The organism is Uliginosibacterium silvisoli, from assembly GCF_036017035.1.
Taxonomy (GTDB): Bacteria; Pseudomonadota; Gammaproteobacteria; order Burkholderiales; family Rhodocyclaceae; genus Viridibacterium; species Viridibacterium silvisoli.
In genome coordinates this window covers 749,805-863,166 of record NZ_JAYXHS010000002.1, presented here as the reverse complement: position 1 = coordinate 863,166, position 113,362 = coordinate 749,805, and the positions used below count along the sequence as shown (strand labels likewise).

Genomic DNA, 113,362 nt, shown 5'->3' with positions numbered 1-113,362 from the left:
TACTGTCCGTCACGCAGGCTTCGGTGGGACTGTCGCGGGGCTCACAGAAATTCCCGCTGCAACTCTTCGCGCAGGAGTTGCTGGCCCTGCTCGAGTCCGGCCTGCCGCTGGTGGAATCCATCGAGACACTCGCCGAGCGCGAGACGCGCCCCGCCGTGCGCAGCACCATGGATGCGCTGCTGAATGGCCTGCGTAACGGCCTCACTTTCTCCGGCGTGCTGCAAGCGCAGAGTGGCGTCTTTCCCGAGCTGTTCGTCGCCATGGTGCGCGCAGCGGAGAAGACCTCCGATCTCGACCAGGCACTCGCCCGCTACATCGCCTACCGCCAGCAGACGGATACGCTGCGCAACAAGATCGTCAGTGCGGCCATCTACCCGGTGATGCTGCTCTCGGTCGGCGGCCTCGTCGTACTCTTCCTGCTCGGCTATGTCGTGCCCCGTTTCTCCGGCGTTTTCGAGGAAGCCGGCGGCGACCTGCCCCTCGCTTCGCGCATGTTGATCGACTGGGGCAAGCTCATGTCGGAGCATGCCGGTGCCATGCTCGCCGTTGTCGTGCTGTGCATTGCGGCGATCGTTGCCGTGCTGCGCCTGCCGGCCACTCGCGCCAGCCTGGCGCGTGCGGCCTGGCAATTGCCGGGCGTCGGCGAGAACCTGCGCGTGTTCCAGCTCGCACGCTTCTACCGCACGCTATCGATGCTGCTGCGTGGAGGCATTCCCGCGATACAGGCGATGCAGATGTCGCGCGACCTGCTGACGGTCGCCTTGCGCGACAAACTCGATGCGGCGATTGCACAGGTGCGTGAAGGCCGCAGCCTGACCGACACCTTGACCACGCACGGCCTCACTACGAACGTTGCGCAACGCTTGCTGCGCGTCGGCGAGAAGAGCGGCAGCCTCGGCGACATGGCCGAACGCGTCGCAGCGTTTCACGAAGAAGAGATCTCGCGCTGGGTCGACTACCTCACGCGCCTCATCGGTCCGGCGCTCATGCTGGTCATCGGGGTGGTCATCGGCGGCATCGTGGTGCTGATGTACCTGCCGATCTTCCAGCTGGCGGAGACGATCCAGTGAACGCGCCCGCCTCGCATCTGCTCTCCATCCCGAAGCTCGACATGGCGTCGCTCGATGCGCTGCGCGCCGAAGCACTCGCCACGAAACAACGCCTGGTCGACTTCATCGTCGCCCGCTATGGCGAAGCCGCACTGGAATCCCTCGGCGCGCTGCTGCACATGCGTGTCGTCGATGCACCGAGCCTGCTGGGCTGGACGCCCGCGCTCGACATCCTGCACTTCGAGGAATGCCTGCGTCGCGAATGCATCGCCGCGCGCGACGCATCGGGGCAGTTGTTCGCCGTGGTGACCGACCCTTTCAATGCAACGCTGGCCAGCTGGCTGGGGCACAGCATCCAGACGCCGTTCCGCATGGCGCTGGCCACGCGCGACACGCTGACCGCTGCACATGCACGCATCGAAGAGAGCCAGCAGATGGTCGGCGGCATGCAGGCCGGCCAGGACAACGCCAACCGCGCGCATGCGAAAGGTGATGCGGAGGATATTTCCGCACGTCGCATCAGCGAGGACGACAGCCCCGTCGTCAAGCTGGTGAACTCCACGCTCTACGAATCGCTGCGCCAGAGCGCGTCCGACATCCACATCGAATCCGTCGCTGGCGGCCTGCACATCAAGTACCGCATCGACGGTGTGCTGTCGCGCGTCGGCAGCGTGCAGGGCAGCGACATGGCCGAGCAGGTCATCTCGCGGATCAAGGTGCTGGCCGAGCTCGACATTGCCGAGCGCCGCGTACCGCAGGACGGCCGCTTCAAGGCCAACGCCAATGGGCGCGAGGTCGACTTCCGCGTGTCGATCATGCCGAGCATCTTCGGCGAGGACGCCGTGCTGCGCGTGCTCGACAAGGAACACCTCACCGAAGAGATGAGCGGCCTCACGTTGGCTTCGCTCGGCTACGACGACGCCACGCGCGCGCAGATCCGCCGCCTCGCCAACGAACCATATGGCATGTTGCTCGTCACCGGCCCGACCGGTAGCGGCAAGACAACGACGCTCTACGCCACCATCGGTGAGACCAATACCGGCCTCGAGAAGATCGTCACCATCGAAGACCCGGTCGAGTATCAGTTACCGGGCGTGCTGCAGATTCCCGTCAACGAGAAGAAGGGCCTGACCTTCTCGCGCGGGCTGCGCTCGATCCTGCGTCACGACCCGGACAAGATCATGGTCGGCGAGATCCGCGATAGCGACACGGCAGAGATCGCCGTGCAGGCCGCCCTCACCGGCCACCTCGTATTCACCACAGTGCACGCCAACAATGTGTTCGACGTGATCGGCCGCTTCATGCACATGGGCATCGATCCCTACAACCTGGTTGCAGCATTGAACGTGGTCATTGCGCAGCGTCTGTTGCGCGTCAATTGCACGCACTGCCGCACCGACGATTCGCCGACACAGGAACTACTCGACGAATCGGCGCTGAGCGACACGACGGGCTTCCATTTCATGCATGGCACGGGCTGCAGCCATTGCCGTGGCAGCGGTTATCGCGGCCGGCGCGCGATAGCCGAAGTGTTGCCACTCGACGATGAGTTGCGCGAACTCATCACCGAACGCGCGCCGCTGCGCGCACTCAAGCAGGCCGCGCTGGCCAAGGGCTTCAAGCCCTTGCGTGCAGCCGGCATGTCTCTGGTCGCCCGCAGCGACACCACACTACAGGAACTCAACCGTGTTACGTTCATCGCATAAGGTGCTGACCTTGCGGCTCGGCAACGCTGGTTACTCCGTGTCCGCCGGCAGCCTGCGCGGCGGTGCCTGGCAACGCTGGCCAGCCGGCGCAGCGACGACTTCTGACGCCGCGCCGGCCGACGCTTTCGAAGCACAGCTCGACACGCTCAAGCTGTCAGACGTCGCTTCCTGCTCCCAGCTCGACGTAGTGCTCGACAGCGCACTGACGCGCGTGCAGGTCGTGCGCTTTCCGGCAGGCGTGCGCAACCCGCGCGAGCGCACGGCCTTCCTCAAGGCCGCGTTCCGCAATGTGTATGGCCGCGATGCAGACAGCTGGCATATCGCTGCCGAACCCGCCTACGTCAACGAAGCGACGCCCGCCGTGGCGGTCGGCGAGAAGTTGATGGCTGCCGTCAGCGCACTGGCGGAGCGCCACAAGCTCAAGCTGCGCAGCTTGCGCACCAGCTTCTCCGACTACTTCAACCACGTGCGGCGTAGCCTGTCGGCACATGTCGGCGCCTTTGCGCTGATCGAAGAAGGTCGCGTGTGCCTGGGCCTGTGGCGCCATCGCAACTGGCTGGCGATCAGCACACAGGCATTTGCCGCCGCCGATGGCGAAGCGCTGACCGCGCTCTGCGCGCAGATGCTGGCGCGCGTCGAACCACCGATGGTGAACGGCACGCTCTACATCGCGGGCGCCATCAAGCCCTTCGCGGTGGCGCTGCAGGAAGGCTGGAACGTGGAGTGGCTTGCGCCGGAACCTGTCGATGTCGTGGATAGCAACACTGGTCGCCGCACGCGAGACAAGGTAACGGCAGCCTGACATGAAGCTTTTCAATCCCGCACCACCAGCTTTCACGCTGGACTTCGTCGCGCAACGTCAACGCCCGTCCCTGCTCGGCTGGCTGCTGCTGCTCGCCGCCGTGCTGGCCAGCGCCGCCGTCGTGCTCGAGTACTTCGACGTACAGGAGCGCCTCGACGAAGCACAGCAGCAACTCGCACGCGCACAACGTCTGGAAGAGCGCGCCAACGGGCTGCAGCGCGCACGCAAGCAGGAACGCGTGCCCGAGGCCGACCTGCGCCGCGCAGCGCAGATCGCGGCCAGATTGCAGGAACCCTGGCCGCAACTCGTGCCGCAACTCGAAGCGGCTGGCAATGAAGACATTGCACTGCTGTCGCTCGATGCGGATGCCGGCAAGGCGCAGATCAACCTCGCCGGCGAAGCACGTTCGCTGGAAGCGGTTTTCGATTACGCCAAACGCATCGGTAAGCAACCTGGCTTCGCCAGTGTGCAGGTACAGAACTACGAATTCCATAAAGTGGGCTCGCAGGACCTGGTGCAGTTCAAGCTCAGCGCGCGTTGGCGGAGTGAAGCATGAGGTTCGAGCAACTGAGTCGCAGGAAGCTCCAGCGCCCTGACTGGAGCGCGCTGCGCACCACGCTGCAGATGCTTGCCGCGGCCGTGCAGCGCATCTTGCATCGCGCAGGCTGGCCGGCACTGGTCGCAGGCATGCTCATCGCGAGCTCCGTCGCCGTCGTGCTAAGTGCCACACGCCCCATGCGCGAGCAGATCGCCGCGGTCGAGCAGCAGCGCAAGCAGTTGCGTGTGGCCAGCCGCAACAAGGCACCGGAAGCGGCCTCGCCGCAAACGCGTCTGCGTGAGTTCTACGCCGCCTTCCCCGCCCGCAGCACGCTGCCCGAAGCCTTGCTGACCCTGCATCGCGCGGCGCGGAAGAACAACCTGCGCGACACGCGCGCCGACTACCGTGATGCGCCGGAACCCGGTACACCGCTCGTGCGCGTGCGGATCGACATCCCGGTGACGGGCAGTTACGCAGACCTGCGCAGCTGGATCGCCGAGCTGCTCAAGACCTTGCCCTCGCTCACGCTGGACGGACTGGAGCTGCGCCGCAATGGCATCGGCAACCCGAACCTCGACGCGCGTGTGCGCTTCCAGCTACTGCTGCGGAGTACACCGTGAAAGCTCTTGTGAAGTACAAGATCTGGATCGCACTGGTGGCCGTCGTGCTGGTCAGCTGGTGGGTCAGCGGCTTCGATGAGGAGCCGCAGCAGAGCACCAGCAAGCGCGCACGCAGCAGCGCCAGCACAGTACGCAAGTCGCCCACGGCCAAGGCCGATCAGCGCGATCCGGCCGAGGCGCTGGCGCTGATCGCACGTGGCTTCAAGCCGCGCGACGCCATGGACAAGATGAGCGACGACCCTTTTGTCACGGCCAGCTTCGAGCCCCCGCCTCCACCGCCACCTCCGCCACCCAAGCCGGTTGCACCGCCGCTGAACTTCAAATACCTCGGCGTGCTGCGTGATGGCGACGATGGCCGCAATGCCGGCACCGCCAATGCAGACGGCGCGGATGCGAGCCCCAAGGAGCGGGCCGTGTTCCTCGACAGCGGCGGCCAGCTTTTGATCGCACGCAAGGGCGACACACTGGCCGGGCAATATCGCGTGCTCGAGATAGGCGACACCAGCATGCAATTCGAATACCTGCCGCTCGCCGAGCGCCAGACCCTGAATTTCGGACGTTGATTCCAGATCAGCGCCACACCAACGACCGCACACCGATTTCACACCGACTCCATGAACGCTCCAACCTTCGCGTGGCCATACCCCGGACGAACGCCCAGGCAGCTCGCCGTGGCGCTATTGATCTGCGCCCAACTGGCCGCCTGTACGACCCCACCGCCAGCCCGAAGCGAGTCCACCGCCCGACTCATCGAGGCCGGAGGACCCGAGGCCACCCTCGCCGTGGCGGCGGAGGCGATGCAGGCGGACCCGACGAACAAGGAAGCGCGGCTCATCTACTTCCGCACGCGCGACCAGCAGGTCGCTCAGGCCCTGACTGCTGCCGATCGTGCGCGCAACGCCGGCAATGCGGACGAAGCAAAGCGCCAGGCAAACATGGCGCAGCGTATGGACCCGGACAACCAGCGCGTGCAACTCATGCAACGTGCGCTGTCCGAGGACACCCGACGCGCAGACCGACTGCGTGACGCCGAGAACCTGTTCCAGAAGAGACAGCTCGCCGAGGCAGAGACCATTGCGCGCGGCTTGCTGGCGGATAACCCGGGCAACCCTGCGGTCCGCAACCTGCTGCGTCGTATCGACGACGCACAGGGTTCAGCCGTACCGGACGCTCCGGTGCTCAAGAGCAACATCGCCAAGCCCATTACGCTCGAATTTCGCGACACGCCACTGCGCAGCGTTTTCGAAGCCATCTCGCGCACAGCGGGCATCAACTTCGTGTTCGACAAGGACGTGCGCGCCGACGGCAAGGTGACCGTGTTCGTGCGCAATACCAACATCGACGAAGTCATCCGCATGGTGCTGACCACCAACGGCCTCGAGCGCAAGATGCTCAACGAGAACTCGATGCTCATCTACCCGGCCATCGCCGCCAAGCAGCGCGACTACCAGGAGCTGGTGACACGTACCTTCTATCTCGCCAACACAGACGCCAAGCAGGCCCAGGCTTTGATCAAGTCGGTCGTCAAGACACGCGACACCTTCATAGACGAGAAGCTCAACCTGCTCATCATCAAGGACACACCGGATGCCGTGCGCATGGCCGAGCGCCTCGTGCAGCAACTCGACGTGCCTGATCCTGAAGTGATGCTGGAAGTCGAAGTGCTGGAAGTCCTGCGTTCGCGCCTGATCGGCATTGGTGTGCAGTTCCCCGAGCAGGTCGGCTTCGGCCTGCTGCAACCGACGACCCAGTCCGTCGTCACCACCACCACCGGCACGACACAATCGACGAATCTCGGTGGGCAGCTGCAACAGGGTTACGTCAACCTCAATCACGCCAGCGCGATGGTGCCCTTTGTCTCCAATCCGGCCTTGTTGCTCAACCTCAAGGATCAGGACGGCAGCAGCAATATCCTCGCTAACCCGCGCATCCGCGTGCGAAATCGCGAGAAGGCGAAGATCCACATCGGCGACAAGCTGCCGGTGTTCACCACGACGTCGACGGCCAACGTCGGCGTGTCAGCCTCGGTGAATTATCTCGACGTCGGTCTCAAGCTCGACGTGGAGCCCACCATCCACCTCGATGACGACGTCGAGATCAAGGTCGGTCTGGAAGTCTCCAGCGTCACCAAGGAAGTCGTCGGTCCGCAGAACTCGCTGGCCTACCAGATCGGTACCCGCAACACGAACACCACGCTGCGCCTGCGCGATGGCGAGACACAGGTGCTGGCCGGCCTGATCTCCGACGAAGAACGCAGCACCGGTCAGCACGTTCCCGGTATCGGTCGCCTGCCCATGCTCGGTCATCTTTTCTCGAACTCGAACAACAGCAATACCAAGACCGAGATCATCCTGCTCATCACGCCACGCGTGGTGCGCAACATCAGCCCCACGGCACTGTCACGTACCAGCATGGCGGCGGGTACCGATGCCAGTGTCGGCACAGCACCGATGCGCGTGACCACGCCAACACCGCCACGCTCGCTGGATGTACGCGGTAGCGGCAATGCCGGCCAGGCAGCAGCACCGCCTGCACCACCTCCGCCACCACCCTCCTCGCCCGTTCCTAACGAAGGCATGGGCGCGACGCTCACCCTGGCTGGCCCCAGCCGCATTGCGCCAGGGCAGGAGTTTTCAGTAACGGTCAGTGCCTCGGCGGAGAGCGCAATCCGTGTGGCAGAAACCACGGTCAGTTGGGACAGCACACTCTTCGAACAGGTGGGCGTACCTGCCAGTGGCGGCAGTGCCACGCTCAGCCTGGCGCCCTCCGGCAACTCCGCCAGCGCGCAGCTGCGTCTACGCGCAAAGATTGATGGCAACGGCGACGGCATGATCGAGGTCAGCGCTGCACGTGTCAGCGCCAGCGCCGACGACGTGTCGACCAACAACCCGCAACCACTCGCCATCAAGGTCGGCAGGTAATGCATCAGGTGCAAGGGCGCGGTCGAGGCTCGGGCTTCACGCTGATCGAGATGGTCATCGTGGTCGCCATCGTCGGCATCCTCGCCTCTGCCGCCTACCCGGTCGCTAGCCTCGTCTCGCAACGCGCGCGTGAATCGGAATTGCGTATTGCGTTGCGCCAGATCCGCGAAGCCATCGACGAATACAAGCGCGCAACGGCGGATGGCCGCATCGTCAAATCCGTCGATGAGTCGGGCTATCCACACTCGCTGGAAGAACTCGCCGAGGGCGTGAAGGACGCGAGCAATGCGAAGGACAAGCAGATCTACTTCCTGCGTCGGGTGCCGCGCGATCCGATGAACCCTGATGCGTCCCTCTCCGCCGCCGAGACCTGGGGCAAGCGCAGCTATGCGAGCCCACCCGACACCCCGCGCGACGGTGCAGATGTGTTCGACGTGTATTCGATGTCAGCGAAGACAGGACTCAACGGCGTGAGGTACCGGGAGTGGTGAGCATGCGACGCGCCCTCCGAGGCTTCACGCTGATCGAGCTACTAGTAGTGATGGCCATCATCGGCGTGCTGCTATCGATCGCCGCGCCGCGCTATTTCAATCACGTCGAGCACGCACGCGACAACGCATTGCGCCAGAGCCTCGCCGTCATGCGCGATGCCATCGACAAGTTCCATGCGGATACCGACACCTGGCCCGCGACACTCGATGAACTCGTTACGCGCAAATACCTGCGCACGATTCCCGAGGACCCGCACACCGGCAGTCGCGACACCTGGACTGTCGAAGCGCCGGGCGGAGGCAATGGGGTGTTCGATGTGCACAGCGGCGCAACGGGTGCAACGGCCGAGGGCCAGCCGCTGGCAGAGCAATGAAAGCCGCACAACGCACATCGAGCCTGCGCACGGGTCGTCACCGCATGCGCGGCTTTGCCTATCTGTTCCTGTTGTTCGCGCTCGCCATCGTCGGGCTGCTGCTCGCCTCGTTCGGCCAGAACTGGAGCACGACGACGCAGCGCCAGCGCGAGGCCGAGCTGCTCTTCATCGGCAAGCAATTCAGCCAGGCCATGGCCAGCTATAAGGCGCACAGCCCGGAAGGCACGCCGACCGCACCCGTCGCGCTGGAAGACCTGCTCGAAGACAAGCGCTTCCCGTTTCCGGTGCGTCACATGCGCCAGATCTTTCGCGATCCGATGACGGGCAAGCGTGACTGGGATGTGCAGATTGCCGACGGCCGTGTCGTCGGCCTGCGCAGCCACTCACAGAAGGAAGCGATCCGCAGCAAGCTACCGGACTATGTGGTGTTGCCCAGCGATGCAGGCGATACGCCGGTCTATCACGACTGGATGTTCATTGCGGCGGAGAGCGAACCGGCTGCAACGCCCTCAAGCCCGAAATCGAACTCACCACCGACCACACCCAGACCAGCCGACGGCGCGCAATTCCACTAAGTCGGAATGATGAGCACGCAAGCTCGCCGATCGACGAGCCCGCGCGCGGGTCAGGTCAGCGCTGCGTACGACGACGCGCCATGAAGCCCAGCAAGGCAGCGCCGCCAAGCAGCATCGCGCCCGACGCGGGTTCCGGCACAGGCGTTACCTGCGTCGGTGCCGCAAACAGAGCGATGGCGTAAGTGCCCGCTGGATCCAGCTTGCCGATCCCTTCGCCCGCCAGGGTGATCGAGAAGTCGGACGTGGACAGCAACAGCGAGTCGAAAGAGAAGCTGCCGATGGGCCCCGTCTCGCCTGCGCTGAACAGCACGTTGTTCAGCGCATCGCGCACGACGAATGCGTTCGCGTCAGCCCAGTCGATATCCAGAAGATCTGCAACCTTCAGCTCCTGGACACTGGCGCCGATGATGGCCGGCCCCGTGAAGTCCAGATGAAAGTTGTAGGTGTGCGTGAATGCGAACCCTGAATCGACATTGACGATCTTCGAGAACGTACTGCCATCTTGCAATGACGTGACAGCGTAGGCATTCATCGCTCCGGTGAGCGCGAGGGCCATGCAGAGTTTTGCGGGGAACTTCATCAATAACCTCCATGCGGGTATGCGCAGCGGGCTGCGGGACTGGCAGCACTTCTCAAACCAAAGCTACCGGCGGCGACATCGCAATAATCGCGCCCGCCAACGAATGCCATAAGCATCTGTAGAACCGCGCCCGCACTGCTTCTGCCGGTGACAGGAAATCGAAGGTTTGCTTCGTCATTCTGTGCATGTCATTCCTGCAGTATCCCGAAGAAGAATTTCCACAGCACGACTATCGACATCATGAAAAAGAAATATTTCATCCATACAACGATCGATAGTCCCTCCCTGCAACGAATACGACGCCCCAGAAAAACGTCATGCATCCACAGCTGCAAGGCTTGCCGAAAATCACAAGGTCACCTGCCGGTCACTGCACTTCAAACCAGGATGCAAATCGCAAAAAAAAAGCCTCCACAAGGAGGCTTAACCGATGAAGCAGTATTGCGGGAGTTCAGTGCTAGAAGCGGTGCACGAGACTCACCCTGAACGTACGCGGCTCGACAGGATGGGAGTGGATGTCATCCACACCTGCCGGGTCTTCGCCCTTGAGACGCGAGGTGTAGTAGTAATCGATGTCGCTGGCCTTGCGGTCGAACAGGTTGAAGATATCGAGTGACAGTTTCGTGGCCGGCGTGAAAGCGTAGCCGACACGCATGTATGCCAGCGTCGTCGAGCTGGAACGCACACTGTTGTCTTCGATCAGCGCACGCGGTCCGAAGTAACGCAACTGAAACTGACCCGACCACGGCCCGAGGCTGTCCAGCGTTACACCGAAAGTACCCACCTGTTCGATCGCACCCGGAATGTAGTTGCCGTCCGGAGACTCATCGGCGTAACGCGCCTTCGACCAGGACAAATCCGCATCGAACAGCAGCCACGGCCTGGCGACGTAGTGGTTGTTCCACTCGACACCGTTGCGCTTGCCTGGACGGCTGGCCTCGGTCGTGCCCGCGTCACCGACGAAGACCAGTTCCGAATCCGACTTCAGTCGCCATACCGCCAGCGATGTCTGCAGGCCGGGCAACCACTCGCTGCGTGCGCCGATCTCCTCGCCGCGTGTCTTCACGAGTGGCGTGACGGCATCGACAGGTGTGCCCGTTTTTGGATCGATTGTCTGCACCGTGCCGCGTGCATCGTTGCTGTGAAAACCGCGGCCCCAGTTGAGGAAGAACTCCGTCTGGCTCCACGGCCCGAAGATCAGCGAGAACTTGGGTGATGCGAGCTTCGCATCTTTCTTGCCGCTGTTCTCCGGCAGGCTGCTCTTCACGTCGAAGTTGTATTCGTCGAAGCGCACGCCCGCCACGCTGCGCAGCCAGCGCGTCCAGTCAGTCGAATTCTCGAACCACACGCCGTAGCTGCCTTCGCGCACCGTGTCTTCACGCGTCGTGGAAACGCGTCGCTGCTCCTCGGTCGAATAAAGTCCGACGGGGCCGAGCTTGTCGTAGCGCCCAGTGAGGCCAAGCGTGTTGAGCATGGTCAGCCCCCCAAGCTCTGCGGGCCACATGTACTTCGTATCGAAGCCCACGAGATCGCGCTTCTCGGCCTGCTCGAACTGGTCACCATTGACGGGATCACCCAGGTCGCTCGGGTGATCGAGGAAGTAGGTGAAATTGCTGAACAGGTTGAGGCGCGAACGCACGGCATAAGCCGACGCACTGTAGCGCCCTGCGCCTGCCTTGCCATCGGCGCCGAGCGACAGGCTGTAGCGCGAGGTTTTGCCACCGTCGCTGCCATCCAGTGTCCCGAAGCGGCCGATCGAACCATCGGCCACCGCGCGATTGGCCACCTGGTCGGTCGCGCGCCATTGCGACCCATACCCCATCGCCGTCGCGTGCCAGCCCTCTTTCTCCGTGCCCTGGCTGAAGCGCAGCAGACCGTTGAACTTGCGCAGGTTCTCCGACACTTCCCACGGGCCGCTGTTGTGCCCCATGTCGAGACCGTAGAGGAAGGTGCCAGCGCCGATGTCTTTCGAATCGGCGAGCAAGGTTCGACCGAAACCGTTCTCGCCGACCGTGACGGATGCAATGCCTTGCGGCAGGCGATCGAACAGACGCATGTAGGCCGCCCCGGCGCTTGCGAAGTCGCCGTCTTCCGCCGCATACGGGCCCTTGCGGTAGTCGATGCGACTCACCAGTTCGGGAATCAGGAAATTCAGATCGGTGTAGCCCTGGCCGTGCGCATGCGTGCGCATATTGATCGGCATGCCGTCGACACGTGTCGAGAAGTCGGTGCCGTGATCGAGATTGAAACCACGCAGGAAATACTGGTTCGCCTTGCCGTCACCACTGTGCTGCGTGACGATCACGCCCGGCACGAACTCGAGGATCTCGCCCGTGCGCAGCGCCGGGCGATTGGCAATCAGCTTGCTCGTGACCGTGCCGGCGCTGGCCGCATCGGTGCTGCCAACAGGATTGTCATAATTGCCCTTTACGATGACGGGTTCTATTGCTGGCTCGTCGGCGGCCATGGCGGCCTCGTTCGTTCCGGCATTCACCCCGACACACACCAGCATCAATGCCCACTGCTTCTTCATTGCCACTCCGCAAACGTGTTTGTATGAATTTTTCTGAATTATTCATACGTGCCGTTACCTGCGGATTACGCGACCTCATGGCTTGAAGTAGGCAGATCGGACTATTGCAGGAGCACCGCATGCAACGCCTGACGATTTCTCTCGACGACGAACTGGCCAGCGCTTTCGAAGAGCTGATGCAGCGCAAGGGCTACGCCAATCGCTCCGAAGCCGTACGCGACCTGCTGCGCCGCGAGCTCGGCGAATCCTCCGTTGCCAACGGCACGGCCAAGCAATGCGTGGCCGTGCTGAGCTACGTCTATGACCATCACGAACGCCGCCTCGCTGAACGCCTCACCGATCTGCAACACGATCATCACGACATGACCATGTCGACCATGCACGCGCACCTCGACCACGAGACCTGCATCGAAACGGTATTCCTCAAGGGCCAGACGACGAAGATTGTCGCCTTCGCCGAAGCCATCAAGGCGGAGACCGGCGTGCGTCACGGCAACATCCATGTGGTGCCGGTCGAAGCCCCCGCGACACGCAGCTACGTCGCCAGGAAAAACGCAGCGCACACGCATCGCTGATCAACACGCACGCACAGCAAGAAGACACGACATGGATCAGATCATCGGCCTCTTCCCCATCCCCTTCATGCGCGCACCGGCAGTGCTCGATGCCGCACTCGTGCGCGGCCTCGCCGAACACTTCACCGCACAGGCCGTGCAGGAGAACAACGCTTCCGGCAATCTCTCGCACACGCGCATGCTCCGGCCGGACGAGAGCCCACTGCTCGGTCAGGCCGCAGCACTCATCACGCCGAAGCTCAGCGAGTTCGGCGCATTGCTGTTCGGCGAGCGCATGGGCTGGGCCATCAAGGAGATGTGGGTCAATGTGCTCGACGAAGGCGGTCGTCAGGCCATGCACAACCACGCCAACAGCTTCATCTCCGGCGTCGTCTATCTCACACCCACGCACCCGGAATCGCGCACGGTCTTCATGAAATCACCCGGCGGCACCGACTTCGCCTTCCGCAACGACCACGCGGGCACCGCGCAAGGCCCCTACAACGCTGACAAATGGGTCAGCCCTGCACCCGACCCGGGCGACATGGCACTCTTCCCCAGCTACCTCATGCACGCCGTGCCGCCCAATCAGGGGGAACGACGTATCTCGATGGCATTCAATGCGATCCCGGCCCGGATCGAATCCTGGGGTTATTCCATCACCTTCGGCGGTTAGGCAGCAAACGCTTTGCGCAGGTCGGAAAAGCAAAGCGCCTTCCGACATCCCGACTCGCAAACGACCACCACACGCGTTTGAAAGCTTGATGTCGGAAGGCGCTTTGCTTTTCCGACCTACAGAGACAACGACGACTCAGCCCGTCTTCAAGGCATGACTCGTGGATTTGGAAACCCCGGCGCCCCACAGAACTCGGGAATTTCCTCGGGACTGATAAAACACAGATGCATCTCATCAAAACCGATCGCCGCGGAATCCTCGTAGGCCGTGCGCGCCGCCTTGGCTGCGACTGCGATCCGCACGCGCGTCGTGCCTGCCGGCAGATCGATCATCTGAAAGCGCTTGACCACTTTACCCGTCGAAGCATCCAGCACGCGGCCTCGCGGATAGTCGAACACATGCTTCTGCCTGCCTAGCGTTACCGTCAGGCTCGCTGTCGCGCCTGGCGTCTTGTGCTCCACCCCGGAGAGATCGATACCCATCGTGCGCGCTTCCTCGAAAGGCTTCTCGAAGCGCACATCGATCACACAGCTCGCACTGTCTTTCTTCCGGGCGTTGCCACTCACCTCGACGAACTCTTTGCCATTCGCGCCCTTGGGCGCACGCAGGATGCTCATCACTGTATTTGCCCGCGTCCTGTGAGCCAGGATCGGTTGCGATCCACAAGCGGATTCGCCCCCAACGACAAGCGGTGCCGCAAACCGCGGATCTTCGACGCCGTCTTCAGCAGAGGCGGTCATCTGCAGCGAACACAGGACGACCGTGATCAATGCACGTGAGATCACGTATGGGTGGCTGAATCGCATACGAACTGCTCTTTCCATGTGTCGATAGAGACAGTGAGCTTATCGGCTGAGTGTGACTGCTTGATGTCCCTGCCCCATCGAATGCGCGCTTGCCCATTCGGAGAGATTGCCGCCCGAGCATCTCCGCCATCTCGCCTGGCTTGCTCCTCTCATCGAATGCGCCAACGACTTGTCGGCGAATCCGGTGCGGCTCGTTGCGGCTGAATCCATAGACCGGATCAATAGTTGGCCACGAATATGTGCATCGAATTGATGACCTGCCGGTCACATGAAATCCATAACCTGAGGGCACGCCTTCCAGCCCCGCCGGAAGACATCCTGCTCCAACGGCCGGATCTGTTCGACCGCGACGGGTATGCCCTCAAGGCGTGATCGCCTAACAACGAACCCTCGATATCCATGAGTCTCCGAGACAAACACTTTCTTAACCGCCGTCGCGAATTTCTCGGCGGTATCAGCACCGCTGCGATTGCCGCATTCGCCGGCCTGCAGCCCGGCCAGGCCCACGCTGCCACCTACAACTTCGCGCATGGCGTGGCCAGTGGTGATCCGCTGGCGGACCGGCTCGTGATCTGGACCCGCATCACTGCCGTGGGCGATGCGGCACCACGTGTTTACTGGGAGGTCTCCACCGACCCGGGCTTTTCGCGCGTCGTGCGCAGCGGTCTCCAGCCCACCAACGCCAGTCGCGACTTCACGGTCAAGGTGGATGTTGCCGGCCTGCAGGCCGGCACGCTGCACTACTACCGCTTTCTATGTGGTGGCCGTTACTCACCGATTGGCCGTGGACGAACGCTGCCTGTCGGTGATGTCAGTCAGGTCAAGCTGGCGGTATTTTCCTGCGCCAACTATCCGGCTGGCATGTTCCACGCCTATGCGCAGGCTGCGCGCATGAACGACCTGGATGCAGCGCTGCACCTGGGTGACTTCATCTACGAATACGATCGCAACGGCTACGCGTCTGCCAATGCTGCGGCGCTGGGTCGCGAGGTGCTGCCGGCCAATGAATGCCTCAGCCTGGCCGACTACCGCCTGCGCTACGCGCAATACCGCAGCGACCCGGACCTGCAGGCGATCAGCGCAGCGCTGCCACTGATTGCAATCTGGGACGACCACGAGGTTGCCGACAACGCCTATGCCGGTGGTGCCACCAATCACACCGAGGCGACCGAAGGCCCGTTCGCCACACGCCAGGCCGCGGCGCTGCGCGCCTATCACGAGTGGCTGCCAACGCGGCTGCCAGACCCGTCGGCGCCGATGCTCATCTACCGCTCGTTCGACTGGGGCACGCTGCTGTCGCTGCACATGCTGGAGACGCGGTTGATTGCACGCAACAAGCAACTGGAATACAGCAGCTTCATTGACGCCCAGGGCGTGAATGGCGCCGCGCTGGACGCAGCCGCCAACGCGGCTGACCGCGAAATCCTCGGTGCCACGCAGATGAACTGGCTGAAGGGCCAGATGGCTGCATCGCAAGCAACCTGGCAGGTAGTCGGCCAACAGGTGCGCATGGCCGAGACACGGATACCGGCGTCCATCGCGCTGGGCCAGATCTCCTTCGCGGGCTATGAGGCCTTGCAGGCCCGTGCCGATGCAGGCCAGCCGTTGAGCCGTGCGGAGCGCTACATCCTTGCCCAACCCTGGGTGCCGACCAACCTCGATGCGTGGGACGGCTACGGCGCCGATCGCGCCAAACTGCTGAACGCTGCAGCCGACCTCGATCGCAATCTGGTCGTGCTGGCCGGCGACACACACAACGCCTGGGCCAATGAACTCAGCGATGCACAGGGTCGCGCGGTTGGTATCGAGTTCGCTACGCCAGGGGTCAGCTCGCCGGGGATGGAGGCTTCACGCCCGACCGATACGCCCGAGCAAATGGAGCAATGGCTGCTCGCCAACTGCCCGGGCTTGCGCTACGCCGAAGCATCTCATCGCGGCTTCATGGTGATTACTGCAACGCCCGGCAGCTGCAAGGCGGAGTGGTACTTCGTCAGCACGGTCGAGTCGCGCGACTACCAGACATGGCGCGGCGGGAGCTGGCAGACCCAGCCTGGAACCTCGCAGCGCCGACTGGCACCCGCTTGAAATCCCTTCGTATGCCTAAGGCATGCACCACCAGACTCTCACCCCTTTGACGGAGATTCTCACCAATGATGTTTCGTACCTCACTGCTTTGCGCAGTCCTCGCCACGACGTTGCCCGCCGCACATGCGGCAGTCAGCCTCACATTGACAACCGATCCATCGGGGCTCTTCCAGAGCTTCGAGTACACGCAGGATTTCGACAGCCTCTCGTCCGTGAACTCGACCACGGCCAATCGAGCCTGGACCAACGACAAGACGCTGCCGGGATGGTCGTTGTTCAATGGCCAGAAAGCAGCGCTCACCTACTACCGTGCCAGCGCCGGAGGCGAGTCGAGCGGCTACGTTTACAGCTTCGGCCTCGATGGCAACACGGATCGCGCACTGGGCTCAGTCGCAACCGGAGGCACCTACCTCGGTAGCCCGGCCGAGAACGCAATCTCCAGCTACATGGCACTGGCGCTGCGCAACGACAGTGGTGCTGCCTTGAGCGGTATCACAGTGCTGTGGGATGCCGAGCAATGGCGCGTCGGCGAGAACAACCAGTCCACCGACACCATGGATTTCCGCATTGGCTACGGTGACAGCTTCGCGTCGGTGCAGAACTGGATCAATCCGGGCAGCGACTTCAAGTACAACACGGCAATCAGGAACACCGCCTCCACTGCAGGCTACGCAAACGACGGCAATCTCAACGGCATCGTTTACATGGGTGGCGACATCGCCACGAACTGGCAGCCTGGCCAGACGCTGTGGCTGACCTGGATCGACTACAACAGCGCGGGCTATGACCACGGCGTGGCTATAGACAACCTGTTCGTGTCCACCGCTGTATCTGCCGTGCCCGAACCCGCCGCGCTGAGCATGCTGCTGGGTGGCCTGGGAGTCCTGAGTATCCTGGTCTGGCGTCGCCGCGCAGTGGTCCGCGTCGCATGATGGCCGCGCGTTTGAAGGTAACAACGGCACTCATGTCGGGCTTGCTGGCCGGCACAGCCGTAGCGCAGGTCGTGGTCGTGCCCGATGCAACGGGGCGTTTCCGCTACGTGCAGGACTTCGACAAGCTGCCGGCCACCGGAATGAGCAGTCGCTGGATCGACAACCGGACACTGCCCGGCTGGTTCCTGTTCAATGGCGTCGAACAACCCTTGGTGACACCGACCTTGCGCATCGACGACGGTCAACTCGGCTCGGGTGCTTTCTACAGCTATGGCCGGGCGGGTTCGACAGACCGCGCGCTCGGCGCGGTCGGCACAGGCGCCTTCTACTTCGGCACACCAGCGCCGGGCGGGCAGGCTGGTTATGCCGCGCTAGCGCTGCGTCACGGAGGCTCAGTCGAGATCACGCGCCTGAAGATCGCGTTTCAGGGGCAGCAGTGGCGCCAGGCGCAAAGCGACGACGTGAATACCATCGTCTTCGAATTCGGCATCGGCGAGCGCCTTGGCGATGTCCAGTCCTGGGTGCGCCCCGGTCGCGGCTTCGACTTCGACTCACCGTCGCCCGAGCTGGGTTCGGTCAGCGGTGTACCGCTCGACGGTCACAGCCCCGCCGCAAGCCGCTCGCTGGGTGGCATGTTGAGCACGACCGGCTGGCTACCCGGTCAGACCTTGTGGCTGCGCTGGAGCTTTCTGAACAACTTTGGTTACGATCACGGGCTCGCTATCGATCAGCTCAGCCTGAACCTCGGGGACTGAGCGACTGAGCGCCCGGCCTTTTGACGGCGTCGTGCCACGCACGACGCCGCGACAGACTCTTTTCATGGGGTGGTAAGCAGCTTGCCGGGGGTGTTGTCTTAAAACAGACCCATTGCATCGTTACCATCGCGCGATGCCCTCCAATCTCTCCAGCCTTGCGCCCGCGTCTTCGGGCGCTCTCCGCCCTCCCTTTGCCGCCTGGCGTCGGCGCCTCGGCCTGTTGCTTATGTTCGTCTCCGGCTTCGCCGGCCTCGCCTATCAGATCGTGTGGACGCAGCAATGCGCGGTCTGGCTGGGTCATGAAACAGCGGCGGTGCTCGCCGTCGTCGCAGCCTTCTTCGGAGGCCTTGCGCTCGGTGCCTTGACTCTGGGTGATCGCATTGCCCACAGCGCTCACCCGACGCGCTGGTATGCGGCCTGCGAAGCGCTCATCGCAGCCTGGTGCATCGCGCTTGCCTTCCTCATCGAACCCCTCGGTGGCGTGCTGGTGAACATCACCGGCCCACAGCCGAACCCTGCATGGGAGTGGGCAGTCTCGTTCTGCGGCACCTTCCTCCTGCTATTGCCCGCCACGCTGGCGATGGGGGCGACGCTGCCTGCGATGGAACGCGTGCTGGCGCAGATGCGAAAACACACACGACCTGACAAACAATCCATCGCCGCGCTGTACGCAAGCAATACGTTCGGCGCCGTCGTCGGCGTGCTGGCGAGCGCCTTCTGGCTCATCCCCGCGTTCGGCCTCTTGCGCACCTCGATCCTGTGCGCGGTGATGAATCTCTCGTGCGCGGCCACTGCGCTGTATCTGCGCGCCGGTGCTGCGCACGCGATGGATGAGCGTGTCAGCAAAGCGCTACAGCCCGCAGCACGCAAACTTGCTGCATTATTCGCCGCCACCGGCCTGCTCGGCATCGGCTACGAAGTGCTCGTGGTGCGCGTGCTGAGCCAGGTCGCGGAGGACACGGTCTACACCTTTGCGATGCTGCTGGCGGTCTATCTCTGTGGCACCGCGCTCGGCGCGGCGGCCTATCAACGCTGGTTCTCTCGTCGCAGCGATGACAACAAAACGCGCGACCATTTGCTGGCTGCACTCGCAGCAGCCTGCCTGCTCGCCACGCTAGGCCTGTGGTTTGCAGAAATGCTCAAGGCATCCGCGCTCGAACTGCTCGGGGCGAGCATGAACGCAGCACTCGGCGCAGAAGCCCTGCTCGCTCTCGCAGCCTTTGGCCTGCCGACATTCGTAATGGGGGCGCTATTCAGCCACCTCACGACACAGGCACACGAGGCTGGCATCAGCTTCGGCCGTGCCCTCGCCTTCAACACGCTCGGCGCAGCGTTTGCGCCGGTACTGTTCGGCGTCGTGCTCATGCTCGCCGTCGGCCCGAAGTTCGCGCTGCTGCTCATCGCTGTCGGCTATCTTGGGCTGACGTCACCGCGAGTCTGGCGCCAGCCCGTCGTATGGGCTCCGGCCGCCATGGCGCTCGTGCTGGTGATATGGACACCACCGCTGGCTTTCGTCGACGTGCCCGAAGGCGGTCACGTCGTCAGCTATCGCGATGGCGCGATGTCCGCCGTCAGCGTGGTCGAGGATGCACAAGGCGTGATGCGCCTGCGCATCGACAATCGCCAGCAGGAAGGCAGCAGCGATTCCCGCCTGGCCGATGCGCGCCAGGCCTTGCTGCCCCTGCTGCTTCACCCCTCTCCGAAGCAGGCGCTGTTTCTCGGGCTGGGCACGGGCGTTACGGCGTTCTCGGCAGCCGAAGATCCCTCACTGCAAGTCGACGCCGTCGAGTTGCTGCCCGAAGTCATCGCAGCATCCGATCACTTCACGCGCCGCTTGACCGACGACGGCGCGCCTTCCCGACTGCACACGATCGCTGCCGACGCGCGCCACTATGTGCGCGCATCGTCGCAGCAGTATGACGTCATCGTCTCGGACAACTTCCACCCGGCACGCAGCGGCTCGGCGGCGCTGTACACGGTCGAGCACTTCCGCGCCGTGCAACAGCGCCTCGCCCCCGGCGGCCTGTTCTGCCAGTGGCTGCCGCTGCATCAGCTCGACACGCATACGCTTCGCAGCATCGTGAAAGCCTTCATCACGGCTTATCCCGACGCGCACGCAGTGCTCGCCACCAACAGCCTGGAGACGCCCACCATCGGCCTCATCGGCAGTGCGGCAAATGAGCGCGGGCCCCGCTTCGACATGGCGCAGGTAACACAGCGTCTCGCCACCGCAACCTGGCCACAAGCGCCTGCCGATTTCGGCTTCAACGACGCCTTCGCCGTGCTCGGCAGTTTCATCGCCGGGCCCGCATCGCTCGCGCGCTTCTCCGCTGACGCAAAGGCGAATACTGACGACCATCCCGTCGTCGCCTACATGGCGCCACGCATTACCTACGCACCCGATTCGCTACCGCGAGATCGGCTCGCCGCTCTGCTCGGCGAACTCAGCACCGACCCCGCCGAGATGCTGGCCGCCAGTTCGGACGAGACAACGCGACGAGGCGTAGCCGCGTACTGGACGGCACGCAATCGCTATATAGAGATTGGTCGCAAGGCACTGCCGTCGAATGATGTGCAGCGCATGCTTGCGCAAGTACGCGAGCCGCTGCTATCGGTACTGCGCACCAGCCCCGATTTTCGCCCCGCTTACGATCCGCTATTGCGCATGGCAACGGCGCTGACGCGCATCGACCCGGCCGCCGCGCGCAGCTTGCTCACCGAGCTGGCCAAGGTGCAGCCTGCCCGACTGGAAGCTGCGCAAGCTTTGAACCAGCTGAGCCTGGCAGCGCGCTAGCCATCTGGCGACAGGCAGCCCACGAACGTAGCCCGGCATGCCGCGAAGCGAAATCCGGGCTACAAATCAAATGCCCCGCTCCAAATGCACCGCAATCAACTGCAAGCTCATGTCCGCGTGCCGCTGCGGCGCGCCAGACCCAATAGACCAAGCCCCGCCAGCAGCATCGCGCAACCTGCAGGCTCGGGCACCGCGGAGATGTTCAAATCGAGGCCGTAGCTAGCCGGGCCACCCGTCTCCTGCACCCAAATTGAATAGACACCACTCGGCAGCGCACCGGCAAACTTGATGGCCATTGTCGGCAGCAAGTCCGTACCGATCAGGTCGTTGCCGTAGTGCGTGAAGCCCAGCAGGTTCTCGACGCCGGCGCCAGTTGTTGAAACCGTGAGCTGTGGCCCGGCCTGGATGGCGATGAAGGAAGAGCCACCGGACACGGAGGTGTTGTCGAGCAGACGGATCGCGTCGAGCACGAAGCCGGTCGGCACAGTGAAGCTGAAGTAGTCGCGGTCAACGCCGCTGCCACTATTGCCCGTTGAGCCGACAATGCGGTTGGAACCACTGCTCACAAGCAGTGTTGTGGGCGACAGGCCGTCATTGGCGAGATCGCCGTTGTCAGCTTCGTTCCAGAGAACCGAGGCGTGTGCGCCAATGCTGCCGCAGCACGCAGCGGCCATCGCCAGAAATTTCAGCTTGAATGCCATGCCAGTACGTCTCCTGATTTTCCATATCGCCTTCAGGACGCAATGACGAGCTACGGACGTAGACGATCCGGCCCTGCAATGACTCCCGCATTCACCGATGCTCGCAGAGCATTGTTACCGTTGCCTGCGCGGCTATCCGTAGTCTGCGGAGCATGCTTCGCAAACGACAAGGCCAGCACGAGCAATGCAGCGGCCGTGAGCCATGAGCCCAGCACCCGCACGCCGATGTGCATCCACGCCTTGCGCAAGGACTCGACGCCAATCGTGATGACCATGACGCAGAAGAAGGCACTCAGGAATGTGCCTCCGGCCATGATCCACCATGCCATGCCCTGCAGACGATCTGGTGCGGAACCGACGCCGATTGCCATGCCCAGCGCGCCCGACACTGCGGCCAGCAAGAGGCCCGGCAGACGTTGCAGTGCAATCGCCACGATCAGGCCGAGCAGCGTAGCAAGGCCCAGCAGGATGCTGTCCGTCTCCGGGTAGCCAAAGGCACTGCTCGCCAGCAAGCCGGCAAAAAGACCGAACACAAGCGTGAGGATGGCATCGCGTCCGGCAGCCATGCCACGCTGGCCGATCAACAGACCAAGCGCGACAAGCGCCATGAAATGCGCGGGCGCGAGGAAGGGATGGAGCACGCCCGCGTAGAAGCCCTTCACACCACGCACATCGCCGTGCGCACTAGCTGCGAGGCTGAACAACAACAAGGCGCATGCGGCCGCACCGCGCCAGATGTGTCCGCCAGGTCTGCTCACAAAGCCCCCGTCAGGAAGCCCACGCCAACGGCCGCAATCGCTCCACCGCAGACGCGCACCAGCACCTTGCCTTGCGGCCAGCGCACCAGCAGACCGAAGGCGATACCGACGACGTGCAGCAGGCCCGTCGAGATGACGAAGCCAAGGCTGAAGGCCAGCGGATTCGCCGAGGTCGGCAACTCTGTACCGTGTGCATGTCCATGAAATATGGCGAAGACACCGACGATCACGGCAGCCACCCAGATCGGTGGCCGCGCAGCGAGTGCCACCATGCAGCCCAGCACAATGGCCGATGCGGCAATGCCGGTTTCGACCGCAGGCAGCGGCACGCCGATGACGCCCAGTGCGCCACCGAATGCCATGACCAGCGGGAACACGATGGGCAGCACCCAGATCGCAGGCATGCCGAGAAAGGCCCCCCACAGGCCGACCGCGACCATGGCGACGACGTGATCCCAGCCGAGGATGGGGTGCAGGAAGCCCGCCGCAAAACCACCGCCCTCGCCGTCTCCGACGTGTGCCGTGGCGACGCTGCTGCCGAGGAACAGGCCGATGACGAGAAGCCTGCTGACGATCCTGTATATCGATGCTTTCATGTTTTCTCTTGCTCGTTGCCGGAGTGAATTTCAGATGGATTTGAGTAGTCGTTACATCACGATGGTCGCGACACGCAGGAAGGACCAGTAGCTCGCCGTAATGCCGATGAGATAGAGCAGCGGCTTGCGCGCACGCTCGAACCACGTATAGCGCGACAACCAGCGCACGAGGCAATAGGCCAGTGCAACGACCATCAACTGGGATATTTCGACCCCGACATTGAAGGTCAGCAGCGCCAGCGGCACATTGCTCTGCGGCAAGCCGATGTCCTTGAGCGCACCGGCGAAGCCTAGGCCGTGAACCAGGCCGAAGACGAAGGCGACGATGGCAGGCATGCGGCGCGACAGCGTATTGCGGTTGTGCAGGGCCTCACCGGCGACAAGCACGATGGACAGGGCGATGGCGGCTTCAACCGGCGCGGGGCGCAGCGTCAACCAGCCCAAGGCACTGGCCGCCAGCGTAACGGTGTGCGCCGCAGTGAAGGCCGTGATGGTGCCCACCAGACGACGGTTGAAACCCACCATGCATAACAGCGCGATGACAAAGAGTATGTGATCGAGCCCGGTCAGGATGTGTTCGATGCCGAGCATGGTGTAAGCCGCGGCGATCTCGCCCGAGCCACGCGTATCGTTCGCCGAGCCGTACAACTGCACCTTCGGATGGCCGCCGGTAAGCGTGTAGACGCGCGACTGGCCGTCGAGCCAGAAGATCTTCACGAGCGCTGCCGAGTATTGCTTGCCGACACCCTCTATGGTCAGCATGCCTTTGAGACCGCCCGCGCCACAACGCAGCGCGCTGCCCTCGGCAATGCAGCTCTCCGGCCACAGAGGATTCAGCCCTTCGGCACCGGGACGTTTGTCATTGGTGGCAGACCACATCCACAGAAATTCGCCGGGCGCGGTTTCGCGCACTTCCATCTCGGCCATGCTCATTTCGTGCGCAGCGACCATGGCAGGCAGGAGCGTGGCCAGCAGCGCAATGCCTGCCAGCAACCAGATTCGTAAGATGCGCATCATTGCTCGGCGCTCTCGGCTTTGACAGCGCGTGACTCTTCGTACTTCACCTTGTACTTCTTCGCCAGCGCACGCACGGCAGCACTACGCTGCTCGGCTGCCATGGCATCGCGCCAGTCCTGCATCACCGCGCCACGCAGGGCGGCGTAGTCAGCAGGCTGCGCCGCTGCAATGGAAACCAGTTGCATCGCATGCCAGCCATCCGAGGCTTTGAGCACGCGCCACTCACCGATTGGCGAGGCTTCGAGCGCCTTGGTGAAATCAGCGCCGTAGCTCTGCACGAGGTTGGAATGGGGTCGCCCCTTGAAGATGCGCAGACCGGCCTTGGCGTCACCGGGCGTACCGGCGTTCAGGGCAGCGACGAAGGCGCGTACGGCGGCTTCGGAGGTATCACCGGAGAGCACCGCTTCCTGGAAGTCGTAGCGGACGGGCACGTCGTACTTGACGCGGTTCGCCTCAAACCAGTCACGCAGGATCTTGTCGCTCACGTTCGGCAACTTGACGTTGGCATCGATGACACTGAGCTGTTTGAAGATCACGCGCTCGCGGATGGCGGAGTCGCCCTTGTCCACTTGCTGCGCGAGGCCTTCGCGATAGAGCACTTCATTGTCGAGCCAGACACGGCGCAGGCTTTCGAGCTCGTCAGGATTGGGCTCATGCCCGCGCGCCGCCTTGAAGATCTGCTTCGCTTCATTGTCGATGTCAGCGCTGACGATGATGGTGCGCGGATCATCGGCGCGGCCGACGATGAACTGATCGACTGCGAACAACAGGAAACCGAGCACGACGAAATGGAACAGCGGTTCGCGCATCCAGCCGGGAAAGTTGAAGCGTTTTGTGGGGGAGAGTGCCGTGGATGTTTGGGGAACAGCGGGAGTGGTCACTGAAAGAGGCATGATTTATTCGACAAGACAGCGATAGACACAAAACAAGAAAAGCGCCGCGCGAAATCGCGCGGCGCCTTGATTGCGGAGAACCGCAGTTTTATTACTGGACGCCAGCGACCTGAGTCGATCCGTTCACCTGGATGTAGATCGGGTTGCTGTAGAACCACAGGTCGGACCATGCAGCTACGTCGTACGACACAGCCTTCTGACCAGCGATCGGGCTACCCACACCCGCCGTTGCCAGGTGAGCCGGGCAACCGTTGATGGCATCACCCGTGAGAACCGTACCTACCGTCGTGCAAGGGATACGCAGCTTGGTCGTGTCACCCGCGTTGGTGTACAAGTCAGCCAGCGGGTTGCCATTGGCATCTGTCTCATAAGGCACGGCTGCTGGCAGATTGGTACCGCGCAGACGGACGTATTGCGAAGCAGACACGGCCGGGATGCGGTAGGTCATCTTCAGGAAGGTGCCGTCGGCAGTTGCCACCGGTGTCCAGTTGGCAGCTGCACCGCTGAACGTCTTGATGATGGACGCCGAGGTGTTCTTGGCACCAGCAGGAACGACGGACAGGTCGGCAGTCGTGCCATCGGTGCGCAGCCAGTTGGTGTTGCGTGGCCATTCACCCGAGTAGTCAGCCGCGCCCGGTGTCTTGTAACCCGTCACCAGACCGCGAATCACGTCGATGTGATCGAGGACCGGCTTGTTCAGCGGCTGGTCCAGACCGATTTGCTTCAACGATGGATTCGGGAAGGTGTAAGGCGAGAAGTTTGCGCCTTCCGGATCACGTGCAACGATGGTCACGACGATTTCTGCACCAGGACGCACGACGAGTTTTTCACCCATGGTGGCGCAGTTGGCTGCATCGATATCGGCGTTGTTCGTTGCTGCGGCCAGAGCCAAGGCTTCCACGGTCGCGTTGGAACGTGCGCCTGGGCCTGGATACGAAGCGCAGGCGACGAATGCCAGGCGATCGATCAGCTGACCACTGGAGACGAAGTTGTTGCCGGTACGCATGCCATCAACGATTTGCTGCGGCGTGAGCTTGGCGCCCGTGCTGCTGCGAACCATCGTGTAGTTACGCTGATATTCGCCTGGGTAGAAGTCTTGCGTCGAGCGGCGATCATCCGGACCGAAGCTGCCGCGGTTGTGCCAGTCGGAGCTTGCGAGGAACCAGTAGTTGCGACCTTCGCCGAGCATGGCATCCCACACGCCACCCACCACCGAACCATACACACCGGTACCGCCGTAGGTCGTACCACCGACCGAGTCGACCAGACCTGCAGTACCGCCGAAGTTGTTGCGATTCGGCTGATACTCACCACGGTTGGCAGAAGCGCCGTGACCTGGCTGTGTTTCGAAACCGAATGCGACGGTTGGTGCGGCGTTATTGAAGTTGCGCAGGTGTTCGATGTTGAAACCGTTATTGCCATCAGCGTTGAACGGGCCGGCACGCTCCAGGTGAGTAGGAATGTAGTAGCTGCCGTTCGCGTGGTAGGCCTTCATCCACTTCATGGCTTCAACGGTCTTGTTGTGACCCTTGTTGCCGGTGCCTGTACCACCAGCGGGGATCAGTTTCTGCGCAGTTGAGTTCCAGCTCACATCGCCTTCGTTCAGGCTGCCGGGTACGGCGCAGTTCCAGTTGTTGCCAACGGATGAACCCTTGATGTTGCCGCGGCTGGTGTCCGTATCGCCACGATCAAAACAGTACGACCATTGCGCCAGTGCCGTGGCATTGCCGGAGGCAACGTAACCCCCCAGTGGCGTGTAGCCCGGCACATTCAGCGGCGTTGCTGCGTCGCCTGCTGCGGGCACCTGACCGGCGATGACCGACATGGAGGTGTGTTCGTGACCTGCAACGACCGACTCCAGACCGAGGAAAATTGGCAGATCCTTCAGGCTGTTCAGGTGCTCGACGACCTGGTACTGAACTTCCTGGATCGACTGCCAGCGCCACATATTGCCGCTACCACCCACACCACCGCCGTCGCCCTTGAGTTTGTCGGCACCGATGCTGTTGGCCCAGGTTGTCGTTGGGCCCTTGCCTACGACGTACGGATAGGCCGGTGTTTCCAGCGTTGCGTCTTCAACCAGCGAGCAGTTACGGTTGCCGTTGCCGCCGTGACCAGCTTGCACGAACCAGTCCAGACCCCAAGGCGTTTCCGTCTTGTCGGTCGACTTCTTGATCAGCTTCTGCATGGAGATCGCGCCATCCGAGCAGGTCGTGTGATTGTGAATATCACCAGCAACGTACTTGCCCGCAGCCTTGGCAGCGGTAGCCATTGGCGAAGCGATGACGGCAGCCAGCGTGAGCGCGCCCATGGCAGCAGCCACGGCCAGCGAGATCTCTCTCTTCTTGAATTCCATTTGGATAACTCCTGTGCAGTTCAGTATCGGGTTGGCAACTAGCTGCGACGATCAGCGACGGCTGCGGCGCGCGACCAGACCCATCAGGCCCAGACCTGCGAGAAGCATTGCGTACGTGCTGGCTTCCGGCACGGCGGCGATGTTGTCAAAGCCCACCAGGTTGGCCGAGCCCGTCAGATCGAACGATTGCGCGGTCCCGGCGAACGCGAAGGTCGCTGCGGTCCAGTTGCTGTAGTCGTTGGTGTTGGCGGTCAGGTCGATCGTGCCCAGCAGCGTGCCGGTACCGTTCAGACCCGAGTAGGCCTTGATCGCGCCAACCACGGCGTCCGGGCTGGAGTAGTAGAAGGACAGCGCGCCATCCACACCACCTGCGACGTTCAGGTAGGCGTTCGAGTAGCCGGGTGCGTCAAAGGTCGCGGCAGATGCTGTGCCCAGCGGCGACGGGGCATTCGTGAAATACGTAAAGTCGGCATCATTCGACAGACCCAGCACGTTAACAAACTCGACACCCAGTGCTGAGTAAGTATTGTCGACGGCCGTACCGTAGTCCCAGTTCTTTTCGAAATCGATAAGGAAGGAGGTACCCGCGAATGCAGGTGAAGCGGCGAATAACGCCAAGGCGGCAATGGGAAGAAACTTCATCGGAGACTCTCCAGTCGGTTAGTTGATTTTTGGTCTTGCGCCCAACGCTGCCAGTGAGAGCTGCAACGCCGGAAACAGATTTTCTTGATCACTCTCGTGTGAAGAGCATGACCAGAAAATGTGACCGATCTAACCGCAGGAGAAAGACCCGAATAGTCCTTTCGGACCCTCGTAGAAGCTGACGCTTCTTTACCGTTCGCCCCCGCGATCCGGTCAGAGCCACGAGGCTAACGTCGGCATGTGACTGGCGCGTGACGGCTGGATTACAACAAACTCAGGGTTGGGTGCCACCCCGCCCGGCCATGAGGAACTGGCTCAGTTGCGAACGTGCTCCGAACTCCAGATCTTGGACAGGATCTTTGAGGCGTGCCCCCCGACTCCGCCGGAAATCGCCAGTCCCTGGACACGCATGCACCCTTATTGCTGTAGTAGCGATTTGTCATAACCTGAGTTGGCCACAACTCCGAAAGGCTGTCATGAATCGCCTTCTTCTTCTCAACCGGGTGCTTGCCGCATTGTTGTGCGTGACGACACTCTGGCTCGCAGCACGCTGGTATCCCGCGGCGTAGTTCGCTCTTCCCTCGTCGCGCGCGCAACATGCCTTGCTATGCCAGCAGCTCCCGAGCTGCGCCTGCACGGACACCGAAGTGCGGCGCGACACACCAACAGGCTGCTTCGTCCCCTGCATTCAGATCGTCCCGGTGCGCAACACGCCCTCCACCGGCAAGCGCAGGGCTGACGAGCGTGTCGCCGTGGATCCAGCAACGCTCCCCGCAGCTTTTCAGTTCGCATATATCACCCGGGCAAGGCAGACGCCCTGGCGGCTGCGGGACGCTGCACTGTCCGCCCATATGGAGGTGACGCGATGAATACGATTGCCAAGGATCTAGGCGCGGTACTGATCGCGGTACTAATGGGGGCTTTGCACTGACTGGTGAATGGCCTGCGCAGCTTCTGTATGGGGGTGGATAAGCAAAAGGGCAACACCCTTCTTTGGTCATCCCACCAGACCAGTAGAGCGCGCAAGATGCCGAGGGTGAGGGCAAACGGGGAGATGCTCCGCAAGGGACGCCCGCTTTTGACCCGTTGCCACAAAGAAAAAGGCCAGCTCACCGAGCTGGCCTATCTTCTTGATTCTAATTAAATTCTTGGGGCGACATACCGGGTTCGAACCGGTGACACCTGGAATCACAATCCGTTTTGCCCGGCCTCGTTGTTCGACATTGTTCGACTATACAAAGACTTACCGTCTCGCGTTCGACATTGATCGACTATGTTTGACTATGGCGTTGCCACTTTGTTGCCACTTGTGCCGGTGGCAGATTCGGTTTTAGGTGGCTTGATCACGACAGCGTTCGCTAGTTCGCTAACCATGGCTTTCACACCGTAGCTCATCAGTTTTCGCCCACTCGTCGAAGTGCTACTTGCCGACGAGACGGTAATCAAGATCTGATCGCTGCAGCGTTGAAATGGTTCGGTCATGATGCAACCGACAATTTCAAATTTTTCCGTGCATCCATCAAAGTTCTGGCATGGAACTGTCTCGATCATGTCGGCGTATGTTCGGGCTTGCGATCCGTCTGCCAGGCGAGGTGTGGCAGCGGATACGGTTGGGGCACCGGCTGCGGCATTCCCAGCTGCTGCGGTGGCAACTACGGTCAAAGCATTCAGGATGCCGAGGCCAACCCCCGTTCCTTTTTCATTCTTGTCGCCATACGAAAGACCTCCGGATGCTTGGTATGACTTCATATAGGGCGGCTTGGCTTTGTCTGGCGAACCGAACGTGAGTGCATAGCTGGACGTAACGAACAGGCCGGTTGCGTTTTTGTCCCATTGATCCGAGCTCTGAACTCTTTTGACGCGGGAGATACCTGCGTCCGACATGCTCGTTGTTATCAGATCAATGTACTCCTGCGATGACGCGTCGAAGGTCAGAACATTGAACTGATCACTTTTTCTCACGCCTTGAAGCGTCGTCTTGTCGATCACGACATGAAATCCGTCGGTATCGAATTCTTGTTTTTGAGTGTAGTTGCGATTCATCTCGACTTTCATGCCCAGCGTGCCGCAGCCCGATAAAAGTGCTCCAAACGTAAGAAGCGTCACAAATGTTGTTTTCACCTTTTTTCCTCTTTTTGTTTGGCTAGCTCTGCCGCAAGCAATGACATTGGATTGAGGGAAGTTGCTTGTTGTAGATGCCCTGGCGAGAGGTGAGCATATCTCATCGTCACGGTAAGTGAGCTGTGGCCCAGAAGGCGCTGCAACGTCAATATGTCGCCGCCCGCCTGTAAGAAATGACTAGCGAACGTATGTCTCAGTACGTGAAGTGCTTGTCCGTCAGGTAGCTCAATCCGAGCTCGTTCAATCGCCTTTCTTCCGGCCGCGCGGCAGTACCCGAAAACGTTGGTACCCTTGCCGTGGGATTTGTGATGTGCGCGCAATTCGTTTTCCAGTTCGCTTGAAATCGGAACGGGTCGCGTTTTCCCACTTTTAGTTCCGATTTGCACGCATCCGCTTGCGATCTGCGTAATCACAAGGCCTTCGACTTCGCCCCATCTGGCGCCTGTTGCCAGTGCAAAGCGCATCGCGAGATGCAAGTGTGTGTTCTCGCTTCTTTCTGCCGCCCTTAGCAAATCATCAATCTGATCGAGCGTCAGCCATGACAGCTCGGCTTGCTGCTCTTTTGCTTTTCGCAGCTCACCGAGTGGGTTTTTTTGCTTCCAGATTTTGAGTCGAATTAGCTCTTCGAACACTGCCTTCAGTAGGCTCAACTCGCGGTTCATCGTCCCTTGACTTGAGCCTGCTCGCATGCGGGCCTCACGGTATTCCGCAAACATGGTCGGCGTGAGTTGGCCAGCACGGGGATCGCCCAAAGCTTTGCACATTGCAATCAGTCGAACCTGTGTTCCTTTCCCGGATCGCAGCTGATGGCCGTGCGAGGAGAACCAGTGTTGAACAAGTTCGGATAGTGGTTTAGAGCTGTCCCGGAATGCTGGTCGCCACTCCTTATCTTGATCCAATTTGCCGAGTGCATGGCGCTCGAATGCCATTGCCTCGGATTTCGTCTTGAAGGTTTTTCGTATCCGCTGTCCTTTTCGTCCACCGGGCTTGATGTCGAGCGCCCAGCCGCTTTCAGTTTTGGTAATCGCCATTTCTGCTCTCCAATAGTCGGTTGATTGGCATTTCTCTATACCCTCATTCTCGAATGTCATGTTGCTCCAACCCTCGCACTTTTGAGGGGGGTTTGGCGCTTGTATCGCCTCCGCTCCTGACCCAGAATTCAACTCACCAGATGCACTCGTTTGTCATACTAGGTGAGCAAATTGAATCTATCTCTTTTTCCTGTTGGGCTGCTCGATCGCCATCGGTTTGCTGAACTTGTAGGTGTCGACGTCGGTGTGGTCGATGGCTGGATCGCGAAGAAATATGTTCCCGTTCTGCATTTGGGAAAAAGGAGTCTGATTAATGTGGCCGCGCTCCATCAGCGTGCGCTCGAACAAGGCAAAGACTTCATTGCTTCGGGGGTTGCGAAGTGATTGGCAAGGGCTTTCCTGAGGCTGGGTCAGCCGGCGTGGCCAGTGAAGACACGCCGGCGGATTCGGTTCGGCTCGTTGACGGATTGTTCGGCTGGTATTTGATCAGGCCAGGTCGCGGGCGGCTTCAGTATCGGCGCACGCCCAATTCCAAATTTCACTCAACTTTCGGTCAGATGCTGGCCGAAGGCCTTTTTGCGCGTGAGACTGGCCGCCTGCCGGATGCGGGCTTGCCCGCGCCGGCGGCGGCGTCTCCCCGTCTAGTAATACGGGGAGAAACCTCCCGAAACGATACCGATGACGAGAAACATACGATCGATGGGATTGTTCTTTCTTCTTCCGGCAAGCCTGTTTTTGTCCCTCGACGTGTTCCTGCCGGCGGAGAGGTGTGCATCGTTGATTGGTGTTCAGTGACGTTTCCGAACCAATTCGATTTGGACGAATTGCAATTCGAGGAAAACGCTCGGCTGTGGTTTCCGAAAATCACTGGCTTCGAGATCGAGGCCAAGTCGAAAAACGGAATGAACGGATATCGTCACAGCTGGCGTGGAGCAGAAGGCTGCGGTCGAGTGATGTCCGGCGGAAACAACTCCACTGCGATGCTGATGCTGGATGGGCACGCTTGCGGCGTGGCTAGGCGAGGGTGGGAATCTCGCCTGGTTGAGTTTGGAAAGCGATCACAGCTCGTGGATTGCGGTGCGCTTGGGATTCAAAAAAATGAATCGCAGCTGCTTCGGATAACGCGTATCGATGTCGCTTTCGACGACTTTAACGGCGAGCTAGGCGGAGTGGAGCGTTTCGTTACGGATTTCGATAACGGCCTGTTCAAGTTCTCCGCAGGCGGACGTCCATCGAAGTTGGAGCAACGCGGCGACTGGAAAAACTACCCCGAGTCTGGTCGCTCAATCTACATCGGTTCCCGCGCTGGGGGGAAACTGCTTCGCATATATGAAAAGGGTCGCCAGCTCGGTGATCCAGATAGCAAGTGGCTGCGAGTGGAGTTGGAAATCCACGGCAGCAATTATCAAATTTCGGCTGACGACCTGCTCCGTCCATCACGGCTGCTGGCGGGTTCCTACCCTGCCCTCCATTTCATTAGCGAGCTGATCACCGATGAGCTTAGGCGACTCACCGCCGTCGAAAAATCGGCCGAGCTTCAGCTCAAGGATTCGTTCAACTATCTCCGACTTCAGTACGGCCGCCACCTAACTGCGTTCCGCGAGATTTTCGGCGATGACAAAGTTCTGCTGGATTCGCTGTGTCGCGAGGGCTGGCCTGATCGGCTAGAAAAAGTCGGCCAGCTATCTGAGTCAGCTCGTCGTCTTCGATCCACGTTTGGCTTGCCCGACTTCTGATGCCAGTCGGAACACATCAGGCCCCATTTTGGCATTACGGAAAGGATACGCAATGAAATTTCAAAGTCAGGTCAAAGTTCTCGGCATGAAGTCTTCGTCGGGGGAATTCGAGGGCGTCAAGTACGACGCCACGAAGGTCTACGTGGAGACCGCCTTGGACTCCTCCAAGGGCATGGCTTCCGGATTCGGATGCCTTGAATACTCGATGGGAAATTCCACAGAGTATGCCAAATACAAGCATCTTGAATTCCCTTTCATGGGAATGGCCGAAATGGAAATCATCACGTCTGGCAAGCAGCAGAAGACAGTGATGCATTCAGTGAAGCCGACCGATCGTGTGAAGGCATAAGAAATGGAGCTCTCTCGTCGGTGGGTTGTGCAAGACAGGGAATCTCAGCGCTTCTTGGCCATCGATGGGGGTGCTGTCGCTTTCACACCTTGGATCAAAGAGGCCGGTCATTTTCTTGAAGAAGATGCTGCGTTGGAAACGGCTCTTCTTGAATGTACTGAGGGCTTCACTATTTTTCAATTTTGGATTTTGGAAAGGAATTAACCTATGGACCGCAATGCCCCCCCTCTTAGTTCTCTGGACATTTTCCGCTGCGCTCAGGAGAGAGCAAAACTGTCTTGCCCGCCAGAAGAATACTCACATCGCATAGAAGGCTACAAGTCAATTGTTGTCTTGGTAGCTGTCGGGATGCAGTCTGGAGTTCTGGAAGCAGCGTCATTTATTTCTCACAATCTCGATGACGGACTCACAACAGTCTTCGTTCAAGCTGCTGCGCTTGAGATTTATGAGCTCTTGCAGTCTTCGAGTTGTGGATGCCAGACAACAGAGCCTTGTCACTGATAGACGGCGGACATCACGATGATGCAGCTAGAGATGTGAGCCAGTGATGGACGCTGAAAGCGTGGCCCGCTTGATCACAGCGATCGTGCAGGTGCGAGATTTTTTGATCTTTGGTGTGATCGTTTTGATCTTTTTAACCGGGTTCAAGATCGGTCAAGGTGTGGGTCGATGATTGATTTTTCTCTTGATGTTGCTGAGCTGGCCATGGTTTTTGGCGTCGCCTTGGTCAGCGGAGCATGTTCTGGTTTCTTGTTTGAATGGACATGCTCAATTTTCCGTGACGCCGTTGGAAAGGAGTAGTTATGAAGAAGCAATATCTCGTGTTGGTGATTGCTGCGCTGGCGTCCGGCGTTGCAAGTGCTGATACAACCGTCACTGTCGCTAGCTTGACCGGAACGTTGGTCAGCAGCCTGACGACGGCGCTGGGCGACATTGTTACGGGCGTCGCGCCACTCATCGCGCTTTCGTTTGGGATCGCTGCCAGCGTCAAGTGGGCACGTCGTTCGATGAAGTAGTCCCATTGGGCCTCAGGAAAGGTTTCGCGGGGTTTGCCGTGAGAAGAAAAATCGTTACCGCCTTAGTCGCTTTCTTTTTCGTGTGTGGCATTGCTCAGGCTTTCATACCTGTCGTCGCCGTTGCGACTTGGATGCTGAATGTTTCAGGCGGCTCGATTCTGGTATGGGATGCATTGTTTGCCACCACTGGAGTGGTAACCGGACTGCTGTGGGCAGATTGCACCTACCAGGTCACCAGTTGCAAAGATGCCTCCGTTATGAAGACCTCTGCTCAGACTGTTCAGTCTCCGAATTTGCGGGCAAAGATCAATCTGACGCCTTCAGCTGCGCGAGGAAATCCAAATCCAAAACGCTGGGACACGTCCGGAAAGGATGTGTCACCCAAGTCATCGTTTCCTGTGTCGGACAGATATCCAACGATGGCGTCATCCTGGCCGGCGGTTGTGCAGGACATCGGCGGATCTGGCGTAAAGAAGTATGCCAACGGCACTGCAGGCTATCGGCAGGTCACGGTATCCACAGTCAAAGAGACTTCAATGGGGACTGTGGCCTTCCAAGGCACTGTTGTAGTGGGCTCACAGCCCGCAGCCTTGTACTACGTGTGGGACAAGCCGGTGTCCGAGCCCGCCGATTGTTCAAGTTCGCCAGGCTATTCCTTGGTTGGCGTGAATTGCGTTCTGACAACGCCAGCTGACGTTAAGAAGCCGGCCGATGTTCCATGCGAAGTGCTGCTGGGTTCGAGCGGTTTTGAGACCGATCCTGTCAATCCAAACTGCGACAACAGCCAGGTCAAGACGACTGGCGATCTAAAAACAGTCACTCTGGAATCTGTCGATGGCAGCAAGACTGAAGTTCGCAAATCCACCGGCGGTGGATTGCAGATATTGACGACCTCACCTGACAACAGCTGGAACACGGTTGAAACGGCACCTTACGACGCAGGACAAGGCGGTTTTCCTATTGTCTCTAGCAGCAAGGGCACAGGCACTCCGCCGGTGTCCGCTGGTACCACGCCGAGTCCAGGCACCGGGTCGAGCGGCGGTTCAAGCTCTGCGGGTTCTTCACCCGGGTCGGGGTCGGGAGGCGGAACAAATGGTTTGGGAGATTGTGGTTCATCGTCCACGCCATGCGCTGTTCGGGTAGTGAATGAAGATGGGGTTTCTTCGCCATCGTGGGATGGGGTTCAAAGCGCATCGTTGGCGGATCAATATCAATCACGCGTTGATGCGCAACGCAGTGATGACCACGGCATTTCTTGGAGCGGTTTCTTTCCGGATCTGTGGTTCGGTGCTGATCCTGTTCCATGTGTGCCGATGAACCTCAACATGGGGGCTTTCGCCTTCAATTTTGATTTCTGCAATAACCAGTTCCTCATCATGATGAAGAAGATTGCCGAATGGCTGATGTACGTGGGCACGGTCTTCTACATTTGGCGTCGATTCCTGTCAGCTGAAGTCGAAGGGGTTGCAAATGTTCGGTAGTTGGCTCGCGCAGTTTTTTACAGCAGCGCTCGCGTGGCTAGCTGGATATTTCGGCAAGCGCGCTGCCTTGGCGATAGCAGTTGTCGCCGTTTTCGTCTCGATGCTGGTTGCGTTGTGGGCTCTGATCCATGGTCTAGTCACCGGCTTGGTTTATGTCACGCCAAAGGGCGGCGTGTTTGACGGATTCTGGATGGGCTTTTTCTTGGTGATGCCGTCAAATTGGCAGGTCTGTGCATCTGCCTGTCTATCGGCCGATGTTGCTGTGTTCTTGTATCGGTTCAATGTGACGCGAATCGCCACACCTACGGTAGGTGTGTGATGGCGACGTTTGCGGTCGAAGGCAAAATGGGGAGTGGCAAGACAACTTTTGCCGTCACCGTCGCGCTCGATGACTACCTGGGCAAAGGGCGGCGAGTCGCTTCAAACATTGACCTCTTGCCCGAGAACTACTTTTCGCCCTTTACCGATGAGAGTCGCTGTCGCTTAACAAGACTTCCAGACGTTCTAACTGTCTCCTCGCTGGATGGTTTGGGATTTGGAAACGAGACCATTGACGAGTCAAGAAATGGGCTGATCCTTCTGGATGAGTCCATCACGATCCTCAATTCACGAACTTACCAGGACAAGAATCGCAACGATCTCATCGCGTGGTTTGTGCATGCTCGCAAGCTCGGTTGGGACCTGATGTTTGTTATTCAGGCTGTAGGTGCGCTTGATAAACAGGTTCGAGACATGGTGGTTGAATATCGTGTTGCCTGCCGGCGAATGGATCGTTTGAAGATGCCGCTCGTGGGGTGGCTCGGTCTCCGGCTTCCGCTTCCTCGCGTCCACTACGCGACGACTCACTACGGCCTACACAACGGCGCACCAGTCGCAGATTTCAGGATGTACAGGGGCAACGATGTTTTCACCGCGTTCAATACTAGGCAGTTGTTGCGCAGCTCATCCGTCGATGGCCACTTGGACGTGGATTGGAAAATGGTGGATCGGTCGCCGGGCTTGCATTCGGTTCTGCCGCCTTTTCACGTTAAGGGGAGACACATGAATAAGAAGGCGATGTGGATTGCTGCGGGCAAGCGCTCTGCTGTGGCGGGCTTTCTTGTCGGCGCCTTGTTATCCGTCGGGGGCTGGAAGACGTGGGAGAAGCTCTCTCATCCAAAGACAGCAGAGATTCAGGTCGCTGCGGCGGACATCGAATGGTCAAACGGAAGTTTTGTCAGCATGGATGGCGGAGCTGTCGTGCTGATTGATGACAAAGGAATACGTCATGTATCACAAGTTGCGCGGTCTGATTCAAGGGGTGTTGCTGTGCTGGTGGATGGCAAGTGGTTCGGTGTCCGCCGCAACCATTGACCTAGACAACGTAAAACTGTCTCAGCTTGCGCGGGTCGTGTATGGGGACATACTGAAGCTCCCCTTCATGCTCGACGACAAGATCGCCAATCGACAGGTGACATTTTTCTTTCCAAATGCACAGCCACTGCAGATCAAGAAAAGCGTTGAGGCCTATTTGACGGGGGCTGGTGTTCAGGTTCTAGAGCGGGAGGGCGTCGTATTTCTTACAGCGTCCGAGGCAAAGCCAGAACAGCAAAGGGAAGCTTTGGTTTCATCACCGCTTCCACTCCAGTCATCTCCGGCCTCCACGCTCTTGGCCACTTCCGAACCGGCACCGAGATCTGTCGTTGTCGTGGACTTGCCACCGCTCGACGGCCTACAGCGAGCCTTCTCTCCGCTTGGTGTCGCTTTGGAAGAACTGGGTGGGGGTCGCTGGCTTCTCTCGGGAACGCAGGAAAACGTCGCCCAAGCGAAGTCAGTGATTGATCAGCTCCGAGAGGGTTCTCGCGTGCTGAATGTGCGTGTAGTAGTGTCCGAATTTTCGGGCTCGGATGATTCGGGCTGGGGGTTCTCTGCGGCCATTAAGGCACTCGGAGGCGAATTGTCTATCGGGCTGGGGAGTCCCCCTCCTTCGATGGCTGCAGTACGCATCAAAACGTCCGCCGTTGATATCGCGCTTGGGGCGATGCGGTCGGTGGGATCTTTCCGTCTTCTACAGGATGCGTCTTTGCGTGTCAGGACCGGCCGTAAAGGTCGTCTGCAGGTTGGGGATAAGGTTCCTACTCTTTCGCAGTCGACATTGGATTCGACTGGGCGTCCGTATCAGTCCGTTAGCTATCAAGACGCTGGGTTGATTGTTGAGGTTCTGCCAAAGCTCGAGGGCGAGCTTGTCACCGCAGATGTGTCCGTGTCCCTGTCGCAGTTCACGAAGAACATTGTTTCTGGAATTGATTCGCCGACACGTTCGGAGCGCTCCGTTCAGACTCAAATTGAGTCTGGGCTGGGGCAGCTTGTAGCGGTTGGCGGTTTGCAGAGCGAGAAGCAGACAGGCTCTTCGTCCAAAGTGTTTGGCATTCCGTTGTCTGGGGATGAAGGGAAAGCAAATTCGACCGTCTTGGTGCTGCTTTCCTTTTCGTTGGATTCGTCGGATGGCCCGACCTCAAGGTTTTGAAACCTTGGCAATTACAGAGCGAGCTTATGGTTACGTAACCTTACCCATCTACTTGAATGCCTGGTGCGCCAGAGCCGCCCAAGGAACCATCTCTGCGCCTCTAGACAGCGCGAGCTTAACGCCATCCTTTACCGCATCGAGGGCCCCACTTTTCAACCCGGCTACGATCTGATCACCGACGGTTTGACCATTCGAGAGGCTGCTCGGGACGGCCTTCAGCACCTCTAGCCCTTTTGCCGTTAGCACAACGTCACTGAAACCTACGGGACGAATTCTGTCACCGGCATACATGTATCCCGCAGCTATTAGCCAATCCCAACACGCAACCCAAAAGTCCGCTTCTTTCACGCTGTCTCCAAGGGGATAAGCTTCCACGTCAATCATGACGCCAAATCTCTCGACAAGCAGAAATGCAGGAACAGGAAAGCTCTCATAGAGATAAGCAAAGGTCTTGGCTGTAACGTCATCGAACTGATCGATGTTGCTCTGCATTGATGTCTCCAATAAAGAAATGGCCACGCTGTCTTGGTTACGTAACCTTAGTGTCGTTCTTCGAAGCCCAGCCCCCATCTAGACAGAGGTCATCATCTCTTTTAGCAGCCTGTTCGCTCTCACTTTCTTCCGCCAACTCCACCTGTTCTGGATCTGCTGGCGACGATAGTCTTGCTGCGTCGTAACTAGCCCGCGTTCCAAGCCTTCACTGTGAAGGTCTCGTTCTAACCCGAGTTCATCACGTAAACGATTGGCAAGGCGGATTGCCTCGAGGGCAATCTCGTTGGTGTTTCGAAACACGACTACAGCCAGGTCGTCTTCGTGAGCAGCTGAAAGCTCCCACTCCATTCGCGCATCATCTTGGCGAATTCTTGCCTCGTGCCGAAGAGCTAAGAATGCGTCGTAGTGTTTGGGAGCAAGGTATTGGCAGTCCTGTTCGTTGAGGTCGTCCAACGTAGGAACGTGAGTGCACCGGCCTCCACAAGATCCGGTACTGTCATAGAACAGGCTGTTGGCCACCAGCTCATCGGCGCAGCGCTTTGCGTAGGCACGCAAGCGATCAATCAGCTTGACGGCCGCAAGGCGTTCCTGACGCTGCGTTGTGCGCGAGTCCCGACGACTTATGAGATATTGAGTCAGGAACGTGCCTGCAATACCTGTTATCACTGCAACCACGATCGGCGTCCATTCCATAGCAGCCCCCTTATGACGTAACCATCATAACGGGATTCGAAGCCACATCACTCACTGAAGCCATTGCTCAGTTCGGTTTATGGTATTGAAACCCGGGCCAAAACTTTCTTGATCATTCGCGACTCCCCTGGCTGCTGATGAATGTATCTTTGCGGGATACTTGGCCACGTGAGGTGCAGCATGATTGAAGAAGAATTCAACCCGGCAGACTACCCTTGGGTGGTGGAGCACACCGTCAAATTTTCCGTGCAGATGACATCTGCACGCATCAATAATTTTTCGGATATTTATTTTGGGATCGCTCAAGATGCCTTTGCTCAATATCTGCTATATGAGACGACCCCAGAATGTTGTGAAGAAGAGACGGAGGAGGGGTTCGAAAAACATGCCACTGCCGTCACGCATCGCGATCAAGCTGCTGTGAAGACAATTGTCTTTGCGGCCATGGCCTGCGAAGCAGCTATTTATGACATCGCAGCCATCCATCTCGGCGACGAAAGCGCACTAGTCTTGGACAAGCTTGACCCCATCGGAAAGTGGCTCGTTGCTCCGCAGCTTATCTGTGGGAAACCCCTCCGTTCAGATGGTCCAGCCATCAACTCACTCCGAACTTTGTTTCCGGCAAGGAATGAGCTTGTTCATGCAAAATCACTGTCAGGTTCAAGCCTTGGGGACCCTCAGCGATTCGAGAAAATCATTCAAGCTGCCCGCAAGCAAGAACAGAAGATTTTGTCTGCAGTAAAGCCGGCATATCAAGCAATCGTTCTTCTGTCATTAGAGCTGGAGCGTTTATTCGGAACTGCATCTGCGAGCATTCCGGGGTTTGCTGATTTGAGTACTTCTCGCTCGTATGAAGAGGCATCGGTAGAAGTGAAGGAGGTGATTCGCCGTTGCAAAGAGATTGACTCCAATTTCGCAAAGAGCTTAACCACCACCTCCTGCTTGGCGTCAACAACAGATCAAAGCTGAGATCTCGGGATGGGAGCGTATGGTTACGTAACCCTAACCAATGCCATGCTCTTTGAGACGTCTACCGCGGATAGTCATCGAGAGCCGGGCATGCGATGCTGTGCAGTCAGGCAAAGCTAGCCGATGCAGCGGTGAAGATTGATAACCGGGGGAAGCATGAGCTTTACATGTGATTTTGATTGGAAGTTGGCGCTGGAGTACGTGAAGGTCTTCCTCAATTGGCCCGCGATTTTTCTCTACATCGTACTGCTCGCGGTATGGCCTAAGCGAGAACAAGTGCTCAGCTGGATATCCGACATCCGTGGGAGCTTCACAAAACTTTCGGTGCAAGCATTGGGAGCTGAAGTGTCGATTGAGCGGCAAGCGACTGATGTAGCTCGCCTACCCGAAACGTCTGTCTTGGCACCAAATATCGTCGGCGAGAGTCTCGACACGGCAAGTGGATCTCAGGGCTCTGACAAGTCAGCGATTGATCCACCGTCGGATGCCAGAAAGAAGAAAGCGCAAGAGCTTGTCGAGAAGACGCCAAATGGACAGGCAGTTGTTGAGTACATCAAACAATTCCCTGAAGTTGTTCTCATGGAGTTCGAAGACGCGTTTGCATCATGGCAATTTGAACGCATTTACGGACAGATATTTGGCACTCAATTGCGGCTTCTTGATGCATTGATGCTGACTGACTTTGCGACAGCAGTCGGCTTGCAGGTTTTTTTTGAAGAGCACAAGAGGCTCCTCGCTGTAGGAATTACCAATCCTGCGCCGGCAGATTTCAATCGTTACATGTCATATCTGCTCATCAACAATCTTGTCGTAGAAAAGATCGTGAGTAGCGAGATCGGCTATCACGTGACGGACACTGGGCGCAGGTTCATCGATTATGTCAAGAGAGTGTATGCGATGAACTGGGCACAGAAGCCTCTCTGACTGATCGGCGCTTCATGGTTTTGAAACCTTGGACTTATGGTTACAAAACCATGAGTTGAACGTCGGAGGCCCAGTGCCTTAGCCACTTCATAATCTTGATGAAGGTGGCTCTGAGCAGGCATTGTTTTTTTGGCTCGCCTGCTTCTTCTTCGTTTTTCTTCTTCTGAGCCTCTGCCCACTTCGCTAGGGCTAACGCTTGTGCCTGAAGCTTCGTGGGCATCTGAGCCAGGAGTTCAAAGACCTGATAGAAATCGAAGCAGAGTTGCATCGCCATCGCTTCGTGGTCGCGTTGAAAATGTTTTGCCATCATTGCCGCCGCCTGCCTTTCCATTCACCGGGGCCCGGAGCTGAGCCCATCGTGGTTTGCACTTCTCTGATCGGGTCGGACCTTCGTTTTCAGATCCCCGTACGCCCGTCGCTTCGCCCTGCAGCGAAACGGGCCGAAAAGTGGAAAGGAGGTTGATCGATCTGTCGGGCTTGCCCGTCAGGCGGTCTGCCGTATTGCAACGTTCGGCTAGAGTGCAGCGAAAGGCGAAGCGATGGGCGTACTGGTGATCGAGGGCCCGAGCCGATCAGAGTGTGTGAATGCCGGCAGGCATTCACCTGATTGACGTAGCCCCTAAGGCTACGTCGGCGCCTTCAATCAGCTTTGATGTGCTGCCTCAATGCCTGCTTATGGTTACGTAACCAAAAAGGCAACGCCCTTCTTTGGGTTTTAAAACCCGCAGCGCCAAAGTCACTTGGCATGCCATCTGAGCAGTAGAGGAGAGAAATCGGGGGCGCAATGTGGGGGGCTCTGCAAACGGATGCCCGGTTTTGACCCGTTGCCACTGCGTTGCCAAAATGACAAAGGCCAGCTCGAAAGCTGGCCTAAGTCATTGATATTTGGGGCGACATACCGGGTTCGAACCGGTGACACCTGGAATCACAATCCAGTGCTCTACCGACTGAGCTAATGCCGCCACTGGTACTACACAACTACTTTCTTCTGGCCTGCCCGAAGGGAATCGAACCCCTAACCTACGGCTTAGAAGGCCGTTGCTCTATCCAGTTGAGCTACGGGCAGATCTTTAAAAACCGCAAGCCGGGAAATGATCCTTGGGATCCCGGTTGGCCTCGGGTAAAACTGGTCGGGGTGGAGGGATTCGAACTCTCGACATCTTGCTCCCAAAGCAAGCGCGCTACCGGGCTGCGCTACACCCCGACGAAGAGGCCGAATTCTATGTGAATCGATGCAATGCGTCAAACACTAAAGTGCATCTTTTACGAATGCGTCAAAGCAACTGCCGCCCTCCGCCGTTCCCCAGCAATTTCAGAGAAATGTGCGACGAAAGCGTAGCAAGCGGTCCGAAGTCGAAGTGAGGCGCGCAAACGTCCTTGAGTACGTTGAACACCACAGCTTCGAGATCGGGCTGCGCAGTAGCTTTACTCGCGCATTTTAGTGGTGGTGGCCGTGAGGGCCGTGCACGTGACCGTGGGTGATTTCTTCGAGCGTCGCCTGGCGTACCTCCGCCACCGTCACGTCGAACAGCAAAGCCATGCCAGCGAGGGGATGGTTACCATCGACGACGACCTTGCCATCGGCGATATCGGTAATACGGAAGATCATGTCGTCTTCACCATCTTCACCCACGCGTTCGAACGCCATGCCGACTTCGACGTTATCGGGAAAGAGTTTGGCGTCTTCGATCATGATGAGCTCTTCGTCGAGGTCGCCGAAAGCGTCATCGGGTTGAAGCTTGATCTGCAGTTTGTCGCCGAGTTTCTTGCCATGCAGCTGCTCTTCCAGCAGCGGGAAAATGCCGTCGTAACCACCGTGCAGGTAGACCAGCGGCTGAGCGCCGTCATCTACCAATTTTCCATCCGGATCATGGACGGTGTAGTTAAGCGTGACGACGGTATTTTTGACGATCTCCATGATTACTCCTGGTCAGTTCTTTCAATAATTGCAGCACCTCTGCCAGGTGTTCTCGCGTGCCTGCATCGTGGAGAACGTGATGGATCACGCCATCCCGTCCGATAATGAAGGTCGTCCGTTGCACCGAAGCCTTTGGCACCCCACCGATCTCCTGTTGCTGCCAGACGCCGTACAAACGGCAAGCCTCGGCATCCTCATCGGAGAGCAGTCGCATGGACAGTCCGTGTTCGTCGCGGAAGTGGGCGTGCCGTAAACAATCGTCGAGACTTACTCCGATCACTTCGGCATCACAGTCGAGGAATTCCGATTCGTGATCGGAAAACGCGATGGCCTGACGCAAGCTCGATGGCATGCCATCGCGCGGATAGAAGTAGAGCACCACATTGTGACGGTTCAACGCATCGGCCAGATCGAACATTTCCATGTCCGCATCCGGCAGTGAAAACATCGGTGCGCGCGCTCCAACGGCGAGTTGGCTGTCCGTGCCATGCGGTACGGATTGTACGCCTACAGAGCGAACGGGAGCATCACTGAAGCGTTCCATCAACCGGGCCATATTTCTCTCCTTGAGTGCAGCTTCATCGATGCTTCGACAAGGCCATACTGTCTGGATAGTCAACGGCGGCGTGCTTCTCAAGTTCATCCGCTTCTGAATACACAATCCTTCACGGTTTCTGTTGCAGTCATGCAAATACCGTGCAGTTTGTCACCCCCCGCTTGCTGCTTGCCCTCCCGCCCCGTTGTCAGCCAGATTGAGACATTGGCGTTAGCGTAAACATACTTTGCGCACCTGAACCATGTCGGTATCACCCGTCAGCACTTTCTCAATGCCGTCCTGACGCAATGTGCGCATGCCATCGTCCATGGCCGACAGCATCAATTCAGATACGAGCGCACGCGTCTGGATCAGACGCTTGGCGGCATCGGTACCCAGCATGAGCTCATGCAGACCAATGCGGCCACGATAGCCTGTGTTATTGCACTCGGCGCAGCCCACTGCGCGCTTGAGTGTGAAACGCCCCTGCTCGTCCGCAAAGCGCTCGAGCCAGTCGTCCATGATCAGCTTGCGTGCGGCCGCTGGGTCGGCGGCAAAACTCTTCGAGTGACGCAGGTCTTCACAATACTCATCGAGCAATACCGCGACCTCCTGCTCGCTGGCCTGATGCACTTCACCACAGCTCTTGCAGACGCGGCGCGCCAGGCGCTGCGCGAGCACGCCAAGCAAGGCATCGGCAAAGTTGAAGGGATCCATGCCCATGTCGAGCAAGCGTACGATGGACTCCGGTGCGCTGTTGGTGTGTAGCGTAGAGAACACAAGGTGGCCGGTCAGCGAGGCTTCGAGACCGATGGTGACCGTCTCGATGTCGCGCATTTCGCCAACCATTATGACGTCAGGGTCAGCACGCAAGAACGCACGCATCACGGTCGGAAAATCCAAACCAGCCTTGCGATTGACCTGCACCTGACGCAAGCCTTTCTGCGTGATTTCCACCGGATCTTCGGCAGTCCAGATTTTCGTATCCGGCGTGTTGATGTACTTGAGGATCGAGTGCAGCGTCGTTGTCTTGCCTGAGCCCGTCGGGCCGCAAACAAAGAAGATGCCGTAAGGCTTGCCAACGGTATCCCGCAGGCGAGTCAGGTTGTGTTCGGACAGCGCCAGTGCATCCAGTGGCAAAGGCTCACCCTGGGCCAGCAGACGCATGACGACGTCTTCCATGCCTCCGGCAGTCGGCACGGTGGCAACACGCAACTCGATGTCGAGTGGGCCATATTTGCGGAACTTGATCTTGCCGTCCTGCGGCTTGCGCTTTTCCGAGCTATCGAGGTCGCACATGATCTTGATGCGCGCAACCATCGCATTGCGGTAGCTGGCGGGCACTTCGATGTACGGGCTCAACGCGCCGTCCTTGCGAAAGCGGACCAGCGTTTTTTCCTTGCCGGGTCGCGGCTCGATATGGATATCGGATGCGCCCTGGCGGTGCGCATCAACGATGATGCGATTCACCAGTTTGACGAGCTCGTTGTCGGCAGCGGCATTCAGATCTTCGCTGCTGGACGACTCTCCATCCTCGCCAAGATCGGAGAGCAGATCGCCCACCGAGAACTCGTCGGCCAGTTGATCGAAGAACTGCGTGACAGTCTGATCGAACTCGATCTGGGTACATACACGGTAAGCCAGTTTTGCTTGCTGGAAGACGTTGTGCACGACGCGGGAGCCCATCACATGCTCCGGGTCGACGGCGAGGATCAACACGCCTTCCGTGTTCTCTTCGAGCGGCAGCCAGCCACTCTTCACCGCGTATTCGCGTTTGATATTGCGAAGCAGATCCATTGGCCGGATGCGATTCGGCTTGAACGCCTCATAGGGCACCCCGTAGAAGCGCGCCATGGAATCGCCCAGCTCGGCCACCGAGCATTTGAACTCATCGATAAGGTAGCGCTCCAGCGACACGCCACGCTGGCGCGCTTTTTCACCGAGATCTTCGAGGTTTTGTCCAGCCAGCTTGCCTTCGCGTACCAGGTAATCGTACTTCGAGCGCAACGGCACTTCGGCATGCAGGCGCTGTGCAAAGGCGATGGAAAACGTCTGCGCCAGCGCCAGTACGCCCTCCTCCTCGATTGCCGAGAAAGGCTGTCCGTCGGTCGTGTTGATGAGCTGGATCACACCGATCAGCTCATCGAGCTCGGTGTCGATGAGTGGCGCAACCAGCATCTGCTTGCTGCGATAACCGCTTCGTTCATCGACCTCGTGGCGGAACTGCAATTCAGGCGAGATGCCGGCCAACTCGGCATCGTCGTACACATTGCGGATGTTCAGCAACTGGCGACGGTTTGCGGCGTAGCCGGCAACACTTTTGTCGGAGATCGGCAGGCGGATCGAGCGCGTGACATGCAGCCCCGTCTTCACGCGTGAGCTGATGCTGGTCTTGGACTCGTCGACCACATAGATTGTCAGGCGCTCGGCACCGAACAGCGAACAGACTTCGCTGGACACCTCGAAGATGATCTCGTCGATATTGCCCGTCTCGTGCACACGCGCAGTCAGTGCCTGCAGGCCCTTGAAAAAGGCCAGCCGCCGCGCCATCGCATTACCCTTGGGAATTGCGCTCATTACTTCTCCAGACTCACATTCGATCGCCTTGCCAGCCATACCGCGACAAAGGCGAGGATACGGCCACTACGCCCTTACAGGCGTGCAATAAGTTGTATCGGCAGACACGCACATATCTTCAGGGCACGACAGCGCCCGAAGCGGCGTCAGAGCGAGAAGACCTGGTCGTTGTGAAGCAAGCCGGGCTGCAGGCGGCCGAAGCCGGTCTTCAGTTCGGCACTGATCTGCTCAACCAACCCCGGCTTGAGATGGGTAACGAACACTTCGGGATCGACGGTGAGGCGATTGAGCAGCACGCGCAACATGCTCGGACACAGGTGCCTCGCCGCCAGCGCAAGATCGTGCTGTGCATCAGGAAACGCCGTTTCCACGATGAAATAACGCAGATCGGCCATGGCGTTGAGGGCCTCGATCTGCGCATCGCACAGGGTGGTATCCCCGGAAAACACGAGGCTACCCCGTGCGCCCGTGACCCGATATCCGACGGCGGGTACGGCATGCAGTGCAGGCACTGCCGAAATGCGACGCTTGCCCAGCTCTATCGTCTCACCGACGGCCAGCGACTGCAGGCGCAGAAAGGGATGGTCGCGATCGGGAATGGCCGTGAAGTCTGGCCACACCAGCCAGTTGAAGATGTGTGAGCGCAGGATGCGTATCGTCTCTTCGGTCGCATGCACGGTAATCGGTCGCGTGCGGAAATCCCCTACCGTGTCGACCAGTAGTGGCAGCAAAGCGATGTGATCGAGGTGGGAATGCGTGATGAAGACATGATCGATCGCCAGCAGCTGCTCGAACGACAGCGTTGCCGCACCGGTGCCGCAATCGATCAGGATGTCTTCGTCGATCAGCAGCGAAGTGGTCCGGTTGGCCGAACCACCGATACCACCGCTACAGCCGAGAACACGGATATCCATGCGGGCAGATGCCGGGTCAGAACGTGAGCTGGCTCGCGCTCAACTCAGCGGCCGCAGATAGAAACCCATCTTGACGCCTGCAATCTCGATCACGTCCTGATCGCTCAGCAGATGCGCCTGGGCATCCAGCTGGCGGCCATTGAGGATCGGGAAGCTGTCGCCCTCCACATGCGTAAGGAAGTAGCCATGCGGCCGGCGTGTGATAACGGCCACTTGCGAGCCTGGCTTGCCCAGCGTCGTCAGGGATTTGGATAGTTCCAGCTCACGCCCGGCATTGCGCCCCGAGAGGATCTGCACCATGCCCATCGGCTCATTCCTGCCTTGAGCACCATCCGGCGGCGCCCAACCTGTCGTCGAAGCAGCGTCCGTCACCGACGTTTCGACGCCGAAACCTACCATCGTGTCCGTGTGGCCGCGCGGTGCGCTGGTCAGCTTGGCTGCATCGGGGGATGCCACGAAAGCTTTTTCGAAGGTACTCCCCGCAGCGAACTCCGGAGTGTCTTTGATGAACTTGAGACGGTACTTGCCGAGTTCAATGACGTCGCCGTCTTTCAAGACATGCTTCTTGACTGGCTGGCTATTGCAATAGGTACCGTTGGTGCTGTTCAGGTCTTCGAGGAAAGCATCATTGAGGATGCACACGATAAGCGCGTGCTCGCCACTGATCGCCAGATTGTCGATCTGGATGTCATTGTGCGGCTTGCGCCCGATCGTGGTGCGCTCCTTGGTCAACATGATTTCCTTGAGCACCAGACCATCCATGCTAAGAACCAGCTTCGCCATTATTTCCCCAAGCTTAAAAGCCAATGTTCGAGTGCTTCAACGCTGATAAACAGACATCAGCCCTGTCGTGACCTACCGGTCGCCCTGCTGAATCTTGCCCAAACCGTTCCGTCTAGTATGGCAAAGTCTGACCCAGACCGGACAGTTTCGCTTGGCGCAGCACCTCAAGCCCCAAAGCCACATCCTGAATCGCGAGCCCTTGGGACTCGAACACACTCACATCCTTGTCCGATTGCCGCCCCGGCCGCGAACCTGTGAGCAGCTCGCCCAGCTCGACCAACTGGCGCTGCGTAAATCGCCCCTTCTCCAGCCCCGGCACCAGATCTCCCGCCTCCAGCAAAGCAGTCTCCCGTGCGTCGACGCAGAGCAGGTCTGCGCGACTCACCGCGGCTTCGTCCAGCTCTCGTCGCGCCAATGAATTCGAGCCCATGGCGTTGACATGCATTCCGTCAGCCAACCAGGCGCCTTGAAGCACTGGCTGCGCGGCGGTGGTAGCCGTGACGATGATGTCACTACCCCTCACTGCCGCCTCGGCGGAGTTGACGGGCTCAACCCGAATACCCAACTCCGCCTCCATCTCCGCACAGAACTTATTCAACTTGTCGGCACGACGCGCAAAAACCTTGAAATGCGCCAGAGGCCGCACTGCGGCCAACGCAGCCATCTGGCCACGCGCCTGCCAGCCTGCACCAATGATACCCGCCACCTGAGCGTCGGGCCGCGCCAGACAACGCGCCGCCAGTCCGCCCGCAGCACCCGTTCGCATCATTCCCAATCGATCGGCTTCAATGACAGCCAGGGGCTCGCCCGTATCACCATTGAAGAGATGCAACCAGAAGCGAGCCCCCGCTGCCGAGGTCGTGTACGCCTTGTAGCCCATGACGCCACGTGCAGGCCAGGCAGCCTGTAGCAAGTGCTGCATGGCACGGCTGGCGCGCACACGACGGCGTGGCATATCGGTCGCCTCGCCGCGCGCGAGCGCCTGATGCGCAGCATCCACGGCATCCAGCGCCATGCGCATGTTCAGAACTTGCGCAACATCCGCTTCGCTGAGGTAGCAGGCCAAGGCTATTCCTTCGCGCCTTTCGCACGTCGTTTCACGAAATAACCAAGGACCACTACCAATAGCGCCCCACTGACGGCCAAGCCATATTTGAGTGCGTCGCTCGCTTCGGTGATGCCAAGCAACTTGAGCACAGCCGGATCGGTAATCGCCATGCTGCCCGCGATCCAGCCCAGCAACATTGCTCCGAGCGTAATGACGACGGGAAAGCGCTCCATCAGCTTGAGCACAAGCTGACTACCGCCAACGATGATGGGGATACTGACCAGCAAGCCGAAAATCACCAATGGCATCTGATGTTCGCCGCCAGCAGCCTCTGCAGCACCGGCAATTGCAATGACGTTATCGATGCTCATCACCAGATCGGCAATGATGACCGTCTTGATTGCCGCGAACAGACGATCGCTGCCCTCAATGCCGTCGTGACCTTCTTCCTCCTGGGTAAGCAGCTTGACGCCGATCCAGATCAGCAACAGCGCACCGACAAGCTTGAGATACGGGATCTGCAAGAGCGTGAGGGCAAAGAAAATAAGAATTACGCGCAGCAATACAGCGCCGGCGGTGCCCCAGATGATGCCCTGCAGGCGCAGCTTGTCTGGCAGCTGTCGACAGGCCAGCGCTATCACGACGGCATTGTCGCCACCCAGCAAGATATCGATCATGATGATCTGGCCGACCGCCAGCAGGAATTCGGGCGTCAGGAACTGCTCCATCAAGCTCTCCAATAACTTTTCTGAAAAACACAGAAGGCCGCAAATGCGGCCTTCTGTTACTACCGATCACCTATCGGATCAGAGCAGACCCTTGAGCAGCTTGGCCATTTCCGACGGGTTGCGCGTCACGGTGAAACCACAGGCTTCCATGATTTCCAGCTTCGCATCGGCCGTGTCGGCGCCACCGGAGATCAGTGCGCCAGCGTGGCCCATGCGCTTGCCTGCAGGCGCCGTGACACCAGCGATGAAGCCGACGATAGGCTTCTGCATGTTGTCCTTGCACCATTGCGCAGCTTCAGCTTCGTCCGGACCACCGATTTCGCCAATCATGATGACGGCATCGGTTTCAGGATCGTCATTGAACGCCTTCATCACGTCGATGTGCTTCAGACCGTTGATGGGGTCGCCACCGATACCGACGGCGGAAGACTGGCCCAGACCGATTTCGGTCAGCTGAGCAACAGCTTCATACGTCAGCGTGCCGGAACGCGACACGACGCCGATGCGGCCCTTGCGGTGGATGTGACCAGGCATGATGCCGATCTTGATTTCGTCCGGCGTGATCAGGCCCGGGCAGTTCGGGCCGAGCAGCAGGGTCTTCTTGCCGCCAGCGGCTTCCTTGGCCTTCATCTTGTTGCGGACCAGCAGCATGTCACGCACAGGGATGCCTTCGGTGATGCAGATGGCCATGTCCAGGTCGGCTTCAACGGCTTCCCAGATCGCGGCAGCAGCGCCTGCGGGCGGCACGTAGATCACGGAAACGGTCGCGCCGGTTTCGGCAGCAGCTTCCTTGACCGAACCGTAGATCGGAATACTGAAGATGGATTCGCCAGCCTTCTTCGGATTCACACCGGCGACGAAACAGTTCTTGCCATTCGCATACTCCTGGCACTTCTCGGTATGGAACTGGCCGGTCTTGCCCGTGATGCCCTGGGTGATGACCTTGGTATCTTTGTTGATGAAAATCGACATTTATCTGAACTCCTGGTGGCCCGGCTTACGCCACGGCGGCAACAATCTTCTGGGCGGCTTCTGCCATGGTGTCGGCAGCGATGATGGGGAGACCGGACTCGGCAAGGATCTTCTTGCCCAGATCTTCGTTCGTACCCTTCATGCGCACCACCAGCGGCACAGCCAGCTTGACTTCACGTGCTGCGGTCACCACGCCATTGGCGATGGTGTCGCACTTCATGATGCCGCCGAAGATGTTGACCAGAATGCCCTTCACTTCAGGGTTCTTGAGCATGATCTTGAAGGCTTCGGTCACCTTCTCGGTCGTGGCGCCACCGCCAACGTCGAGGAAGTTGGCCGGCTCGCCGCCGAACAACTTGATGGTGTCCATGGTCGCCATGGCCAGACCAGCACCATTCACCAGACAGCCAATATTGCCGTCGAGCGAGATGTAAGCCAGGTCGAACTTGGAGGCTTCGATTTCAGCCGGATCTTCTTCTTCCAGATCGCGCAGTTCGACGATCTCTGGATGACGGAACAGCGAGTTGCTGTCGAAATCGAATTTGGCGTCGAGTGCCTTGATGTTGCCGTTGCCTTCGAGAATCAGCGGGTTGATTTCCGCCAGCGAAGCATCGGTTTCCATGTAGCAGGTGTAGAGCTTCTTGAAGGTGTCGACAGCCTTGTCGATCGAACCTTCCGGCACGCCGATACCCTTGGCCAGTTCGATGCCTTGCGCATCGGTCAGGCCGGTTGCCGGATCAACGAAGACCTTGATGATCTTCTCGGGCGTGTTGTGGGCGACTTCTTCGATGTCCATACCGCCTTCGGAGGACGCCATGATGGCAACCTTCTGCGAAGCGCGGTCGGTCAGCGCAGCAACGTAGTATTCCTTCTTGATGTCGGCGCCTTCTTCGATCATCAGGCGACGGACCTTCTGGCCTTCCGGGCCAGTCTGGTGAGTGATCAGCTGCATGCCGAGAATCTCGCCAGCGATTTTCTTCACGTCATCCTTGGAGCGGGCCAGCTTCACGCCGCCACCCTTGCCACGACCGCCCGCGTGAATCTGGGCCTTGACCACCCAGATCGAACCACCGAGCGAGTCCGCAGCCGCAACCGCCTCATCAACGCTGAAACAGGCGATGCCCCGCGGGGTCACGACGCCGAACTTACGCAAAATCTCTTTTGCCTGGTACTCATGAATTTTCATGTTTGCCCTTAATTTGCGCTTGGCACGAACCGCCTACCCACGTGGCGGTCAACACGCACGGATTAATCACTTTGATTTTTTGTCGATCACCCGGACCGTTCCGACCCAGAAAACAGCGCAGGGCCTGAACACGACACGCAGCTTCTTAGGGGGAAGACTGAATTGGCGCAGCGGCAGGATGAGCCGCATATTGTACCTAAAGGCATGTTGTTGCGCACAAAGAACACCACTTCTGACGCAGATCAAGGCCTCATCCGGCGGGACGAAAAACAAAGAATGTGGCACTAGCACTGGCTATTCGCCGCTTGCAGGCCGTGCGCGTCGTTTAGAATCGCGCTTACATGACGAAATTCGCCCGAGCTCGCAAGTCCGCCATGGTCTGGCCCCGGCAGGTCAGACCCCTTGAGCGCAAGCCCTTTGGCCTTGCGCAGGGGGCCTTAGGGCGCGCGCTGCTGAGCGCGGCGCTCTTGCATGTGGCGGTTCCTGCAACTGCGATCAGCCTCGGCGAAGTCCAGACCAGCAGCCGGATCGGCGACATCCTGCAGGTACGCATCCCTCTGTCGGCCAGCGCGGATGACAATGTCACCGCAGACTGCATCCGCCTGGAAGGCCCACGCGGAGATAGCGACGACGATCTGCCCTGGCTGCGTGCCGGCAGATTGCGCTTGAGCACCCTGGCGAACGGCCAACAGGCCATCCTCGTCAGCTCGCTGCAATCCATCCATTCGCCTATTCTCATGCTGGCCGTGCGCATTGACTGCAATGCCACGCTGCGCCGCGAATACACACTGCTGCTGAACCCGCCGGGAACGACCGAGGCTACCCCGGCAATCCCGGCCCCATCCGCCTCTCCCGAGAACAGCAATGTATGGCGCACGGCCCGCGGAGAGAGCCTGCAGAGCATCGCGCAGGGCCTGTTTCCAAGCGACAAAAGCCTGCAATCTCGCTATGTTTCATTGCTGCGCCAGCGCAACAACGACAAGCTGCAGGGCCTGAGTGATACGACGCCGCTGCCCGTCGGCACCGAGCTTGGCGTGCCGGACACCAGCGAACTGAACAATTCTCCTGCGATCGCCAAGCCTGCTCGCCCACGGCCAGCCCCCAAGCCACCGGCGGCCATCGAAGCAACGGCGAGCGAAACCGGCGCACCACCCGTCACGCCACGCAAATCACGCACGGAACCCACTCGCCAGCGCCTGATCGTCGGGGGTGAGGAACGCGCGGGTCTACAGATGGCCACGGACCTGCCAGGGCGCAAGGAGCTGTCGGAGAAAGAGCGCGAGAAGCTGCGTACCGAAATGCAGCTGATTGCATCGCTGGATGACAAGATCGCTACTCAGCTGGAGTTGAGCGACAAGCTGCGTCAGCTCGAGGCGCTGCAGGTGCAGCTGCAGTCCGATGTACAGACACTGGAAGCACGTATCCGGACGCAACAGGCCGCTCTGCAAGGCGCTTCGGCGCCTGCGACAGCGCCGCCAATAGATGTCGGTGCAGCGCCTGCCGCAAGCAAGGCAAGTCCGGCAGCCACTGCCGGCCTCATGATCCAGAACTGGCAAGACTGGTTGCTGCCTGCAGGCGGCATCACCGCTGTGCTTGCACTGCTGTTCGTCTGGTATCGCCGCAGGCGTTACAACACTGATACCGCTTTTGAAGAAGTCGCTGACGCAGCGCCTGAAACGGAGCCCGCACCGGCGGACCAGCCCGCCGATGACCTGTTCGAGCCACTCTCGGAAGAAGACATCTGGCCGGACGCAAGCACGCTCAAGCGGCCAGCCATTGGCGCTAGCGCCGGTGCCGATCTACCCGGCTCATCCGAGCTCGGCCCGACATCTGTTCTGCATATCGAGGAAGATGTCGAGGAGCATAATTCAGCAGTCGAACTAGCCGAGATCATGATGTCTTTCGGCCGTGTGCAAGGCGCCGCACAAACCTTGTCCGACTTCATTCGCGCCAATCCCAAACAGGCAGTCAAGCCCTGGGTGAAACTGCTGGAGGTCTATAAGGCCGCCAATATGCGGCCGGAATTTGACGCGCTGACCTCGCAACTCAACAAGACCTTCAACGTCAAACCCGTCACCTGGGATGATTTCGATGTCGCACTGCGTGCGCCCGAGTCACTGGAAAACATCAGCCACCTGTCACAGAAGGTGTGCGAGCTATGGGGCAAACGCGAGTGCCAGACTTTCCTGCATGGCTTGCTGCGTGACAACCGCCAGGGCACACGCCAGGGCTTCCCGCTGGCCATCGTCGACGAAATCCTGCTGCTGCTGGCGATCCTCGAAGCGCAACTAGGCCCATACAAGCACGACGTAGAGCCCGAGCCCCACGCTGTACCTGAGTTGCCTTCACCAACAGTCACGACGCCCGGCATACCGCGCACAGCACCGCTACCCTTCCCTGCGACCCTGAGCGCCCCGGCCCCAGCTCCTGCACCAAGCCCATCGCGCCCGCCCGAGCGCTCAGCGCTCGACTTCGATATCGGCCACAGCGATTTCGATCTGGGCCTCGACACGGAAGATCTGACGCGCACGCTACACATCAATCTCGATGATCTGCCGGATGAGCCTGCACGCACCGACAGCACTCCGCGCAAGCCAGAAGAAAGCTGAGCCTCGACAGCTAAACCGGATTGTCGAGATCAATGAAGTGCGTCTCAAGGCCGAAACGCGCTGCAAGATGAGCACCCAAGGCCGCAATACCGTAACGCTCCGTCGCGTGGTGCCCAGCAGCCAGATACGCAACGCCGCTTTCTCGTGCCAGGTGCACGGTCGGCTCTGAAATCTCGCCCGACACATAAAGATCCACGCCCGCTGCAATGGCCTGTTCGAAACTGCTCTGCGCACCACCTGTGCACCAAGCAATGCGCCTGACGGGACGTGCAGGATCACCAATCAACAAGGGCTCGCGCGCCAAGCCTGTAGCCACCTCCCGTGCAAACCCTTCCGCCGTTGTCGCCGACGCGGGCTCGCCAAGAAAGATCAGATCGTATTCGCCGCAGCGCCCCGTAGTCTTCCAGCCCAGCTTCTGCGCGAGCTGGGCGTTGTTGCCAAGCTCAGGGTGCAGATCCAGCGGCAGGTGGTAGCCAAACAGATTGATGTCATGTGCCAACAGTCTGGCCATGCGCGCCTTGCGAAAGCCCGTGACACGACCATCCTCGCCCCGCCAGAACCAACCGTGGTGAACGAGGATTGCATCGGCGTGCAAGGCTGCCGCCTGCTCGACCAAGGCGAGGCTGGCCGTTACGCCACAGACGATGCGTTGCACTTCGTCCTTGCCTTCCACCTGCAGACCGTTTGGGCAATAATCCTTCACACGCCCGCACTCCAGCAGGCCATCCAGATAGGTTTGCAGCTCCTGTCTTTTCACAACGCACTTTCCTTTCGGCCTTGTCGGCCCGGCATTCCTACATGCAACGACTGTGGTTGATCTTCGCACAAACCGTCACCGTCGCGCTGGCGGTACTGTTTGTCATTTCCACGCTGCGGCCGGAATGGCTTGTGCGCAAATCGGTCGTCAGTGCCTCGCCGGTAAGCGTGATTACGCAACAACCAATCAGCGCTGCTCCGCCGCCGATCGCCACGGCAGGCTACGGCGAAGCCGCCCGCGTCGCCCTGCCCTCCGTCGTACACATCTTCACCAGCAAGGAGGTTCGCACGCCGCGCCACCCCTTCCTGAACGATCCACTGTTTCGCCATTTCTTTGGTGACAATGCAGACAGCAGCCCTCAGCGCCGCAGTTCCGGCCTGGGCTCAGGTGTGGTGGTCAGCCCGGATGGCTACATCCTCACCAACAATCACGTCGTCGAAGCTGCAGATGAAATCGAAGTCGCCCTGCAGGACGGTCGCAAAATGCCCGCCAAGATTGTGGGCCGGGATGCCGAAAGCGATCTGGCGGTGCTGCGCATCGATACGCCCCAGCCACTTCCAGCCATCACCTTCGCAGACAGCGACGCGCTGCATGTCGGTGACATAGTGCTGGCCATCGGCAATCCTTTCGGCGTTGGCCAGACAGTCACCATGGGCATCGTCAGTGCGCTGGGGCGCTCGCACCTCGGCATCAACACTTTCGAGAACTTCATCCAGACCGACGCGGCCATCAATCCTGGCAACTCCGGCGGCGCACTGGTCGACGCAAGGGGCCAGCTGGTAGGCATCAACACCGCCATCTACTCGCGTTCCGGCGGCTCTCTCGGCATCGGCTTTGCCATCCCGGCGACAGGCGCGCGCAAGATCATGGACGAGATCATTCGCACCGGCAGTGTCACACGTGGCTGGGTAGGTGTCGAAGTGCAGGAGATCACGCCGGAGCTTGCCGCGTCATTCAAGCTACCGCCACAGGGCGCTCTGATCGCGGGGGTTGCTCGCAGCAGCCCGGCCGACAAAGCAGGCGTGCAGCCCGGCGATGCGATGGTGTCAGTCGACGGCCAACCTATCTCCAACCCGCAAAGCATGCTGGAGCACATCGCCTCGCAGCAACCGGGGAAGTCCGTACGCTTCGGTTTCGTGCGTCGTGGCAAACCACTGGATCTGAGCATCGAGATTGGACGCAGACCACCGCCCGAGCCCAGGAGCACGGCTGAGTGAGTCAGTCGGGGATCAAGCGCTTGCCCATGGACACCACATCATCAGGCGCGTAACCGAGCTTGGCGTAGAAAGCCAGTACCGCAGCATTCGATGAGCGAACCTGCAGATTGAGTTTGGGACAGCCGCGCTCCGTCAACATGCGCTCGGCCTCCGCAACGAGCAGGCGGCCAAATGAACGATGGCGGAGGGCGGGCGCGACCGCCAGATAGTTCAGCCAGCCGCGATGACCATCAAAGCCCGCCATCAAGCTGGCAACCAGCTCACCACCACATTCCCCAATCAGAAACATCTCTGGCTGTTCGCTCAGCTTGCGGACAATGTCCTTATGCGGGTCATTCCAGGGGCGCAGCAAACCGCATTCATTCCACAAGGCAATGACTGCAGCTTCATCAGACGCCAGAAAGGCCCGGATATGCATGCTGGCAGAAAGATCAGACGGGCGCAGTACCCGCTGCCTGTTTGCGGATCATGACGGCGGCGAGCAACACGCCAATCTCATAGAGCACGCACATCGGCAAGGCCAGCATGATCTGTGAAGTCACATCTGGGGGCGTTACCACGGCAGCCACCACGAATGCGCCCACGATTACGTAGCGACGCGCTTCGCGCAGCTGCTTCACCGTCACGATGCCTGTCTTGACCAGCAGCAGCACGACGATAGGCACCTCGAAGGTCACGCCAAACGCCAGGAACATCGTCATCACGAAGGACAGGTACTGCTCGATATCCGGCGCAACCGTAATGCTCTTTGGCGCGAACGACGAGATGAAGTGGAAAACGGTATTGAAGACAAAGAAGTAGCAGAAAGCCATGCCTGCGAGGAACAGCAAAGTCCCACCCACAACCATAGGCAAGGCAAAACGACGCTCGTGCGCATACAGCCCGGGCGCAACGAAGGCCCATGCCTGATACAACACCACAGGGAGCGCAATGATGAAAGCCGCCATCAGGGTGATCTTCACAGGCACGAAGAACGGGGTGATCACACCCGTCGCAATCATCTTCGTGCCTTCCGGCAGGGCCTGCAGCATCGGCAGAGCCAGGAGGTCATAGATATTGCTGGCCCAAGGCATGAGGCACAGGAACACCACGACGATTGCAGCCACGGCACGAATTAAACGATTGCGCAGCTCGACGAGGTGCGACAGGAAAGAGTCTTCAAGAAAGGCCACGACTTAGTGCTTTTCCGGTGGTTGAACGGGGGCGCCAAACAGATCCATCTGATTCGGATCGACGGGGACCTCGGCAGGCAGCTCGACTGGCACTTCGATCGCCGACTCCACAACAAGCGGCGCCAGATCGTCATGTGCAGCATTGCCGACCACTGCAGTGGCCACGGCCGGCGACTCTGCCAGCTGATGCGTCTCGCCGAAGACATCCGGCGATGCAATCGACTGTTGCAGATCGGACTCGACCCCGGCAACCTGATCACGAATCGACGTCTCCAGGCTACGCGCAGAATCCTTCACTTCATCTGAAAGTCTCTGCAGATCCGCCAGCTCCATCTCGCGACTGATGTCTGACTTCACATCCGACACGTACCGGCGCAGGCGCCCCATGAGATGGCCTGCCGTACGCGCAACACGCGGCAACTGTTCGGGACCGATGACAATGAGCGCCACCAGACCGATCACTCCGAGCTCTGAAAAACCGACGTCAAACATCCCAGGGACCTGAAAAAAACGCGGGAGAAAAAGAAGGCGCTTTAAAAGACGAAGGGCGCGTCAGCGCCCTCCTCGCCAACAGAACACGACCGATCAGGACTTCTTCTCGCGTGCTTCGGCATCGATCGTCTGAGCAACTTGCTGCGCAGGCGGGGCAGCAGCGTCAGAGCCGTCCTTCATACCTTGCTTGAAGCCCTTCACCGCACCGCCGAGATCTTCGCCGATGTTGCGCAGCTTCTTGGTGCCGAAAACCAGCATGACGATGACCAGAACGATCAACCAGTGCCAGATACTGAAGGAACCCATGGTACTTCTCCTTAATACTTGAGCATGGCTGGCAGGGTCTTGTCCCCCCCCAGCACGTGAATGTGAAGATGATACACCTCTTGCCCGCCCACCCTGCCGGTGTTGATGATGGTGCGGAAACCGCCATGACTGCCCTGCTCCGCGGCAATCTGTGGCGCAAGCGCCAGCATCTTGCCGAGTAGCGGAATATCGTCGTCCTGCGTCTGCGAAAGATTCTCGATGTGACGTTTTGGAATGATCTGCACGTGCAGCGGCGCCTGTGGGTGGATGTCACGGAACGCGATGACTTCGTCATCCTCGTACACCTTGCTGCTTGGAATCTCGCCCTTCACGATACGGCAGAACACGCAATCGCTCATTTCTCAACCCTCGCGGCTTTTTCGTCGATTCCGGAAATACCCTCACGGCGACGCAATTCGGCCAGCACGTCATCTGTAGACAAGCCAAACTGCGCCAGCAAGATCATCGAGTGAAACCAGAGATCGCTGACCTCATAAACGATGTGACGCAGATCACCGTCTTTGGCAGCCATGATGGTCTCGGCAGCCTCTTCGGCAACTTTCTTGCAGATTGCGTCAGTCCCTTTGGAATAAAGCTTCGCAACGTACGAAGATTCCGGTGGTGCAGACTTGCGTTCGACCAGCGTAGCCGACAAACGTTGCAGAATTTCGGCGTCGATCATTCGAGCTGCCCCCTGTCGTCGCCTTCGCCATGCGGAGCCGCATGCGCGCCGGACGCCCCATAGATATCCGCGGGGTCTTTCAACACCGGATCCACCGCTTCCCAGCCGTTGCCCGTCAGATACTTCTGGAAGAAGCAGCTGCGGCGCCCCGTGTGGCAAGCGATGTCGCCAACCTGTTCGATACGCAACAACACCACGTCGTTGTCGCAATCAAGACGGATTTCACGCACCTTCTGGATGTGGCCGGACTCCTCGCCCTTGTGCCAGAGCTTGCGACGCGAGCGCGACCAATACACCGCCTCATTGGTCGACGCAGTCGTTTCAAGGGCTTCGCGATTCATCCAGGCAAACATCAGCACCTCGCCGGTGACGTGATCCTGTGCAATCACGGGCACCAGACCTTGATCGTCCCACACAACCTTGTTGAGCCAGCTCATAGTCTCACCTCGATACCGCGCTCACGCATGAACTCTTTGGCTTCCCGCACGGTGTGCTCGCCATAGTGAAAGATACTCGCGGCCAGCACCGCATCGGCACGCCCTTGCTGCACGCCGTCGGCCAGGTGCGCCAGATTGCCAACACCACCGCTGGCAATCACAGGGATCTTCACGGCATCGGAAATCGCACGCGTCAGGGCCAGGTCGAAGCCGCTCTTCGTGCCATCGCGATCCATGCTTGTGAGCAGGATTTCACCTGCGCCAAGCGATTCGACCCGCTTTGCCCACTCGATGGCATCCAGACCGACATTCTTGCGCCCGCCATGCGTAAAAACCTCCCACTTTCCGGGCGAGGTTTGCTTGGCATCAATCGCCACGACGATGCACTGATTGCCCACCTTGCCTGAAGCCTCGGCGACGAGATCGGGATTGTTCACGGCCGCGCTGTTCATGCTGACCTTGTCTGCGCCGGCGTTGAGCAGGCGCCGCACGTCAGCCACGGTGCGCACACCGCCGCCTACCGTCAGGGGAATGAAGACCTGATCAGCCACTTTCTCAACGATGTGCAGGATGATGTCTCTGTCATCGGAGCTGGCCGTAATGTCGAGGAAAGTAATTTCGTCGGCGCCCTGTTCGTCGTAGCGGCGCGCGACTTCGACAGGATCGCCTGCATCACGCAGCGCGACGAAATTGACGCCTTTGACGACACGACCAGCGCTGACGTCCAGACAGGGAATGATGCGTTTTGCGAGCATGCTCTCTTACCACTTGGCCACTTGTTTGCCGCGACTTGTTTCCCACGACTATCCGGCCGCTCCTAACAGCATCCGGACCGGGTATCAATCCTCGCCGTTGAGCTCGTCAGCACGTTCCTGCGCGGCACGGAAATCCAGCGTGCCTTCGTAGATCGCGCGACCGGTGATGGCACCGATGACGCCCTCGTCTTCGACTGCGCAGAGCGCATCGATATCGGCCAGATTGGTGATGCCGCCGCTGGCAATAACCGGAATGCGCAGCGCCTGGGCGAGCTTGACGGTGGCTTCGATGTTTACACCGTTGAGCATGCCGTCACGGCCGATGTCGGTATAGATCACACCCTCGACACCGTAGTCCTCGAATTTCTTGGCCAGATCGATTACGTCATGGCCCGTCAGCTTGGACCAGCCGTCGACCGCAACCTTGCCGTCCTTTGCGTCAAGACCAACGATGATGTGGCCGGCAAACGCGCTGCACGCGTCGTGCAGGAAACCGGGATTCTTGACTGCCGCCGTACCGATGATGACGTATGAAATGCCGTCGTCGAGATAGCGTTCGATGGTATCCAGATCGCGGATGCCGCCACCAAGCTGAACCGGAATCTCATCGCCAACTTCGTCGATGATGGCTTTGATGACACCTTGATTCTTGGGTTTACCGGCGATGGCGCCGTTGAGATCGACCAGGTGCAGGCGTCGGCCGCCCTGGTCTACCCAGTGGCGTGCCATGGCACGAGGATCTTCGGAAAACACAGTGGCGTCCTGCATGTCGCCTTGGCGCAGGCGTACGCAGTGGCCGTCCTTGAGATCGATGGCAGGGATCAGCAGCATGATGGCAGTGAGCGCGTTGTCAGGGAGTCAAAAATCGGGAGCGAAAGTAGCGTGAGCTGCTTCGGGTAAAGGGCGTGCATGGAAGTACGGAGAGTGTATGCAGGAATTTCTACGTGGGTTCTACAACCGTTAGCGAGAACGTGTCTTCGTTCAGGGTTGCCAGTCGATGAAATTTGCAAGCAGCCTGAGGCCGGCTGCGGCACTCTTTTCCGGATGGAACTGAATGGCTGCGATATTAGCTTGGGCCACTGCACAGGTAAAGGGCGTGCCATATCGGGTAACCGCCGCAGTCGCGGCCTTGTCGGCAGGATCGCAGTAATAGCTATGCACGAAGTAGAACCTCTCGCCTTCGGTCTCGCCATTCCCCGCAGCATCGCTCTTGCCACCATCGCCTCCATCTGCCACGGTCGCATTCACTGCCATACCTTCCCATAGAGGATGCGGTGCGACAGGAACGACCTGATTCCAGCCCATATGCGGCACCTTGAGCGGCACGCCTTGCGCATCGACCATATCACCACGGAAGCGCCTCACCCGGCCCGGCAGGATACCCAAGCCCTTGGTATCCCCTTCTTCGCTATGGTCGAACAGCATCTGCATGCCGACGCAAATCCCCAGAAAGGGTTTTTCCGCCGCAGCTTTCAGCAAGGCATCATGCAAACCGCGTGCCATGAACTCACGCATGCAGTCGTGCATGGCGCCCTGGCCGGGAATGATGACGCGGTCAGCATCCAGCAAGGCTTGCGCCTGATCGCTGACCAGCACTTGTGCGGCAGGTGCTACACGCTCGACAGCCTTGGCTACCGAACGCAGGTTACCCATCCCGTAATCGACGACGACGACTTTCATTTCGGCTCAAACATGGTGTGAGCAGGCACCCACACAGTAGACAGGATCAAAGCGCACCCTTGGTTGAAGGAATGACCCCGGCAGCGCGTGGGTCAAGCGTGGTGGCAATGCGCAAAGCGCGCGCAAAAGCCTTGAACACCGTCTCGCACTGGTGATGTGAATTGACGCCGCGCAGATTGTCGATGTGCAGCGTAACCAGCGCGTGATTCACGAAGCCCTGGAAGAATTCGCGCGTCAGATCCACGTCGAACTCGCCGATATGCGAGCGCGTGAAGTCGATGTTGAACACCAGGCCAGGGCGACCGGAGAAATCCACGACGACGCGTGACAGCGCCTCGTCCAGCGGCACGTAGGAATGGCCATAGCGCACGAGGCCCTTCTTGTCGCCGACAGCCTTGGCAAAAGCCTGCCCCAAAGTGATGCCGACATCCTCGACCGTATGATGCGCGTCGATGTGCAGATCGCCCTTGGCCTCCACGTCCAGATCGATCAGGCCATGACGCGCGATCTGATCCAGCATGTGGTCAAGAAAAGGCACGCCGGTATTGAGCTTGGCAACACCCGTTCCGTCGAGGTTGATAGCCACCCGAACCTGGGTTTCGAGGGTATTGCGGACAATTTCCGCCTGACGCTCAGAGGTCAAATGAGTCATGTTCAATTTCCAGACTTTGTTTCAGCAAGCTGCCATCACAGCAGCTCGGACAATACATTGAGGAAGGCATCGTTTTCCGCCGGCGTACCGATGGTGACGCGAATGCAGTTCTCCAGCATGGGATGCGCCGCATGCAGGTTCTTGACAAGGATCTGGCGGGCCTTCAGGCCATTGAAAACCTGCACGGCATCCGGCACACGCAGCAACACGAAATTGGCCTGGCTGCGGAACGCTTTGACGCCCTTCAGGCCTGCCAGCTCATGATAGACGCGTGCCCGTTCGGCCACGATGATTTCGGCCTGCTCCTGCAAGGCATCACCCGCTTCAAGCACCCGCGTGGCAATGGCCTGCGTCATGGTGTTGATGTTGTAAGGCAGGCGCAGTTTTTCAAACTCATCCATCCATGCCTTCGCACCAGCCATATAGCCCAGCCGCAAGGCAGCGAGCCCCAGCTTGGACAGGGTACGCATGACAACCAGATTCGGGAACTCTGCCAGTCGCGACATGAAACTCTTGCCAGCAAAAGGCGTGTAGGCCTCGTCGATAACCACGATGCCGGGCGCTGCCTGAAGGATGGCAACAATGTCTTCGGACGCGAAGAGATTGCCGGTGGGGTTATTCGGGTAGGCAATGAACAGAACAGCCGGCTTTTCCTGTTCGATCGCGGCCAGGACGGCCGGTACGTCGAGGCTGAAATCCTCGCGCAGCGGCACACCGACATAACGCATGCCACAGAAGGTGGCGATCATGCGGTACATCACGAAGCTCGGCTCGATCGACAGGATCGTGGCGCCCGGCTTGGCCAGCGCCATGGCAATGATCTGGATCAGCTCGTCCGAGCCGTTGCCCACGACGATGCCGGCGCTCTCGGGAATCTGCATCGATTCACGCAAGACGCTCTTCAGCTTGGTACAGGACGCATCCGGGTAGCGATTGAGTGACACGCCGTGCGCCACATCAGACACCACGTCACGCAAAGCCTCCGGCAAGCGGTAGGGGTTCTCCATCGCGTCCAGTTTGATCATGCCGGTGGCAGGGGGCACATGGTAGGCGGAAAGCGCCATCACGTCTGGACGAACGAGGTCTTGCGGACTTGCACTCATGGCTTGCTCAGGGTGGTCAGGAAAGGTCCGGCTGCCTGAAAAACGCGCCGGACCACGCCGATTGTACGGTTATTTGCGATATTCCGCGGATCGGGCGTGCGCCTGCAGTCCTTCACCATAAGCCAGCGTTGCAGCCACCGGCGCCAACTCGGCTGCACCTTGCCGCGAAATGCGGATGACACTGGTGCGCTTCTGGAAGTCATAAACGCCGAGCGGCGACGAGAAACGCGCACTGCGCCCCGTCGGCAGCACGTGATTAGGGCCTGCGCAATAGTCACCCAGCGCCTCGACCGACCAGTGGCCGACGAATATGGCTCCGGCATGGCGGATCTTGGGCAGCAGCGCCTCCGGATCTTCGACTGACAACTCCAGGTGCTCTGCGGCAATGTAGTTGGCAATCTCGCAGGCTTCGTCCATATCACGCACGTGGATCAAGGCGCCACGATCCGCCAGCGAGGTGCGGATGATGTCTGCGCGCGGCATGGTGGCCAGCAGTCGCGTAATCGACTCCTCGACGCGCGCGAGGTAAGCCGCGTCCGGGCACAGCAGGATGGACTGAGCCTTCTCGTCATGCTCGGCCTGCGCGAAAAGATCCATCGCCACCCAGTCAGGATCACCCGAGCCATCGGAAATCACCAACACCTCGGAAGGCCCCGCCACCATGTCGATACCGACGCGACCAAACACGCGACGCTTGGCCTCAGCTACATAGGCATTGCCCGGCCCCACGATCTTGTCGACGGCGGGAATGCTCTCCGTACCGTAAGCCAATGCCGCAACGGCCTGCGCACCACCAATCGTGAAAACGCGGTCAACGCCCGCGAGCGCGGCAGCCGCCAGCACCAGCGGGTTGCGCTCGCCTTCCGGCGTCGGCGTCACCATGATGATTTCCTGCACGCCCGCCACCTTGGCCGGCATGGCATTCATCAGCACGGAACTGGGGTAACTCGCTTTGCCGCCCGGCACATAGATACCGACGCGATCCAGCGGCGTGACGCGCTGACCGAGGCGCGTGCCATTGGCCTCCTGCATTTCCCAGTCTGGCTGGATCTGGCGTTCGTGGTAATCACGCACACGCTTGCAGGCCATCTCCAGCGCGGCGCGCTGCTCGCTGGCCAGGCCCTCCAGTGCGGCTTGCAAGTCCGCCTGCGGAATCTCGAGCGCTGCCATGCTGTCGGCCCGGGCCCCATCGAAGCGGCGCGTCAGTTCGAGCACGGCCGCATCGCCCCTCACGCGTACGTCAGCAATGATTTCGCTGACCGCCTTCTGCACGCCCGAATCCAGAGCCGACTCGAAAGCCAGCAAAGCCTCCAGATCGGACTTGAAATCCACATCATCGGAAGACAGGCGGCTGATGAGAGGCTTGCTCATGGTTTGATCGCTCCGGCAAAGGCCTCAAGCACGGGCTGCAACAATTCACGCTTCAGTTTTAGCGCAGCCTGATTCACCACCAGTCGCGAACTGATCTGCATGATCTCCTCGACTTCGACCAGCTTGTTGGCGCGCAAAGTGCCGCCGGTAGACACGAGGTCAACGATGGCATCCGCCAGTCCGACCAAGGGCGCCAGTTCCATCGATCCATACAGCTTGATCAGGTCCACGTGCATGCCTTTGGCCGCGAAATGTTCGCGTGCCGTCTTGATGTACTTGGTGGCCACCCGGATACGTGCACCACGCTGTACGGCTGCTTGATAGTCGAAATCGGCACGCACAGCGACGCTCATGCGGCACTTGGCGATGTTCAAGTCGAGCGGTTGATACAAGCCGCTGCCGCCATGCTCCAGCAAGGTGTCCTTGCCTGCGATGCCGATATCGGCCGCGCCATATTCAACATAGGTCGGCGTGTCAGTCGCGCGCACGATGACGAGATTCACGTCCGGCCGGTTGGTACCGATGATGAGCTTGCGCGACGACTCCGGATTCTCGGACGGCACGATGCCTGCCGCAGCCAGCAGCGGAAGAGTTTCTTCAAAGATGCGCCCTTTTGAGAGCGCGAGGGTAATTCCGGTCACTTTGTAAATCCGCTTGGTGAAATCACGCGTCGGTTTATTCGGCCCGATGCGGAAAGATTCTGTTCAATCGTTGCGAAGTGCTCAGGACTTCTGCAACTCGGCCCATTGTGCGGGCGTATAGGTTTGCAGCTGCAGCGCATGGATCTCGTTCCCCATCAGCGTGCCCAGCGTGGCGTAAACGGCTTGGTGCTGACGTACGCGCATCTTGCCTTCGAACTCGCGGCTGACCACCACGCCGCTGAAATGCACGCCGTCGTCACCTTCGATTGCGACGAATTCGCAAGGCAAACCTTGCTCGACAAGGCGTTTGATTTCTGTTGCCTGAAACATTCTTGCTCCGGATTCTTGAACGATGCTGGCGACCTGCCGCCAGCCTTGAGTTGGCTACTAGAACCTTGTTTGCTAGTGCCTAAGCTTATATCCCCGCCGCAGCATTTCCAGGCAAACGCCCGCAAAAACCGCCAGCGCCGCCGCGACAACCCCCAGACTCAACCAGGGCGAAACGTCGGACACGCCGAAGAAACCATAGCGGAAACCGTCAATCATGAAGAAAAACGGGTTGAGATGCGAGACCCCTTGCCAGAATGCCGGCAGGGAGTGAATGGAATAGAACACGCCAGACAGCATGGTCAGCGGCATGATCATGAAGTTCTGGAAGGCCGCGAGCTGGTCAAACTTGTCGGCCCAGATGCCCGCGATGATGCCCAGGGTTCCCAGCATCGCCCCGCCCAACAGCGCGAAGGCCAGCGCCCACAGCGGGTACGCCACCGAGACCTGCGCAAACGGCAGGGAGGCCAGCCATACACCAAGCCCGACAAGCAGGCCGCGCATGATGGAGGCGATGACGTAGGCGCCGTAGAACTCCTGATACGAGATCGGAGGCAACAGGACAAACACGATATTGCCCGTGATCTTGCTCTGGATCAGCGACGACGAACTGTTCGAAAACGCGTTCTGCAGTACCGACATCATCACCAGACCGGGAATCAGAAAATCGGTGTAGTGCACGGTCTCATAGACCTTGAGACGATCTTGCAGCACATGCGAAAAGATCATCAGGTACATGACCGAAGTCAGCACCGGCGCAGCAACTGTCTGGAATGCAACCTTCCAGAAACGCAGTGCTTCCTTGTAGAGCAGAGTACGGAAAGCAATCATCTCTTCAGGCCTTGCTCATCAAACCGATAAAAGCCTGCTCGAGATCGGGTTTGGTGATCTCCACGTCCTGTAGCACGCCGCCGGCTGCGCGCAGCGCAGTCAGCACGCTCTCGACCTCATCGTAATGCTCGAAGCTGAAACTCATTTCATCAGCCTCTTGCTTCACCAGCCGCGCCTGCAGGCGCTCAGGCAAGACAATGCTGTGCGCCAGTCGCACTTTGAGTGCATGGCTGCTGACGCGGCTCAGGATGTTGGCCGTTGTGTCGAGTGCGATCACGCGCCCGGCTTTGAGCATGGCGATGCGCGTGCACAAGGCTTCAGCCTCTTCGAGGTAGTGCGTCGTCAGGACGATCGTATGCCCTGCTTCGTTGAGCTTCTGGATGAACTTCCACAAGGTCTGGCGCAGCTCGACGTCGACACCCGCCGTCGGCTCATCGAGCACGATCACCGGTGGCCGGTGCACCAGCGCCTGCGCGACCAGCACCCGGCGCTTCATGCCGCCGGACAAGGTACGCATATTGGCGTTGGCTTTGGCTGTGAGATCAAGGTTGGCCAGCAACTCGTCTATCCACGCTTCATTGTCCTTGACGCCAAAGTAACCAGACTGGATACGCAGCACTTCGCGCACCGTGAAGAAAGGATCGAACACCAGCTCTTGCGGCACGACGCCCAGCATGCGACGTGCTTCGCGATAGTCTGCGACGACATCCTGCCCCATGACAGCAATACGACCGGCAGACAGCCGCGTGAGCCCGGCAAGTGCCGTGATCAGCGTGGTCTTGCCCGCACCATTGGGGCCCAGGAGGCCGAAGAACTCGCCCTGCCGGATTTCAAGATCAACACCCGCAAGTGCCTGGAGATCGCCGTAATGCTTGACTGCTCCCTGCACCCGGATGGCTACGCCACCGGTATCAGACATGAGCGTCAGGGGATGTTGCAGGCAGGTGTTCGGAAAGGATGGCGTCGACACCATACAGCGTGGCCAGACTGCAGAAAGCCGTTGGCACATTGACGAGGGACAGGCGATGTCCGGATGCGCGCGCCACGCGCAGCAAGCTGAGCACCACCGACAGTACGGCAGAATCCACAGCCGGTACGGCCGCGAGATCCAGCACGACATCGGCTTCACGCAGACGTGGCTCGACAGCAGCCAGAACGGCAGCAGCCGTATCCATCGTCATCGCCACCTGGATGCCGAGCTTGCCGTCCTGTTCGACAAGCACCTCTGCATCCGCAGCCAATTCACAGATCATTTTTTCTCGACGACTTTCGCGGTGTTCTTGTCGTGCAACGACTTGATCAGACCATCAATGCCATTGGCCTTGATCTCCTGACCGAAGGTGTCTCGGTAATTCGCCACGAGGCTCACGCCAGCAACGTAGATATCGAAGACCTTCCAGCCGTCGGCGGCCTTGATCAGATCGTAGTCGATGGCAACCGGCTTGCCGCCGGGTTGCTTCACCTCGGTCTTGACCGTTACTTCGGTGTCGGCTGCAGCAGCTTTCAAGGGCTTCACATCCACTGTCTGGTTCTTGTACTGCGTCAATGCGTTCGAATAGCTGCGCACGAGCAGGGTCTGGAATTCCTTCGACAATTGCGCCTTCTGATCCGGCGTAGCGTTGCGCCATTCGCGGCCAACCGCCGAACCGGTCATCTTGTTGAAGTCGAAATATTTCAGGATCTTGCTTTCAACCACTTCCTGAATGTGTTTCGTATCACCAGCCTGAATGGCCTTGTCGGTCTTGATCAGCTCGATGACCTCGCTGGTTACGTTCTTGATCAGAACATCTGGCGTCTCATCCGCAGCATGGGCGGTCAGACAGCCCCCCAACGCAACGATCACGGCAAAACGCTTCAGGGATTCAAACATGGTCAATCCTGTCATTAGGGTTCAAGGGGCTCGCCGACATCTGCGTCGGCAAGTGCCACAACGGGGGCTGGCACGGCAGCGTGCAGCTCAGGATAAGCACGATCCAGCGCAACCAGCATCAGGCGACGCTCGCCAATTCCAATATCGCCATCCAGACGCGCCATCACCGTGCGGAGCGGAGGGTCAATGCTTGCATCCTCATCACGCACACGCTTGCCGTCACGCACCAGACTCTTTCGACGGCTGAGATAGAAATCTCGCAGATAGGCATAGCGATCAATTGCTGCAGCGTCAAACGCGCCTTCCGCACTCAGTAAATCGGCCCGCTCACTTACGACACGCACCCCACGCGCAATGTTCCGCGCCGGAATATCCTTGATGTAGCCAAACGGCCCCGCCGCAAAGTCGACTGCAAAGCCGCCCGCATCCCTTAACGTACGAGGCCCGAAAAAGGGCAACATCACATAAGGCCCATCACCGACACCCCACACACCAAGCGTCTGGCCAAAATCTTCTTCGTGCTTGTCCAGGCCCAGCTCACTTGCCACGTCAAACAGCCCAGCAACACCAAGTGTGGAATTGATCAGAAAGCGCCCGAAGTCACCCAGCCCCTGCAACGGCTTGCCCTGCAGGATATTGTTAAGGCCAATCCAGACATCATCGACGTTCGCAATGGCATTCGACACCCCGCTCCGGACGGGCAAGGGAGCGGCAGCGTCGTAACCCTTCGCCACCGGCCTGAGCACCCAGGAGTCGAGCGTATCGTTGAAAACGAAAATCTTGCGATTGACCGGCTCCCACGGATCCTTGGGGTTACTTCCGGTTGCGCAGCCGGCGAGGCTCAACAACAGAGCCAAGCCGGCAACAAGCCTCAGCACGGCCTTTGCCATGCAGTCGCCGGATCGGACAGGGGTCGATTTCATTTGGCCGGGCTGGCCGCAGGCTGTTCGGCAGCCTTGCTGAACATGAACTGGCTGATGAGCTTTTCAAGCACCACAGCGGATTGTGTTTTCTTGATGACATCACCCGACTTGAGCACATCCGTATCGCCACCCGGATCGAGTCCGATGTACTGCTCACCCAGCAAGCCCGAGGTGTTGATCGTCGCGTAGGTATCGCGCGGGAAGCTGTAATGGTTGTCGATCCGCATGGCGACGACGGCCTGGAAAGTTTCGGGATCAAGCTTGATCGATTCAATACGTCCGACCACCACACCGGCACTCTTGATCGGCGCACGCGCCTTGAGACCACCGATATTGTCGAACTTGGCTGTCAACGCATACGGCTCCGCCAGCTGCGCACCATTGAGGTTTCCCACTTTCAGCGCGAGAAAAACCAAGGCCCCAATGCCCATGACCACAAAAATGCCTACCCACAAATCTATCGTCGTGCGATTCACATCAGCCTCTGAACATGAAGGAAGTCAGGATGAAGTCCAGCCCGAGAATGGCCAGAGAAGAAGTTACAACGGTGCGGGTTGTCGCACGCGACACACCTTCGGCGGTTGCATCCGTATCGTAGCCTTCGAACACGGCAATCAACGCGACCGCAAATCCGAACACCACGCTCTTGGTCACGCCGTTAAGAATATCGCGCTGGAAATCGATCGCCGTCTGCATCTGTCCCCAGAACGCTCCAGCATCTACACCGATGTGCACGGCACCGATAAGGAAGCCACCATACACCCCCATTGTAGAAAACATTGCTACCAGCAGCGGCAATGAAATCGCCGCGCCCCAGAAACGCGGCGCCACCACGCGTGCAATCGGATCGACCGCCATCATGTCCATGGCATCAAGCTGCTCGGTAGCCTTCATGAGGCCAATCTCTGCCGTGATCGCGGAACCCGCGCGGCTTGCGAACAGCAGCCCGGCCACCACCGGACCCAGCTCACGCACCAGCGACAGTGCCACCAATACGCCCAGCGCTTCTTCCGACCCATAACGCTGCAGGGTGTCATAGCCCTGCAGGCCCAGCACCATGCCGACAAACAGGCCCGACACGAGGATGATGATCAGCGACAGGACGCCGGAAAAATAGATTTCTCGCAGGATAAGCTGAAAGCGGCGGAAACTCGTTCCCGATGCCAGCAGGATCCGGACAAAGAAACGTGCCGCGTAACCCAGACGCCATACGGCATTGATGACGCGTGCACCGACACCACGAAAAACTCCGACAGCGCCTTCAAGCATGATCTGGCCTCAGCAAGGCATCTGCATAGGCCGGCGCCGGATACTGGAACGGCACAGGACCATCAGGCTCGGCCCACAGGAACTGATGTACCCACGGATCGTTGGAGGCGCGGATTTCGTCCGGCGTCCCTTCCGCAACGACAGCGCCTTCCGACAGGAAATAGATGTAATCAACGATCTTGAGGGACTCCTGCACGTCGTGCGTCACGACGATCGAACTGGCGCCGAGCGCGTCGTTCAGACGACGGATAAGCTGCCCGATCACGCCCAGAGAAATCGGATCGAGTCCGGCAAAAGGCTCGTCGTACATGATGATGTGCGGATCGAGGGCTACAGTACGCGCTAGGGCCACGCGCCGTGCCATGCCACCTGAAAGCTCGCTTGGCTTGAGATGGGCTGCGCCACGCAGGCCCACTGCGTGCAGCTTCATGAGTACAAGATCGCGGATCAGCTCTTCAGGCAGGTCCGTATGTTCGCGCAACGGGAAAGCCACGTTGTCGAATACCGAAATATCCGTAAACAAGGCGCCGAACTGGAACAGCATGCCCATGCGGCGGCGCAGGCGATACAGACCATCCCGGTCCAGATCGTGAATCGGCTCGCCAAAGACACGCACGGCACCACCACGTGCCCGCAATTGACCACCGATGAGACGCAATAGCGTCGTCTTGCCGCAACCGGAGCCGCCCATGATGGCGACCACTTTGCCGCGCGGCACGGAGAGATTGACGCCGCGCAGGACTGTGCGGGTGCTGTAGCCGAAACGCAGGTCTTTGACCTCGACCAGCGGCGACTCATCCTGAACCTGATTATCCAAAACCATTCCCGTACGTTTTATCGTGCTTATGGTTTACCTTTGGGGGCGCATGATACCACGCTGCCCTGCAGCACCCGGCCGCGCGCCGAGCTGTGCATGAGAATGCGCTACACTGCCCCGCAACGCATGAAGCGGCCCGCTTGCCTGCCCATCAGTACGTGCTGGCACCCTTGTTGCAAATCAAGCCCGCGCGCATTCACGCATCCATCCAGATCCGCCGTTCAATCTCATGACAAGTCCGGCCACCTCTGCCGCCCTGCCCTCGCTGCTGATCGTCGACGATGACCCCCTCATTATCGACACCTTGCGTTACGTGCTGGAGGGCGAATTCGATCTACTGTCAGCCAGCAGCCGGGGCACGGCAATTGCACTGGTGCGGCAACGCGGCGGGCGGCTCGACCTGGCGCTCATCGACCTTGGCTTGCCGCCCTTGCCACATCGCCCTGACGAAGGACTCGCACTGATTGGTGAGCTTCTGGCGCACGACCCGCAGTGCAAGATCATCGTCCTGTCGGGGCAGAACGAGGAAGCCCATGCGCGACACGCGCGCACTTTGGGCGCACTTGAGTTCGTCGCCAAACCGACGCAACCGGAACCTCTGCGGGCAGCATTGCAGCGCGCGCTGCAACTTCGCCGCCAGGAACTGAATGTCTCCTCAGCGAACCAGGCGCTGGAGCGCATCGTTGGCGAGAGCGCCATCATTCTCGCCGCGCGCGCGCAATTACAACGATTCGCAAGCTCGCACTTCCCTGTATTGATCGAAGGCGAATCGGGCGCCGGCAAGGAGGTTGCCGCCCAGGCACTTCACGAGCTCTCAGGCGCTCATCGACGCTTTGTTGCCCTCAACTGTGCCGCCATTTCGCCAGGACTGATCGAAGCGACCCTGTTCGGCCACACGCGGGGCGCCTTCACCGGTGCGCAAGCAGCCCAACCCGGTTATTTCGAAGAAGCCGCCGACGGCACCTTGTTCCTCGATGAAATCGGTGAGCTGCCGCTGGACCTGCAGCCGAAACTGTTGCGTGTCCTGGAAAACGGCGAGTACCAGCGCGTCGGCGAAACCCAGAAACGCATCGTCCGCGCGCGCATCGTCGCAGCGACCAATCGTGACCTGCTGCAAGAGGTTCGCGCCGGCAGGTTCCGCGCTGACCTTTTCCACCGTCTCAGTGTTCTACGCGTACGCATGCCTGCATTGCGCCAGACAGGCAGCGACCGCCTGGTGCTACTCGACCACTACATGCGCATCTTCAGTGAACAGATGGGGCTGCAACCCTTCCGCCTGACCATGGACGCATTGCAGAGCTGGCAGGCCTACGACTTTCCCGGCAACGTGCGCGAACTGCGCAACATCATCATCCGCCTGCTGGTGCGGCATGCAGGGCAGGCCGTAGGCCGCGAAGAACTTGAAGCCGAGCAGGAAGCCGATGTCGCCCCGATCATCGCGCCGCCCGCGACGAGCGAAGTCGCCGGCACCAACGCAGTCATTTCAGCGCCCAATGCAGTCGCCGGCATAGCACCCGGCGGAGTCGATCTGCCAGCCGTCCTGCGCCGAGTGGAACGCGACTACATCGCGACAGCCCTGCAACAGGCACACGGCAACATGAGCCAGGCCGCACGACTGCTGGGCATCAACCGCTCAACGCTGTACAACCGAATGGAAACACTCGCACGGCACGGCGAAGATTTCGGCAATACCGAACAGCAAGGCACACAATGACCGCGATGTACCTCGACCACTTCGGTCTTTCCGAGCCGCCATTCCGCATCACGCCGCAGACCGCCTGGTTTTTCACTGGCGCACAGCGCGGCGCGCTGCTCGACGCACTGCTCTATGCCATTGCGCATGACGAAGGCATCATCAAGATCAGTGGCGAGGTCGGCGTCGGCAAGACCATGCTGTGCCGCATGCTGCTGGAGCGTCTGCCTGCCGATGCGCAGGTCATCTACATCGCAAACCCTAGCCTGTCACCCGAGGCCCTGCTGCAAACCGTGGCGCTCGAGCTGGGTATCCACGATGCCAATTCGCTGACCATCCTGCGACAGATCGAAGAGGCGTTGATCGCACGCTACGCAGAAGGACGACGCGTCGTCACGATCATCGACGAAGCGCACGCCATGCCACAGGAGTCACTCGAGCAGGTGCGCCTGCTGTCGAACCTCGAAAGCGCCAATCGCAAGTTGCTGCAGATCGTGCTGTTCGGGCAGACCGAGCTGGATGAGCTGCTGGCATTACGTGAAATGCGCTCATTGCACGATCGCATCACGCAGCATTTTGCCCTTGCACCAATGTCCGAGGCGGAAGTTGCGGCCTATGTGCATCACCGACTGGACGCCGCAGGCTATCGCGGCCCCGACTTGTTCAACAGGCAGGCGATTCGTCTGGTTACGCTTGCATCGCGGGGACTCACCCGGCGAATCAATATTCTGGCAGACAAGACGCTGATGGCGGCCTTCGCGTCCGGCACGCGCAACGTCTCACCGCGCCATGTGCGCCAAGCAGCCACCGACGCACGCTACAGCCTTCCTCCCGTGAAACGCTTCGGCGCACCTGCCTTGATCGGCATCGGCGTCGCATGCGGCATTGCAGGCACGGTGATGATTGGCCTGCACTTGTTACGACAAGACAAGCCGCCAGCACCGGTCGCCGCTCCGCAGGCAAGCACGCGTCCCGAAACGGCGGCCTCCGCTCCAATAGCGCCGATCGCATCGCCGCTGGCAAAGAGTGCATCAGCCCTTGTATCAAACCCCGTCCCGCTTGCGCCACAAAGCGCCCCGGCAGGCCTTGGCCCAGTTGCGGCCAGCCTGCTTGAAGAGTCACGCCTGCACATCACGCAATCCCCCTCAGGCAATTACTTCGTTCAGATCCAGCGCGTCTCGGCCAACGACGCACCGTCACTGGAAGCTTTCCTGCAACACGCACGCGCGTCACTCGACCCGGCACAACTCAGGCTGTACCAAGCCACGATAGACGGGCGGGTTCGTTACGGAGTGATCTTCGGAGACTTTGCCAGCGCCAGGGAAGCAGCGGCGGCCATTGCGAAAATGCCGGACTGGGTGCGCGCACTAGGCGTTTATCCACGCCAGTACAGCGCACTGCACTGAGACAGGCCGGACGTCGGACTACCGGAAGATCAGGGTTTGATGTCGGCCGTGATTTCGGCTGGAGGCAGCGCAGCGGCCTGCGCTTCGGGTGCAAGGCGGCGACCGCCATTGAAGCGCTTGACCCAGTAAGAACTGTCCATGCTCTCGACTCGCACTACGCCACCTGTCGACGGCGCGTGTACGAAGCGGTTCTCACCGAGGTAAATCCCCACATGTGAAAATGCACGGCGCATGGTGTTGAAGAACACCAGATCACCGGGCTTCAGCTCTTCCTTATTGACGCGATTGCCCAGCTTGGACATCTCGGCTGCGGTGCGCGGCAGATTCAGACCCAAGGCATCGCCAAACACCTTCTTGACCAGGCCACTGCAGTCAAAGCCGCCATCGCTCGGACCATCACCGCCATGCACATAGCGGATACCGAGGAAGGAGAAGCTTTTGTCGTACAGCGACTCGATACCGCTCTTGGTGGCCGAGAACACTTCCTGGGCACCCAGCGCGTAACGCTGCATTTTCGAGGGCTGTTGTGGCTGGACTGCAGGTTCGTCGGCAGCAAAAGCACCGACCGACAGACTGCACAGGCACACGAGAAGAAGGGTCTTTCGTAGCATGGGCTGGACTATAGCCGTGTCGTTCTTCACGGTAAACCCTGAGCGACGCGCGGCAAATCTGACGCCGGTGCGGCTATGCAACATCGCACAGCACACCGTTCGTCAGGTCGATTAAAGGTTTTATCAGCAATGATTCAAGGCCGACCACTACAGGACATCGGCCGCGTGGTCTGCCAGGCGCGAGCGTTCGCCGCGCTGCAGGGTCACATGACCGCCGTGTGGCCAGCCTTTGAAACGATCGACCACATAAGTCAGACCTGAGCTGCCCTCGGTAAGGTAAGGCGTATCGATCTGGGCAATATTACCCAGACAGATCACCTTGGTACCCGGGCCCGCACGCGTGATCAGCGTGCGCATCTGCTTCGGCGTCAGGTTCTGCGCTTCGTCGATGATCAGGAACTTGTTGATGAAAGTCCGGCCGCGCATGAAGTTCAGGGATTTGACCTTGATACGCGTGCGGATCAGGTCGCGCGTCGCCGCACGGCCCCATTCGCCACCGTAGCCACCGCCCTCCTCCGCGCCACCATTGAGCACGTCGAGGTTGTCCTCGAGCGCGCCCATCCATGGCGCCATCTTTTCCTCTTCCGTGCCCGGCAGGAAGCCGATGTCTTCGCCCATCGGCACCGTTACGCGGGTCATGATGATTTCCGAGTAGCGCTTGGTCTCGAGCACCTGCGTCAAGCCAGCCGCGAGCGTCAGCAAGGTCTTGCCGGTACCGGCCTGACCGAGCAGCGACACGAAATCGATCTCTGGATTCATCAGCAGGTTCATGGCGAAGTTCTGCTCGCGATTGCGCGCACAGATGCCCCACACATTGTTCTTTTGATGGCCGTAGTCAATCAACGTCTCAATGACGGTGTTCGGGCCGTTGCGCTGCTTGACGATGGCGTGCAGGGGCTTGTCACCATCCTGATACACCAGCTCGTTCACATACATGTCGGCGGAAAGCGGGCCCTTGACCTTGAAGTAGGTACGGCCGTTTTCCTTCCAGGACTCCATTTCCTTGCCGTGGGTCTCCCAGAAATCCGGCGGCAATTCGCGCATGCCGCTGTAGAGCAGATCCGCGTCTTCAAGAACCTTGTCGTTGAAGTAGTCCTGCGCCTGCAAGCCAAGCGCGCGCGCCTTGATGCGCATATTGATGTCTTTCGACACCAGGATCACTTCACGCGGCGAAAAGCGTTCGCTCAGGAACATGACGACAGACAGGATCTGGTTGTCCGCCTTGGCTGTCGGCACACCGGCAGGCAAGGCCTGATCGATCATTTCCGTCTGCAGGAACAGGCGGCCGGAGGCGAGTTCACTGGAGGGCTTCAACAGCGAAATACCGTCCGCGATATCACCTGGGTGCGAACTCACGATGTCGTCCATCGTGCGGCTGGCCTGACGGGCGTTGCGCGCCACTTCAGTCATGCCCTTCTTGTTGTTGTCGAGTTCTTCGAGGGTCATGATCGGCACGTAGATGTCGTGCTCCTCGAAGCGATACAGACTGACCGGATCGTGCATGAGCACGTTGGTGTCGAGTACGAACAGCTTGCTGTTCGTTTCAGATCGGGGTGTGCGCTTGGTGGCCATAGTCTCGTATGTGTCTCAAAAAGGTCCTGGTGTCAGACCATTTGGAAAAGCAGGCAGTTCTTTAACCTGCGCGGCAGGACACAGCGCTTAAAGGGTTTTCACGAAGTCGAGCACCTCCCGGGCATGACCGTCGACTTTCACGCCGCGCCACTCGCGTGCCAGCTTGCCGGTCTTGTCGATGACGAATGTGCTGCGCTCGATGCCCAGCACCTGCTTGCCATACATGTTCTTCAGTTTGATGACGCCGAACAGCTTGCACAGGGTCTCATCCGCATCGGAGAGCAACTCGAAAGGCATGCACAGCTTGGCTTTGAAATTCTCGTGCGACTTGAGGCTGTCGCGTGACACGCCGTAGATCACGGCACCGGCCTTGTCGAAATCGGCGTTGAGCGCCGTGAAATCTTCACCCTCGGTCGTGCAACCGGGTGTGTTGTCCTTGGGGTAAAAGTACAGGACGATGGTTTTGCCCTTGAGGCCTGACAGAGAAACAGTCTGGCCGCTGGTGGCGGACACACTGAACTCGGGTACGGGCTTGCCCAACATGCACTGCCTCCTTCGTATGATTTGAGGTCAGCCTAAACACATTCCGTAACCGCCGCAACCGTACCCTGTAATGGCATACTGGTAGTCCCTTCGGCCCTGACTCTCCGGGCTTTTCCCGCCAGTAGTTGCCACCCCACCTCAATCGAGCATCAGTGCCGCAGCTACCTGCCTGCCCTCAGCTGCGAGGATGTTATAGGTGCGACAGGCCGAGCCGGTATCCATGATTTCAAAGCCGATACCGGCATCGATCAAGGGCCGAAGCAGGACGGGCTTCGGAAAGCGCTGACGCCCACCCGTGCCAACGATGACCAGCGCAGGCGACAGATCGCGGATCTGCGCAAAATCAGCCTCGCTCAAGGCGTCGAATCCACCCGCCGCCCAAGGCGCAACATCGTGCCCCGGCATGACCAGCAGGCTCGCTTCGTGGCGTTCGCGATTGATGGCGACATGGTCGGCGTCATAGCTGGTGACGAGCAACAGGCCTTCAACATCGTCGCGGTAGAGCTTCATGAGCGTGTGCTTCAAGGTGGGGCTTGTTATCATAAGGGTTTTCGCAACTCGGCGCCTCGCCAGAGGACTCTCACCATGAATCCCGTGACGACGCTGCGTGCCACAGAATCACCCACCACCGAAGGACGCAAAGTGAAGACTGTCAGCAAGTCAGCCAAGCTGGCGAGCGTCTGCTACGACATCCGTGGCCCCGTGCTCGAGCGCGCGCGCCAGATGGAAGAAGAGGGTCAGCGCATCATGAAGCTGAACATCGGCAATGTTGCCGCGTTCGGCTTGGAGCCGCCTGCCGAAATCGTGCAGGACATGATCCGTAACCTGCCCGATGCAGCCGGCTACACCGACTCGAAAGGCCTGTTCGCACCACGCAAGGCCATCGTCCACTATTGCCAGGAAAAACACGTCGCTGGCGTGACCATTGACGACGTGTATCTCGGCAATGGCGCATCCGAGCTGATCGTGATGGCCATGAATGCCCTGCTCAATGCCGGTGACGAAGTGCTGTTGCCCGCACCAGACTATCCGCTGTACACCGGTGCGGTAGCGTTGTCAGGCGGGACGCCCGTGCACTACATCTGCGACGAAGCTTCCGGCTGGATGCCCGACATTGCCGATATGCGCCGCAAGATCACGCCGAACACGCGTGCGCTGGTGATCATCAATCCGAACAACCCGACTGGCGCGCTCTACCCACGCGAAGTGCTCGAACAGATCGTGCAGGTCGCTCGCGAACACCAGCTGATCGTTTTCTCGGACGAAATCTACGACAAGACGCTGTACGAAGACGAAGTACACACCAGCATCGCTGCGCTCGCCAACGACGTGCTGTTCCTGACCTTCAACGGCCTGTCCAAGAACTATCGCTCCTGCGGGTATCGTGCGGGCTGGATGGTGGTTTCGGGCGAGAAGCGCCATGCCAAGGACTACATCGAGGGCCTCAACATGCTGGCCTCGATGCGACTGTGCGCCAACACCCCCGGTCAGCTCGCCATCCAGACCGCACTCGGTGGCTATCAGAGCATCAAGGATCTCGTCGCTCCCGGCGGCCGCCTGCGCCGCCAGCGCGACCTCGCGCACGAACTGCTGACTGCCATTCCCGGCGTTACCTGCGTCAAGCCGAAAGCTGCGCTGTACCTGTTCCCGCGTCTTGATCCGAAGATGTACCCGATCGAGGACGATCAACAGTTCATTCTGGAACTGCTTGAGGCAGAGCGTGTACTGCTGGTGCAAGGCACGGGCTTCAACTGGAAAGCACCGGACCATTTCCGCGTTGTCTTCCTGCCGCACGAAGACGACCTGCGCGAGGCCATCACACGCATCGCCCGCTTCCTCGAAAATTACAGAAAACGACACGGCACCTGACCCCATGAGCAAAAGCGAATGGCAACTCCTGGACATCTGCAACGACAAGGGCGAAGTGCTGCACGCGGCCTGGCTGGCGCGCGCTGAAGGCGTGCACCGCCAGTTGCGCAGCCGCCTGCCGCAGGGACAGGAATACAGCGACAAGCTGGTACGCGCGCTGCGCGCCGGTGCACGCATGACTGTCGCGCACGACGGCGAACAGGTACTCGGCGTCGCCATCTGGCGCTCCTACGAGGACACGCACGACGGCATCAAGTTCTACATCGACGACATCGTCACCGATGAAGCGCATCGCCTGCGTGGCATCGGCAGCTCCCTGCTCGCCGCACTGGAGGACAAGGCACGCGCTTTCGGCGCCACCAACCTCGTGCTTGACGTCGGCGTTCAGCGTCACGAAACCCAGCGCTTTTGCTTTCGCGAAGGCTTCTCCATCATTTCTCACAGCTTCAAGAAACCACTCGTATGAAACCTATCAACGTAGGCCTCCTCGGCATCGGCACGGTTGGCGGCGGCACCTGGACAGTCCTCGCACGCAATGCAGAAGAAATCACCCGCCGCGCAGGGCGTCCGATCCTCATTACGGCGGTAGCTGATCGCAATGTCGAGTTGGCGCAGAAGGTCACCGGAGGTACGGCGCGCATCACCACTGATGCGTTCGAGCTGGTGAAGGATCCCGAGATCGATATCGTTGTCGAGCTGATCGGTGGCTACACCATCGCCAAGGATCTGGTACTGACGGCCATCGAGAACGGCAAGCATGTGGTCACAGCCAACAAGGCCTTGCTCGCCGTCCATGGCACGGAGATCTTCGCGGCCGCGCAGAAGAAAGGCGTGATGGTTGCCTTCGAAGCCGCCGTGGCAGGTGGCATCCCCATCATCAAGGCTTTGCGCGAGGGCCTCTCCGCCAACCGCATCCAGTGGATCGCCGGCATCATCAACGGCACCACCAACTTCATCCTGTCCGAGATGCGCGACAAAGGTCTGCCCTTTGCCGACGTCCTCAAGGAAGCGCAAGCCCTCGGCTATGCGGAAGCCGACCCGACCTTCGACATCGAAGGCGTCGACGCCGCGCACAAGGCAACCATCATGTCGGCGATTGCCTTCGGTATTCCTGTGCAATTCGACAAGGCTTATGTCGAAGGCATTACGAAGCTCGAAGCCACCGACATCAAGTACGCAGAGCAACTCGGCTACCGCATCAAGCTGCTGGGCATCGCCAAGCGCCGTGAGCACGGTGTCGAACTGCGCGTACACCCGACCCTGATCCCTGCCAAGCGCCTGATCGCCAATGTCGAAGGCGCGATGAACGCCGTGCTCGTACAGGGCGACGCCGTGGGTGCCACGCTTTATTACGGCAAGGGCGCCGGTGCAGAACCGACCGCTTCGGCCGTGATCGCCGACCTCGTCGACGTCACGCGCCTGCACACCGCCGACCCCGGCAACCGCGTGCCGCACCTGGCTTTCCAGGCAGATCAACTCGCCGATCTGCCGCTGCTGCCGATCGAACAAATCGAAACCGCTTACTACCTGCGCATGCGGGTCGAAGACAAGCCAGGCGTCCTCGCCGACATCACCCGCATCCTCGCCGACAACGCAATCTCGATCGACGCGATGCTGCAGAAGGAGCCAGGCGAAGGTGAGGCCCAGACCGATATCATCATCCTCACCCATCGCACCATCGAGGGCCAGGCCAACAAGGCGATCACAAACATCGAGTCGCTGCCGACGGTGGTAGGTGCGGTCAAACGCATTCGCCTGGAAGAACTGAACTAACCTTACCAGTGGGGCCACCGGCCCCACCTACTTAGTGCCTCGTATGCAATATCTCTCCACGCGCGGTAACGCTCCGCAAAAATCCTTCACGCAGATCCTGCTTGGCGGCCTGATGGAAGACGGCGGCCTTGCGTTGCCCGTCGAGTACCCGAAGATCAGCGCAGCTGAGCTCAGCGCCATGCGCGGCATGAACTATCGCGAGCTGGCCTTTGCCGTGCTGTCAAAGTTCGCCGACGACATTCCCGCGAGCGACCTGAAGGCGCTGATCGACAAGACTTACACCGCTGCGGTGTATTGCAACGGCCGCCCGGATTCGAACGCTGAAGACATCACGCCGCTGCGCGAAATCGAACCAGGCCTTTTCCTGCAAGAGCTGTCGAACGGTCCGACCCTGGCCTTCAAGGACATGGCCATGCAGATGCTTGGCAATCTGTTCGAGTACGCGCTGGCAAAAACGGGAGAGCACCTGAACATTGTCGGTGCGACGTCCGGCGATACGGGCTCGTCCGCTGAATACGCGATGCGCGGCAAGAAAGGCGTGAAGGTCTTCATGCTGTCGCCATACGGCAAGATGAGCGCCTTCCAGACCGCCCAGATGTTCTCGCTCCAGGACCCGAACATTTTCAATCTCGCCGTGCGCGGGGTGTTCGACGATGCGCAGGACATCGTCAAGGGCATTTCCAACGATCTGGAGTTCAAGACGGCGCAGCGCATTGGCACGGTCAACTCCATCAATTGGGCGCGCGTCGTTGCGCAGGTCGTGTATTACTTCAAGGGCTACTTCGCTGCGACCAAGAGCAACGATCAGGAAGTCGCCTTCTCGGTACCTTCCGGCAACTTCGGCAATATCTGTGCGGGCCATATCGCGCGCATGATGGGGCTGCCCATCCGCCGACTGATACTCGCCACGAACGAGAACAATGTGCTCGACGAGTTCTTCCGCACTGGTGTGTATCGCCCGCGCGGCTCGGCCGAAACGCATCAGACCTCCAGCCCGTCCATGGACATCTCCAAGGCCTCGAACTTCGAGCGCTTCGTCTACGACCTCGTCGGTCGTGATCCGGCCGTCGTGCGCGAACTGTGGTCAGAGGTCGACAAGGGCGGCGCTTTCGATCTGTCGAAGACCCCCTACTTCCTGCGCATCGCAGACTATGCGTTTACTTCGGGCAGCAGCTCGCATGCCGATCGCATCGCAACGATCCGCCGCGTGTGGCAACAATATGGCGTGATGATAGATACGCATACCGCCGATGGCCTGAAGGTAGGCCTCGAAAACCGCGAAGCAGGCGTGCCACTGATCGTGCTTGAGACAGCATTGCCTGCGAAGTTCGAAGAGACCATCGTCGAGGCGCTTGGCGAAAAACCATGGCGCCCGAAGGCCTACGAGAACATCGAAGCACTACCACAGCGCTCGACCGTCGTCGATGTCAATGTAGAACAGGTCAAGGCATTCGTCGTCGCCAATAGCTAATCCGATTCAGCGGATCAGAACAAAAGCCCCGGAGACTTTCGTCTTCCGGGGCTTTTTACTTTCTGCGGATTACCTCCAGCGAACCGACTCGGCGCTTCCTGTGACGCCCGACATCACGCTGGCACCGAAGCGCTTGGCAAAGCGCTCTGCAATGTTCTCACCCTGCGTGAAATCCTGAATTTCTTCGGCCTTGATGACATCACGTGCCACCGAGTTGACCGTGCCATAGCCATCGGCAAGACCCAGCTCGATGCTCTTGGCGCCACTCCAGAACAAGCCCGAGAACATCTCCGGCGTTTCCTTCAGGCGCTTGCCACGCCCCTTGCGCACAACGTCGATGAATTGCTGGTGGATTTCTCCCAGCATGTTGCGGGCGTGCTCTTCCTGATTGGGCTCCACAGGCATGAAGGGATCAAGGAAGCCCTTGTTCTCGCCCGCAGTCAGCAGGCGACGCTCGACGCCGATCTTCTTCATCACTTCGGTAAAGCCGAAGCCATCCATGCGCACCCCGATAGAGCCAACAATGCTGGCCTTGTCGACGAAGATCTTGTCTGCCGCAGCGGCAACGTAATAACCACCGGACGCACACATGTCTTCAACCACGACGTACAGCGGGATCGTCGGGTGCTTGGCACGCAGGCGCACGATCTCATCATTGATGATGCCTGACTGTACCGGGCTACCGCCCGGGCTATTGATACGCAGCACGACGCCCTTGGTGTTCTTGTCGTCAAAGGCAGCCGTCAGGCCCGTCACGATCTTTTCGGCGCTGGCTTCACCGCCAGGGCCGATTGCGCCCTCCAGCTGTACCAGCGCGGTGTGCGGTCCGACGCCGACTGGCTTCTCGCCATCGCCGTGCTGCCAGTTCCAGACGATGAGCAGCGCGATGAAAATCCACGTAAAGCTGAGTAGCCGGAAAAAAATGCTCCAGCGACGACGACGGCGTTGCTCCTTCAGACTTTCGAAAGCCAGCTTCTCAAGAAGATTGCGCTCCCAGCCGGGTGTGTTGCCTGCGCTCGCCGCATCATTCGCTGAATCACTCATTGCGTCCTTCTCTGTCATTCATGACTTTCAGATAGATATGACCATCGCGCTCTTCGACTGATACAGGCTCCAGTCCTCGACCACTGCATGGCCCACCCGCACAACGCCCCGACGCCGGTTCGTAAAGCGCGCCATGCGTCGCGCAAACCAAGTATACGCCCTCGTCATCGAAGAACCGGCCAGGCATCCAGTCAAGCTCGACCGGAATATGGCGACAACGATTGACATAGGCATGTGCGACACCCTCATGACGTATCACGAAGGCAGGCACGTCCTCGTCGTCTTGCCTGACGCTGAACACGACTCCGTCACCGCCATCGGTCACTGCACCGGATTCACACACCACGCGCTCGTTCAACTCCGCCATCTCGGACTCACTGACCGCCACGCAACCACTCTCGCAAGCCGCTCACATCGGGCAGCATCGCGAGGTGTGGCTCACTCCGCAGCACTTCATTCGGGTGCGCACCGCAGGTCACCGCCAACGCAGCCGTGCCGGCATTGGCTGCCATCTGGAGATCGTGTGTGGTGTCGCCCACCATCAGCACGCGCGCGGGTTCGACCATCAATTCATCGATCAATTCCAGCAGCATCTGCGGGTGCGGCTTCGAGAAGGTTTCATCAGCACAACGCGTCGAATCGAAATACTTCGCCAGATCGGCCTGCAGCAAGGCGCGATCCAGGGCTTGGCGCGCCTTTCCCGTCGCAACTGCCAGCAGGTAGCCGTCCTTGCGCAAGCCAATGAGCAACTCGCGTACATTGCTGAACAGGGCAATCTCGCTGTCGCGCTTCAGGTAGTGCAAGCGATAACGCTCGATGAGCGCTTGATACTGCTCGGGATTCAACCCCGGAAACAACCAGGTCATTGCCTGCAGCAAGCCGAGGCCAATGATGTGTTTCGCATCCTCGTCAGACGGTACCGGCAGCCCAACATCGGCAGCGGCCAATTGCACGGAGCCGGCAATCAAAGCGGTCGAATCGATCAAGGTGCCATCCCAGTCGAAAACGATCAGATCAAACGCCCGGTTTGTCACTCTTTTCATACTCCTGTTGTTGGGTGCGCTCGACCTGCGCGAGATAGTTGTTCAGGTCCGTCGGCAATGGTGCGCGCAGCTCAAGTAGCTGCCGACTTACGGGATGATGGAAGCGCAGGATTGCCGCGTGCAGGAACATGCGCGGCAAGCCTTCCTTCACCAGAGCCTTGTTGAGCGGAAAATCGCCGTACTTGTCATCACCCAGCAAAGGGAAGCCAAGGTGCTGCAGGTGTACGCGGATCTGGTGCGTGCGCCCGGTCTTCAACTCCACCTCGAGCAGGCTGCAATCCTGCCAGCGTCCGACCAGGCGCATGATGCTGTGGGAAGGCTTACCCTCGGCATTGACGCTGACGCGGCGCTCGCCGTCCGGCGTGAGGTATTTGTGCAGCGACAACTTCACATGCTGCAGCGGATTCATCCAGCGGCCACGCACCATCGTCAGGTAGCGCTTCTCGATTTTGCCGGCGCGCATCTGATCCTGCACATCGTTGAGCGCCGCCCGACGCTTGCCGATGATGAGAAGCCCGGAGGTCTCGCGATCCAGGCGATGGGCAAGCTCAAGGAAGCGCGCCTCCGGCCTTTGCGCGCGAAGTTGCTCGATGACACCAAAACTTACACCGCTGCCGCCATGCACGGCGACGCCGGCGGGTTTGTCGATCACGAGAATGGAATCGTCTTCGAAGACGACATCGAAATCACGTGGCGGCGTTCTGGAGGCCACCGCAAGGGTCGCCGCGTTGCTGTCTTCCTTCTGCGCCACGCGCATCGGCGGGATGCGCAACTCGTCACCAGCCTTGATGCGGTAGGTCTGGCTGATGCGCCCGCCATTCACTCGCACCTCACCACTTCGCAGAATGCGGTAGATATGACTCTTCGGCACACCCTTGCATTCGCGCAGCAGGTAGTTGTCGATGCGCTGGCCTGCATCCTCTTCTCCTGCCACCACCCGACGAACCGTCAAGGACGCCGGGGCTAGGGGCGCAGGACCGGCCAATGCTGCTTTGCGTAAAGTCACGTTCTTCCCATATACTGCAACTGTTTTTCCGGACAAACGTCCGGTGCGCTGTCCGCCTGAGCCCCGCCGGGGTTATACAGAACGGAATTCCGTGTGCCGCGACACGTGCCCCCGGAGCTGACCGGCGCTACGCCAGTTTGAACGATAAGCTGCTCCAGAGAGAACTTATTGTCGCGTAGCAGCAAGAGAAACGGCTCCCCTGCGTGCGTTCGCATTGCCACTGGATCACCCTTCTGCCACCTCAGCGTCTTTCCGCCCGCGATACTTTTCTCGCTGGAACGACCGGCCCGGCTCAAGGACATACCACCCAGCCAACCCGAATGTCTGGCTGCTCGGGAAGCAATCCGGAGAAACACATGTGCAAAACGCCAGAACCATCCCGGCGAAAAGTTCGCGATGTTATAGCAAGCGCACACAGCAAACCATGCCAGACCACGTGAATCACGTGATTGATTGAATAGAAACACTATAACGAGCGCGCGTCGCAGAATACACAAAACGCTCCGGACACCGCAGGCCCAGCCGCAGCGTCCTGAACGTAGTTAAAGAACAAGCCGATTCACTTGATGACCAGATAATGAAGAACAAGCAGTTTCTGACATTCTGAGTAATCAGGCCGCCTCCGGGGTTTCCTCGCAGGCGGTCGGTGTGTTGTTCTGCCCGCTCGCGCGCGGGAGAACCAAAATGAAACGCATGCTTTTCAATGCGACGCAGGCCGAAGAACTACGCGTCGCGATTGTTGATGGTCAGAAACTGATCGACCTCGACATCGAATCGGCCGCCAAGGAACAACGCAAGAGCAACATCTACAAAGGCGTCATCACCCGCATCGAGCCCAGCCTCGAAGCTGCCTTTGTCGATTACGGCGCCGAGCGCCACGGCTTCCTGCCATTCAAGGAAGTCTCCCGCTCCTTCTTCCGCGAAGGCGTAAACGCCTCCAGTGCAACCATCAAGGAAGCGCTGCGCGAAGGCCAGGAAATCATCGTCCAGGTTGAAAAGGAAGAGCGCGGCAACAAGGGCGCAGCCTTGACTACCTTCGTCTCGCTGGCGGGCCGTTACCTCGTGCTGATGCCCAACAACCCGCGCGGTGGTGGCGTATCGCGTCGCATCGAAGGCGATGATCGCGCCGAGTTGCGCGAAGCCATGGATTCGCTCGAAGTACCGAATGGCATGAGCCTGATCGCGCGCACCGCCGCCATCGGCCACGCCGCCGAAGAGCTGCAGTGGGACCTGAATTACCTGATGCAACTGTGGACCGCCATCGATGGCGCGGCCAAGTCGCAAACAGGCGCGTTCCTGATCTATCAGGAAGGCAGTCTGGTAATCCGCGCCATCCGCGATTACTTCCAGCCCGACATCGGCGAAATCCTCATCGATACCGACGAGATTTACGAGCAGGCGCGTCAGTTCATGGCGCACGTCATGCCTGCCAACGTCCATCGCGTGAAGCGTTACCGCGACGACGTGCCGCTGTTCTCGCGCTTCCAGATCGAGCACCAGATCGAGTCCGCGTACTCGCGTCAGGTGAATCTGCCATCGGGCGGCGCCATCGTCATCGACCACACTGAAGCACTCGTTTCGGTCGACGTGAACTCCGGCCGCGCCACCAAGGGCAGCGACATCGAAGAAACCGCGCTGCGCACGAACAGCGAAGCCGCCGACGAAATCGCCCGCCAGTTGCGCCTGCGCGACCTGGGTGGCCTGATCGTCATCGACTTCATCGACATGGACAATCCGCGCAACCAGCGCGAGGTCGAGAACCGTCTGCGCGACGCGCTGCGCTTCGACCGCGCCCGCGTGCAGACCGGCAAGATCAGCCGCTTTGGCTTGCTCGAGCTGTCGCGTCAGCGCCTGCGTCCGGCACTTGCCGAGACCAGCTACATCACCTGCCCGCGTTGCACGGGCACGGGCCACATCCGCTCGACCGAGTCCGCAGCGCTGCACATCCTGCGTATCCTCGAAGAAGAGTCGATGAAGGAAAATACCGGCGCGCTGCACACGCAGGTACCGGTCGATGTCGCCACCTTCCTGCTCAACGAGAAGCGCGATGACATCGCCAAGATCGAACTGCGTCACAAGGTCAACCTGCTGATCATTCCGAACCGCCATCTGGAAACGCCGCAACACGAGATCATCCGTCTGCGTCACGACCAGCTGAACCAGGAAGAGATCACGCTGCCAAGCTACCGCATGGCTGCGGCGCCGACGGATCCAAGCTATACGCCACCGTCTGCCAACCTTGAAGCCAAGGCGGGTCGCCAGGAAGCTGCCGTCAAGACGATCACCCCGGGTCAGGCCGCACCTATTGTTGAGACGCGCGTCGAGACGATCGAAGCCGCCCAACCAAAGAAGGGGTTGTTTGCACGCTTCCTCGCCTGGTTGGGTGGCAGCGAAGAAGCCGCGCCAGCGCCTGTCGCGCCAGCGAAATCCGCAAGCAGCAATGCACGCCGCGACTCACGTCGCCGTGATGGGCGCGATGGTGGTCGCGACGGTGAACGCAAGCCGCGCGACGGTCAGAACAAACAACGTGAAGAGCGGAAGCCGCGCGAAGGCCAGGCAGAGCGTCAACCGCGTGAAGAACGCGCCCCACGCGAAGATCGTCAGCCGCGCGAAGACCGCAAGGAACGCGGCAATCGCCAGGATGGCCAACGCCAGGGTAACGACAAGCGCACACGTACCGACGCAGCGCCTGTCACCGAGGCAGTTGAAGGTCAGGCTGCCGCGCAGAACAAACCACGTCGCGAACGTCCGCCACGTGAGCCTCGCGAGCCACGTGAACCACGTGACGTACAGCCAGTCGTCGCAAACGCCGAAGGTGAACAGGTGGCGGACAGCGCTCCGGTCGCGGAGGGTGCAACGCCCGCAGCAAACGGCGAGCGTGAAGGTGGTCGTCGTCGCAACCGCCGCGGTCGCGGTGGCCGTGGCCGTGGTGAAGGAGAACAAAGCGCTGCAACTGCTGACAACGAGAATGCCGAAGGCATTGTGGAGTCTGCAACGGAAGCCAACGATCAGGCAGAGCAATCTGTAGAAACGGCGTTTGCGCCGCAAGCAGAATCATCGCCCGCAGCACCAGCGGAAAGCAACAGCCCGGCACCTGCAGCTCAGCAGGAACTTGGCTTCGCCGCGGCTGAACCTGTGGTTCCAGCCCCGATTGAAGACGTAGCATCGCAAAGCGCTGTTGTATCGGCAACGGAAGAGCCAGTGCCTGTTCCGGAAGCAGCCCCCGCTGCGGTAGAAACAGTCGTGGCAGCACCAGCGGCATTCGTCGAAGCGGCGCCGGTTGCCGTCGAGGCCACAGTGACGACATATGCACCCGTCGCACCACCGGTTGCTCGTTCGCCCATCGATCTGTCGGCCTTCCTTGCCGACAACAGCCTGGAAATGGTCGAAACAGCGCCCGGTGCAAAAGCGACCGCGCCTGCGCAGCATGAGGAACAAGCACAGCCGGCACGTCGCCCTCGCGAACGCCGCGTGGTCGTGCAGGCCCAGGACGAACCTCTGCAGCAGGTAGAAACGCGCTCTTGAGCCCTTTCGGACCGACCCAGCAAAAAGCCCCGCATGCGGGGCTTTTTGTTTTTCCGTCACCCTCGTGACAGAGCCTGCAACAACAGGTCGTTCAGATGTCTGCAGCCTCGCCTGGATGCAGCGTCGACACGAGCCGGATCGCGCGCAACATCCCGTCATCATCGACGCGCCCCAAGCCCATGAAGACAGTCCCGTAGACGCGTACCTCGCCCCGCGGAACGGCAGCCATGCCAGCGCACGAGACAGCATTGCCATGCGAGAAACGCGCTTCGAGCGCCCCATCCAGGGTCAGCCGTGGCAGATGCGCAAGCAGGCTATCCGGCGCCAACAAACGAGCGACGCGCGCGCCCTCTTCCATTTCGCCGAGCGCCTCAAGCGTGACTGCCGATTCGAGACTCAACGGTCCTGTGGCAAGGCGACGCAGCGCAGTCAAATGCGCGCCGCAACCCAGCACCTCGCCGATATCCTCGGCCAGCGTGCGGATGTAAGTGCCCTTGCTGCAGCGAACGCGGATCACGACCTCTGGCACATCACCCAGATCGACGCGTTCGATTGCGAGCTCATGAATCGTCACCGCGCGCGCCTCGCGCTCGATCTCCACGCCTTGGCGCGCGTAATCATAGAGCGCGCGTCCCTGATGCTTGAGTGCCGAGTACATGGGCGGCACCTGCTCGATGGCACCGAGAAAGCGCGCGCAGGCGGCATGAATATCTGCCTCCGAACACGTCACGTCGCGTTCGCGAATGACTTCACCCTCGGCGTCGGCCGTGCTGGTGTTGATGCCCAGACACAAGGTCGCGCGGTAGGTCTTGTCCGCATCGAGCAGCATGTGGGAAAACTTTGTTGCCTCGCCGAACAGCACAGGCAGCAGCCCCGTGGCCATCGGATCGAGTGTGCCGGTATGCCCCGCCTTGGCAGCTGAGTGCAGGCGCCGCGCCGCTTGCAGCGCACCGTTGGACGTCATGCCGCCCGGCTTGTCGAGCATCAGCACGCCGTCGACAATCTGCCACTTCTTGCGTGGCGCAGCCGGATTCATCACCTTCTCCATCGACTCAGTCGGCCTCTTCGTCGCCAGCATCTTCCGGCTGCGTATCAGCCATGGCCTTGTCGATCAGCGCCGACATACGTGAGCCTTCTTCCATCGAATTGTCGTAGACGAAATGCAGCTCTGGCGTTGTATGGATGCGCACGCGGCGACCCAGCTCGCGCCGCAGGAAGCTGCTGGCGCGGCGCAAACCTTCCTGGATTTCCTCAGCGCCTTCCTTGCCCTTGAGCGAGGAGAAGAACACCTTGGCGTGTGCGTAGTCGGGCGTGATCTCCACATCGGTGATCGTGATGAAGCCAACACGCGGATCTTTCACCTCGAGGCGGATCAGCTCCGCGAGTTCTCGCTTGATCTGTTCGACAACGCGTGAACTTCTTGAGTAGTCTTTTGGCATGTTCAGCCTCTTTTCCGTTTCAGCTACAAACAACAACGGGCCTCATCAAGGCCCGTTGTTTTCTGCGCAGGCAAGCACCTGTTACAGCGTACGTGCGATTTCCTGAATCTCGAAGACTTCCAGCTGGTCGCCTTCGTTGATGTCGTTGAAGTTCTTGATCGACAGACCGCACTCGAAGTTGGCACGCACTTCCTTGGCGTCATCCTTGAAACGCTTGAGCGAGTCGAGCTCACCCGAGTGGATGACAACATTGTCGCGAATAACACGGACCAGCGAGCTGCGCTTGACGAGACCATCGAGCACATAGCACCCGGCAATCGTACCGACCTTGGAAATGCGGAACACCTGACGCACTTCCACCATGCCGATAACCTGTTCGCGCTTCTCCGGCGAGAGCATGCCCGACAGCGCTGCCTTCACTTCATCCACAGCGTCATAGATGATGTTGTAGTAGCGAATATCGACACCGTAGCTCTCGGCCAGCTTGCGTGCATTGGCATCGGCACGGATGTTGAAGCCGATGATGACCGCACCCGAAGCCTGCGCCAGATTGACGTCGGACTCGGAGATCGCGCCGACCGCACCGTGAATGACCTTGACGCGCACTTCTTCGTTGGAAAGCTTGGACAAGGACTGCACCAGCGCCTCCTGCGAACCTTGTACGTCGGCCTTGACGATGAGGGCCAGCGATTTGACTTCGCCATCCTTCATCTGATCCATGATGGATTCGAGCTTGGCGGCTTGTTGCTTGGCCAGCTTGACGTCGCGGAACTTGCCTTGGCGGAACAGTGCGATTTCACGCGCACGACGCTCGTCAACAATGCCCATGACTTCGTCGCCGGCGCCAGGCACATCCGACAGACCCAGAATTTCGACCGGAATCGATGGTCCCGCTTCGGCGATCGGTTTGCCGTTCTCGTCCAGCATGGCGCGCACGCGGCCGAAAGTTGCACCGGCCAGTACCACGTCGCCGCGCTTGAGCGTACCGCTCTGCACCAGCATCGTCGCAACCGGACCGCGGCCTTTGTCGAGACGCGCTTCGATGATCAGGCCCTTGGCTGGCGCATCCTTTGGTGCCTTCAGCTCAAGCACTTCGGACTGCAGCAGGATGGCATCGAGCAAATCGTCGATACCTGCGCCGGTCTTGGCCGACACCGGCATGAACATGGCGTCACCGCCGTACTCTTCCGGAATCACGCCTTCGGCAACCAGCTCCTGCTTGACGCGATCGGGATTGCCGTCCGGCTTGTCGATCTTGTTGATCGCCACAACGATAGGCACTCCAGCGGCCTTCGCATGGTGAATCGCTTCCTTCGTCTGCGGCATGACGCCGTCGTCGGCCGCCACCACCAGAATGACGATGTCAGTTGCCTTGGCGCCACGCGCACGCATCGCCGTAAAGGCTTCGTGACCTGGCGTATCGAGGAAGGAGATCATGCCCTTCTTCGTTTCGACGTGATACGCACCGATGTGCTGCGTAATGCCGCCCGCTTCACCTGCGGCCACCTTGGCACGACGGATGTAGTCAAGCAACGAGGTCTTGCCATGGTCGACGTGGCCCATGACGGTCACGACCGGCGCACGCGGCTCCAGCGCAACGTCCTTGTGCTCCTCGCCATCCTCAAGGAAGGCTTCCGGATCGTCCAGCTTGGCTGGCACTGCCGTATGGCCAATTTCCTCGACGAGAATCATCGCGGTTTCCTGATCGAGCACCTGATTGATGGTGACCATCTGGCCCATCATCATCATCTTCTTGATCAGCTCGGCTGCCTTGACGGACATCTTGTGCGCAAGGTCCGACACCGAGATGGTTTCCGGCACGTGGATTTCACGCACCACCGCTTCGGTAGGCGCCTGGAAGTTGGTTTGCTCCTGCGACTGCTTGCCATGACGGCTGCCGCCACGCGGACCACCACGCCAGCCAGCACCCGTGCCGGTATCGCCACGGGTCTTGATGGTGCGACGCTTGCTGTCTTCCGGCTGCTGCTTGGCGTTGCGATCGGGCGCTTGCGCCTTCTTCGGCTTTTCGTCGGTCTTGGCAGGCTTGTGCAAGGTGCCGACCTTGCCCTCAGGCTTGGCTGCAGCTGCTGCACGCGCTTTTTCCTGCTCAACCTTGAGGCGCTCTTCTTCGAGCTTGCGCGCCTCTTCAGCAGCCTTACGCGCAGCTTCGCGCGCCTGCTTGGCCTTGATTTCGGCAGCCTGGCGCGCCATCAACTCAGCATGGCTACGATCGGCACGCTGACGCGCCGTCAACGGCGCCTCGACGACCGGCTCGGGAGCTGCAATCGGCTCTGCCTGCACCTCGGCCACGACAACGGGTTCGGGCTCCGGCTCTGGAATCGGTTCTGGCTCGGGCTCTGGTTCAGGCTCTGGCGCGGCCACCACGACTTCGACTACGGGCTCCGGCTCGACAACAACAGGCACCTCGACAGGCACTTCCGGCTGTGCAACGACGATTTCGTCGTCCGGCTCAACCGCCGAAGCCTCTGCACCCAGATCCGCATCATCGCGCTTCACGAAGACGCGCTTCTTGCGCACTTCGACCTGAATGGTGCGTGCCTTGCCGGTGGAGTCCGCCGACTTGATCTCGCTGGTCTGCTTGCGCGTCAGGGTGATCTTGGACTTAGGCGCGGTATCGCCATGCGAACGACGCAGGTAGTCGAGCAAACGCGTCTTGTCGTGCTCGCTCACACCGTCGTCCAGCGTCGACTTTGTAACGCCTGCCTTCTGAAGCTGTTCAAGCAGCGCAGAAGCCGGCATCTTCAGTTCCGTGGCGAAATCCGCCACGCTCATTTCTGCCATCTGTTCTTACTCCCCCGCTTGCTCAAACCAGTGCGCGCGCGCCTTGGTGATCAGATCCTTCGCACTCGATTCATCGAGCCCCGTCATTTCGGTCAGCTCGTCAACCGCCAGATCCGCCAGATCATCACGCGTCTTTACACCATGCGTGGCGAGCTTTGCAGCAAGCGATTTGTCCATGCCTTCGAGATTCAACAAGTCTTCCGCAACGCCTTCGAGTTGTTCCTCGTTGACGATGGCCTCCGTCAGCAGCACGTTTCGTGCGCGCTGACGCAATTCGTTAACCGTGTCTTCGTCGAAGGCTTCGATTTCCAGCATTTCGGAAATCGGCACGTAAGCGATTTCTTCCAGCGACGAGAAACCTTCTTCAATCAGGATGTCGGCCACTTCTTCATCGACGTCGAGCTTCTCGCAGAAGATCTGACGCAGGCGACCCTGCTCCGCTTCGCTACGTTCAGCTGCTGCGGTCTCGGTCATCAGGTTGATGTTCCAGCCGGTCAATTCGGAAGCGAGCTTCACGTTCTGACCACCACGACCGATGGCCATGGCGAGGTTACCTTCGTCGACCACCACATCCATGGTGTGCGTTTCTTCATCGACGACGATGGAACTGACTTCTGCCGGTGCCAGTGCGCTGATGACGAATTGCGCTGCATCTGCAGACCACAGCACGATATCGACGTTCTCGCCGCCGAGTTCGTTACGCACAGCCGTCACGCGCGAGCCGCGCAGACCGACACAGGTGCCAATCGGATCGATGCGTGGGTCATTCGACTTCACAGCAATCTTGGCGCGCAGGCCAGGATCACGTGCAGCAGCCTTGATCTCGAGCAAACCGTCTTCGATTTCCGGCACTTCAAGTTCGAAGAGTTGCGAGATGAAGTCCGGCGCGCTACGCGACAGCACCAGTTGCGGGCCACGTGCATTGCGATCAATGCGCAGCAGGTAAGCGCGCACACGGTCGCCAACACGCAGATTCTCTTTCGGAATCTGCTGGTCACGCGGCAGCACGGCTTCGAGACGACCAGCCTCGACGATGGCATTGCCACGCTCCATGCGCTTCACCGAACCGGTGACGAGATGCTCGCCACGCTCGAGAAAGTCGTTGAGGATCTGCTCACGCTCGGCATCGCGGATTTTCTGCAAGATGACCTGCTTGGCAGCCTGCGCTCCGATACGACCGAAATCGATGGGCTCAAGCGGCTCTTCGACATAGTCGCCGACCTGGATGTCCGGATATTCCTCGCGAGCATCGATGATGCCCATCTCCGCTTCGTCGTTTTCGACTTCAGCATCGATCATGACAACCCAGCGACGGAAGGATTCGTACGCACCTGTTTCGCGGTCGATGGATACACGCACATCGGCCTCATCGTTGACACGCTTCTTGGTCGCGGCGGCCAGAGCCATTTCCATGGCCAGGAACACGGTTTCCTTGGCCACGTTCTTTTCACGCGACAGCGCATCTACAAGCAGCAAGACTTCGCGGCTCATTGCTTAACTCCCTCGAAAGCGAATATTTCAGCCTGTTCGAATATGAACAAACCCTGAATCAAAACTTGGGAACCAGACGTGCTTTTTCGACATCGTCGAGTTCAAGCAGCTGCTCACCCTTCTCGGTACGAACCACAATCTTGCCGTCACGCAGCCCCAGCAACTGGCCCGCGAAATTACGCTGGTTGTTGATTGGCAGACGGATGCGGATCTGCACGTCCTGGCCCGCAAAGCGCTCGAAATCAGCGGCCTTGCGCAGCGGTCGCTCCAGACCTGGAGACGAGATCTCAAGACGATCATAGTCGATGCCTTCAACCTCGAAAACACGCACAAGGTGATTGCTCACCGTCGCGCAATCTTCGACCGTAATACCACGCTCGATATCGATGAAGACGCGCAGCAGCCTCGCCTTGGGCGAGCGCTCCAGATCCACCAGTTCAAAACCCAGGCCATTCACGGCCTGCTCGATAACGCTTGCGATATCCATCTGCAATACTGATTCAGCAAATCAGGCGCTTGCATTACGCAGAAATGCGTTTTGCGCGCCACAAATAAAAAATGGGCGCAACGCCCATCCCGATCAAAACAAATCCGGAAAGATCCCCGTCGGCGCACGCCTTCACGTGCGCAGACGACTGATTAACCACTTGATTCTAGCATGTTGCTACGCCGCAGTACATCCCGCAGCACATCCCTTTTGTGCAAAGAGCCGTCACGGGGCGTCGCGCCATCAAGCTGCGCGTCACCCGCGTGACATTCTCTTATCAAGCTTCCGCGAGTGGCTTCGGCCTTGGCTTGCGATTGCGGCCGCCACGCGGGCGACGACTGTCGTTGCGACGAGCATTGCCGGCGTTACCGTCAGCCGCTACGCCAGGCGCAGCATTCGGCACGAAAGCGGCCTCGCCTTCTCCAGACTGATTTTCAGCCCCGCTTCCACCATTGCGACCACGCGGCGCACCGGCCTTGCCATTCGGCCCGGCCACCTTGGGACCACGCCGATTACGCGTGCGACGCGTCTCGCCTTCGCCCTGGCGCACGGGGGCTTTCTTGCCACCCAGCGCCTTGATCATCTCCGGCGCCATGTCTTCATACATGCCGCGCTTGAGACGGCTCGGCAATTCCACCGGGCCATAGCGCACGCGCATCAGACGGCTGACCGTCATGCCAAGCGCTTCGAACATGCGACGCACCTCGCGGTTCCGGCCTTCGGAGATCGACACGCGATACCAGTGATTCGAGCCCTCGCCACCCTCGTCGCGCACCATGTTGAACCGCGCCGGACCGTCTTCGAGCTCCACACCGTCCTTCAGTCGCTTGACCTGATCTTCGTCGAGCAGTCCAACGATACGCACGGCGTATTCGCGCTCGAGGTTGTAGCGAGGATGCGCCAGACGATTGGCCAGATCGCCATCGTCGGTGAACAACAACAAACCACTCGTATTGAAGTCAAGGCGACCGATCGCAATCCAGCGACCGCGACGGATCTTCGGCAGGCGATCGAATACGCTTGGACGACCCTCAGGATCGTCACGCGAGACAATTTCACCATCCGGCTTGTGATAGATCAGAACGCGTGGCGGGCGCTCTGCAAAGCGCACGTTGACCAGCTTGCCATTGACCTTGACGCGATCGCCCTGCGAAATCTTCTGGCCCAGGAACGATGGCAGACCATTGACGCTGACGCGCCCGGCAGTAATCCATTCCTCCACTTCGCGGCGCGAGGCATAGCCCGCCGCGGCGAGTACTTTCTGGATACGCTCGCCATCATCAACGAGTTCGCCCGTCGCCTTGACGCGATCACCTCCGCGCGGGCCAAACCCACGCCCTGCGCGACCACGCGCTCCACCTGTGCCTTCGGGCTTGGCGTTGGCATGGAGGTTGTCGCCCTTGCGCCCCAGGAAGGCGATCTGGCTGTCGTCGTCTTCGTAGGCATCGTCGGAACTGAAATCCTGCTCTGGTTCTGCGCCATACACACCTGCTGGCGGCTGGCTGGGGCGGGGAGCCCGCTGGCGTCGCTGCGGCGCGCCGTTGTCGGCCCTGTTGGCCGTGTTATTGCCGGGACGCGTCGGACGGCGACGCGTTTTCTGCGGTATCGACAAGATCGAGTACTCCTTCGATGTCGGATAGGGACGATAAAGGCGGCAGCTCAGTCAGGCTGCGAAGGCCGAGATCGTCAAGAAACTTGCGGGTAGTGGCGAAGAGGGCCGGGCGTCCCGGCGTGTCGCGGTGACCGATGGTGTCGATCCAACCGCGCGTTTCCAGCAAATTGATAATGTTTGCTGAAACGGCCACGCCGCGTATTTCTTCAATGTCTCCGCGCGTGACAGGCTGACGATACACGATGATCGCCAAGGTTTCCAGTACCGCCCGGGAGTAGCGCGGCGCCCGCGTCTGGCGCAAACGATCCAGATAGGGCTGCAAGGCGGGTCGGGTCTGGAAGCGCCAACCGGAAGCCAGTCGCATCAGTTCGACCGCCCTGCCCTGCCACTCCTGCTGGATGTCAGCCAACAAACGATTTACCAGATCAGCACCAAGATCCGGCTCGAACAGGCGGCGCAGTTCGGCGCTTTGCATCGGCTCGCTGGCAGACAGCAAGGCCGCTTCGAGCACTTGCCGGGCGTGCGCCACATCGATGCCGGATTCAGCGACCGTCACCTCCAGCACAGGCGGATCTGCGCCTTCTTCAGCCATCGGCGGCGCGGGCACGGAGTCCGCCTCCTCAGTGTCGAGGGCCGGCGTCACATCGGCGCCCTCCACGGATTCAGGATCAGGCAGCGAATTCGGCGCCATCCGGGCCTCCATCCGGTAGTTCGTATTCGTTTTCAGTGCTGCCGTGCGCGATGCGCACGTAGATCATTTCCATCGGTGCGTTCTGCGTGAGTTGCACCAAGCGCTCCTTGACCAGCTCGAGCACCGCCAGGAAGCCCACGATGAGGCTCGCGACACCATGCGTCAGTTCGAACACGCTGGTGAATTCCGCGTATTCACCATCCTGCAGACGACGCAGGATCTGGCTCATGTATTCGCGCACCGACAACTCCTCACGCTGCACGTGGTGATGCTGGTGATTGCGGGCCCGTTGCAGCAAGGTCAGCCACGCATTCTGCAGATCGGCAAGACTGACCTCGGCCATGCGTTCTTCTGCGACGATCTCCGCAAGGTGCACACTGGCCCATTCGTAGTCGCGCTCAACACGCGGCATGCGGTCCAGCGTCAGCGCTGCGCGTTTGATGCGCTCGTACTCGACGAGCCGGCGCACCAGCTCGGCCCGCGGATCGGCCTCATCCTCTTCCGGCTTGTCGCTCGGCGGCTTCGGCAGCAACATGCGCGACTTGATGTCGAGCAACATGGCGGCCATCAGAAGATAGTCGCCCGCCAGCTCAAGATTGGTCGTGCGCATGGCGTCGATGTAGGCCAGGTACTGCACTGTCAGCGGCGCCATCGGAATATCGAGGATGTTCACGTTGGCGCGGCGGATCAGATACAACAGCAGATCGAGCGGCCCCTCGAACGTATCGAGAAAAATCTCCAGCGCATCCGGCGGAATATAAAGATCGGTCGGCAGATCGAGCAGCGGCTCGCCGTAGATCTTCGCGTGGAAGCGGAGATCGAGAGCCAGCGTTTCAGGGGCTGCGCCGTCGCTCATCCGGAATCAGGCCACGCCCGTGATCAGGAAAATGAAGCGCGCAACGCTGTCCATGGCCCACCGCAAGGGCATGTTGAGCACATTGGAATACATCAACGCGATCAGGATGAAGAAGCCGTAAGGCTCGACGCGCGACAGCTGCCATGCGGCCTTCATGGGCAACAGACTCACCAGGATGCGTCCGCCATCGAGCGGCGGAATCGGGATCAGGTTGATCAGCATCAGCACCAGATTCGCCATCAAGCCATTACGGCAGAGCGCCGCCATCATCTCCAGACCGCCAGGATTGCTGATCAGCGGCAACAGCAAGGAACCCAGCAGCACCCAGATGACGGCCTGCACGAAATTGATGCCCGGCCCCGCGGCGGCCACCCACAACATGTCTTGCTTGGGCCGACGCAAACGCCCGAAATTCACGGGCACCGGCTTGGCCCAGCCGAAGGGCGGGAACTGCGCGCCGGTCACGGCGTTCATCAGCACGATGGCACCTGGCAGCAACACGGTGCCGACCGGATCGATGTGCTTGAGGGGGTTGAGAGTAATGCGGCCCTGCTCGTAAGCCGTCGGGTCGCCAAACATGCGCGCCACGTATCCGTGAGCGGCCTCGTGCAAGGTGATTGCCAGCACGACCGGCACGGCCCACAGGGCGATGTTGAGGATGATCTGTTCCATGGGCAGAGTTTAGCGTGAATGCCGCGCGCGGCCTCGCAGTCAGAGCCTGAGCCGCTTCTACAGGCCCAGAGCCCGCAGCTCTCCCTTGCCTTCACGAATCAGCTCTGGCGCACCACCAGTCAGATCCACCACCGTCGTAGGCTCCAGGCCGCAGGGGCCGGACTCGATGACCAGCTCCAGTTCGCGCTCAAGGCGATCACGGATCTCGTTCGCATCGGTCAGCGGCAAGTCTTCGTCGGGCAGCAACAGGCTCGACGAAATCACCGGTTCGCCCAACTCTTCGAGCAAAGCCAGCATGACGGCATGGTCCGGCACGCGCAGGCCTATGGTCTTGCGCTTGGGATGCAGCACACGACGCGGCAATTCCTTTGTGCCTTCAAGAATGAAGGTATAGGCGCCCGGAGTGGTTGCCTTCAGCAAGCGGAACTGCGCATTGTCGACACGTGCGTAGGTAGCGATCTGCGACAGGTCGCGGCACATCAGCGTGAAATGGTGGCGCTCGTCGACGCCACGGATGCGACGAATGCGCTCGATCACTTTTGCATCGCCGACATGCCCGACCAGCGAATAGGCCGCATCGGTCGGCACGGCAATCAGGCCGCCATCGCGCAGGATGGTGGCTGCCTGACGGATCAGACGCGGTTGCGGGTGATCAGGGTGGATTTCAAAGAACTGGGACATGGGAATCCGGACACGAATTGTAGGGCGCCACGCTGCCGTTCCCGGCGCGTAACTATTGTTCCGAGAAGTTCAGACCAGTGCAGTCCACACCGGCGTCAGGTCGGGCGGCAACGCCTCCGACTTGCCGATATCGACAGCGCTTTCGCCCGGACCATGGAAGTCCGAGGCACGCGACGCCAGCAGGTTGTAGCGACGGGCAAAGGTCGCGAACTGGTTGCGCATCTGCGGCGTATGAGCGCTGGTCACGACCTCGACGCCCTCGCCCTTCAGATCGGCAAACTCTTCGAACAAGGACTTCATCTCGGCACCCGAGATCCGGTAACGACCGGGATGGGCGATGACGGCAAGGCCGCCTGCCGCGTGAATCCAGTTCACCGCGTCCGCCAGCGTCGCCCATTCATGATCGACAAAGCCAGGCTTTCCGCGCACAAGGTAGTGATCGAAGACTGCCGTCGTGTCGCGTGCGACACCGATCTCGACGAGGTAGCGCGCAAAGTGCGCACGGCTGATCAGCTCGGGGTTGTCGGCGTACTTGGCCGCCCCTTCGAAAGCATCCTTGATACCGATCTTCGCCAGCTCCAGGCCGATGCGCTTGGCGCGGCCATCGCGACCACCGCGCACGCGGTCCAGCCCGTCACGCAACTCGGTCGAATCCGGCCGGATACCCAACCCGACGATGTGCACCGTCTGGTCACAATAAGAGACAGAGATTTCCACGCCATTCACGAACCGCATGCCACGCGCTTCGGCAGCAGCGCGCGCCTCGGCGAGGCCGCCGAGCTCGTCATGATCAGTCAGCGCCAGCATATCGACGCCGTTGGCGTGCGCGCGCTCGACCAAAGCCGTCGGGCTCAAGGTGCCGTCGGAGACGGTGGAGTGGCAGTGAAGATCGGCGTTCTGTGGAGCGAACATGGCGGGGGTTTGACAGGGCGACGCCCGGAAAATGCCGGGCAGGCAAGCATCATAGCAAAGGCTTGCTTCGCGCCCTTGGCTTCCGGTACAGTCGCCACCTGTTCGGGAGAGCGCTCGCAGCCGGTTTTGACTGGTTTGCCGGGCCGCCGAAGGCGCAACCCCCCGGGAACGCTCAGGCAAAAGGACCGAACGGGAAATCACAATCTGGAGAGCGGTGCCACCAGCAAATGGTCGGGCATCCACCGAAGGGGCACTCGGCCAATTTTGTAATTGGAGCCGTAATCTCTCAGGTATCAGGGACAGATGGGGGCCATGCGGTACACGGAAAAAGTATTCGTGACGCCTGGCCCTTTTTCGTTTCTGCCCCTGAATTGCCGGAGAAGCACCTTGTCCAGACAAACCCCGCTCCACGCCACCCACATCGCCGCCGGCGCCAAGCTCGTCGATTTCGCCGGCTGGGACATGCCGATCCACTACGGCTCACAGCTCGAAGAGCACAAGCTGGTGCGCAGCGATGCCGGCATGTTCGACGTGTCGCACATGCTGCCGGTGGATATCGAAGGCGCCGGCGCGCAAGCCTTCCTGCGCCGCCTGCTGGCCAACAACATCGACAAGCTGAAAGAGCCGGGCCGCGCGCTGTATTCCTGCATGCTCAATGAGCGTGGCGGCGTGGTCGATGACCTCATCACCTACTTCTTCGCACCCGACTTCTACCGCATCGTCGTCAATGCCGGCACCGCCGACAAGGACATCGCCTGGATGCGCAAGCAGGCCGCCGCGATGCCCGCGGGTGGCAATGTCACCATCACCGCGCGCCGCGATTTCGCCATGATCGCCGTGCAAGGCCCGCAAGCGCGCGCCAAGGTGTGGGCCGCCCTGCCCGGCTCGCAAGCCGTGTCCGAGCCGCTCAAATATTTCCAGGCCGCCCAATGGACGAACGAGTTCGGCGATCTCACCCTGTGCCGCACCGGCTACACCGGTGAAGACGGGTTCGAAATCATCATTCCCGCCAAGCGCGCTGTTGAAATCTGGAACGCGTTGACCGCTGCCGGTGTGAAACCGGCCGGCCTCGGCGCACGCGACACGCTGCGCCTTGAAGCCGGAATGAATTTGTACGGCCAGGACATGGACGACAACGTCGGCCCGCTCGAATCCGGCCTCGCCTGGACGGTGGACTTCAGCGGAGATCGCGACTTCGTCGGCCGTGCCGCACTCGAAGCCGAGCCACCACAACGCGCGCTGGTAGGCCTCTTGCTTGAAGAACGCGGCGTGCTGCGTGCCCACATGCAGGTGTTCACCGACAAGGGCTTCGGCGAAACCACCAGCGGCAGTTTTGCACCCAGCATGAATGCCTCGATCGCGTTCGCACGCGTGCCGGCCGAGATCGCCATCGGCGACACAGTGCATGTCGACATTCGCGGCAAGCAACTCAAGGCACGCGTGGTGAAGATGCCATTCGTGCGTCATGGCAAGGTTCTGGTTTAAGCGTTTCTCTAAATTGAATTAATCCCCGAAGGAGTTCCAACATGAGCGTTCCAGCCAACCTGCGTTACACCGAATCCCACGAATGGGTCCGCAAGGAACCGGACGGCACCGTCACCATCGGCATCACCGATCACGCGCAAAACGCGCTCGGCGATATCGTCTTCCTCGAACTGCCCGAAGCCGGCCGTGAAGTCGCTGCACGCGAAGAAATCGCCGTCGTCGAATCGGTGAAGGCCGCGTCCGACATCTATGCGCCGGTTGCCGGTGAAGTCGTCGCTGCGAACAGCGATGCCATCGACGCGCCAGAAAGCGTCAACACCGACGCGTATGCAACCTGGCTGTTCAAGATCAAGCCAGCGAACCTCGACGACATCGACGCACTGCTGACTGCTGATGGCTACAAGGCCGTCATCGACGCCGCGTAAGCGACGTGGCCCGCCAGGAGCGCGATCCCATCCAGGAGCTGCTGCGCTACGCCATCGTGGCGGGCGGCATGGTGCTGATTGTGCTCGTCTTCACCCGTGGCAAGTGGCTTACCGGCGGCTTGCTGGCGTTCTGGTTGCTGTGGGTTGTGGTGCGATTCAAGCGCGCCAGCAAGGAGTAGTGCCTTGGCGAAGTGGCGAGAAGGCGTTGGCGAATTCGGCGTAGCACTGATCGAATTGGCGCTCTACGCGGCGGGGCTCACCTTCACTGCATTGGCGCTGTTCCTCGGCAAGGTTTTGCTCGCCTGCGTCATTGCAGCTTTTTTCCTTGGTGTTTTTCTGCGCTTCAAGCGCAGCGGAGCGCTGTCGTTTCGTCGCAAGCGCGTTGTACCAGCGCCTGATCGCCCATAACCGTCATTCTCGCGAAAGCGGGAATGACGGATTGATTAGCTGGCGCGCTGCGCCAGGATATTTACGACCGGTGGGTTACTTCGCGAATCCACCCTACGCAAGACATCACCTTTCACGTTCGTACCGGATTCACCATGACCCAGACTTTGACCTCCCTTGAGCAGCGTGACGACTTCATCGGCCGCCACATCGGTTCCAACGACGCTGAAATCGCCGAGATGCTTTCCGCTGCCGGCGCGAAAAGCGTCGACGACCTCATCGCGCAAACCGTGCCCGCCGCGATCCGCCTCTCCGCGCCGCTGCCGATTGCCGACGCGGTGCCCGAGCATGTCGCGCTGGGCGAGTTGAAGGCCATCGCCAGCAAGAACGTCATCAAGCGCTCGCTGATCGGCATGGGTTATTACGACACGCTGACGCCGGCCGTCATCCTGCGCAACGTCATGGAGAATCCCGGCTGGTACACGGCCTACACGCCGTACCAGGCAGAGATCGCACAAGGCCGTCTGGAAGCGTTGCTCAACTGGCAGCAGATGGTCATCGACCTCACCGGTCTCGAACTCGCCAACGCCTCGCTACTCGACGAAGCGACGGCCGCTGCGGAAGCCATGACGATGGCACGCCGCATGTCGAAGTCGAAGAGCAACAAATTCTTCGTCGACGCCGCCTGCTTCCCGCAGACCATCGACGTGGTGAAGACGCGCGCCGAGTACTTCGGCTACGAACTGGTCATCGCCGAAGCCGCTGAACTCGCGAATCACGACACCTTCGGCGTGCTGCTGCAATACCCGAATGTGCGCGGTGAAGTCAGCGACCTGTCCGCATTGATCGCAGGCGCCAAGGCCAAGGGCGCTGCCGTCGCCGTAGCGACCGATCTGATGGCGCTGGTGCTGCTGAAGAGCCCCGGCGAAATGGGCGCGGACATCGCCTTTGGTTCGGGCCAGCGCTTCGGTGTGCCGATGGGTTTCGGCGGCCCGCACGCAGCCTTCTTCGCCACGCATGAGTCGAACGCACGTTCGATGGCCGGCCGCATCATCGGCGTGTCGAAAGACGTGCGCGGCAAGACGGCTTTGCGCATGGCGCTGCAGACACGTGAGCAACACATCCGCCGCGAGAAGGCCAATTCCAACATCTGTACCTCGCAGGTGCTGCTGGCAAACATGGCCGGCATGTACGCGGTGTATCACGGCCCGGCCGGCCTCAAGGCCATCGCTGGCCGCATCAACCGCCTTGCTTCGATCTTCGCAGCGGGCCTGCAGAAAGCCGGCTTCAAACTGGCAAGTGGCCAGTTCTTCGACTCGTTCAACGTCGCCACCGGCACGCAGACCGAAGGCATCGTTCAAGCAGCCATGGTCTCCGGCTACAACCTGCGCCAGGTGTCGCCCTCCGTGCTCGGCGTGAGCTTCGATGAAACCACTTCGCGCGCCGATGTGCTGACCCTGCTCAACCTGTTCGCCGACGCTGGCCGCATGGCGAACGTCTGTGAGTTGACACGCGCTTTCGATGACAGCGACATCGACGCGCTGGATGCGCAAGTCGCCGCGTCGAGCATTCCCGCAGAACTCGCACGCAGCAGCGCCATCCTCACCCACCCCGTGTTCAACAGCCATCACACCGAACACGAGATGCTGCGCTACCTCAAGAAGCTGCAGAACAAGGACCTCGCGCTCGATCACTCGATGATCTCGCTCGGCTCCTGCACCATGAAGCTCAACGCCACCAGCGAAATGATTCCCGTCACCTGGCCCGAGTTCGGTCGCATGCATCCCTTCGCGCCGCACAACCAGACGCTGGGCTATCTCGAAATGATCGAAGGCCTCGCCGACTACCTGCGTGCCGTCACCGGCTTTCCCGCCATCTGCATGCAGCCGAATTCCGGCGCACAGGGCGAGTACGCCGGCCTCGTCGCCATCCGCCGCTACCATGCCTCACGCGGCGAATCGCATCGCGACGTATGCCTGATTCCGAAGTCCGCGCACGGCACCAACCCTGCCACCGCGCAGATGTGCGGCCTCGAAGTCGTCGTCGTCAATTGCGATGACAGCGGCAACGTCGAAGTCAGCGACCTCAAGGTGAAGATTGAGCAATACAAGGATCGTCTCTCTGCGTTGATGATCACCTACCCGTCCACGCACGGCGTGTTCGAAGAAGCCGTCAAGGAAATCTGCGCGCTCACGCACGCCGCCGGCGGCCAGGTCTACATGGACGGCGCCAACCTCAACGCACAGGTCGGCCTCACCTCGCCCGCCACCATCGGCGCCGACGTCAGCCACATGAACCTGCACAAGACCTTCTGCATCCCGCACGGCGGCGGCGGACCGGGCATGGGCCCGATCGGCCTCGCCGCGCACCTCGAACCCTTCATGGCCGACCACGTCGTCACGCCAACCGGCGCAGAAGGCCGCGCACAAGCGGGACAAGGTGCCGTCTCCGCTGCACCCTTCGGCTCGGCCAGCATTCTGCCGATCTCGTGGATGTACATCCGCATGATGGGCGGCGCCGGCCTCAAGCGCGCCACCGAAATCGCCATTCTCAACGCCAACTACATCGCCACGCAATTGAAGGATCACTACCCCGTGCTCTACACCGGCTCGCAAGGCCGCGTCGCGCACGAATGCATTCTGGATATCCGCCCGATCAAGGCTGCGACCGGCGTCAGCGAAGTCGACATCGCCAAGCGCCTCATGGACTACGGCTTCCACGCCCCGACGATGAGCTTCCCCGTGCCCGGCACCATCATGGTCGAGCCGACCGAATCGGAATCGAAGGCCGAGCTGGATCGCTTCATCGCCGCCATGACCAGCATCCGCGAAGAAATCCGCCGCATCGAACGTGGCGAACTGACCGCGGAAAACAACCCGCTGAAGAACGCCCCGCACACGCAGGGCGACGTCATCAGCAACGAGTGGGATCGCCCCTACTCGCGCGACGAAGCGGTGTTCCCCTTGGCATATGTCGCGGAGAACAAGTTCTGGCCGTCAGTGAATCGCATCGACGATGTGTATGGCGACCGGAATCTGTTTTGTGCTTGTGTGCCGATGGAGGAGTACGAGAGCTGAGTACATTCCGTGCGGGCTCGATGAAGGACTTTCTGCCTAGCGCCCCACGTGAAGCCAACCGCTCTTTCGCACGGTAGCCTTGTATTCAGCACTAGATCTGATAACTTAACGCGATGCCAGCGACTAGGAGTAGCTCCGGTCTAATAGTCTGGCCTCTAAGGCGCTTAAGTTAGTTACGGATGCCCGACCTAAGGTGAATAGCCCAACGGTCGGGCTTTTCGTTTGTACGGTGACTGCTTCTCGGTCATCCTAACGTTCGAACTCTAAGATTGTTTCGCTAGGGCAACCGAATGACGCCAACACCAATACGAGAGCTATTCGACGCGGTATACCATGGCAAGTATCAATTCGATGATTTCGCTTCATGCAGTGTCATAGAAAACTATGAGCAGGTTGCATGGCAAAAAAGGGTTATTTACAAGCCATCGAAAAAGCTCAAGGCATATCACGCGTTCTTAAACAGCTTCCTCTTTGAACACATTCCGATAAATGAAAAAGTTGTATTTTCATATCGGAAAGGCGCGAATCCACATCTAGCTCTATTGCCACACGCGAAGAGCCGCGCCTTCTATCAAACCGATCTTACGAAGTTCTTCGACAGCATTACGTCCCCCCTAATTCGTCGTACGATTATTGGAAACGCTACCCCAATAGCAGATCTTGCACAGTACATCGATCGAATAATCGAGCTGACCACAATCAACGAATGCCTTCCAATTGGTTTTTCGACCTCGCCTAGTATCAGCAATGCCTGCCTTAAAGAGTTTGACGACTCTCTCGAACAACAGTGTAACGATAGCGGTCTTATTTACTCAAGATACGCCGACGACATTATAATTTCTGCTCAGGACAGACAGCAGATCAAGGACATAGAAGCACTTCTAGAAAAGCTTCTTCTAGCCAAACTTGGGCCAGAATTCACAATAAACAAATCCAAAAGCAAGACAACTACCGTTGGAAGAAAAATAAATGCACTTGGCTTAGTCATACTTCCATCCGGTCAAATCTCCGTTGCGATGGAAATCAAGAAGAAAATTGAGCACCAGCTTCATTTCTACATCAAAGACAAAGCACGTCTATTGGAAATATTCAACAACGATATGGACTTGGGCCTTCAACAATTGGCTGGTCATATTAGTCATATTAATACAGCCGATCCAAAATACCTTGAAAAGCTACGTAGAAAATATGGCACAACTGTAATTGACAGCTTCTTGCACAGGTCGGTCAAGTGAACTTGTTCGTCGTCTCTATCCAATCAGTACAGAACATAAAATCGTTCCAACTAGAACTCGATTTAAGTTCAAACCGCCTAATCTGCCTAGTTGGCCGAAATGGAACAGGAAAGACGACTCTAATGCGCGCGCTGCGCAATCTTTCCAGCGCTGACACATTTCAAAAAACAGCCAACCCACAGATATTCCAGGAAAACAGCGTAATAAAATATACGATCGATGGTCAGGAAATTTTATTTCAATACGACTCCGATATTCGATCTTTGAACTGCAAACAAGAAATACCAAGATCAATTCGAACCGCCATCTCAGCCGAGCTGCCAATGCCATACGGCGCTCGATTTAGTTATTTCAGAGGTGCGAGCGATGCTGATAGCGAGATACGGCAATCATTGATTTTAGGTCGCTACGTCAAACCCCAAGAGCTTATTAATTTTCTGTCGGCAATATACGCAACGGACAAATTCGATGACCTAGTCGAAATTGCTGTTTCTGGCAAGAAATTCTACAGCATACGCCTTGAAGGAAATAGGTATATACGAGAAGACCATCTCAGCTCAGGCGAGTATTTCTTGATTAATTTGTACCGCACCATCAAGGGTTCAGCAAAGCTCATTGCTATAGATGAAATTGATTTGTCGCTAGACGCGGCTGCGCAGTCACGGCTTACAGCTTGGCTTCGATTGTTCTGCAGCGAATATAAGTGCAGTATTTTATTTACGACGCACTCTTTGGCAATAATGAGCACATTGGATCGATCGGAGATCTCTTACGTTGAACAAGACGCTGATAGGACTATCGCACATCCAGCCTCTTACAGCTACGTAAGGGCTAGGCTCTTTGGATTTCAAGGCTGGGACAAATACATTCTGACTGAAGATACTGTGCTGAGAGAGTTCATCGAACATGTAATTCAAAATCACTGTCCAAGCACTTTCTTTCAATACAAAGTTATTCACATCGGCGGGTCCTTCCAAGTTACGGATCTGCTTCGACGTAATGCGAACGAAAGATTTCTTGCCGCCCCTGAAAATGTAATAGGAATTCTTGATGGCGATCAACGAGAAGTGGCACATGCTCAACACGACGCGATTCATTTCATCCCAATGGAAAGTGTTGAAAAGGCGATACTTGCTCACTACGTAGAAAACGACTTCCCTTTCAAACTCCCTCAACATCGGGCCTTTACTGGGCCTAAAGACGTATTCAACGCCATCCAACAGGAGAGGATCGCAACGACGGTGGAAATGAACAAATATCTATGCGAAAAGTATGCAGACTCCATAGCTAACCTCTCAAAAACTTTAAGCAGATTTCTTGGAGCCGCTGGCTCAACTTAGTTGCCTAGTTTGTTGTGAAGATAGTCGGCTTAGTTTCGAATTCGGAATGCGGGTACGGATGCTGTGGCATCAGTGATATCCACTTGGGTGCTTACCCTTCTTCCCCGTATGATCCGCCCTCGCCGTTCACCTCAAGCACACCATGAGATTCAACCTGAAAGTTCCCTTCGCTGAAAAAGACGCCGCCAAGCAGCTGGGCGCGCGCGGGGATGCGGCGAGCAAGCTTTGGTACGTGGAGGGCAAGGCGGACATGGCACCGTTCGCGAAGTGGAGCGCGACGCCGCGCGATGGGTCGGCGCCCTCCTCCTCGACTCCAGCTCGCGTACCCGTGAAGGCGAAGGCGCAAGGTGCGTCCGAGGGCATCGTGCAGATCGGCAGCAGGTATGTCGAGTTGCCGCGTGTTTGCGAATGCTTGCCTTGGGATGTGTGTGACAAGTGTCGCGCCACGGCCTTGTCGGCCTGAGAGGGCCGCAAGAGACACTCGTCATCCCGGCGGAGGCCGGGATCCAGATCAGACGTTCGGTGCTGGATCCCGGCCTCCGCCGGGATGACGATATTTTTTGTGAGAGCTGTGAACAGATTCTGAGCGCACTACCTGGGCCGATGCATGCGAACAAAAGCTGACTGGGCGAGCGAGATTCTGGCCTCGCATGAGCGACTGCTTGGCGTTGCACTCGCACCTGCCAATCTCAACCCCGAAGCTGCAGCGTGCTGGCGCATGACGCGAGCGCTGACCCGCGCTTCGTCTATGCCAATGCGGCCACGCTGCGTTGCTTCGGTTATAGCGCCGAGGAGTTCATCGGTCTGCCTTCGCGTCTCTCTGCAGAAGCGCCCAACCGCGAGGAGCGTGATGCGCTATTGCAGCGTGTGACGCGTGATGGCTGCGCAACCGGCTATCGCGGCTTGCGCATCGCGAAGGACGGGACGCGTTTCTGGATCGAAGATGTGGCGGTGTGGAATCTTATCGATGCGGACGGCATTCGCATCGGACAAGCAGCCACTTATCGCCAGATTGCGGCGCCTTGAAATTGCTCTTGCTCCAAGTTGCGACGCACTTTCTTTCGGCGCTCAATCCTTGGCCCAATACGAAATCCCATCCGTCGCAGGTAAGTGATTGAAGTTAGCGAGCGTGATGAAAGCTCTGTGATAGCCCTGAGGGCGTGCATTTATCTGCTCATTGGCTTTGTCCAGAGCCTTTTGCTGCTGACCGATCTTTGATTCCAGGGCGGCAAGCCGGTCCGATAGATCATTGACTTGCTGTACGAGCAATTCTTGCTTCGTTGGCAGCCTTGCTGGCTTATCCAATTTGATCGTCTGGCTCAAATCAGTACTGGCTTTTGCTACGAAGACGAAAGTACTTAGCGTCAGTGCGGCCAACCCGGCTGCCACGCATGCCATACGGATTCTTGTTAGTGGATTCATGACATTTCTCCGGAGCAAGCTGCGCTTGCTGTTGCTTTCGAGCTCCAGGCACCTCAAGGCGCGATGCCAACCGGGCAATAAGCCCAAGCGCGAGTCGCGAAAGCAACCTTGCATGCGCTGCTGATCGTGATGCTCCCCCCTATAGCGGCGACGTAATGATAGTTGGTGGTCGTTGTCGTGTTGATGCATGTACCCACCCAGTCGATGGTCACCGAGGCCTCATTAGCAGGCCCCGCCTCCCAGCCCTGAAACCGGGTCACGTTACCTGCAAGTACCGTCGCCTCCATGTTGTCGAGGGCGCACTGTGGATTTACACGCAACGACCTGGCAATCTGGCCCGTCTGTGCTGGATTGTTACGTTTGACGCCGGTGTCCGTATTGAGCGTTTCAACAGTCGACGACAGCTCGAACCCTGCACTGGGGTTCCATAGGCGATCAGACACCTCAATCCGCTCTCGTGCAGCGACAAACTGCGCCTGTTTCGCCAGAGAAACCTTGCCGTCAGCGGTGATGAGAGTCACAGCCACGGCATGGTCGGCGGCGCCCCGAATACTGGCTGGCATTTCGATCTCAACGCTGGTCATCGACCACTTCGTGAACGGTACGACTATCTTGCCATTTGGGAACTGACCAATCATTTCGACGCGCCCTGACAGTTCGCCGAAGCAACGTCCCCATATGCTTGTCTTACCACCGGGCTTCAGGTGACCCTCGACTTCAGCGATCGCAGGTGGCCCTTTGTCGTTGCATTTGAGGTCGATGGCGCTGTTTGTCTGGCTGACGTTAATGGCAGTGGCTCTATCGAGGGGTACATTCGCCGTAGTCGAGCGGATCACTGCGCCACGCAAGGCTTGATTCTGAGCCGGTTGCCGAGTGCCGCCACTGACGGTTTTTGGAGGTCCGGCCTTCTGCGCCAGGTCGGCATCAATCTGGCGCTTTAACGCTCCTGCCGTGCTGCGCTTGCCGTCGACCGTGATGACAGCCTCGTCTGGCATATAGAGCAGCCCCTTGACCGGCTTGGTCGTCGCGGAGGCAGTGGCGGCTGCGCCGGGTTTTTGCAGCACCGCTGTGCTTGCGAAGGCGGGTGAAGCAATAGCAGTCGCGGCCAGCAGTGTCACGACAAGCCTCACGGTCTCCAATGAGCTGCTTGCTCGTGTATGCGTGTTGCAAGCTGGCCGTAGGTATTCATGGCTCATGACGACTCTCCAGAGCTTGAGTTCGCAGTCGGACTTGTGTCGGCTACCTTCAACGCAGGCCAGCCGCACATGCTCGTCACATCGAGTGTCACGCTTCATTCGCAGAGACACTAGCGGCGTCACTCTAACTACTTTGGATAACGTCAATCCCCCCTGCGAAGGGGGGATATGCCCACACCCTTTCGGGCACGATGCGGCTCGTCGTTCACGCCTTCACGATTTATCTCTTTTTCAAGAAAAATCGGGGACGGACCCCCAGCTAAAGCACTGCCATAGACAATCAGAAAGCGTTCACGCTTGAGCCAAGTAGGGTGAGCAATGCGCACCCAACGCCTGTGGCATGTGTCTCACAGGAAAAAAGGCCACGCAATGCGTGGCCTTCTGGCTTCCGGACAGATCAGCTCCCAGTCGCTACTTCGCTGCAGTAGTGGCTGCCACGGTATCCCGTACCGCATAGAACTCCGAGAACGACGGCAGCCCGTTGCCGACCGAGGTCGTGATCAAGCGGATGGCAGACACCTTCTCTTCGATGTTGATCGAGTACGAAGTGCTCGACCCTGAGCCGAACCCCTCGTCGATGGTGATCCACTTCAGCCCCTTGAGAATCTGGATCTTGTAAGTGCTCAGACGCGACTCGTGCTCCTTGAATCGCAACTGGAACACCTCGGTCGGCACCAGGAAGCTGATCGCGATCCAGGTCTGGGCCTTTGTCGTGCCCGCCTCCCAGCGAGTGGCGAAATTATTGTCCCCGGCCTTTTCCACGCCGTGCGCCCAGCCGGACTGGCTCGACGCTGCGTAAAGCGAGGGAATGCGTACTTCGTCTGCGTGAGCGGCGGTACTGAAAACTGCTGCAACCAGAAGCGGTGTTGAAACGGCAAGACAAGCTCTGGAAATACTCTTCCATGCGTGATGCATTGTTTTCTCCTTTGGTGAGCTGCGGTCTAACCACCCTTGGGACTGGTGGAGGATTTCCATCGACTGCGGTCGTACCGGCCTGGCGTGCGACTGCCGGCTGCTGTTTATGCCGTCTGCAAGCGGTACGGGCTCACTATACTTTGGAAATGTGCAGGTTGTGGCAGGCTTCAGAACAGGCGTGGCTTGATCGACACGGAATCACTTCCAGCTTGCTCACTCGACGAAACAATGTTCCCGGTACCTTACGTGTGCGACAGCCAGGTAGGGTGCGCCGGCGGCTCACACCCACGCACTTACACGCTCACTCCATGCTGAACCCTATGCCCACTGCAAGCCAATTCGCCACCAACCTCCGCCAGCAACTCGCCACGCTGGCAGACCCCACACGCGCAGCACCGATGGCGGCTTACATGAAACAGCGTTTCGTGTTCTTCGGCATCCCGTCGCCGGCACGGCGGGCAGCGGTGAAAGCGCAGGTGGCGGGCCTGGGACGCGCGCCAGATGCCGACTGGCTGCTGGCGGTGGCTGAAGCCTTGTGGGGTTTCGATGAGCGCGAGTGTCAGTACGTGGCGGTGGATCTGCTGGTGAAGTTCGCGGCGCGTTTCGAGGCGTCGCACGAGCCGCGGCTGGCGGCGCTGGTGCAGGCGAAGGCCTGGTGGGATTCGGCGGATCTGATCGCGGCGCATGTGTATGGCAGCCTGTGCCGCCGCGCACCGGCATTGCAGGCACGGCTGGATGCGTATGCCACGCACGAGGATATGTGGCTGCGTCGCGTGGCGATCCTGCATCAGCTGAACTACGCGGGCGAGACGGATCGTGCACGCCTTGATGCCATCCTGAAAGCGAATCTGGATCACACGGATTTTTTCATCCGCAAGGCGATGGGCTGGGCGCTGCGCCAGTTTGCGCGCCACGATGCGGCGTGGGTGCGCGACTGGGTGGTGGAAAATGCCGATCGGGTATCTGGTTTGACGCGGCGCGAGGCGCTGAAGCGGCTCTGAAATGTTCTGCGGTTCGCGTAGGGCGGAACATAAAGC

At 59.6% G+C, this 113,362-nt stretch carries 117 protein-coding genes, 3 tRNA genes and 1 riboswitch (1 of these 121 running past the window's edge); of the genes, 47 read left to right on the top strand and 73 right to left on the bottom strand.

The window, feature by feature from the left end; genetic code table 11:
- From VVD49_RS13620 to VVD49_RS13575, 10 genes are all read left to right on the top strand, one after another.
- Positions 1-1,070 carry the 3' portion of a type II secretion system F family protein gene (locus VVD49_RS13620; RefSeq protein ID WP_327599727.1) on the top strand. Its footprint begins 115 nt before the window's first position, so 1,070 of the gene's 1,185 nt are visible here — the last part of the coding sequence; its start codon lies beyond the left edge, outside the window; its stop codon occupies positions 1,068-1,070.
- Positions 1,067-2,755: a GspE/PulE family protein gene (locus tag VVD49_RS13615; RefSeq protein WP_327599726.1), complete on the top strand. Its 1,689-nt coding sequence runs from the start codon at positions 1,067-1,069 to the stop codon at positions 2,753-2,755. Before VVD49_RS13620 ends, VVD49_RS13615 begins: the two co-directional genes overlap by 4 nt.
- Positions 2,736-3,557, top strand: coding sequence for a hypothetical protein (locus tag VVD49_RS13610; RefSeq protein ID WP_327599725.1), 822 nt, complete (start codon positions 2,736-2,738; stop codon positions 3,555-3,557). Before VVD49_RS13615 ends, VVD49_RS13610 begins: the two co-directional genes overlap by 20 nt.
- A 1-nt stretch (position 3,558) precedes the next feature.
- Entirely contained in the window at positions 3,559-4,113 is a 555-nt protein-coding gene (locus VVD49_RS13605; RefSeq protein ID WP_327599724.1) for a PilN domain-containing protein, read from the top strand.
- The gene (locus VVD49_RS13600; RefSeq protein WP_327599723.1) at positions 4,110-4,715 is read left to right on the top strand and encodes a hypothetical protein; all 606 of its coding nucleotides are present in this window, start codon (positions 4,110-4,112) and stop codon (positions 4,713-4,715) included. The genes VVD49_RS13605 and VVD49_RS13600 overlap by 4 nt, the downstream gene beginning before the upstream one ends.
- Positions 4,712-5,278 (top strand): hypothetical protein, encoded by a 567-nt coding sequence (locus VVD49_RS13595; protein ID WP_327599722.1) that lies wholly within the window; start codon positions 4,712-4,714, stop codon positions 5,276-5,278. Before VVD49_RS13600 ends, VVD49_RS13595 begins: the two co-directional genes overlap by 4 nt.
- Positions 5,279-5,386: 108 nt before the next feature.
- Positions 5,387-7,636 (top strand): secretin N-terminal domain-containing protein, encoded by a 2,250-nt coding sequence (locus tag VVD49_RS13590; protein ID WP_327599721.1) that lies wholly within the window; start codon positions 5,387-5,389, stop codon positions 7,634-7,636.
- Positions 7,636-8,127, top strand: a complete 492-nt coding sequence (locus tag VVD49_RS13585) for a type II secretion system protein (RefSeq protein ID WP_327599720.1) — start codon at positions 7,636-7,638, stop codon at positions 8,125-8,127. The genes VVD49_RS13590 and VVD49_RS13585 overlap by 1 nt, the downstream gene beginning before the upstream one ends.
- Positions 8,128-8,129: 2 nt before the next feature.
- Positions 8,130-8,501, top strand: a complete 372-nt coding sequence (locus VVD49_RS13580) for a type IV pilin protein (protein ID WP_327599719.1) — start codon at positions 8,130-8,132, stop codon at positions 8,499-8,501.
- A complete protein-coding gene (locus VVD49_RS13575; RefSeq protein WP_327599718.1) occupies positions 8,498-9,076 on the top strand; it encodes a type II secretion system protein in 579 nt (192 codons plus the stop codon). The genes VVD49_RS13580 and VVD49_RS13575 overlap by 4 nt, the downstream gene beginning before the upstream one ends.
- A gap of 55 nt (positions 9,077-9,131) precedes the next feature.
- Here VVD49_RS13575 and VVD49_RS13570 read toward each other — a convergent pair whose 3' ends face one another.
- Both VVD49_RS13570 and VVD49_RS13565 read right to left on the bottom strand, forming a co-directional pair.
- Positions 9,132-9,656 (bottom strand): FxDxF family PEP-CTERM protein, encoded by a 525-nt coding sequence (locus VVD49_RS13570; protein WP_327599717.1) that lies wholly within the window; start codon positions 9,654-9,656, stop codon positions 9,132-9,134.
- Positions 9,657-10,113: 457 nt separating this feature from the next.
- On the bottom strand, positions 10,114-12,189 hold the full coding sequence (locus tag VVD49_RS13565) for a TonB-dependent receptor (RefSeq protein ID WP_327599716.1): 2,076 nt from the start codon (positions 12,187-12,189) through the stop codon (positions 10,114-10,116).
- Positions 12,190-12,308: 119 nt separating this feature from the next.
- Between VVD49_RS13565 and nikR the strand changes: the two genes are divergently transcribed.
- Positions 12,309-12,764, top strand: coding sequence for a nickel-responsive transcriptional regulator NikR (gene nikR, locus VVD49_RS13560; RefSeq protein WP_327599715.1), 456 nt, complete (start codon positions 12,309-12,311; stop codon positions 12,762-12,764).
- A 31-nt stretch (positions 12,765-12,795) separates the two neighbouring features.
- Complete coding sequence (locus VVD49_RS13555; protein WP_327599714.1) at positions 12,796-13,419, top strand: TIGR02466 family protein; 624 nt, start codon at positions 12,796-12,798, stop codon at positions 13,417-13,419.
- A 146-nt stretch (positions 13,420-13,565) separates the two neighbouring features.
- Here VVD49_RS13555 and VVD49_RS13550 read toward each other — a convergent pair whose 3' ends face one another.
- On the bottom strand, positions 13,566-14,036 hold the full coding sequence (locus VVD49_RS13550) for a hypothetical protein (RefSeq protein ID WP_327599713.1): 471 nt from the start codon (positions 14,034-14,036) through the stop codon (positions 13,566-13,568).
- Positions 14,037-14,624: 588 nt separating this feature from the next.
- On the opposite strand from VVD49_RS13550, the gene VVD49_RS13545 reads away from it, so the two are divergent.
- From VVD49_RS13545 to VVD49_RS13530, 4 genes are all read left to right on the top strand, one after another.
- On the top strand, positions 14,625-16,310 hold the full coding sequence (locus VVD49_RS13545) for an alkaline phosphatase D family protein (RefSeq protein WP_327599712.1): 1,686 nt from the start codon (positions 14,625-14,627) through the stop codon (positions 16,308-16,310).
- A 65-nt stretch (positions 16,311-16,375) separates the two neighbouring features.
- Positions 16,376-17,242, top strand: a complete 867-nt coding sequence (locus tag VVD49_RS13540) for a PEP-CTERM sorting domain-containing protein (RefSeq protein WP_327599711.1) — start codon at positions 16,376-16,378, stop codon at positions 17,240-17,242.
- The gene (locus tag VVD49_RS13535; RefSeq protein ID WP_327599710.1) at positions 17,239-17,997 is read left to right on the top strand and encodes a hypothetical protein; all 759 of its coding nucleotides are present in this window, start codon (positions 17,239-17,241) and stop codon (positions 17,995-17,997) included. Before VVD49_RS13540 ends, VVD49_RS13535 begins: the two co-directional genes overlap by 4 nt.
- A 112-nt stretch (positions 17,998-18,109) precedes the next feature.
- Positions 18,110-20,791, top strand: a complete 2,682-nt coding sequence (locus VVD49_RS13530) for a fused MFS/spermidine synthase (protein ID WP_327599709.1) — start codon at positions 18,110-18,112, stop codon at positions 20,789-20,791.
- A 107-nt stretch (positions 20,792-20,898) separates the two neighbouring features.
- Here the strand turns inward: VVD49_RS13530 and VVD49_RS13525 are convergent, their stop codons facing one another.
- The 9 genes from VVD49_RS13525 to VVD49_RS13485 form a co-directional block, all read right to left on the bottom strand.
- Positions 20,899-21,492: an FxDxF family PEP-CTERM protein gene (locus VVD49_RS13525; RefSeq protein WP_327599708.1), complete on the bottom strand. Its 594-nt coding sequence runs from the start codon at positions 21,490-21,492 to the stop codon at positions 20,899-20,901.
- Between the two features lie 50 nt (positions 21,493-21,542).
- Entirely contained in the window at positions 21,543-22,250 is a 708-nt protein-coding gene (locus VVD49_RS13520) for a HupE/UreJ family protein (RefSeq protein WP_327599707.1), read from the bottom strand.
- Positions 22,247-22,846 (bottom strand): HupE/UreJ family protein, encoded by a 600-nt coding sequence (locus VVD49_RS13515; protein WP_327599706.1) that lies wholly within the window; start codon positions 22,844-22,846, stop codon positions 22,247-22,249. The genes VVD49_RS13520 and VVD49_RS13515 overlap by 4 nt, the downstream gene beginning before the upstream one ends.
- 51 nt (positions 22,847-22,897) lie before the next feature.
- On the bottom strand, positions 22,898-23,863 hold the full coding sequence (locus VVD49_RS13510) for a HupE/UreJ family protein (RefSeq protein ID WP_327599705.1): 966 nt from the start codon (positions 23,861-23,863) through the stop codon (positions 22,898-22,900).
- Positions 23,860-24,756 (bottom strand): peptidylprolyl isomerase, encoded by an 897-nt coding sequence (locus VVD49_RS13505; protein ID WP_327599704.1) that lies wholly within the window; start codon positions 24,754-24,756, stop codon positions 23,860-23,862. Before VVD49_RS13505 ends, VVD49_RS13510 begins: the two co-directional genes overlap by 4 nt.
- Positions 24,757-24,847: 91 nt before the next feature.
- Positions 24,848-27,112, bottom strand: a complete 2,265-nt coding sequence (locus VVD49_RS13500) for a hypothetical protein (RefSeq protein ID WP_327599703.1) — start codon at positions 27,110-27,112, stop codon at positions 24,848-24,850.
- 51 nt (positions 27,113-27,163) lie between these two features.
- Positions 27,164-27,754 carry a PEP-CTERM sorting domain-containing protein gene (locus VVD49_RS13495; protein ID WP_327599702.1) on the bottom strand — a complete coding sequence of 197 codons (591 nt, stop codon included), beginning with the start codon at positions 27,752-27,754 and terminating at the stop codon, positions 27,164-27,166.
- A gap of 1,281 nt (positions 27,755-29,035) precedes the next feature.
- Positions 29,036-29,875: a hypothetical protein gene (locus VVD49_RS13490; RefSeq protein ID WP_327599701.1), complete on the bottom strand. Its 840-nt coding sequence runs from the start codon at positions 29,873-29,875 to the stop codon at positions 29,036-29,038.
- Positions 29,872-30,906 carry a phage integrase gene (locus VVD49_RS13485; RefSeq protein WP_327599700.1) on the bottom strand — a complete coding sequence of 345 codons (1,035 nt, stop codon included), beginning with the start codon at positions 30,904-30,906 and terminating at the stop codon, positions 29,872-29,874. Before VVD49_RS13485 ends, VVD49_RS13490 begins: the two co-directional genes overlap by 4 nt.
- 171 nt (positions 30,907-31,077) lie before the next feature.
- Between VVD49_RS13485 and VVD49_RS13480 the strand changes: the two genes are divergently transcribed.
- The 10 genes from VVD49_RS13480 (at position 31,078) to VVD49_RS13435 (ending at position 37,994) form a co-directional block, all read left to right on the top strand.
- Positions 31,078-31,290 (top strand): hypothetical protein, encoded by a 213-nt coding sequence (locus VVD49_RS13480; RefSeq protein WP_327599699.1) that lies wholly within the window; start codon positions 31,078-31,080, stop codon positions 31,288-31,290.
- Positions 31,287-32,642 carry a replication initiation factor domain-containing protein gene (locus tag VVD49_RS13475; protein ID WP_327599698.1) on the top strand — a complete coding sequence of 452 codons (1,356 nt, stop codon included), beginning with the start codon at positions 31,287-31,289 and terminating at the stop codon, positions 32,640-32,642. The genes VVD49_RS13480 and VVD49_RS13475 overlap by 4 nt, the downstream gene beginning before the upstream one ends.
- A 52-nt stretch (positions 32,643-32,694) precedes the next feature.
- The gene (locus VVD49_RS13470) at positions 32,695-32,991 is read left to right on the top strand and encodes a hypothetical protein (RefSeq protein WP_327599697.1); all 297 of its coding nucleotides are present in this window, start codon (positions 32,695-32,697) and stop codon (positions 32,989-32,991) included.
- A 3-nt stretch (positions 32,992-32,994) separates the two neighbouring features.
- A complete protein-coding gene (locus tag VVD49_RS13465) occupies positions 32,995-33,195 on the top strand; it encodes a hypothetical protein (RefSeq protein ID WP_327599696.1) in 201 nt (66 codons plus the stop codon).
- Between the two features lie 465 nt (positions 33,196-33,660).
- A complete protein-coding gene (locus VVD49_RS13460) occupies positions 33,661-33,792 on the top strand; it encodes a hypothetical protein (RefSeq protein WP_327599695.1) in 132 nt (43 codons plus the stop codon).
- A 2-nt stretch (positions 33,793-33,794) separates the two neighbouring features.
- Positions 33,795-34,007: a hypothetical protein gene (locus tag VVD49_RS13455; protein WP_327599694.1), complete on the top strand. Its 213-nt coding sequence runs from the start codon at positions 33,795-33,797 to the stop codon at positions 34,005-34,007.
- Positions 34,008-34,045: 38 nt separating this feature from the next.
- Complete coding sequence (locus tag VVD49_RS13450) at positions 34,046-35,488, top strand: hypothetical protein (protein WP_327599693.1); 1,443 nt, start codon at positions 34,046-34,048, stop codon at positions 35,486-35,488.
- Positions 35,478-35,807, top strand: coding sequence for a DUF5455 family protein (locus tag VVD49_RS13445; RefSeq protein ID WP_327599692.1), 330 nt, complete (start codon positions 35,478-35,480; stop codon positions 35,805-35,807). The genes VVD49_RS13450 and VVD49_RS13445 overlap by 11 nt, the downstream gene beginning before the upstream one ends.
- A complete protein-coding gene (locus tag VVD49_RS13440; RefSeq protein ID WP_327599691.1) occupies positions 35,807-36,841 on the top strand; it encodes a zonular occludens toxin domain-containing protein in 1,035 nt (344 codons plus the stop codon). Before VVD49_RS13445 ends, VVD49_RS13440 begins: the two co-directional genes overlap by 1 nt.
- Positions 36,756-37,994: a type II secretion system protein GspD gene (locus tag VVD49_RS13435; RefSeq protein ID WP_327599690.1), complete on the top strand. Its 1,239-nt coding sequence runs from the start codon at positions 36,756-36,758 to the stop codon at positions 37,992-37,994. The genes VVD49_RS13440 and VVD49_RS13435 overlap by 86 nt, the downstream gene beginning before the upstream one ends.
- 48 nt (positions 37,995-38,042) lie before the next feature.
- Here VVD49_RS13435 and VVD49_RS13430 read toward each other — a convergent pair whose 3' ends face one another.
- Both VVD49_RS13430 and VVD49_RS13425 read right to left on the bottom strand, forming a co-directional pair.
- Entirely contained in the window at positions 38,043-38,486 is a 444-nt protein-coding gene (locus VVD49_RS13430) for a hypothetical protein (protein WP_327599689.1), read from the bottom strand.
- 78 nt (positions 38,487-38,564) lie between these two features.
- A complete protein-coding gene (locus VVD49_RS13425; protein WP_327599688.1) occupies positions 38,565-39,179 on the bottom strand; it encodes a hypothetical protein in 615 nt (204 codons plus the stop codon).
- Between the two features lie 180 nt (positions 39,180-39,359).
- On the opposite strand from VVD49_RS13425, the gene VVD49_RS13420 reads away from it, so the two are divergent.
- On the top strand, positions 39,360-40,148 hold the full coding sequence (locus VVD49_RS13420) for a hypothetical protein (protein ID WP_327599687.1): 789 nt from the start codon (positions 39,360-39,362) through the stop codon (positions 40,146-40,148).
- Positions 40,149-40,304: 156 nt separating this feature from the next.
- Positions 40,305-41,072 carry a hypothetical protein gene (locus tag VVD49_RS13415; RefSeq protein WP_327599686.1) on the top strand — a complete coding sequence of 256 codons (768 nt, stop codon included), beginning with the start codon at positions 40,305-40,307 and terminating at the stop codon, positions 41,070-41,072.
- A gap of 40 nt (positions 41,073-41,112) precedes the next feature.
- Here VVD49_RS13415 and VVD49_RS13410 read toward each other — a convergent pair whose 3' ends face one another.
- The 13 genes from VVD49_RS13410 to sucC form a co-directional block, all read right to left on the bottom strand.
- Complete coding sequence (locus tag VVD49_RS13410) at positions 41,113-41,382, bottom strand: hypothetical protein (protein ID WP_327599685.1); 270 nt, start codon at positions 41,380-41,382, stop codon at positions 41,113-41,115.
- A gap of 576 nt (positions 41,383-41,958) precedes the next feature.
- Positions 41,959-42,034: transfer RNA gene (locus VVD49_RS13405), tRNA-His, on the bottom strand.
- Positions 42,035-42,061: 27 nt separating this feature from the next.
- A tRNA-Arg gene (locus VVD49_RS13400) sits at positions 42,062-42,138 on the bottom strand.
- A 61-nt stretch (positions 42,139-42,199) separates the two neighbouring features.
- Positions 42,200-42,276, bottom strand: a tRNA-Pro gene (locus tag VVD49_RS13395).
- Positions 42,277-42,510: 234 nt separating this feature from the next.
- Positions 42,511-42,990, bottom strand: coding sequence for an FKBP-type peptidyl-prolyl cis-trans isomerase (locus tag VVD49_RS13390; RefSeq protein WP_327599684.1), 480 nt, complete (start codon positions 42,988-42,990; stop codon positions 42,511-42,513).
- A complete protein-coding gene (locus VVD49_RS13385; RefSeq protein WP_327599683.1) occupies positions 42,956-43,546 on the bottom strand; it encodes a peroxiredoxin in 591 nt (196 codons plus the stop codon). Before VVD49_RS13385 ends, VVD49_RS13390 begins: the two co-directional genes overlap by 35 nt.
- Positions 43,547-43,756: 210 nt before the next feature.
- Complete coding sequence (locus tag VVD49_RS13380; protein ID WP_327599682.1) at positions 43,757-46,102, bottom strand: GspE/PulE family protein; 2,346 nt, start codon at positions 46,100-46,102, stop codon at positions 43,757-43,759.
- Between the two features lie 146 nt (positions 46,103-46,248).
- Positions 46,249-47,016, bottom strand: a complete 768-nt coding sequence (locus VVD49_RS13375; protein WP_327599681.1) for a 3',5'-cyclic-nucleotide phosphodiesterase — start codon at positions 47,014-47,016, stop codon at positions 46,249-46,251.
- Positions 47,017-47,055: 39 nt separating this feature from the next.
- On the bottom strand, positions 47,056-47,799 hold the full coding sequence (locus VVD49_RS13370) for an FHA domain-containing protein (protein ID WP_327599680.1): 744 nt from the start codon (positions 47,797-47,799) through the stop codon (positions 47,056-47,058).
- Between the two features lie 112 nt (positions 47,800-47,911).
- Entirely contained in the window at positions 47,912-48,865 is a 954-nt protein-coding gene (locus VVD49_RS13365) for an ornithine cyclodeaminase family protein (protein ID WP_327599679.1), read from the bottom strand.
- A 2-nt stretch (positions 48,866-48,867) separates the two neighbouring features.
- A complete protein-coding gene (locus VVD49_RS13360; RefSeq protein WP_327599678.1) occupies positions 48,868-49,575 on the bottom strand; it encodes a TerC family protein in 708 nt (235 codons plus the stop codon).
- Between the two features lie 78 nt (positions 49,576-49,653).
- Positions 49,654-50,547, bottom strand: coding sequence for a succinate--CoA ligase subunit alpha (sucD, locus tag VVD49_RS13355; protein WP_327599677.1), 894 nt, complete (start codon positions 50,545-50,547; stop codon positions 49,654-49,656).
- Between the two features lie 25 nt (positions 50,548-50,572).
- Entirely contained in the window at positions 50,573-51,733 is a 1,161-nt protein-coding gene (sucC, locus tag VVD49_RS13350; RefSeq protein WP_327599676.1) for an ADP-forming succinate--CoA ligase subunit beta, read from the bottom strand.
- 473 nt (positions 51,734-52,206) lie between these two features.
- Here sucC and VVD49_RS13345 point away from each other — a divergent pair, with 473 nt between their 5' ends.
- Complete coding sequence (locus tag VVD49_RS13345) at positions 52,207-54,342, top strand: type IV pilus assembly protein FimV (RefSeq protein WP_327599675.1); 2,136 nt, start codon at positions 52,207-52,209, stop codon at positions 54,340-54,342.
- A gap of 10 nt (positions 54,343-54,352) precedes the next feature.
- Here VVD49_RS13345 and VVD49_RS13340 read toward each other — a convergent pair whose 3' ends face one another.
- Entirely contained in the window at positions 54,353-55,099 is a 747-nt protein-coding gene (locus VVD49_RS13340) for a Nif3-like dinuclear metal center hexameric protein (protein WP_327599674.1), read from the bottom strand.
- Between the two features lie 41 nt (positions 55,100-55,140).
- Here VVD49_RS13340 and VVD49_RS13335 point away from each other — a divergent pair, with 41 nt between their 5' ends.
- On the top strand, positions 55,141-56,316 hold the full coding sequence (locus tag VVD49_RS13335; protein WP_327599673.1) for a Do family serine endopeptidase: 1,176 nt from the start codon (positions 55,141-55,143) through the stop codon (positions 56,314-56,316).
- Position 56,317: 1 nt separating this feature from the next.
- On the opposite strand, the gene VVD49_RS13330 is transcribed toward VVD49_RS13335, so the two are convergent.
- The 23 genes from VVD49_RS13330 to VVD49_RS13220 form a co-directional block, all read right to left on the bottom strand.
- Complete coding sequence (locus VVD49_RS13330) at positions 56,318-56,734, bottom strand: GNAT family acetyltransferase (protein ID WP_327599672.1); 417 nt, start codon at positions 56,732-56,734, stop codon at positions 56,318-56,320.
- 13 nt (positions 56,735-56,747) lie between these two features.
- A complete protein-coding gene (gene tatC, locus VVD49_RS13325) occupies positions 56,748-57,488 on the bottom strand; it encodes a twin-arginine translocase subunit TatC (RefSeq protein ID WP_327599671.1) in 741 nt (246 codons plus the stop codon).
- A gap of 3 nt (positions 57,489-57,491) precedes the next feature.
- Complete coding sequence (tatB, locus tag VVD49_RS13320) at positions 57,492-57,980, bottom strand: Sec-independent protein translocase protein TatB (protein WP_327599670.1); 489 nt, start codon at positions 57,978-57,980, stop codon at positions 57,492-57,494.
- Between the two features lie 93 nt (positions 57,981-58,073).
- Positions 58,074-58,286, bottom strand: a complete 213-nt coding sequence (gene tatA, locus VVD49_RS13315) for a Sec-independent protein translocase subunit TatA (RefSeq protein WP_327599669.1) — start codon at positions 58,284-58,286, stop codon at positions 58,074-58,076.
- An 11-nt stretch (positions 58,287-58,297) separates the two neighbouring features.
- Positions 58,298-58,645 carry a histidine triad nucleotide-binding protein gene (locus VVD49_RS13310; RefSeq protein ID WP_327599668.1) on the bottom strand — a complete coding sequence of 116 codons (348 nt, stop codon included), beginning with the start codon at positions 58,643-58,645 and terminating at the stop codon, positions 58,298-58,300.
- Entirely contained in the window at positions 58,642-58,968 is a 327-nt protein-coding gene (locus tag VVD49_RS13305; protein ID WP_327599667.1) for a phosphoribosyl-ATP diphosphatase, read from the bottom strand. Before VVD49_RS13305 ends, VVD49_RS13310 begins: the two co-directional genes overlap by 4 nt.
- Entirely contained in the window at positions 58,965-59,405 is a 441-nt protein-coding gene (gene hisI / locus VVD49_RS13300; protein WP_327599666.1) for a phosphoribosyl-AMP cyclohydrolase, read from the bottom strand. Before hisI ends, VVD49_RS13305 begins: the two co-directional genes overlap by 4 nt.
- Complete coding sequence (gene hisF / locus VVD49_RS13295) at positions 59,402-60,160, bottom strand: imidazole glycerol phosphate synthase subunit HisF (RefSeq protein WP_327599665.1); 759 nt, start codon at positions 60,158-60,160, stop codon at positions 59,402-59,404. The genes hisI and hisF overlap by 4 nt, the downstream gene beginning before the upstream one ends.
- Positions 60,161-60,244: 84 nt before the next feature.
- The gene (gene hisA / locus VVD49_RS13290) at positions 60,245-60,991 is read right to left on the bottom strand and encodes a 1-(5-phosphoribosyl)-5-[(5-phosphoribosylamino)methylideneamino]imidazole-4-carboxamide isomerase (RefSeq protein WP_327599664.1); all 747 of its coding nucleotides are present in this window, start codon (positions 60,989-60,991) and stop codon (positions 60,245-60,247) included.
- A gap of 150 nt (positions 60,992-61,141) precedes the next feature.
- Positions 61,142-61,840, bottom strand: a complete 699-nt coding sequence (hisH, locus tag VVD49_RS13285) for an imidazole glycerol phosphate synthase subunit HisH (protein WP_327599663.1) — start codon at positions 61,838-61,840, stop codon at positions 61,142-61,144.
- A 46-nt stretch (positions 61,841-61,886) separates the two neighbouring features.
- Positions 61,887-62,492 (bottom strand): imidazoleglycerol-phosphate dehydratase HisB, encoded by a 606-nt coding sequence (hisB, locus tag VVD49_RS13280; RefSeq protein WP_327599662.1) that lies wholly within the window; start codon positions 62,490-62,492, stop codon positions 61,887-61,889.
- Between the two features lie 35 nt (positions 62,493-62,527).
- Positions 62,528-63,595 carry a histidinol-phosphate transaminase gene (gene hisC / locus VVD49_RS13275; protein ID WP_327599661.1) on the bottom strand — a complete coding sequence of 356 codons (1,068 nt, stop codon included), beginning with the start codon at positions 63,593-63,595 and terminating at the stop codon, positions 62,528-62,530.
- Between the two features lie 69 nt (positions 63,596-63,664).
- On the bottom strand, positions 63,665-64,966 hold the full coding sequence (hisD, locus tag VVD49_RS13270; RefSeq protein ID WP_327599660.1) for a histidinol dehydrogenase: 1,302 nt from the start codon (positions 64,964-64,966) through the stop codon (positions 63,665-63,667).
- Positions 64,963-65,607, bottom strand: a complete 645-nt coding sequence (hisG, locus tag VVD49_RS13265; RefSeq protein WP_327599659.1) for an ATP phosphoribosyltransferase — start codon at positions 65,605-65,607, stop codon at positions 64,963-64,965. Before hisG ends, hisD begins: the two co-directional genes overlap by 4 nt.
- Before the next feature lie 81 nt (positions 65,608-65,688).
- Positions 65,689-65,937 carry a BolA family protein gene (locus VVD49_RS13260; protein WP_327599658.1) on the bottom strand — a complete coding sequence of 83 codons (249 nt, stop codon included), beginning with the start codon at positions 65,935-65,937 and terminating at the stop codon, positions 65,689-65,691.
- A gap of 72 nt (positions 65,938-66,009) precedes the next feature.
- Positions 66,010-66,765, bottom strand: a complete 756-nt coding sequence (locus tag VVD49_RS13255) for an ABC transporter permease (RefSeq protein WP_327599657.1) — start codon at positions 66,763-66,765, stop codon at positions 66,010-66,012.
- Between the two features lie 4 nt (positions 66,766-66,769).
- A complete protein-coding gene (locus tag VVD49_RS13250) occupies positions 66,770-67,684 on the bottom strand; it encodes an ABC transporter ATP-binding protein (RefSeq protein WP_327599656.1) in 915 nt (304 codons plus the stop codon).
- Positions 67,677-68,018 carry an STAS domain-containing protein gene (locus VVD49_RS13245; RefSeq protein ID WP_327599655.1) on the bottom strand — a complete coding sequence of 114 codons (342 nt, stop codon included), beginning with the start codon at positions 68,016-68,018 and terminating at the stop codon, positions 67,677-67,679. Before VVD49_RS13245 ends, VVD49_RS13250 begins: the two co-directional genes overlap by 8 nt.
- Positions 68,015-68,635 carry an MlaC/ttg2D family ABC transporter substrate-binding protein gene (locus tag VVD49_RS13240; RefSeq protein ID WP_327599654.1) on the bottom strand — a complete coding sequence of 207 codons (621 nt, stop codon included), beginning with the start codon at positions 68,633-68,635 and terminating at the stop codon, positions 68,015-68,017. The genes VVD49_RS13245 and VVD49_RS13240 overlap by 4 nt, the downstream gene beginning before the upstream one ends.
- Before the next feature lie 14 nt (positions 68,636-68,649).
- Entirely contained in the window at positions 68,650-69,525 is an 876-nt protein-coding gene (locus tag VVD49_RS13235; protein WP_327599653.1) for an MlaA family lipoprotein, read from the bottom strand.
- A 29-nt stretch (positions 69,526-69,554) separates the two neighbouring features.
- Entirely contained in the window at positions 69,555-70,034 is a 480-nt protein-coding gene (mlaD, locus tag VVD49_RS13230) for an outer membrane lipid asymmetry maintenance protein MlaD (RefSeq protein WP_327599652.1), read from the bottom strand.
- 1 nt (position 70,035) lies between these two features.
- Positions 70,036-70,827 (bottom strand): lipid asymmetry maintenance ABC transporter permease subunit MlaE, encoded by a 792-nt coding sequence (mlaE, locus tag VVD49_RS13225; protein ID WP_327599651.1) that lies wholly within the window; start codon positions 70,825-70,827, stop codon positions 70,036-70,038.
- A complete protein-coding gene (locus VVD49_RS13220; RefSeq protein WP_327599650.1) occupies positions 70,820-71,644 on the bottom strand; it encodes an ABC transporter ATP-binding protein in 825 nt (274 codons plus the stop codon). The genes mlaE and VVD49_RS13220 overlap by 8 nt, the downstream gene beginning before the upstream one ends.
- 229 nt (positions 71,645-71,873) lie before the next feature.
- Between VVD49_RS13220 and VVD49_RS13215 the strand changes: the two genes are divergently transcribed.
- Both VVD49_RS13215 and VVD49_RS13210 read left to right on the top strand, forming a co-directional pair.
- Positions 71,874-73,358, top strand: coding sequence for a sigma-54-dependent transcriptional regulator (locus VVD49_RS13215; RefSeq protein WP_327599649.1), 1,485 nt, complete (start codon positions 71,874-71,876; stop codon positions 73,356-73,358).
- Positions 73,355-74,743, top strand: a complete 1,389-nt coding sequence (locus VVD49_RS13210; protein WP_327599648.1) for an ExeA family protein — start codon at positions 73,355-73,357, stop codon at positions 74,741-74,743. The genes VVD49_RS13215 and VVD49_RS13210 overlap by 4 nt, the downstream gene beginning before the upstream one ends.
- A 29-nt stretch (positions 74,744-74,772) precedes the next feature.
- Here VVD49_RS13210 and VVD49_RS13205 read toward each other — a convergent pair whose 3' ends face one another.
- From VVD49_RS13205 to VVD49_RS13190, 4 genes are all read right to left on the bottom strand, one after another.
- Positions 74,773-75,354, bottom strand: a complete 582-nt coding sequence (locus VVD49_RS13205) for a C40 family peptidase (RefSeq protein WP_327599647.1) — start codon at positions 75,352-75,354, stop codon at positions 74,773-74,775.
- Between the two features lie 147 nt (positions 75,355-75,501).
- The gene (locus tag VVD49_RS13200) at positions 75,502-76,926 is read right to left on the bottom strand and encodes a PhoH family protein (RefSeq protein WP_327599646.1); all 1,425 of its coding nucleotides are present in this window, start codon (positions 76,924-76,926) and stop codon (positions 75,502-75,504) included.
- A gap of 87 nt (positions 76,927-77,013) precedes the next feature.
- Positions 77,014-77,469 (bottom strand): peroxiredoxin, encoded by a 456-nt coding sequence (locus VVD49_RS13195; RefSeq protein WP_327599645.1) that lies wholly within the window; start codon positions 77,467-77,469, stop codon positions 77,014-77,016.
- Between the two features lie 138 nt (positions 77,470-77,607).
- Positions 77,608-77,979, bottom strand: coding sequence for an Mth938-like domain-containing protein (locus VVD49_RS13190; RefSeq protein WP_327599644.1), 372 nt, complete (start codon positions 77,977-77,979; stop codon positions 77,608-77,610).
- A gap of 75 nt (positions 77,980-78,054) precedes the next feature.
- Between VVD49_RS13190 and VVD49_RS13185 the strand changes: the two genes are divergently transcribed.
- The 4 genes from VVD49_RS13185 to thrC are packed head-to-tail and all read left to right on the top strand — an operon-like array spanning position 78,055 to position 82,582.
- Positions 78,055-79,338, top strand: a complete 1,284-nt coding sequence (locus tag VVD49_RS13185) for a pyridoxal phosphate-dependent aminotransferase (RefSeq protein ID WP_327599643.1) — start codon at positions 78,055-78,057, stop codon at positions 79,336-79,338.
- Between the two features lie 4 nt (positions 79,339-79,342).
- Positions 79,343-79,804 (top strand): GNAT family N-acetyltransferase, encoded by a 462-nt coding sequence (locus tag VVD49_RS13180; RefSeq protein WP_327599642.1) that lies wholly within the window; start codon positions 79,343-79,345, stop codon positions 79,802-79,804.
- Positions 79,801-81,111 (top strand): homoserine dehydrogenase, encoded by a 1,311-nt coding sequence (locus VVD49_RS13175; protein WP_327599641.1) that lies wholly within the window; start codon positions 79,801-79,803, stop codon positions 81,109-81,111. The genes VVD49_RS13180 and VVD49_RS13175 overlap by 4 nt, the downstream gene beginning before the upstream one ends.
- 43 nt (positions 81,112-81,154) lie before the next feature.
- The gene (thrC, locus tag VVD49_RS13170; RefSeq protein WP_327599640.1) at positions 81,155-82,582 is read left to right on the top strand and encodes a threonine synthase; all 1,428 of its coding nucleotides are present in this window, start codon (positions 81,155-81,157) and stop codon (positions 82,580-82,582) included.
- 69 nt (positions 82,583-82,651) lie between these two features.
- Here thrC and VVD49_RS13165 read toward each other — a convergent pair whose 3' ends face one another.
- From VVD49_RS13165 to VVD49_RS13150, 4 genes are read right to left on the bottom strand one after another with little or no spacing between them, the layout of a single operon-like run.
- Positions 82,652-83,626, bottom strand: a complete 975-nt coding sequence (locus tag VVD49_RS13165) for a S49 family peptidase (protein WP_327599639.1) — start codon at positions 83,624-83,626, stop codon at positions 82,652-82,654.
- Complete coding sequence (locus tag VVD49_RS13160; protein ID WP_327599638.1) at positions 83,619-84,014, bottom strand: Rieske (2Fe-2S) protein; 396 nt, start codon at positions 84,012-84,014, stop codon at positions 83,619-83,621. Before VVD49_RS13160 ends, VVD49_RS13165 begins: the two co-directional genes overlap by 8 nt.
- The gene (locus tag VVD49_RS13155; RefSeq protein WP_327599637.1) at positions 84,001-84,660 is read right to left on the bottom strand and encodes an HAD-IA family hydrolase; all 660 of its coding nucleotides are present in this window, start codon (positions 84,658-84,660) and stop codon (positions 84,001-84,003) included. The genes VVD49_RS13160 and VVD49_RS13155 overlap by 14 nt, the downstream gene beginning before the upstream one ends.
- The gene (locus VVD49_RS13150) at positions 84,641-85,621 is read right to left on the bottom strand and encodes an RluA family pseudouridine synthase (RefSeq protein ID WP_327599636.1); all 981 of its coding nucleotides are present in this window, start codon (positions 85,619-85,621) and stop codon (positions 84,641-84,643) included. The genes VVD49_RS13155 and VVD49_RS13150 overlap by 20 nt, the downstream gene beginning before the upstream one ends.
- A gap of 738 nt (positions 85,622-86,359) precedes the next feature.
- On the opposite strand from VVD49_RS13150, the gene VVD49_RS13145 reads away from it, so the two are divergent.
- The gene (locus tag VVD49_RS13145; RefSeq protein WP_327599635.1) at positions 86,360-89,200 is read left to right on the top strand and encodes an Rne/Rng family ribonuclease; all 2,841 of its coding nucleotides are present in this window, start codon (positions 86,360-86,362) and stop codon (positions 89,198-89,200) included.
- A gap of 91 nt (positions 89,201-89,291) precedes the next feature.
- Here VVD49_RS13145 and truB read toward each other — a convergent pair whose 3' ends face one another.
- From truB to VVD49_RS13090, 11 genes are all read right to left on the bottom strand, one after another.
- A complete protein-coding gene (gene truB, locus VVD49_RS13140) occupies positions 89,292-90,278 on the bottom strand; it encodes a tRNA pseudouridine(55) synthase TruB (protein WP_327599634.1) in 987 nt (328 codons plus the stop codon).
- The gene (rbfA, locus tag VVD49_RS13135; RefSeq protein ID WP_327599633.1) at positions 90,253-90,639 is read right to left on the bottom strand and encodes a 30S ribosome-binding factor RbfA; all 387 of its coding nucleotides are present in this window, start codon (positions 90,637-90,639) and stop codon (positions 90,253-90,255) included. Before rbfA ends, truB begins: the two co-directional genes overlap by 26 nt.
- An 81-nt stretch (positions 90,640-90,720) precedes the next feature.
- Entirely contained in the window at positions 90,721-93,441 is a 2,721-nt protein-coding gene (gene infB / locus VVD49_RS13130) for a translation initiation factor IF-2 (RefSeq protein WP_327599632.1), read from the bottom strand.
- A gap of 6 nt (positions 93,442-93,447) precedes the next feature.
- Entirely contained in the window at positions 93,448-94,932 is a 1,485-nt protein-coding gene (gene nusA, locus VVD49_RS13125) for a transcription termination factor NusA (protein WP_327599631.1), read from the bottom strand.
- 58 nt (positions 94,933-94,990) lie between these two features.
- Complete coding sequence (gene rimP, locus VVD49_RS13120) at positions 94,991-95,419, bottom strand: ribosome maturation factor RimP (protein WP_327599630.1); 429 nt, start codon at positions 95,417-95,419, stop codon at positions 94,991-94,993.
- Positions 95,420-95,696: 277 nt separating this feature from the next.
- Entirely contained in the window at positions 95,697-97,031 is a 1,335-nt protein-coding gene (gene rluB / locus VVD49_RS13115; RefSeq protein WP_327599629.1) for a 23S rRNA pseudouridine(2605) synthase RluB, read from the bottom strand.
- The gene (gene scpB / locus VVD49_RS13110) at positions 96,982-97,722 is read right to left on the bottom strand and encodes an SMC-Scp complex subunit ScpB (RefSeq protein WP_327599628.1); all 741 of its coding nucleotides are present in this window, start codon (positions 97,720-97,722) and stop codon (positions 96,982-96,984) included. The genes rluB and scpB overlap by 50 nt, the downstream gene beginning before the upstream one ends.
- A complete protein-coding gene (locus VVD49_RS13105) occupies positions 97,700-98,578 on the bottom strand; it encodes a segregation and condensation protein A (protein ID WP_327599627.1) in 879 nt (292 codons plus the stop codon). The genes scpB and VVD49_RS13105 overlap by 23 nt, the downstream gene beginning before the upstream one ends.
- Before the next feature lie 6 nt (positions 98,579-98,584).
- Positions 98,585-99,250: a site-2 protease family protein gene (locus VVD49_RS13100; RefSeq protein ID WP_327599626.1), complete on the bottom strand. Its 666-nt coding sequence runs from the start codon at positions 99,248-99,250 to the stop codon at positions 98,585-98,587.
- Positions 99,251-99,307: 57 nt separating this feature from the next.
- A complete protein-coding gene (locus tag VVD49_RS13095) occupies positions 99,308-99,931 on the bottom strand; it encodes an L-threonylcarbamoyladenylate synthase (RefSeq protein ID WP_327599625.1) in 624 nt (207 codons plus the stop codon).
- Between the two features lie 69 nt (positions 99,932-100,000).
- Positions 100,001-100,843 carry a 3',5'-nucleoside bisphosphate phosphatase gene (locus tag VVD49_RS13090; RefSeq protein WP_327599624.1) on the bottom strand — a complete coding sequence of 281 codons (843 nt, stop codon included), beginning with the start codon at positions 100,841-100,843 and terminating at the stop codon, positions 100,001-100,003.
- A gap of 93 nt (positions 100,844-100,936) precedes the next feature.
- A riboswitch (glycine riboswitch) is annotated at positions 100,937-101,041 on the top strand.
- A gap of 189 nt (positions 101,042-101,230) precedes the next feature.
- Between VVD49_RS13090 and gcvT the strand changes: the two genes are divergently transcribed.
- The 9 genes from gcvT (at position 101,231) to VVD49_RS13045 (ending at position 109,818) form a co-directional block, all read left to right on the top strand.
- The gene (gene gcvT / locus VVD49_RS13085) at positions 101,231-102,328 is read left to right on the top strand and encodes a glycine cleavage system aminomethyltransferase GcvT (protein ID WP_327599623.1); all 1,098 of its coding nucleotides are present in this window, start codon (positions 101,231-101,233) and stop codon (positions 102,326-102,328) included.
- 41 nt (positions 102,329-102,369) lie between these two features.
- The gene (gcvH, locus tag VVD49_RS13080; protein WP_327599622.1) at positions 102,370-102,753 is read left to right on the top strand and encodes a glycine cleavage system protein GcvH; all 384 of its coding nucleotides are present in this window, start codon (positions 102,370-102,372) and stop codon (positions 102,751-102,753) included.
- Positions 102,754-102,758: 5 nt separating this feature from the next.
- The gene (locus VVD49_RS13075) at positions 102,759-102,932 is read left to right on the top strand and encodes a hypothetical protein (protein WP_327599621.1); all 174 of its coding nucleotides are present in this window, start codon (positions 102,759-102,761) and stop codon (positions 102,930-102,932) included.
- Between the two features lie 4 nt (positions 102,933-102,936).
- On the top strand, positions 102,937-103,161 hold the full coding sequence (locus VVD49_RS13070) for a hypothetical protein (protein ID WP_327599620.1): 225 nt from the start codon (positions 102,937-102,939) through the stop codon (positions 103,159-103,161).
- Between the two features lie 134 nt (positions 103,162-103,295).
- Positions 103,296-106,217: an aminomethyl-transferring glycine dehydrogenase gene (gene gcvP / locus VVD49_RS13065; RefSeq protein ID WP_327599619.1), complete on the top strand. Its 2,922-nt coding sequence runs from the start codon at positions 103,296-103,298 to the stop codon at positions 106,215-106,217.
- Between the two features lie 290 nt (positions 106,218-106,507).
- Positions 106,508-107,452, top strand: coding sequence for a reverse transcriptase domain-containing protein (locus VVD49_RS13060; protein WP_327599618.1), 945 nt, complete (start codon positions 106,508-106,510; stop codon positions 107,450-107,452).
- Positions 107,449-108,792 (top strand): AAA family ATPase, encoded by a 1,344-nt coding sequence (locus VVD49_RS13055; protein WP_327599617.1) that lies wholly within the window; start codon positions 107,449-107,451, stop codon positions 108,790-108,792. Before VVD49_RS13060 ends, VVD49_RS13055 begins: the two co-directional genes overlap by 4 nt.
- 142 nt (positions 108,793-108,934) lie before the next feature.
- Positions 108,935-109,255, top strand: a complete 321-nt coding sequence (locus VVD49_RS13050; protein ID WP_327599616.1) for a DUF5710 domain-containing protein — start codon at positions 108,935-108,937, stop codon at positions 109,253-109,255.
- A gap of 245 nt (positions 109,256-109,500) precedes the next feature.
- Entirely contained in the window at positions 109,501-109,818 is a 318-nt protein-coding gene (locus VVD49_RS13045; protein WP_327599615.1) for an MEKHLA domain-containing protein, read from the top strand.
- Positions 109,819-109,860: 42 nt separating this feature from the next.
- Here the strand turns inward: VVD49_RS13045 and VVD49_RS13040 are convergent, their stop codons facing one another.
- The 3 genes from VVD49_RS13040 to VVD49_RS13030 form a co-directional block, all read right to left on the bottom strand.
- Entirely contained in the window at positions 109,861-110,214 is a 354-nt protein-coding gene (locus tag VVD49_RS13040) for a hypothetical protein (protein WP_327599614.1), read from the bottom strand.
- A 53-nt stretch (positions 110,215-110,267) separates the two neighbouring features.
- Positions 110,268-111,410: a hypothetical protein gene (locus tag VVD49_RS13035; protein WP_327599613.1), complete on the bottom strand. Its 1,143-nt coding sequence runs from the start codon at positions 111,408-111,410 to the stop codon at positions 110,268-110,270.
- A gap of 411 nt (positions 111,411-111,821) precedes the next feature.
- Positions 111,822-112,325 (bottom strand): discoidin domain-containing protein, encoded by a 504-nt coding sequence (locus VVD49_RS13030; RefSeq protein WP_327599612.1) that lies wholly within the window; start codon positions 112,323-112,325, stop codon positions 111,822-111,824.
- 320 nt (positions 112,326-112,645) lie between these two features.
- On the opposite strand from VVD49_RS13030, the gene VVD49_RS13025 reads away from it, so the two are divergent.
- Entirely contained in the window at positions 112,646-113,326 is a 681-nt protein-coding gene (locus VVD49_RS13025; protein WP_327599611.1) for a DNA alkylation repair protein, read from the top strand.
- Positions 113,327-113,362: the final 36 nt, after the last annotated feature.

Excerpts from the sequence above, each read along its gene's own strand:
- VVD49_RS13100 (WP_327599626.1), bottom strand. The coding sequence starts at position 99,250 with ATGGAACAGATCATCCTCAACATCGCCCTGTGGGCCGTGCCGGTCGTG.
- VVD49_RS13440 (WP_327599691.1), top strand. The coding sequence starts at position 35,807 with ATGGCGACGTTTGCGGTCGAAGGCAAAATGGGGAGTGGCAAGACAACT.
- VVD49_RS13335 (WP_327599673.1), top strand. The coding sequence starts at position 55,141 with ATGCAACGACTGTGGTTGATCTTCGCACAAACCGTCACCGTCGCGCTG.
- VVD49_RS13425 (WP_327599688.1), bottom strand. The coding sequence starts at position 39,179 with ATGGAATGGACGCCGATCGTGGTTGCAGTGATAACAGGTATTGCAGGC.
- rimP (WP_327599630.1), bottom strand. The coding sequence starts at position 95,419 with ATGGATATCGCAAGCGTTATCGAGCAGGCCGTGAATGGCCTGGGTTTT.
- VVD49_RS13030 (WP_327599612.1), bottom strand. The coding sequence starts at position 112,325 with ATGCATCACGCATGGAAGAGTATTTCCAGAGCTTGTCTTGCCGTTTCA.
- VVD49_RS13215 (WP_327599649.1), top strand. The coding sequence starts at position 71,874 with ATGACAAGTCCGGCCACCTCTGCCGCCCTGCCCTCGCTGCTGATCGTC.
- VVD49_RS13385 (WP_327599683.1), bottom strand. The coding sequence starts at position 43,546 with ATGGCCCGGTTGATGGAACGCTTCAGTGATGCTCCCGTTCGCTCTGTA.
- hisI (WP_327599666.1), bottom strand. The coding sequence starts at position 59,405 with ATGAGCTGGCTCAACAAGGTTGTGTGGGACGATCAAGGTCTGGTGCCC.
- VVD49_RS13415 (WP_327599686.1), top strand. The coding sequence starts at position 40,305 with ATGAGCTTTACATGTGATTTTGATTGGAAGTTGGCGCTGGAGTACGTG.
- VVD49_RS13240 (WP_327599654.1), bottom strand. The coding sequence starts at position 68,635 with ATGTTTGAATCCCTGAAGCGTTTTGCCGTGATCGTTGCGTTGGGGGGC.
- VVD49_RS13200 (WP_327599646.1), bottom strand. The coding sequence starts at position 76,926 with ATGGCCACCAAGCGCACACCCCGATCTGAAACGAACAGCAAGCTGTTC.
- VVD49_RS13430 (WP_327599689.1), bottom strand. The coding sequence starts at position 38,486 with ATGCAGAGCAACATCGATCAGTTCGATGACGTTACAGCCAAGACCTTT.
- VVD49_RS13580 (WP_327599719.1), top strand. The coding sequence starts at position 8,130 with ATGCGACGCGCCCTCCGAGGCTTCACGCTGATCGAGCTACTAGTAGTG.
- VVD49_RS13180 (WP_327599642.1), top strand. The coding sequence starts at position 79,343 with ATGAGCAAAAGCGAATGGCAACTCCTGGACATCTGCAACGACAAGGGC.
- hisF (WP_327599665.1), bottom strand. The coding sequence starts at position 60,160 with ATGCTCGCAAAACGCATCATTCCCTGTCTGGACGTCAGCGCTGGTCGT.
- VVD49_RS13565 (WP_327599716.1), bottom strand. The coding sequence starts at position 12,189 with ATGAAGAAGCAGTGGGCATTGATGCTGGTGTGTGTCGGGGTGAATGCC.
- VVD49_RS13040 (WP_327599614.1), bottom strand. The coding sequence starts at position 110,214 with ATGAATCCACTAACAAGAATCCGTATGGCATGCGTGGCAGCCGGGTTG.
- tatA (WP_327599669.1), bottom strand. The coding sequence starts at position 58,286 with ATGGGTTCCTTCAGTATCTGGCACTGGTTGATCGTTCTGGTCATCGTC.
- VVD49_RS13575 (WP_327599718.1), top strand. The coding sequence starts at position 8,498 with ATGAAAGCCGCACAACGCACATCGAGCCTGCGCACGGGTCGTCACCGC.
- VVD49_RS13195 (WP_327599645.1), bottom strand. The coding sequence starts at position 77,469 with ATGTTGGGCAAGCCCGTACCCGAGTTCAGTGTGTCCGCCACCAGCGGC.
- VVD49_RS13185 (WP_327599643.1), top strand. The coding sequence starts at position 78,055 with ATGAATCCCGTGACGACGCTGCGTGCCACAGAATCACCCACCACCGAA.
- VVD49_RS13190 (WP_327599644.1), bottom strand. The coding sequence starts at position 77,979 with ATGAAGCTCTACCGCGACGATGTTGAAGGCCTGTTGCTCGTCACCAGC.
- VVD49_RS13035 (WP_327599613.1), bottom strand. The coding sequence starts at position 111,410 with ATGAGCCATGAATACCTACGGCCAGCTTGCAACACGCATACACGAGCA.
- VVD49_RS13245 (WP_327599655.1), bottom strand. The coding sequence starts at position 68,018 with ATGATCTGTGAATTGGCTGCGGATGCAGAGGTGCTTGTCGAACAGGAC.
- nikR (WP_327599715.1), top strand. The coding sequence starts at position 12,309 with ATGCAACGCCTGACGATTTCTCTCGACGACGAACTGGCCAGCGCTTTC.
- VVD49_RS13600 (WP_327599723.1), top strand. The coding sequence starts at position 4,110 with ATGAGGTTCGAGCAACTGAGTCGCAGGAAGCTCCAGCGCCCTGACTGG.
- VVD49_RS13370 (WP_327599680.1), bottom strand. The coding sequence starts at position 47,799 with ATGGCGAAGCTGGTTCTTAGCATGGATGGTCTGGTGCTCAAGGAAATC.
- thrC (WP_327599640.1), top strand. The coding sequence starts at position 81,155 with ATGCAATATCTCTCCACGCGCGGTAACGCTCCGCAAAAATCCTTCACG.
- VVD49_RS13210 (WP_327599648.1), top strand. The coding sequence starts at position 73,355 with ATGACCGCGATGTACCTCGACCACTTCGGTCTTTCCGAGCCGCCATTC.
- VVD49_RS13535 (WP_327599710.1), top strand. The coding sequence starts at position 17,239 with ATGATGGCCGCGCGTTTGAAGGTAACAACGGCACTCATGTCGGGCTTG.
- VVD49_RS13105 (WP_327599627.1), bottom strand. The coding sequence starts at position 98,578 with ATGAGCGACGGCGCAGCCCCTGAAACGCTGGCTCTCGATCTCCGCTTC.
- scpB (WP_327599628.1), bottom strand. The coding sequence starts at position 97,722 with ATGGCGCCGAATTCGCTGCCTGATCCTGAATCCGTGGAGGGCGCCGAT.
- VVD49_RS13175 (WP_327599641.1), top strand. The coding sequence starts at position 79,801 with ATGAAACCTATCAACGTAGGCCTCCTCGGCATCGGCACGGTTGGCGGC.
- VVD49_RS13095 (WP_327599625.1), bottom strand. The coding sequence starts at position 99,931 with ATGTCCCAGTTCTTTGAAATCCACCCTGATCACCCGCAACCGCGTCTG.
- VVD49_RS13165 (WP_327599639.1), bottom strand. The coding sequence starts at position 83,626 with ATGAGTGATTCAGCGAATGATGCGGCGAGCGCAGGCAACACACCCGGC.
- VVD49_RS13050 (WP_327599616.1), top strand. The coding sequence starts at position 108,935 with ATGAGATTCAACCTGAAAGTTCCCTTCGCTGAAAAAGACGCCGCCAAG.
- VVD49_RS13460 (WP_327599695.1), top strand. The coding sequence starts at position 33,661 with ATGATTGATTTTTCTCTTGATGTTGCTGAGCTGGCCATGGTTTTTGGC.
- VVD49_RS13570 (WP_327599717.1), bottom strand. The coding sequence starts at position 9,656 with ATGAAGTTCCCCGCAAAACTCTGCATGGCCCTCGCGCTCACCGGAGCG.
- VVD49_RS13260 (WP_327599658.1), bottom strand. The coding sequence starts at position 65,937 with ATGTTTCAGGCAACAGAAATCAAACGCCTTGTCGAGCAAGGTTTGCCT.
- hisB (WP_327599662.1), bottom strand. The coding sequence starts at position 62,492 with ATGACTCATTTGACCTCTGAGCGTCAGGCGGAAATTGTCCGCAATACC.
- hisA (WP_327599664.1), bottom strand. The coding sequence starts at position 60,991 with ATGCTGCTGATCCCTGCCATCGATCTCAAGGACGGCCACTGCGTACGC.
- VVD49_RS13550 (WP_327599713.1), bottom strand. The coding sequence starts at position 14,036 with ATGAGCATCCTGCGTGCGCCCAAGGGCGCGAATGGCAAAGAGTTCGTC.
- VVD49_RS13390 (WP_327599684.1), bottom strand. The coding sequence starts at position 42,990 with ATGGAGATCGTCAAAAATACCGTCGTCACGCTTAACTACACCGTCCAT.
- VVD49_RS13525 (WP_327599708.1), bottom strand. The coding sequence starts at position 21,492 with ATGGCATTCAAGCTGAAATTTCTGGCGATGGCCGCTGCGTGCTGCGGC.
- hisH (WP_327599663.1), bottom strand. The coding sequence starts at position 61,840 with ATGAAAGTCGTCGTCGTCGATTACGGGATGGGTAACCTGCGTTCGGTA.
- VVD49_RS13470 (WP_327599697.1), top strand. The coding sequence starts at position 32,695 with ATGAAATTTCAAAGTCAGGTCAAAGTTCTCGGCATGAAGTCTTCGTCG.
- nusA (WP_327599631.1), bottom strand. The coding sequence starts at position 94,932 with ATGAGCCGCGAAGTCTTGCTGCTTGTAGATGCGCTGTCGCGTGAAAAG.
- VVD49_RS13375 (WP_327599681.1), bottom strand. The coding sequence starts at position 47,016 with ATGGATATCCGTGTTCTCGGCTGTAGCGGTGGTATCGGTGGTTCGGCC.
- VVD49_RS13515 (WP_327599706.1), bottom strand. The coding sequence starts at position 22,846 with ATGAAAGCATCGATATACAGGATCGTCAGCAGGCTTCTCGTCATCGGC.
- rbfA (WP_327599633.1), bottom strand. The coding sequence starts at position 90,639 with ATGCCAAAAGACTACTCAAGAAGTTCACGCGTTGTCGAACAGATCAAG.
- VVD49_RS13025 (WP_327599611.1), top strand. The coding sequence starts at position 112,646 with ATGCCCACTGCAAGCCAATTCGCCACCAACCTCCGCCAGCAACTCGCC.
- VVD49_RS13205 (WP_327599647.1), bottom strand. The coding sequence starts at position 75,354 with ATGCTACGAAAGACCCTTCTTCTCGTGTGCCTGTGCAGTCTGTCGGTC.
- VVD49_RS13500 (WP_327599703.1), bottom strand. The coding sequence starts at position 27,112 with ATGGAATTCAAGAAGAGAGAGATCTCGCTGGCCGTGGCTGCTGCCATG.
- mlaE (WP_327599651.1), bottom strand. The coding sequence starts at position 70,827 with ATGCTTGAAGGCGCTGTCGGAGTTTTTCGTGGTGTCGGTGCACGCGTC.
- VVD49_RS13060 (WP_327599618.1), top strand. The coding sequence starts at position 106,508 with ATGACGCCAACACCAATACGAGAGCTATTCGACGCGGTATACCATGGC.
- tatB (WP_327599670.1), bottom strand. The coding sequence starts at position 57,980 with ATGTTTGACGTCGGTTTTTCAGAGCTCGGAGTGATCGGTCTGGTGGCG.
- gcvH (WP_327599622.1), top strand. The coding sequence starts at position 102,370 with ATGAGCGTTCCAGCCAACCTGCGTTACACCGAATCCCACGAATGGGTC.
- VVD49_RS13250 (WP_327599656.1), bottom strand. The coding sequence starts at position 67,684 with ATGTCTGATACCGGTGGCGTAGCCATCCGGGTGCAGGGAGCAGTCAAG.
- hisC (WP_327599661.1), bottom strand. The coding sequence starts at position 63,595 with ATGAGTGCAAGTCCGCAAGACCTCGTTCGTCCAGACGTGATGGCGCTT.
- VVD49_RS13380 (WP_327599682.1), bottom strand. The coding sequence starts at position 46,102 with ATGAGCGCAATTCCCAAGGGTAATGCGATGGCGCGGCGGCTGGCCTTT.
- sucD (WP_327599677.1), bottom strand. The coding sequence starts at position 50,547 with ATGTCGATTTTCATCAACAAAGATACCAAGGTCATCACCCAGGGCATC.
- VVD49_RS13310 (WP_327599668.1), bottom strand. The coding sequence starts at position 58,645 with ATGAGCGATTGCGTGTTCTGCCGTATCGTGAAGGGCGAGATTCCAAGC.
- VVD49_RS13510 (WP_327599705.1), bottom strand. The coding sequence starts at position 23,863 with ATGATGCGCATCTTACGAATCTGGTTGCTGGCAGGCATTGCGCTGCTG.
- VVD49_RS13585 (WP_327599720.1), top strand. The coding sequence starts at position 7,636 with ATGCATCAGGTGCAAGGGCGCGGTCGAGGCTCGGGCTTCACGCTGATC.
- VVD49_RS13330 (WP_327599672.1), bottom strand. The coding sequence starts at position 56,734 with ATGCATATCCGGGCCTTTCTGGCGTCTGATGAAGCTGCAGTCATTGCC.
- VVD49_RS13420 (WP_327599687.1), top strand. The coding sequence starts at position 39,360 with ATGATTGAAGAAGAATTCAACCCGGCAGACTACCCTTGGGTGGTGGAG.
- VVD49_RS13505 (WP_327599704.1), bottom strand. The coding sequence starts at position 24,756 with ATGCCTCTTTCAGTGACCACTCCCGCTGTTCCCCAAACATCCACGGCA.
- VVD49_RS13255 (WP_327599657.1), bottom strand. The coding sequence starts at position 66,765 with ATGATTGCTTTCCGTACTCTGCTCTACAAGGAAGCACTGCGTTTCTGG.
- sucC (WP_327599676.1), bottom strand. The coding sequence starts at position 51,733 with ATGAAAATTCATGAGTACCAGGCAAAAGAGATTTTGCGTAAGTTCGGC.
- VVD49_RS13605 (WP_327599724.1), top strand. The coding sequence starts at position 3,559 with ATGAAGCTTTTCAATCCCGCACCACCAGCTTTCACGCTGGACTTCGTC.
- infB (WP_327599632.1), bottom strand. The coding sequence starts at position 93,441 with ATGGCAGAAATGAGCGTGGCGGATTTCGCCACGGAACTGAAGATGCCG.
- gcvP (WP_327599619.1), top strand. The coding sequence starts at position 103,296 with ATGACCCAGACTTTGACCTCCCTTGAGCAGCGTGACGACTTCATCGGC.
- VVD49_RS13445 (WP_327599692.1), top strand. The coding sequence starts at position 35,478 with ATGTTCGGTAGTTGGCTCGCGCAGTTTTTTACAGCAGCGCTCGCGTGG.
- VVD49_RS13360 (WP_327599678.1), bottom strand. The coding sequence starts at position 49,575 with ATGGAGCAGTTCCTGACGCCCGAATTCCTGCTGGCGGTCGGCCAGATC.
- VVD49_RS13435 (WP_327599690.1), top strand. The coding sequence starts at position 36,756 with ATGTATCACAAGTTGCGCGGTCTGATTCAAGGGGTGTTGCTGTGCTGG.
- truB (WP_327599634.1), bottom strand. The coding sequence starts at position 90,278 with ATGCTGGCGACGAAGAGGCCGACTGAGTCGATGGAGAAGGTGATGAAT.
- VVD49_RS13235 (WP_327599653.1), bottom strand. The coding sequence starts at position 69,525 with ATGGCAAAGGCCGTGCTGAGGCTTGTTGCCGGCTTGGCTCTGTTGTTG.
- VVD49_RS13455 (WP_327599694.1), top strand. The coding sequence starts at position 33,795 with ATGAAGAAGCAATATCTCGTGTTGGTGATTGCTGCGCTGGCGTCCGGC.
- VVD49_RS13465 (WP_327599696.1), top strand. The coding sequence starts at position 32,995 with ATGGAGCTCTCTCGTCGGTGGGTTGTGCAAGACAGGGAATCTCAGCGC.
- VVD49_RS13145 (WP_327599635.1), top strand. The coding sequence starts at position 86,360 with ATGAAACGCATGCTTTTCAATGCGACGCAGGCCGAAGAACTACGCGTC.
- hisD (WP_327599660.1), bottom strand. The coding sequence starts at position 64,966 with ATGAGCAAGCCTCTCATCAGCCGCCTGTCTTCCGATGATGTGGATTTC.
- VVD49_RS13410 (WP_327599685.1), bottom strand. The coding sequence starts at position 41,382 with ATGATGGCAAAACATTTTCAACGCGACCACGAAGCGATGGCGATGCAA.
- VVD49_RS13555 (WP_327599714.1), top strand. The coding sequence starts at position 12,796 with ATGGATCAGATCATCGGCCTCTTCCCCATCCCCTTCATGCGCGCACCG.
- VVD49_RS13495 (WP_327599702.1), bottom strand. The coding sequence starts at position 27,754 with ATGAAGTTTCTTCCCATTGCCGCCTTGGCGTTATTCGCCGCTTCACCT.
- VVD49_RS13545 (WP_327599712.1), top strand. The coding sequence starts at position 14,625 with ATGAGTCTCCGAGACAAACACTTTCTTAACCGCCGTCGCGAATTTCTC.
- VVD49_RS13305 (WP_327599667.1), bottom strand. The coding sequence starts at position 58,968 with ATGATCGACGCCGAAATTCTGCAACGTTTGTCGGCTACGCTGGTCGAA.
- VVD49_RS13090 (WP_327599624.1), bottom strand. The coding sequence starts at position 100,843 with ATGTTCGCTCCACAGAACGCCGATCTTCACTGCCACTCCACCGTCTCC.
- VVD49_RS13540 (WP_327599711.1), top strand. The coding sequence starts at position 16,376 with ATGATGTTTCGTACCTCACTGCTTTGCGCAGTCCTCGCCACGACGTTG.
- VVD49_RS13485 (WP_327599700.1), bottom strand. The coding sequence starts at position 30,906 with ATGGCGATTACCAAAACTGAAAGCGGCTGGGCGCTCGACATCAAGCCC.